Origin of the sequence: Vibrio sp. FF145, assembly GCF_041439075.1 — a bacterium.
In the GTDB taxonomy this organism is placed as follows: Bacteria; Pseudomonadota; Gammaproteobacteria; order Enterobacterales; family Vibrionaceae; genus Vibrio; species Vibrio tasmaniensis_A.
Window position 1 is genome coordinate 1 of record NZ_JBGONH010000001.1, and the last position, 115,343, is coordinate 115,343.

Sequence of the window (115,343 nt, forward strand, 5' to 3'; positions counted from 1 at the left end):
AACCATCTGTAGGATCGTTCAACTGATCAGGAAAATGCTTAAATGATCAGTGTTAACTCATTGAGTGGCTTTTTTACTTTCAAACGTTGATATTTGTTAACTCTAAATTAAGCGTCTTAAGAAACGTTAATTTTAAATCTCAGGACTTTCAAACTTGAATCGGGGTCAACATCGACAAACTCAGGTGGGTTATCTAGACGCTCGATAAACTCAACACTTGGCGCTTCTTCTACCATCGTCTCAATCAAGAAGTTTGGTGACACTGCTGGTGAGTTAACACAAGCAATCACTTCACCACCTTCGGTTAGAAGCTCAGGCAAACGACGTAAGATCTTTTTGTAGTCTTTAGTAAGTGCAAAGCTGCCTTTTTGGAACGAAGGCGGATCGATAATAACCAGCTCATATGGGCCACCCTTCTTGATTTTTCCCCACGACTTAAAGATATCGTAGCCAAGGAAGTTCACCGAGCGCATATCATGCTCATTCAAGCGGTGGTTATCACGGCCTTTGTTCAGTGATCCGCGAGACATGTCTACGTTCATACATTGTCGAGCGCCACCCGCAATCGCCGCCACAGAGAAACCACAAGTGTATGCGAACAGGTTAAGAACGTTCTTATCCTTAGCATTATCTTGTACCCACTGACGGCCATTACGCATGTCTAGGAACAGACCGAAGTTCTGATTGCGGCCAATGTCTAGTTGGTACTTAAGCCCATGTTCAACCACGACTGGTGAGTCGTTCAATTGACCCCACAACACTTCAGAGGGCGCGCCATCAGCATAACGGTGTTGCAGCACAATGCTTGTGCCCTGTTTTACTTGCCAGATATCTTTGTTAGTGAGGTCGACCAATCCAGTCTTTAGAGATGATAAGAACGCTTGGTCCACTTCTTTAAACACGTTAACCAATAACTGTCCATCAACCCAATCACAAGTGAGTTGATCTAGGCCGGGCCAAAACTTGCCACGCCCGTGAAAAATACGACGTAGTTCATTCGGCACTTCATTCAATTGCTGTTCAATATGACTAAAAAACAGAGGTAAAGCTGATGCTTCCATTATTTCACTCACTTAGTGTTTAGCTTTGGCCACGTTAATGACCAAGGTTCAAGCCAACTGTCTAAACCATTAGACACGATCTCTTGATGCCATTTCTCACCCAAAGAGTCGAGGTTTCTTGGATCGCAGACATATTCGTAGGCTTGTGATTGATAGGTAAATCGAATCGCGAAGGCATGCAGATAGCCTCTGTCAGCCTCGTTCGATGGATTGTAAATAGGATCACCAACAATAGCCGAGCCAATGGACTTCATCGCGACACGGATCTGATGAGTTCGCCCCGTATAGGGTTTACATAAAAGTAGACGCTCACCGGGTTCAGCCGTTGCAGATAAAAATTGGGTAATCGCTGGGTTTTCTTTGGTTGTCAGCAGCTTCCAGCTTGAGCGTCGTGAACGCTCCATATCTCCTGAGATCAGCCCCTGCTTTTTCTTCGGCTTCTTGGAGCCTATCGCAAGGTAGTACTTCTCTACTTCACGCTTTGCAAACAACTGTGAAAGCTCACTCGCTGCCGGGGCATTTTTTGCCAACAGTAGAATTCCTGACGTCATTTTATCGAGACGATGGACTAAATATAGCTTCGGCTCATTGATTGCCTTAGCAACTTCTTGCAATAACATCGTATCACCATCGTCTTTATGGACGCTGACGCCTGGATGTTTGTTTATAAGTAAAAAATCAGAGTGATTCAGAAGAATGTCGAACATGTAAAGGCTAGCTCCATTGTAGAACGTGGAGTATACCGTGTCTGAATCCAGATTCCAGCTACGAAAAAGCCCAACGAGTTCAATAAACATTGAATCGTTGGGCTTATGTTTCAATAGGCAACTTTTACTGGGAAGTCTTTAATCAATTCGCTCTAAGCTTATGTTCTAGACTTATGATCCAGCTCTAAGCTCTAAGCTCTAAGCTCTAAGCTCTATGCTCTAAGCAAGTTTGAACTTACCTACTAAGCCTTCAAGCTCGGCAACTTTAGCATTCAAACCTGATGTGTTCTCAGAGCTGCGAGTCGCTAACTGTAATGACTGTTCAGAGATATCACTGATTGCCGTAATATCCGCTGCGATTTCTTTTGTCACCGCTGTCTGTTCTTCTGCCGCAGTCGCAATTGAGTTAACCATGCTTTGTACGTTGCCCGCACCGCTAACAATTGCTTCTAGAGCCGATACCGCCCCTGTACTTTGCTCTACACCAATTTCAACTAAACGACAGTTGTCTTGAGTGTAAGTCACCGCTTCTTGAGTACCAGATTGAATAGATTGGATGATACCAGACACTTCTTGTGTTGCTTTAGTCGTTCTCTCCGCTAGCGCTCGTACTTCATCAGCTACCACGGCAAAACCACGACCGAACTCACCAGCACGCGCAGCTTCAATAGCTGCGTTCAGAGCCAAGAGGTTGGTTTGTTCTGCGATATCTTCGATTACCTTGATAACACTGCCAATCTGCTCGCCATGTGAACCCAGCGTGTTCATTTGTAACGACATATCGCTCATTTGAGTAGACACTTGTTGGATGCTCGCAACCATCTCCACGATCACTTTACGACCGTCTTCTGCAGACGTTTCTGAGCGGCGTGCTTCTTCATAAGTAGAAGTACCTTGTTGCGCTACTTCAGAAATGGTTAAGCTTAGTTCTTCTGCTGCAGTCGCAATCAATGTCGCTTTATCTGCTTGAGCAGAGGCGCCAGATACGATGTCGTGGCTAATTGATGATAGCTCACCAGTAACGGATTGAACTTGGGTAGTCACTGATGAGATAGAACCGAGGAGATCGACCAATGACTTTTGCATCTGGTTGATCGATTGAGCAAGGTCAGCCAATTCATCACCAGAATCATCAACAATATCTCCAGCCGTCAGGTCACCATTTGCTACGCGACGTGCAACTTGTTCAACACGAGTCAAACGGTTGGTAATAGAGCTAGACAATACAACCGCAATTACACAGCCAAACACAATCGCAACCGCAGTCAACACCATAATCGTGCGTTCGATTGTAATAAACGAATCCGTTAGTGTTAGCAGAGCTCGCTCCGTATCAGCAATCTCACTTTCAGATGCTTGATCAAGCAAATTTTCAATCGGGATAAGATTACTCTCATACAAAGAGCGAAGCTGCTGGATATTTGATAACAATGCAGTTTCGTCATTAAGCATAGGTACGAGCTTCGATTCAAACTCTTGAGTAAAGCGCCCCATTAGCTCTTCAATTCGCTGAACACGACGATGGTCCTCTGAGCCTTTACTCTCTAAACGCTTTGCTTCTTCAATTGCTTGAGAAAATTGAGTCTTGTTAGCTCGATAATCATTGAGCGCATTACCGCCCTGAACAACCGCACCCAAAGCATCACGGTAAACATCACCAGCTTCATCGATCAATATAAGGTAGGTAACAGTTCCTGGAACATCATCCAGTCTAATTTCATCAGAGCTCTCGTGAGCCCCAATCACTTCTATCGATACAATCCCTACTAACGTGACAAGCACCGCCAATATAGATCCAAAACCCAAATATAGTTTTTTTCTCACTGACAATTTCACAGAACACCTACCTAAAATAAATACAGGCCGATATAGCCTTACCGAAAAATATATCGGCCACCACACGGATAACTTTAGGGGACGATGTTTTTATTTCTCGAAAAACAATAAGTGCATCGCATAAAAAAACGGGAGCCAATGGCTCCCGCTTATCAATTAACTTTAGTTTGCGATTAGATTTTCTAAGAATTATAGCTTCTTAGAGATAAGCGCAGAACCGGCAATGATACCAATACCTAGTAGCATGATTGCACCTTTACCGCTGTCGAAGCCAGAAGAGATACCCATGAACGCTACGATAGCGATAGCTACTGGGATGATGTACTTAACGAGTGTGTACCATAGACCGAATAGAGGGAAAGATACTTCACCGTCGTTAGTGATTTCTTTCTCTAGGTCAGCACGGTTCAGTCTCCAACCAGCGAAGATACATACCAACATACCGCCAACTGCTAGGAAGATCTTATCCGTTAGTAGGTCGAAGATATCGAATGCACCAGTACCAAACAGCGTTGGACCAAAGCCACCAAGAGATAGAGAAGCGAAGATACATAGAATCGCCATTACGACACTTGCAGACAGTACAGCTGTTACACGCTTCATGCCTTTCTCATCGATTAGGTACGAAACAACAACTTCAAGTAGAGATACTGAAGAAGTCAGTGCCGCAACACTTAGACCAACGAAGAACATAAGAGCAAATAGAAGACCAACTACGCCGCCCATTTCAGCGAATAGCTGAGGAACAACAACGAATACTAGACCAGGACCTGCTGCAGGCTCCATACCGAATGCGAACATTGCAGGGAACATTGCAACACCAGCTAGGATAGCAACGCCTGTATCCATCGCCGTAACCATAGCTGTAGTTTGAACTAGGTTCTCTTTCTTCTTAAGGTAAGAACCGTAAGTCAACATACAACCCATACCAAGAGATAGTGAGAAGAATGCTTGACCTAGTGCAGCTAGGATTACACCGCTGTCTACTTTAGAGAAGTCAGGGCTGAATAGGAATTCAAGACCAGCCATCGCGCCCGGAAGCATTAGGCCTTTGATTGATACCACGATAAGGATGATGAAAAGAAGTGGCATCAGAATCTTACCCGCTTTCTCAATACCGCCAGAAATACCCTTCATAACGATGACAACGTTAAGTAGTAGGTATAGGCCCATCCACATTAGTGGCTGAACTGGGTTTGAGATAAAGCCACCGAAGCTGTCGCCAATTGCTTCAGGTGCGTCTAGTAGACCACCAGCAATTTTACCGATGTATGCGATAGACCAGCCACCTACTACAGGGTAGAAACCCATGATAAGTAAACCACTGACTACGCCAATAACACCAGCGAACGTCCAGCGACGGTCAGTTGATTTAAATGCACCTACTGCTGATTTTTGCGTATGACGGCCAATCGCAAATTCAGTTAGCATCACACTAAAACCGATGAAGATTACAAAAAACAGATAAATTGCAACGAATGCACCGCCGCCACTTTCACCTGCTGTGTATGGGAATTTCCAGATGTTACCTAAGCCAACAGCAGAACCTGCTGCAGCCATTACGAATCCTAATTTCGAACCCCAGGTATCGCGGGGTGTAGTGGTTGTATTACTAGTAGCCACGTTTACTCCAAACTTTTGTGTTATGTGATGTTGTATTTTGCTTTGTGTGGCGTCATTAAAAGATAAGGTGTATATAATAATTTACACCATTAAAAGATTTGATTGACGCTCGTTATCTAGCAAGTAAACCAGTTTAAGAATACAATTGGAAGCCCGAACCGTATATATTTCGTTATCAATGTAAATCTTTATGGTTAAATGCCGGTTTTTCATACAAAACAATTGCATTCGTCTTAAGTTAACTAAAACTTAACAACTTTAACCTGTTTACAGCTTTTGCTCTATTTTGTAAATAGTTGATTCCTTAAATTCCCATATCCGTAAAATAGCATTACTATCTAAGTGTCTCTTTTTTCGAGTATTCAATGTGGAAAAGCTCTACCATTTTTTAACTTTAGCTTCTGTCGCTTTATACTGGGTCCTTGTCGCCGGTGTGACTTTTCGTGTCGTACTAAAACGACGCTCTGTCAGCGTTTCTCTCGCATGGTTGATGGTTATCTACATAATCCCTATTGTTGGCGTCGCTTGTTACTTCCTTTTCGGAGAGCTAAATCTCGGTAGAAAGAGGGCTGAGCGTGCACATCGCATGTTTACGCCTTTTGGTGATTGGTTCCGCCAATTAAATGATTGCCAAGTCCACCTTCCAGGTAAAGTCGGCTCTCCTATCCACAAAATTGATGAGCTTTGTAACAATCGGATGGGCATTCCAGCTCTCAGCGGAAACACACTTTCACTGCAAGCTTCTCCTAATGAAATCCTACACGCAATTATCGAAGATATAGAAAACGCCCAGACTAGTATCAAAATGGTTTTCTATATTTGGCACCCCGGCGGCTTAACTGATTCCGTTGCTTCCGCACTTATTCGAGCTGCAAAACGTGGTGTCGATGTTAAAGTTTTACTCGATTCTGCAGGTAGCCCGCGTTTTTTCAAAAGTCACTGGCGTTCAATGATGAAAGACGCTGGCGTTCACGTTGTCCAAGCATTAGAGGTTAGTCCTTGGCGTATTTTCTTACGCCGTTTAGATCTAAGGCAGCACCGGAAGATCATCGTGATTGATGAGTCCATCGCCTATACCGGGTCAATGAATATGGTAGATCCAGCTCATTTCAAACAGAGCTCAGGGGTCGGCCAATGGATTGATGTCATGGTTCGCGTCACTGGACCAACCGTTAACGTGTTGTCAGCAATTCATGGTTGGGATTGGGAAGTGGAAACAGGTGAACGCATTCTTCCTGATTTACCAGAGTGTCCGGTTGAAGAAATAATGACGCACCATCCAGTTCAAGTAGTGCCATCTGGACCGGGCATGCCGGAGTATTTGATTCTACAAGTTCTTACTATTGCGATTAATCAAGCAAACCATTCTATTCGTATTACAACACCCTACTTTGTACCGAGTGCCGACTTATTAGAAACGCTCAAAATGACGGCACAACGTGGTGTCAGCGTAGAATTAATCATTCCACATAACAACGATTCATTGATGGTTAAATGGGCTTCTCGCGCCTTCTATACCGAACTGCTTGAAGCCGGTGTGAAGATATATGAGTTTTACGGCGGGCTTCTTCACACCAAATCGGTAGTGATTGATGAAGAGTTTTGCTTAATCGGAACGGTCAATATCGACATGCGCAGCCTATGGCTTAACTTCGAAGTAACGCTAGCCGTTGATGATGTGCACTTCACCAAGCAACTGTTTGATTTGCAGCAATCCTATATTGAATCATCTCATCCAGTGGAATTGGAGCAATGGGAGCAGAGAAATTTACGCAACCGCTTCTTCGAAAGGTTGTTTTACTTATTCAACCCGCTGCTTTAATTCCATCAATGCGTCCACCGCGGCTCATCCATCACTCGCCGACTATCGGATTTTAAACCTTTCACGATAAACGACGTGGAAGGTTAAAAAGCGAAAGAAAAGCGCAAAAACTCCCGCTCTGCTCTTGCTTTGAAGGCTATTGGCATGTTTTAAATAGGACATAACCGATTGATAAGGAATTCACAGCATGTCCGAGAACAAAACCACTAAACTGATCACTGCAGGTCGTGATAAGAAGTGGACTAATGGTGTCGTTAACCCACCAGTACAACGCGCTTCAACTGTCGTGTTCAACACAGTAGAAGAGAAACGCAAAGCGACCATTAACCGCGCTAACAAGACACTTTTCTACGGACGCCGTGGCACCACGACTCATTTCGCATTTCAAGATGCAATGGTTGAAGTTGAAGGTGGTGCAGGTTGCGCACTTTACCCTTGTGGTACGGCAGCCATCTCTAATGCCATCCTCTCTTTTGTTGAAACAGGTGACCATATTCTGATGGTCGATACCTGTTATGAACCCACTCGTGATTTCTGTGACACCATAATGAAAAAGATGGGTGTAGAGACCACTTACTACGAGCCAACGATCGGTGAAGGTATCCAAGACCTTATTAAGCCAAATACTAAGGTTCTATTTACTGAATCTCCGGGTTCAGTCACCATGGAAGTTCAAGACATCCCAACACTCGCACGTATTGCCCATGAACATGACATCATTGTAATGCTCGATAACACGTGGGCGGCTGGTGTTAACTTCTCACCGTTCGATTTTGGCGTCGACATCTCAATTCAAGCGGCGACTAAATACATTGTTGGTCACTCTGATGTGATGCTAGGAACGGCAGTAGCCAACGAAAAATGTTGGGATCAACTGAGAGAGCAGAGTTACTTGATGGGACAGTGCGTATCTCCAGATGACGCTTATCTTGCTCTTCGCGGTATTCGCACTCTTGACGTTCGACTTCGCCAACATGCTGAAAGCAGCCTAAAAGTAGCAAAGTGGTTAGAAACACGCCCTGAGGTTGACCATGTTCGTCACCCTGCCCTTGAGTCTTGTCCCGGTCATGAATTCTTCAAACGAGACTTCACTGGCGGTAATGGTTTGTTCTCTTTCGTTCTTAAGAACTCAAACACAAAAGCAACGACTGCTCTGCTTGATGGTATGACGCACTTTAGTATGGGTTACTCATGGGGTGGATTTGAAAGTTTGATTCTAGCGAACGAACCGAGCAGCTTTAATAGCTTGAGAACGGTAGCGAACCCTAACTTCGAAGGAACCTTGATACGCGTTCATATCGGCTTAGAAGACGTCGATGATCTGATTGCGGATCTAGAAGCTGGACTAGATCGTTACAACGCTCTGGTTTAAGTAAAACAATAAACAAGTTTCCACAAAAAGGCAGGGACAACCTGCCTTTTTTAGTTCGGTAAGCTCTTGGTGTAGAAGTTATATGACTACTTCTGAACCTTAAAACATACCCAATTAAAAATTTCGAAACGATTTTTATTAAATAAATAGAGTGAGTCATCGGTGACAACAACTGAGTAATCAATATTCAGCCCCTTATACGAGCTATACTCTCGATTAATAACAGGATCATCAGTTTCAGTTGTCGGCGAATAATCAATGATAGAGATAGACAACTCGCCATCTTCTAACGAATAACGACCTGAGGAGTGGTGCTCCAATTTACTCACCTGACCATCCTTCCTTTCAATCTTTACCGCCTCTGCAATCATAAACGTATTGTCTGATTGGAAGGTAAAAGTCATACGTTCATACAACGATTGATAAGGTTGAAATGCCTGCGTCATAAAGCCCGTTTTGATAGTTTTACAGTGCCAACGAGTGCCCGCTAATACGTTTCTATCAATCATGAAACTTGCAGCTGTGAGTGCTAATACCAATAGCAAACCAATTATTCGCAAAAGTAACTCCTTTGAGCCATGTAATTCACAAACGAATCAAAAGATGACTCAACTTCAAAAATAGATGACAAGTAATTAAGAGCTTCGCCATCCTTTCTCTCAATTAGCATATACAAAGCATCATTTTCAGGTTGGTTGACAGATGGATAAATGCGAACAAAAACATCAACATTACAGTGGCTAGGTATAACTTGTATCAGTCTCTCAGTGATCGCAGGCAACGAGTAGGCTTCATTGCGAACAATATGGAAAAAGTAGTGATTAGTTTCATCTACGAAGCTGTCGTGATACTCACTTTTATCAACAAAGTATGGCAATGGCTGATAGTAAGCCTGAAATATATTAAACAAAGAGATTAACACACAGGTAAAGGCCAAAAAGTAGCCCACGCAGGCTAAATGACGATGAACAAAAAGCTTAAAGCTAGGTGGTACCGCGTTGACTGAACCTCTCGGGCTAACTGTGGACAATGGCATTTCCATGTCGCCTTCAACGCTTTGTGTTACTGATGCAGGCATAACATGAGCCTGCTCATCTTGCGGCTTTTTCTCAGGTGACTCGCCTGAGGTTTGTGTTTGATTTGTCGTTATTGATGATGGGTTAAGTTCGGCTTGCGATAATCCTATCGTTTGAGGAGACTCTGATATTAAATCCGCCTCAGGGACTGTCGCTTTAGGCTCTGTATTTTGAGGTTGAGATGATTCCTCTATCTCCAGAGAATACCCCATTTTACTGACGGTACGAATCGTGGCGCAACCACAAGTCACTCTGTTCAGTGTTTTTCTAAGCTTAGATATCACGTTGGTCAACGCTTGCTCAGAGACAATCACATCCCCCCAACATCTATCAAAGATCAGGCCTCGCTCAATGCATTCGCCTGTATTTTCAAGCAAGAATAGGAACACTTTACCTTCTAGCGGCGCGATAGTTTCTACGTGGCCATCCTCACGCATAAACTGCCTAAGCAAGGGATCATAGTTAGCATCACATATTTGGTAGTTTTGTTGATTCACTATCGTTGTCTACATTTGAATTTGGTCGCATATAATATTGAAAAGTTTATAAATGACCAGTGAATTTTTCAATTTACACACAATTATTTCGCGTCGAGAAATAACACCTTTATTTATGTGGGCAACCTTCTAAATGGTCATTAACCATACCTGTCGCTTGCATCAAAGACTTTGCTAACAAATGGTTATGGATTTATAATCCTACCTTTCCAACCTCGGATTGAGTAAAGAATGCTTGCACATAGTTATAAAAGGTTCTCATTTTCAGCGCAGAAGAAAGGCGACTCAATACGCCGTCAAACAATGGCTGCTGAATCCTATTGCACCACGAATAAGTTAACACTGAGCGATCAGACGTTTGAAGATTTGGGTGTATCAGCTTTTCGCTCTAACAACTCCAAAGATGATGCAGGGCTAGGTAAATTCTTGTTAGCCGTGAACGAAGGCAAAGTAGATACACCATGTTATCTACTGGTTGAGTCATTAGACCGCCTTTCCCGGGATAACATAGATAACGCTATTCAACAACTAATTCACTTAGCGCAGGCAGATGTAATAGTGGTCACTTTGCAAGACAACCATGTCTACAAAAAGGGCATGAGTATGATTGACTACATCACAGCCTTATTAATCATGCAACGAGCCAATGAAGAGTCTGAAATAAAATCAAAGCGATTGCAGGCAGCATGGCAAAACAGAAGAACGAACCCAGATGCTAAGAAAACTAAGAATTGTCCTTTCTGGCTCACTGTCAGCGAAGACCGAAAAAGCTTTGACTTAAACAACAACGTGGATTTAGTGCAACGAGTCTTTGCTCATGCTCTAGACGGTATCGGATCGCCAACCATCGCAAAAATGCTTAACAGTGAGGGGTTAGTGAGCCCTAAGGGCAAAGCATGGTCTGACGCTACAGTAGCAAGCATTCTACGTAACCAAGCCGTTATTGGAGTGTATGAAGGTCGCAAGCGTTACAACGAAGATGGGAAAAGAGTCGATGCCCTAACAGGTGACAGGCTAGAAAATTATTATCCTGCTCTGTTCTCAGCCGATTACTTTTATTCAGTGCAAGCTGCTATGCAAAGCCGCTCTAAAACACAGAAACATGCAACGTCAGGCTCACACCTAAACGTTATCAAATCAATCGCTGCTTGTGGCTGCTGCGGTGGCTCTGTGCGTCTAAAACAACAACAGCACTTGCATTACCTTATCTGTTCTTCCCGTGAGAAAGGGCTTTGTACAAGCAAGCCAATTAGCCTACGATTCTTGCAAGATTGGTTAAAAGAAGTGTGGCTGACTGCTGCCTATTCTCCAGTGTCAGCAAATGCAGTACCTGAGATGCGTCAACTCGCACCACTTGAAACCAAACTACAAATTATTAAAGAACAGATTGCACGACTAGCCCCATTGCTGGAAAACGATTTTAGTGGTGTGATTGCAACACAGCTAAACAATAAAAACCTTGAAGGTGCTGAACTGCAAAGCCAGATCACTGCCCTAAAAGAAACACTAGCTCCCTACAATCTAAGCAAAGCAGCTATTAAAGAGAGGTCTGCTCTTGTGGCAATAGCATTCAAAGAAGGAAACACCACGGAAACTATAACAGCCCGTAGTCGCCTAGCTTTGCTACTTACTCAACTAAAACGCTTCACGCTGCACATGGACACAACAGGCATGGTGACTTTTGAAGTCATAACAGCTAAGAACGAGTCAAAGATTTACCATGCAGCTATTCGCCCCTACCATCACAAATCAAAGCACACTGGCAAGGTTTGGCTACCAGTATAAGAACAGACTACCCCAGTTCAAATACAGCTTGATTAGTGGTCTGTATTTGAACTCTTACTGCTATTAACTACTAACCCCTACTCTTAAAAGAAAAGGGCAACTATAAAAGGCTGCCCGAATTTCCTAATTTTTCATTACTTCAACATACCAACAGCCGTCAAGAGAAAATCTAACCGTTGATTGCAGCTTTCCAGCACATGAACTCAGCTTTAGGCACGACCAAAAAATCTTCGTTAGGTAGTGCGATAGTAAGTAACTCAGCTATACGATTATCTAGCTCTGAAGGTGACATTAAATCAACTGGCTCCGGTGTTTCACTTGGTGCTAACTTGACGACAGCATCTAGCAGTTTGCTATCAGCTTTCGCTATTAACTCCGCTGAATACTCGTCATCCGTGTTACTGGCAATGTTGACCAAAGCCTGCCCCGCTGTATACCCTTTATCCGTCATTGCTTTCATGATATTAGTCAGTTGATTTTTAGCCCCCAATGGACGACCTTTTGCAATTTTATTACCTGCTGAAAAATGACCGTTTTCGCTACGTCCCACTAAACTCATAATTGAACTTCCTTATTGTTAATGTAGTATTCTTGGTTAATACGAATGCGACAACGCACACAAGCACATGGTTTAGCTTTGTATCGAATCCGCGATTGTTTTCCGCGGTAGCCTTGAGCAAAGCAAGTCTTGCACGTACCACCTAATTTCATAATGTCACTATCTAAATCAACTTCCATTTGCCCCCCTAAAGCTTGCCGCAATGATCTTGCCAATTTTGCACCTCTCGGTTTAAGGTAAGCGGTCAATTAAACCAAAATGCCATCAATTCCAACTCTTTGCTCAGGCTTCCAACATGAAAGACCAGTGCAACCATTGATAAAAAACTCAGCACCTTTTTGGCAAATCCACTGTAAGCCAAGCTCAGTTAATTTATTTTCTTGCTGCTTACTAAGCTTCGCTTCAAAGCCCAAAATCACTAGGAAGTTAATGCCATAACGGGCTAACTCTTGTTGCACCAATAGATACTTAATCGCTGAGTTAGACCAACTGCACAGTTTGATTTTTAGGAACTTGTTTTTAATCCTGCTATTCTGCTCTGCTAGGTATGAATCCATTTGTGATTGTTGGAAATTCATAGCTGTAATTTTGAACTCAATAATGGTTCTCGACTCTCTATGCCAGAAATCACCCATAGTCCCGAAAGACTCATAGTTACGGTCTCTGAAAACTATCACTTCCTTTGTCTGTGGTGTCCTAAGTAGCTTGTTATGGATAAAAGCAAGGCTAAACATATCTAAATGAAACAGACGCTCTGAATCGCTCCCATACGTATTTTCAGCCATTAAAAAGGTGCTCCATGCTCTGGGTTACTAACAGGCACATCATGGAATGATTCAAAATGTGTCGTCATGTCAAAAATACGGCTGATTGGTAACACGGAATTATTGAAGGTTTCAAAATATCGCTGCTTGTAATTCGTTATGAGAAAATCACACGTAATGTTTTGAGAGAGCAATTCCTGCTCCGCATAGTAGTCACGCAGCACCAACACCATAGCCGTACTGTCTTTGTTAGTCGGGTCATAATAGGTAAAATCTCTCTTCATACCCTGCATTGGTTGGTTGTCTTCGCAACTGAATAGCACACCGTGAGCTGACGCTATTTCCAGTGGATACAAACCGTCTAAATTTGATTCATTGCTAACAGATTTATCAAAGGTGGCTTTTGCTTCCTTATAACCTGCTTTGAACTCACTAATAACTGCGTAACCAAAGCTAGCCACACGTTTGTTCAGAGGTTCTAGCAACTCTGGATTAGAAGTGCCTAGTACCACTGTAGAAGCATCATGCAGCACTAAATAAGGTAAATTCCATTTACGACCATACGCACTAACCAAATTATTAACGGGTGAAAAGGCTTTATTATTCATGCTTTAACTCCTAAACAAAGTAAACGGTAAATTTTACTGACATGACGGTAAGAAATAGCCATATAAGTAATAGAATACTAATATAAACAATAACTTATAGCTTCAAGGCTGGTAGCCTTTCCGCTAACGCTCACCACAGGAAGAGCCACTCCCTCCACACAATCCACCTTCTCCGCGTTATACTCAGTTAGGCCTATAAGTAGGGCGGAATAGCGGTCAAGAATGAAGTCTCTATCTTTGTCACTGATAACAGCTGCAAGGTCAGAGTCGATAACGATGTAAGATTGCTCATGGTCTACATGTAGTATCTCTACCCCGTACTCTTCCATCAGAAAACGGGCAACAGGTCGCCAATTGATAACCTTAACTTCAGCGTTAATGGCTTTTTCAGATGCTGGTGGCTTAGGGGCTTTCAACGCCACTTTGAGAGACATATTAGGCTTGTAGCTTTTACGTCCTGCTTTAATCCACACCTCATAAGCATCAATCATTGCGTTAATGACAGGGTTGTGAGAGTCAGCAGGACTGAGCGGAAACCAGTAGTTAGTGCCTAGTGTGTTGATATAACGCAACCAACCAATAGACCGTAGATGCTGCGCATACTTCCGTAGGGTTTTATCATTGATGCCTAGAAACTCACATAAGCTTGCTTGACTACGGTAATAGACATCTATTTCCCATAGTGGGTTGGTCTTGCTCAAGAATACGTAGTTTCTGTACTCAAACCACATAGATGACCACAGTTTATAAGCTACTCCATTAATAGACGGGTCATAAGCCAATGCCATTGGGTGGTATCTGGAATATCGGAAATCCAGATTTATAGGCAAAGCAGTATTAGTTGTTGTTTCGTTTGTCATTCTGCTTTCTCTCCACGAGTGATTTTAGCAACAGGTGAACATTTGGTACTTGGAATACCAGATCCACAGCTTCTTTAGCACTGACGCCTAACTGTCTGCTTGAGTGCATCAAATTGTCAGTAGTAGTCTCATATAGAATCATTTTAATTAGCTCTTCTTTTATTAGTAATTACTAATTTACATAGGTATAAAAAAAGCGAGTATCATCAGCAGACAACCGCTGTGATAACTCGCCTTTATGAGTTCAATCAAATTGTATGGGGGTTCCCCTCTATGCCGCTGCGGTAGCTTCCGTGTTAGCTCAAACACCACTAGGACAAGTACTAATAATCAAACTATCAATAAAATTTGGCAATCACTAAATATTGAAAGTGTGATATTTCAACAAACACTTTCGCCGTAGTGCATAAAAAAACGCTACCAATTGTCAGTTCCTTATCACATAGTCTTGATCATTTTAATCCTAACAGCTTCAGCATAGCCGCGATGGATTCTCGCGCTTCTAATTCAAATTTCTGCTCTGAAATGGGCTTACTGTTTTGCAATTACTAACTTTTTCGCCAACTCATAACGGCGTGTTCTCCGCTTGTTCTATTAGGTCATTCAATATCAGTGCTCTTAGCCTATCTCCTGCGCTTGTTTCGTTTCGCTGCCGCATGCGTTCTACCGATACCAGCAAACCAACTGCAAACGGGTTCAGCATAATAAATACCGAAATCCCTGCCCAGTTGCTCGGCTTGGTGTCGGCTACCATTTCGAATCTTTCGCCTTTGCGCTCTACTCGATACCAGAAATCATCACGGCTAACCTGTTGTCCTACTTTCATGTTGTCGTACTTTACCAACCGCCAATTTAATGATGCTTATTATAGTTGAATGTTTAAGAATGTAGTGCATGTATCTTGCTTGGTGTTGTTGTAACACCATGTAGAGAAACCTTATTCGTTAGTACCATCATTCCGATACCTCTTGTGCCTTGGCTTCTTTCTGTAATCGTTTTACGGTGGCTTCACTGCAACCCAATACAACAGCCGTTGCTTTGATAGACAAACCATTGTCGCGCTGCTCCATCACCATTTTAGGCGTGAACTTAATAGGTGCCCCCATGTGCTTACCTGCTTTGATCGCAGCTTCACGACCTGCTTTAGTGCGGGCTAGGATTTTCTTTCGTTCCATCTCGGCGACTTTTGACAAGATAACTACAAGTAGTTCTCCTGCCTCCGTTGTCAAATCAATACCCATTGTTTGAATGATGATGTTGACGCCTCGTTCTTTCAGCTCCTTCACGTTAATTTGCACATCAATCGAATCACGGCCTAAACGGTCAATGTCCCACACGACAAAGGTGTCGCCCTCTCGCAGATAGTTGATACAAGCCGCGAACCCTTCACGTTCCATCGCTGCAACAGTCCCGCTGACACCTTCATCAGTAAAGCTACGCTCAACGTTGTAGACTGATTCGATAGCGTGACGTTGTGATTCGATAGTCTGCTCGTCCGTTGATACACGGTAATAAGCTACAGTTGCCATGATTTTCTCTCCGAAATGGCTCATAAGTTGGGCTTACAATAACAGAGTGGCTCATAAGTGCCAATGGGGTTTATGAGCCATCTTTTAGGTAGGCTTTAAGTATGGCTTATAAGAGTTAACTTATGAGCTATCAACCTAACTGTTATTGGTGTCGATCTGATATTTGTTATAATGGTTTTCCCTTTTTCAGCGTAAAAAAATGCTAGTGAAACAATCTCACTGGCACAGCCAGTTCACAGCTAATATGCTACCGACTTGGTTGTTGTTCTTAGCCGTATGGATTAAATAGCACCACGTATACAGTACACAACAGATCACTATCTATTGTGAGTGAATACATAATCCGTTCACAAGGTGTTATGGCTCCGCCTCAACCAAAGCTATAAGATAAACACAACCTGATAGCGTCTCTTGCGACCTTTATTTACAATAATCCAGCCTGTCGATCCAAAGGGGTTCCCCCCCAAACCCTCTGAGTATGAGAGCCATACGCGCACCTATAAAAAACAAATTATTGGTTTCTTAATCTTATTAACCATCTCTTACTAAATGCTTGCTCTTCTCACTTCGCTACTCCAGAGCTTCACCTAGTTGTTTGTAGCTTCGGTAATGGCACATAACATTAGAGTGTAAATCTCAGCGCTTATTCAGAAAGTGAGCTACGAAATTTACTCTCATAACATACCGAAGACGAAAAGCACCATCAGATAGCAAGGGGGCTCGGTAGCCAATCGAGAAATCGTTTCTCAACAATCTGGGGTAGGGGTTGTAACGGTTATTATCTAGCTCCATTGTTCAAATAAGTGTTTCTCAAAGTCAGGTAGATTGAGTTTCTGCCGCGAACTAAATCGATAATAGATTCATATCAGAAGCATTAAGTTGAATTTCATTCGACAAAGCTAATGTAAGGCGCAAAAAAGGGTTGCCGTTTAAGCAACCCTTACACTAGTTAGTCGATAGTGTTTAACTCGTATCGACCTCGCATAATGTTAAACTTAGCTTGGTTAATCTCGTTCTGATTCGTATCGAATATAATAAAATCAGCGCCTTGTAGGATGGAACCACGAAAGAAATGGTTTTCATTGGGTAGAAACTTCACATCGGCGAATTGTGGGAATAAACCACCGTTAAATTTGTAGCTATAACCACCAGGATCAACTTCGAAATAACCATATTCCCCCGTATTTAATGCGATTTCTTTTACGGTACGATTACCCTGCTTTAGCTCAAAATCCACATCAGCGTATGAACCAAAGATTCCCGTCTTATATTGATAGACATAGACGCCGGCTTTGCCTTCACTCGGCTTCGAGAAGCTACTTGTGGTATCTAACCCTAACCCTTCATAAGTTTGGCTTACGGTAGTACATCCAGAAAGAGCAGCAACAGCAAGTAAAATCACACCTTGTTTCATAATGAATTAAACATATCTGTAGACAGAATAAAGTTAGATACAAACTCAGGGCTTAGCTCTTCTAACTGAGAAATTTTATTAAGAATGTCTTGGTAACTATCATCATAACCATGCTTTAAGGCTGCCGCTTCGCGATACCAATATCGCTTAAGTTTTCCTACTTCTTCGATGCTTAACGCCTTCTCTTTAGCTTCAAAAGGATTAACAAAATCACTGGCACAAACAATCATACTTTCAAACCTTTATATTATTTTGGGCTATCTATAGTGTTATAAAAAATTGAAAATCTGGTCGCCCTCTTACGAGAGCTAACCTTTACCAACCTATTTAACTTGTTTTTTGAGAGGATAAATATCGGCACATCCTAAACTATATACGGCAACTGGTTGATAAAACGTTGTTATCGTGACGATTCTCAAATCAACTGATTCTCGTTCTTCCCCCCCTTATACTCGAGAGGTTCTCCCATTGTGTGCAACCCCTCACCACGGTAAATAAAATTTTGAAAAGCTGAGGCTTGTTTATTGATGCAACAAACACTGATACCTTGCAATACTAAGGAGATTAAAGGTAACTTTAGAAAGATTGAGTTGTATCTATTTCCAATCAAACAAGGAAGGAATTAATGTGTACTAGGTGCAAATGGGTTGATACATCAAAGCCTGATTATGTCGAATATCATGATAAAGAGTGGGGAGTTCCAGTATATGACGATACGGTTTTTTTCGAGTTTCTAATATTGGAGTCCGCTCAAGCAGGATTGAGCTGGTACACTATTCTAAAGAGGCGGGAAGGCTATCGAAATGCTTTCTCTAACTTCGACCCTCAAATAGTATCAAAATTCGACTATGTAAAAGTCGATGAACTAATGAACAACACTGGGATAATTCGTAATCGTGCCAAAATTGAGGCCGCTATTAACAATGCGCAGCGCTTCCTTGATATACAAAATCAACACGGTAGTTTTAGTAATTTTATATGGGGTTATGTTGACGGCCAGTCATTAGACACTAGAAATGGACATGAAATGTCACCAGCTACAACACCACTATCTGATACAGTAGCGAAAGATTTAAAACAGATAGGTTTCAAGTTCCTTGGATCAACAACTATATATGCTTTTTTACAAGCTACAGGTGTCGTCAATGACCACGATTTAGATTGTTGTTGTCGACTTGCAGGCGGCTAGCTAACTCCTTTCTCCCTTTTTATTAATAACTTCAAGGGGTATATCTCCTATACCCCTTATTATCGCAGTGCAAAAAGCAATTAAACCATACCTTGGCAAGCGCATTCATTAACGCGTAACAGATTGTTTCCCCAACAAACTTAAAGCCTCTCTTCTTCAAAAACTTACTCATCGCTTTGGATTGCTCGGTAGAACCTGGAACTTGAGTCATCTCAATCCAGTGGTTTTCGATCACCTTGTTATCGACAAATTGCCATAAGGCGTTTGAAAGAGAACCAAACTCTTTCTGCAGTTCAAGCGTTGCTCGAGCGTTGTTATACACAGAGGCAATCTTGCCTTTATGCTTAACCACATCAAAGTTCTCTATGACGTGTGGCACATTGTCTTCATTCAATTCGGCTAACTTGTTTAGATCGTAATTATCAAAGGCAGCACGATAGCCTTCGCGCTTTTTAAGGATCGTAATCCAGCTAAGGCCTGCTTGTGCCCCTTCTAAGGTAATGAACTCAAACAAAACTTGGTCATCATAAACCGGTACGCCCCACTCTGCGTCGTGGTACTCCCTTTCCAGTTCGTGCATCAGTGCCCATGCACACGTTCTACCTTCAGTGTTTGTTTCCATGTTATTGCTACCTATTTTAAATCACTCAGAAATGATAATGCCCCTAAACAGGGGCATTAATTCAAAGACTCACTCGTCTTACGAGACTTCAATTTTATGGAATAGACGATACAGCACAGGTACCACGATTAGCGTCAGTACGGTGGCGAAGCCCAAACCAAACATGATGGTTACCGCCATTGGCTTGAAGAAGATATCCGGTAACAATGGAATCATACCGAGAATCGTTGTGATAGCCGCCATACATACAGGACGTACACGACTCAATGCCGCATCAACAACCGCTATATATGGGTCTTTACCTGACTTCATCTCAATCTCAATTTGATCAAGCAGTACGATACCGTTCTTCAGAAGCATTCCAGACAAACTCAAGAAGCCCAGAAGCGCCATAAAACCGAACGGTGTATTCAAGGCTAGCAAGCCTGTCGTTACCCCTATCAAGGCGAGTGGTACCGTTAACCAAACAATCAGAGGCTCTTTCACCGAATTAAACAAGAACACCGTGATTAAGAACATGAACAAGTAGCCTAACGGCATAGTTGTGAACAGTGACGCTTGAGCGTCAGCTGACGACTCGTATTCACCACCCCATTCCAATGAATAACCCGGTGGCATCTCAATCGCTTCTATTTGTGGCTGTAAGCGTTTTTGTAAAGTTGATGCTGTCTCTTCACCCAGTAGGTCAGGATCCGCCATTACCGTCAGCATACGCTTACGGTTCTTACGGATGATCAGTGGATCTTCCCATTCCAATTCGTAGCCTAGTGTTACTTGTTGTAGTGGGATGTATTCACTTAATGCCGGGCTCCAAATCTTCATACCTTCGATGTTGCGAATATCAATTCGCTCATCTTCAGGTAAACGAGCCACAATAGGCATCAGCGTAGTACCATCACGATACACACCAATCGACTTACCAGAGAAAGACATCGCTAGGAAATCATCAACGTCAGATTTGGTAATACCATAACGACGCGCTTGGCTTTCGTTGAACTGAGGCTCGAGTACCTTAGTTCTTTCACGCCAATCGTGACGAACGTTAAACGACCCATTGTCAGCACGCATGATGTCCATAACTTGAGCTGCGATTGAACGTAAAACCGTTGGATCAGAACCCACAATTCGCGCTTCAATTTTAGCACCGCCACCAGGACCTAATTCGATCTGCTTAAGTTTGTAATTAATTTCAGGGAACTGGCCGTTTACATGCTCACGAAAGCGTAACATCAAACCTTCAAGTACTTCATAACTCTTCACACGAACCGTTATCTCACCGTATGCGCTATAACTTTTCTCTGGCGCATAAGTCAGCATGAAACGTTGTAAGCCTTTACCCGCCGTTGTCGTGATGTGCTCAACTTCGTCCTGCTCTGCTAACCAACCTTCAAGCACTTTAAGCTTAGTGTTGGTCGCACGAATATCGGTACCTTCCGGCATCCAAACATCCACTTGGAACATTGGCGTAGTCGAAGATGGGAAGAAGGCTTGTTTTACGAAGCCAAAACCATAAACGCTCGCGCCTAAACCAATGACCAACACAAACATGGTTAACCACGCACGCTTCATACAAAACTCAAGGAAGTTTTTATAGATAACAAAAACCATCCCGTTGTATGGGTCTTTACCTTCACTATCTGGATCGACTTTCTGGCCTTTGAAGAACATATCGGCAAAGAATGGCGTGAGTGAGATGGCCGTAAACCAACTCAGCATCAAGGAGATAAGTAGAACCGTGAACAAGGTGCCACAATATTCGCCCGTTGAGTCTTCAGACAAACCGATTGGGGCAAAAGCGGTGACCGCAATAACCGTTGCACCAAGCAGTGGCCATTTGGTTTGGGTCACAATATCTGTAGCGGCCTGCATTCGGGTTCGCCCCTTCTGCGTGCCGATCAATATCCCTTCCACCACCACAATGGCATTATCCACCAGCATCCCCAGCGCGATAACCAACGCGCCCAATGAAATACGTTGAAGATCGATTTTGAAGTACTGCATGAAAATGAAGGTACCGAAAACGGTCAATAGCAGTATCAAACCAATCAACAAACCCGATCGTAATCCCATGAAGAACAGCAACACTACGATTACGATCGCAACCGCTTGTCCTAAACTCACTACAAATCCACTAACTGACTTATCGACTTCTTTGGGTTGGTTATAAACCTCAGATATGTCAATACCTACGGGCTGTTGGTATTTCAGCTCGGCGAGCCTTCGGTCAAAGGCTTCACCCACTGCGACCACGTTCACGCCTTGTGCAAAAGAAACACCAAGGTTAAGTGCGAGCTTCCCGTTATAGCCAATGATGTTAGTAGGCACTTCAACATAACCACGAGTTACATTCGCCACATCTTTTAGATAGATAAGCCCTTGAGCGCCACCTTCCGTAAGAATCAAATCACCGAGCTGTTCAACATTCTGGAACTCTCCTGTTGGATGGATTCGAATGTACTCGTCACCAATCCTTACAGCACCTGCACTTGAAACAATATTTTGAGTGGATAAAAGGTTAAATACAGTATTTGGAGACAAACCCAGAGAGCTGATCCGTTTCATCGATATCTCAATGAACACTTGCTCTTGCTGTTGGCCGGATACCGAGACTTTACTGACCCCATCAACAAGTTCTAGCTCTCGCCTTAGGTAATCAATGTAATCAAGTAACTCTTTGTAACTGTAACCGTCCCCCGTTACGGCAAGCAAAATACCGTAAACATCACCAAAATCGTCTATGACTTGAGGGTCATTTACCCCGGGTGGAAGTTGACCTTTCAAATCATTCACTTTACGTCGAAGTTCATCCCAAATTTGTGGAAGATCATCAGGGCCGTAATTATTCTTCATCGTTACCGTAACCTGAGACAGGCCACGACTAGAGATAGAGTTAACTTCATCAACATAGGTAAGCTGTTGAATCGCTTTCTCTAATGGGTAAGTCACTTCCTCTTCCACTTGCTGAGGCGTCGCTCCCGGATAAGAGGTCACTACCATGGCATCTTTGATGGTAAAGGCAGGATCTTCTAAACGGCCCAAACCAAAGAATGCAGACACACCACCAATAAGAAAGATCAGTGATAGCATCCAGCTAATGACCTTATTTCGTATAAAATAAGCCGCCACTCCAGTGATTTGGTCATCACCCTGTTGATCATCACTTTGGGGCTTGTTATTGACTTCACTCATTGTTCGTCTCCTGAGACAATACTTCCACTGTCATCCCATCTCGCAATCGCGATACGCCTGCAACAACGACATGCTGCCCCATTTCTAATCCTTTGATTATCTGCAATGTTTTCTGATTCGCTTTGCCTAATACGACTTGCTGTTTAGATACTGTATTGTCGTCATTAAGAATCCACACGTAAGAGTTTTGACGAGTTAACTCATCCCCATCGGCATTGAACACAGCCTCAATAGGAATAAGTACGCCGGCTTTTAATTTCAACCCGATATCACGCCCATTTGACGTGACCTCAACGGCCATACCGTCAAGAATCAAATCATCTTCTGGCATAGGTAAAGCAAGCGTGACGGTAAATGTACCTGTGTTTGGATCGGGTTCAGTCGTAAACTCTTTTATCCCCGCACTGTATTCATTCCCACTTGGAACTCTAACTACTGCCTCAATATTCGAGATAGTCGCTTCATTTGGTTGATTTACATAGATTTGGTCAGGCAATTGGATAACAACTTCAACATCCTCAACACTGTGAATATTCACAATCTGTTGGCCAACCTGAATATTTTCGTATTGGTCAACACTGACACGAGAGATAATTCCATCAACCGGTGCGCGAAGCTTAGTAAATGACAAACGCAGTTTTGCCAATTCTAACTCGGCATAAGCGATTTGACGCTGAGCGGCAATCTCATCGAATTGAGACTTAGCCAATAACCCCTTTTTGACCAACGGACTTGAACGTCTGTATTGGCTGTTAATCACTGTGTATCGAGCTTGAGCGTTATCAACGTCCAACTGATAATCTGTTGGATCTAACTCGGCAAGAACATCACCCTTTTTAACTTGTTCACCTTCTTTGACATCAAGTTTAAAAATCTCACCAGCGACACGGAAACTTAGGTGCGCTTTCTCAGCAGCATTAGCCACTGCTGGAAAATAGAGCTTATCGTTAAAGTCTAAGACGGAGATTTCAATGGCTTTAACAAGAGGAAGCTTTTCGACTTCAGTGACACCTTTGTCTTTGCAGGCTGTCAACATCGCCAAACATGATAGGCCGATGGCTTTTGATACTGTCTTCATGTTAGAGCCCCCTTTCCTTGATCCACTCACGAACCTTGACGCCGGTTTCTAATCCATTAACGCCTGAGGTCACAACGCGATCTCCGTCGTTAAGACCCGAAATAATATGACGTTTTTCATCAATGACTATCGCGACTTCTTCGACGATACCATCGTTGTTAACGCGCCATACTGAGACATCATCTCCATTGGTCATCATTGCTGAGGTTGGAATTTTTGTCGCCGCTGCTTGTGAAGAAACAAGGTTAACCGTGCCAGACATACCCGGCAGGATGCCTATATCAGTCGGTCTCTCCATTACCATGGTGACCTTGTATGAACCGGTTTTAGGATCGGCTTCGGTATCGACTTCTTGAAAGGTGAGGACATAAGAATGTTCAGGGAAAGCATCGAATACCATAGTTGCGTCTGTCTCAAACCCTGCAGAAAAGCGTGCAATTAATTGATCAGGCAATAAGAAGACAACTTTGAGGATCTGATTCGTTTGGATATTCATTACACCTTGCTTAGCCGCGATGTATTCGTGGTTTTCAGCAGGAATAATAGAAATAGTACCATCATATGGCGCAACGAGTGTGGTGTAGCGAAGATTAGCTTTTGCTTGATTTAAAACCGCTCTTGCAGAGTTATGATTTGCTTTCGCTTGGTCAAAATCTTGCTCAGAAACCACTCTATCCTTACGTAGCTTGATGGAACGTTGGTATTGCACATCGGCAAGTTTGAAGTTAGCTCTTGCCTGCTTTTCTAGCAACTGATACTCATCAGGATTAAGCGTTGCCAATGCATCACCTTTGGAGACCTGTTGCCCCGCAGTGACATCGATCGTTTTTAGTAAACCGGGTACTCGAAATGCCAATACGGCTTTATCGCCCGCTTCAGTAGTCGCAGGAAAATTTCGTTCGAAGGCATTGTTACCGACCGAGACGGTGAAGAGTTTGGCTGGTCGTGATTCGGGTTCTGGAACCGGAGGGAGCTCCTTACCACACCCAGATAACCCGGATAAGGTCACCAATAGGACTAGGGAGGCTTTGTACATTGCGATCATCCATATCTATAAATATTTTATTAACATAGATTAATCACATGTAACTTACCAGTTATCGTAAGATTTATTTAGACAAAATTATTAAAAAAAATAACGGCTTGGGATAAATTTTCCTAAACCGTTATCTAATCTTTTTAAGGCTTAACCACTACATGTTCTTAAATGCACGGTCGACTTTAAAAGTGTCCGAAGTCACATAAGCTTCCATATTGCGTACACTGGTCTCTAACGTCTGGAAATCACCCTCTAAAGTGCCCAACAAAGACTCTGCTGTTTGCCCTTTTTCCCAGGGTTTTTGCTTGAGTGTGTGCTCTTGTTTGGCTTTCATCTGATCGACATATTGAGGTGGTTGTTTTTCAAGCATAAATGTCAAAGCTAAATACGCTAATAACACCAAAAAGCTACCACCTAGCAGTGCGGCTGAGATCACTAAGATACGAACCAACCAAACTTCAAGGCCAAAATAGTTCGCTAATCCGGCACACACGCCAGACAATTTACCGTTAATCGGATCGCGATACAGTTCTCTACTCATAGTTTCGTCTCCAGTTAGGTGACTCCGCATCCAGTATTTTTTCTAACGTTTTCACTCGGTCTTGCATCGACTCAGCTTGCTCAGAAAGCTTATGCAGACGCTGAAGATCCGTTTCTGAAAGACCATTGCTGGATTTCTTCTTGCTGCGGTAGTGTAAGAATAACCATAGCGGTGCCACGAAGATCAAAAAGACAATCAGTGGACCTGCAATTAGAAATGTTGACATAGACAACTCCTAAAATTATTTATCGCGGTTTTCAACTTGTTGCTTCAGTTTCGCCAGCTCTTTTTCAATCTCGTCTTGAGCTTGTAGCTCTGCAAACTCTTGGTCTAAAGATTTTGCGTTACCGGTTTTTGCGTAAACGTCAGCTTCAGCTTCTAATTCATCCACTTTACGTGAGAATTGCTCAAACTTCGCCATTGCTTCGTTGGTTTTGCTTGAATGCAGATGTTTTTGAACATCGCGACGATTGCTTGCTGCATTATTACGAATCATTAGTGCTTGCTGTTTTGCACGAGTCTCGGCGATTTTGGTTTCAAGCTTACCGATCTCACTGGTTAGTTTTTCGATGGTTTCATGAACCAAGGTTTGCTCGGTATGAAGACTCTTGATGATATCTTCAAGTTTTTGCTTTTCGATTAGTGCCGCTCTAGCCAGATCTTCACGTTGTTTAGTCAGGGCTAATGTCGCTTTATTCTGCCAATCTAGAATCTGAGTTTCGATAGCTTCAACTTTACGTGCTAGCTCTTTCTTGTCTGCAATGGCTTTTGCTGAGTTAGTACGAACCTCAACCAGCGTGTCTTCCATTTCTTGAATAATGAGGCGAATCATCTTTTCAGGATCTTCAGCCTTATCTAATAGTGCACTGATGTTTGAATTTACAATGTCTGCAAAGCGAGAAAAAATACCCATAAGAAACTCCTTAATTGCAATAATGGCAAATAGGTTTTAAATCGTTTTCGATTTCTCAATCCACTTGCTCAAAAATCTACGTATGTTGTTAAACCTACCATAAGTAATCCAAGTAGCGTGCCAACTTTTAAGCCATTGTTTATCAAACACTTACAATAAAATGGTGATTAACCCGAACCATGCTATGATGAATTTAGCCAAGTATTGGTATTTTTCACCACTACAGCTTTGTTTTACATCAAGTGATGTAAATAAAGCTCTCTATATCATGCCCATTGGAAATCAGACCATACAAGGACCCATTATGCAGCAGAATCTCATTGGTGAATCCCCTAGTTTTCTATCTGTTTTGGATAAAGTGTCTCAACTCGCACCAATCGAAAGACCGATTCTGATCATCGGGGAGCGTGGTACAGGTAAAGAGTTAATCGCTCAAAGGCTGCATTACCTTTCAAGGCGCTGGGACCAGCCATTGATCTCACTGAACTGCTCAACCCTTAGCGAAGGGTTGATTGATTCAGAGTTATTTGGTCATGAATCAGGTTCTTTTACCGGTTCAAAAGGTCGTCATCAAGGTCGTTTTGAAAGGGCTGAAGGTGGAACTCTGTTCTTAGATGAACTAGCGACCACCCCCCTTGCCGTTCAAGAGAAGCTATTGCGTGTTATTGAATACGGGCAATATGAGCGTGTCGGCGGACAAAAGGCGCTGAGTGCCAATGTAAGACTGGTGTGTGCGACCAATGCTGACTTACCAGACATGGCGTTAAAAGGCGAATTCAGACCCGATTTATTAGATAGACTGGCGTTTGATGTCATTACTATCCCACCTCTTCGCGAACGAAAAGAAGACATCACGCTGCTAGCAGAATACTACGCCATTAAGATGTGTCGAGAGTTAGAATTGGAGCTGTTTGTCGGTTTTGCTCCATCTGCTGTTGAGGCACTATTGGATTATTCTTGGCCGGGAAATGTGAGAGAACTCAAAAACGTCGTTGAACGAGCTATCTACCAGCACGGTAAAGATCCATATCCTATTGAATCTTTGGTGTTTAACCCATTTAAACCAACATGGCAAATAGATCAAGATTCCACGCACGAAACTGGCAATGATCTGTCCAACAGCCATACTCCATTAGAGCACTCATTTTCTTTGCCGCTTGATTACAAAGCATGGCAAGAACAGCAAGACATTAAATTACTCAATCAAGCACTAAAACAGAGCAAGTATAACCAGAAGCAAGCAGCAGAATTACTTGGGTTAACCTATAACCAATTACGTGGAATGGTGAGGAAGTACGCGATTGTAGGGCAAGCTAACGATAAATAGCTGTCCACACTTGATTATTATTTGGAGCCGAATAAATAAAATGTTAAATTGTCGGGATCTTGAGGCTCCTCTAACGCCTCGTTTCGAAAAGTATTTCTTTTTATGAAAGCACTAATAAGACTATCACTGAGCATCTGCACGCTTGGCTTTTTAGCTGGATGTGGTGAAAGTGTCACTCACGAGCAAATCCGTGAAAAAGGCTTCATTTATTGCGGCCAAGGTAATCCTAGTACCTTCAATCCACAATTGGTTGATAGTGGCATTACCTCAGAATCGCTGAGCCCTCAAATTTTCGATACCCTGCTCACTCTTGATCCTATGACTTACCGACCAAAACAGAACTTGGCAACAAGCTGGTCTGTCGATAAATCAGGTACAGAGTACACTTTCAAGCTGCGCCCAAATGTTGCGTTTCAAACCACAGATTGGTTTACCCCAACCCGCAGCATGAATGCACAGGATGTGGTCTTTAGTTTTGAACGTATCATTGATAGTTCAAACCCATTTCATTATGTGGGTGGCGGTTTATATCCATGGTTCGCTGGCATCGACTTTCAAAACCTGATTGTTGAAATCACAGCGGTGGATGACCTAACGGTGAAGTTCCAGTTAAGTCGCCCAGATAATTCATTTCTTAACAATATCGCCACCAGCTATGCGGTCATTCACTCCAAAGAGTATGCCAACAAGCTGATTACCACAGATGAAAAAAATGAAATAGACTCCAAGCCCGTAGGCACAGGCCCTTTCTACTTGGATGAATATCAAATTAATGATCTTGTACGCTTGAAAAAGAACAAGCATTACTGGAAGGGTGAAGTACAAATGGACCAAGTTGTATTTGATACTTCACAACGCGGGACAGGCACACTTGCCAAGCTTCTCCGCAGTGAGTGTGACGTGTTGAACTCACCAATTTCCAGCCAGATCCCTATTATTCAAGCTCATGAAGAGTTGAAGATTTCTGCCACACCTGCCGTAAATGTCTCTTTCATCGCGCTAAACACAGAACACCCTGCATTGCGTGACTCACGAGTACGTAAAGCATTGAACTTGGCTATTAACCGTCAGAACATTCTTGATTCTGTGTACTACGGTACAGGTACAAAAGCCTACACGTTACTTCCCCCTACTTCTTGGGCTTATCAAAAAGACAGCGTTCAAGTTCGCTATGATCGAAACTATGCGATCGCACTTCTTAGAGAGGCCGGTGTAGAACCAGGGTTAGAGCTTTCAATGTGGGTGCCACTAGAGCCACGCGCATACAATCCAAGTCCAAGAAAAACGGCAGAACTGATCCAAGCAAACTTGGCTGATATTGGTATTGAATTGAAACTCTATACCGACGACCGATTTGACCGAACACAGCTGTCTTCAATTTCCTCAACAGATTTGTTACTCACAGGTTGGATTGGCAGTACGGGCGACCCAGACAACTTCTTACGTCCACTTCTATCATGTAGTTCGGAACGCGCGGGATTAAACGTCTCTATGTGGTGCAACTCAGACTTTGATTTCCTTCTCGACTTGGCATTAGAGATTAATCAACAAAGGCATCGCGTGAACTTGTATCGACAAGCCCAAAACATTCTTAATGAAGAAGTTCCTGTGATACCTCTCGCTCACGGCGTGCAATTCCGTGTGCACGATCGTTCGCTAACAGGTTTTAAACGCAGTCCTTTTAATGCTCAACCTTTTGATCAAGTCAGAAGGGAGGTGAACTGATGTTTTGGTATACATTAAGACGTGTAAACTTATTCATTATTACACTTGGAATTCTGACTTTAGTGGGCTTTGCTCTACTTCGATTAGACCAAACCTCACCTTGGGCAATTCAAGATTTTTGGCCCGGCTGGCTTAGCTACGTCACCGAATTATCGACGCTGAATTTCGGCCTGAGCAAACACGGTGTTCCTATCATCGAAGAGCTTGTCGTGGTATTCCCTGCGACGTTAGAATTGTGCTTCTTTGCTTTTTTACTCGCACTGTTTATCGGCATCCCTTTCGGCACAATTGCCGGTATGAGACAAGGAAAATTTGTTGATACCACCATATCGTTTACTTCAATGGCAGGCTACTCAGCACCTATTTTTTGGGTCGCATTGCTAATGATCATGGTGTTTTCACTGCACTTCGAGATGTTCCCTGTTGGGGGGCGATACGATCTACTTTACGAAATTGAACACGTGACTGGCTTTGCAATGATTGATGCCTTCTTTGCCGAAGGTAACTATCGAGCACACGCCCTACAGAGCGTAATAGACCATATGGCGTTACCTTGTCTTGTTTTGGCGCTCGCTCCAACAACCCAGGTTATCCGACTAATGAGAGCGTCAGTGGCTGAAGTGATGGCTCAAAACTACATCCGTGCCGCACGAATCAAAGGTCTTTCAACAAGAGAGATCGTCACTCAACACGTATTAAGAAATGCAATACCACCGATTATTCCTAAGGTCGGCGTTCAACTCTCCAGTATGTTAACGCTCGCTATCATCACCGAGTCTATCTTTAACTGGCCAGGCATTGGCCGCTGGTTACTGGATGCATTATCCAATCAAGATTACGTGTCAATTCAAGCTGGTGTAATTGTGGTAGCAACCTTGGTTTTGACCGCGAATATACTGTCCGATCTACTGGGCGCGATGGTCAATCCTCTGGTAAGGAAGGAATGGTATGCTAACAAATAACGTCTACCAAGAAGAACAGATTCCAACCCAATTCGAGCGTTTCTGGCGCAGCTTCCGTGGCAATAATCTCGCAATGTTTGGACTATGGTGTTTGGTCTTGATCATTCTGATCACCATCACTTCACCATGGCTAGCACCGCATGATGCTCAAGAGCAGACGGGGCACCTACTAACACCTCCTTCTTGGGATCCTGCTGGAACAGTTGAGTATTTTCTAGGTACTGATGATTTAGGGCGAGATATTCTATCCCGTCTGATTATTGGCTCTCAGCTGACATTTGGTGCCGCAGTGGTGATTACCTTTATCGCAGCAGTCATCGGTTGTCTGATTGGCGTACTCGCAGGTATGACTCGTGGATTGCTATCAAGCACGCTAAACCACCTGCTTGACACGGTAATGTCTATTCCGTCGTTGCTACTTGCGATTATCTTCGTGGCATTTCTTGGCTTTGGCGAGTTTAATATCTTGCTAGCCTTATGTTTGGCATTGATTCCACGCTTTATTCGTTCGGTATACATTGCTGTGCATGCAGAAGTAGAAAAAGACTATATTTTGGCTTCTCGCCTTGATGGTGCGAATGACTTCTACCTGTTATGGAATTCAATCCTTCCTAATATTCTTACTGTGGTGGCACTTGAAATTACACTGGCATTGTCAGTCGCCATTCTTGATATCACGGCCTTGGGTTTCTTAGGGCTTGGCGCTCAAGCACCCAGTACCGAATGGGGCTCAATTTTGGGTGACTCTGTAGAGCTGATTTACCTTGCGCCATGGACAGTAACTCTACCCGGCTTAGCCATTATGTTTACAGTGATCGTGATTAACCTTGTCGGTGAAGGTGTTCGCCAAGCGCTAAATGCAGGAATCGAATAATGCCGTTACTTGATATTCGACATCTAACCATCGAGATTGAGACCCCTCAAGGGATGGTTAAAGCAGTAGATCGAATGAGTATTACCCTCAATGAGGGAGAAATTCGTGGCTTAGTAGGTGAATCAGGTTCTGGTAAGAGCTTGGTTGCAAAAGCGATCGTTGGTGTTTGCAAAGAAAACTGGAAAGTGTCTGCCGACCGAATGCGCCTTGGCAATATCGACCTGCTACAACTGACGCCCAAAGAACGACGCCGTGTGATCGCTCGCGATATCGCGATGATCTTCCAAGAACCATCGACGTGTCTTGACCCTTCCGAAAAAGTAGGACGCCAGCTAATAGAGGCGATTCCTTCGCGTTCATTTGAAGGTCGATGGTGGCAACGGTTTAAGTGGCGAAAAAAGCAAGCAATAGCATTACTGCATAAAGTGGGGATCAAAAATCACTCTCACCTAATGGACAGTTATTCTTATGAGTTGACCGATGGTGAGTGTCAAAAAGTCATGATCGCCATGGCGATCGCTGCCAAGCCAAAAGTGCTAATTGCCGATGAGCCAACCAACGATTTAGACCCGATTACGCAGTCTCAAATATTGCGCTTATTGAGCCGAATGAATCAACTTCATAACACGACAATTCTCCTCATTGGGCACGATTTAACGACCATCACTCAATGGGCGACACGAATAACCGTGATGTACTGCGGTCAGTCCGTTGAGTCTGCAGATACGACAAAACTGTTGGATGTACCAAAGCATCCTTACACCGTTGCACTGCTAAAAGCGATGCCCGATTTTAACGACTGGATTCCCCATAAAGAAAAACTGCAATCTTTACCAGGGTCAATTCCGCCGCTGCAGCACCTTCCGATTGGTTGTCGACTTGGACCACGTTGTCCATACGCGCAAAGACAGTGTGTCGAGATCCCGCATACTAAACGTATAAAGACCCACAAATTTAACTGTCATTTCCCTCTGAATATGGAGAAGAAAAAGAAATCATGAGTGCATTATTAGAGGTCAGTGGTTTATCTAAAGACTTTACGACTCGCTCTGGTCTTTTCCGTAAAAAGATTCATCAGGCAGTGAAGCCAGTCAGCTTTTCCCTTGAAGCGGGACAGACTATTGGTTTTATCGGTCAGAATGGATCGGGGAAATCGACATTAGCAAGAATGCTAGCGGGTATGGTGGAACCAACAGCAGGTGAGATCCGAGTGAACGGTGAAAAGCTAGAGCACAAAGACTACTCAACTCGCTGCAAACTGATTCGAATGATCTTCCAAGATCCGAACACCTCGCTAAACCCACGCATCCAGATTGGTCGAATCCTTGAAGGACCATTGAAGCGAAATACCAACATGCCACCAGAAGCCCGCATGCGCCGCGTAAAGGACACATTATTACGTGTTGGGCTTCTACCAGAACATGCTTACTTCTATCCTCAAATGCTTGCTGCAGGCCAGAAGCAGAGGGTTTGTTTGGCTCGCGCTTTGATACTTCAGCCTTCCATCATTGTTGCTGATGAAGCGTTGAATGGTTTGGATATGGCGATGCGTTCGCAAATCATCAATCTGTTCCTAGAACTTCAAGAAGAGATGGGCGTATCGTTCGTTTATGTTTCTCAACACATCGGCATTGTTAAACACATCACAGATAAGATCATCGTCATGCACGAAGGCAATGTGGTTGAAAGTGGCGAAACACATGAAGTACTGACTAACCCAACTCACCAAATCACACAAAGGTTAGTTGAGAGCCACTTCTATAAAGCACCAAGCCATTAATCGGTGATCGCGCTATATTCCGCAAAGGGGAAAGATATGTTACCAAGAGCTTCAATGCTTTCCCTCTTGTTGGCGCTGCTGTCCTTTAATGCAGCAAGCACACCACTCACATGGCTAGATAGAACCTTCGTCGAAACTGCCTTTTATCACGTCGCACTTCAACACGAATATTCACAAGGCGACAAGCTACTCGCTAAATGGAAACAGCCTATCAAGGTATGGGTTGATCATCGAGTGGGTGATAAAGACCTGCATCAGGAGCTCACGGAACTTCATCTCCAACACTTGTCCGAAGTGACCCAGCACCCCATAACAATCGTTAAAAATAAGTCTGAAGCGAATGTAAAATGGATATACACGAGGCAGAGTCAGTGGATAGCTGAAGCCAAAACTGTACTCAAACTGAAATCGACACAGCATCTAAACAGCGCTATCTGTACTGCAGGTTATCGAACTAATTCCAAAGGGGAGATTGTATATGCAGGAATTGTGATCCCAGTAGATCAAGCGAGAGCAAGAGGAAAGCTGGTCGCATGTATTGTTGAAGAGATCACACAGGTTCTAGGCCTGCCGAATGATTCAGATAAAGCCTACCCTTCTATTTTCAATGATCACACGCCAGAAGACTTGTTATCCCCCTTAGATGTAGTGCTGCTAAAGCTACTGTATGAACCTCAATTGAAAGTGGGAATGACAAAAGAACAGGCAAAACCAGTTGTGCGAAAAATACTGAAAAGATACAGCAAAACAGGTGTACTTCAGCAAGCTTCAGAAGCCGCTCAACAAGCACCCTTGTATCAATTAATTGGGTACTGACGAAAATGCGTTGAAAATAGCTTAGACAGGAGCAGTAGGAATATAGCGCTGCCTCAAAGGCAACGCTGGATAGAATGTTACTGTGTTACTTATACCAATCGTAGTAAATAACTGGTCATCCTAGCTGGTTAAAACGCTCAATAACTGCGTTAGAAATTTTGATTGTAGAATAACTACTTATCGAAAATTTCTGCCTTGTTCTTAAGCTTTTTTCCTGCGCAATTAATGATCACTTACTTACTGTGATTGGTATTAAACAAAAAGTATTAGCGCTTAGCGGCCTGCTTTTTCAATTCGAAGTCGAACTCATCCGGGAACAAGATAACACCTTCTTCCTGTTCGTTCGGGAACACAACAACTGCAAGCTCGTCGTCTTCTAGACCGTTAGTCCAACGGCTATGCCATTTGTTTAGTGAAATAGACTCAGCTTTACACTCAGACCAATCACCCGTCGCCCAAGACTCCGCAAACTCTTGATTTGGCCATACAGGAACACAGTCTTCATCTTCTGTGTTCAACATTACACAACCGTGTTCATCGGTTAAGATCCATACTTCACGGTTCGCTACGATTTCTTTCACACAGTACTTCAGGCGTTGCTCACCCGTATACTTATTGATTTCAGCGATTTTTTTATCGTCTAGCTGTGTAGTCATCTCAATTTCCTACTTTAGTCAGTAACTATGTTCTTAAAGCTATTTTATGCCGAGTGTTTTTAACTTCAAACACTATCGATGAAGAAGAAAGCCTACTTCAAAGAAAAACGCCTGCTAAATTAGCAGGCGTTTATAATTAAGCTACTTGGTTAAACAAGCTCGCCTTGAAGCCAAGGCCAACCTTGCTTCTTACGGCTCAATGTATTTTCCATCATCAATACACCGTCTTTCTCGAATTTAACCAGCTTATCAGCCCACTCACCTTTGTATAGAAGACGAGTTTGAGCTGTAGTGATATCTGTCAGCATTACTGCAGCGAATGCTAGACCATCTTTCTCACAACGCGCTTCAAGATCAGCTTCTAGCGCTTCGATCATGCCGTCTACTTGCTCAAGAGTCGCAAGCTCAACTTGACCAACGACAACATCACGACCGTTGAATGGGTAGCCTTTAAGGTCTTTTTCTACTAACTGTGCAGCAGATAGGCCTTCGATGTTTGTCTTAGCAATTAGAAGCGCTTTGATAAATGCATCAACGTCTGTTACGCCAGCGATTTCAGCAAGCTCAGCAACCGCGTCTTTGTCTTTTTGAGTACATGTTGGAGAAGCAAAACCAACTGTGTCTGAAAGAATTGCAGACATCATCAGTTTAGCGATTTGTTGAGAGATAGCGTGACCTTCAATCTTAAACATGTTGAAAAGTACTGTATTTGTACAGCCAACAGGCCAGATCCAAGCTTCCATAGGGTTAACTGTCATCACGTCACCTAGACGGTGGTGATCGACAATACCTACGATCTCAGCATCAGCTACATCGTCTGGTGCTTGTGCAAGATCTGAGTAGTCTACTAGCCAGATTTTCTCACCAGCAACAGAAGTACGAAGTTCTGGCTTTTCAGCACCAGCGACTTCTAGAATGTGTTGAGTTTCGCGGTTGATCTCGCCTTGGCGAATTGGTGTCGCTTCCTCGCCACGAGCTTTAAGAAGCTCAGTTGCAACTAACGCACTACAAATACTGTCACTATCAGGGTTTTTGTGACCAACAACTAAAATCATGTTTCTTCCTATTACACTAACAATTATGACTCTACCTTTAGAGTCTCTCTTTATTAGGCATACTTTACCTCATTTTTTTAGATTGGTCATGTTTCGTGGGTTTGGCCAATGGTAACAAAAGATAAAAAAACAACGAATGCAATTGATAATTATTATCATTCGTATATGATTATCTTAATACACAAATTTTGAGTGACACTTATGGATCGACTAATCTCTTTTTTGCCAAGCAGCAGCGCTGCGAAAACAACTCAGTTTTCACTGTCTTTTAAGCGCCTGCTTTTACCTATTTCACTTGCGGCGTTAGTTGCAGCTCCTGCTACGCGAGAATTAACGGTCACTACCTTGTCTGACGCCTTCTGGGCAGTGTCATGTTACGTTGCGCTAACCCTAGCGATTTACCACTGGTTAAGTCTATACATCAACAAAGATAACGTCTTCAATAAGCTCGTCCATCAATCTCGTTCAAACCAAGTTGTATTCGCCGCGCTAATGGGGGCATTGCCAGGCTGTGGGGGAGCGATTGTGGTCACCACACAATTTATTTCAGGCAAACTCGGATTTGGTGCGGTTGTGGCTGTACTCGTCTCAACCATGGGTGACGCGGCCTTCCTGTTAATTGCTAGCGAACCCAAAACAGGTTTAGCCATGATGGCGATGGGCGTCATTGTGGGTACTGCGTCAGGCCGAATTATTAACTTATTTCATGCAGACGACTTCTTGCGCCCGAAACAAGCAGAGAAAAATGAAGCCACCAACAGCTGCGCTTCTCAATCTCAAGACAAAGAATCGGTCTCTAAAAAAGCGATAAACCTGCAAGGTTACCTGTGGTCTGTACTGATTATTCCGGGTGCTGCCGTTGCCCTACTTGGCTCTTTTCAAGTCGATGTGAACGAGCTGCTCGCTTTGCCTGAAATGTCGATGGAATGGGCGGGGACAATTTTGCTGATCAGCTCGATGTTTCTGTGGGGGCTGACCCGTGAAATTGAGGATTACAAATCAGCCGTAAGTGAAGATGAAAAATGTATAGGTTCTCACCCACTACAAAAAACAGCTCAAGATACAAACTTTGTCACTGCATGGGTGGTGGTTGCTTTTCTTTTCTTCGAGTTTGGCTCTGTGCTTGCAAATGTCGATTTTGCGACGCTATTCTCAAGCTGGGGTATGATGCTCCCCCTGGCGGGTGTGTTGATGGGTTTACTGCCGGGGTGTGGTCCGCAATTGTTGGTCACTAGCCTTTACCTTTCAGGTGCACTGCCACTTTCAGCTCAGGTCGGTAACGCAATATCAAATGATGGTGACGCTTTATTTCCTGCTATCGCAATGGCACCGAAAGCGGCTTTTGTAGCCACATTATATTCAGGCATACCCGCATTAATCTGTGCATACGGTTATTGGTTTATGTTCGAAATTTAACTCAAGCTGATTCAATTCCATAGGTCTCTATTGGGTCGATACTTTGTATCGGCCTTTTTGTTTCCGTCTGCCTAAGCCCTTACAACAGATTCTTTTTACACTCCCTTCCTGCTTCATTGTTCATTGTTCATAGTTCTACAGCCTATCTCAAACGGCACGTCGTTATAGCCCGTCTCAAAAACGCCCCCTGTTGGCGCTATGACAATGCTTAATTACAAATCCCACATACAGGTTAGAAAAACAAAAAGCCCCTGTAAGAGTGCTTACAGGGGCTTTAATTCAAGCTTTAATCTTGGTTCTTAAGTACAAGACTTAAGAAACTTCGATTGGACCACCGAATGAAGTTACTGGAGGCAGTTTGCCTTGGAACTTCTCGAAGTTAACCAAACATGTGTTTGCTGACGTTGCTTGAGCAAGTTCAGACGTACCGATGTCTTGAGTTAGTGTGTTTGGATCGCCGTATGTATCTAGCGCCCCCACTTTCTCGTTGATCGGGCCGTACCAAGCGCCTTCTTCGATACGAACAACACCAGGTGCGTAGCTATCCATTAGAACAGCACCTGCTAGTAGTTGACCACGGTCATTGAACACACGTACTACGTCGCCATCTTTGATGCCTTTCTTCTTAGCATCGATTGGGTTGATGTAGATTGGCTCACGGCCTTGTACCGCGTAAGTCGCACGCCACTCTTCAGATTCACACATCTGAGAGTGAAGACGCTTGTCTGGGTGACAAGATTGTAGCCAGTACGGATGTTTGTCAGAGCCTGGACCACCGTGTGAACGTTCAGATTTCTCAAACCACATTGGGTGTTCTTGACAGTGCTCGTAACCCATGTTGCCAACAGTACGGCTTGTGATTTCGATGAAACCAGAAGGCGTACCTAGTGCGTTGATCTCTGGATCTTCACGGAATGAAGCGTGACGAGTCCATGGCTTACCTTTACCGAAGTCTAGGAAACCTTTCTCCCAGAACTCAGCAAACTCAGGCATTTCGAAGCTGCCTTCGTTTGATGCACGACATTCGTCATACAGAGATTTAACCCACTGCATTTCGTCCATACCACGCGTATAATCGTCGTAACGACCCCAACGCTTAGTTAGGCTAGACATAATCTCGAAGTCAGTTTTAGACTGGAACAGAGGATCGACTAGTTTGTGCATCGCGATCAAACCACGACCAGAGTACGCGCCGTAACCATCAATATCGTTACGTTCCCACTGAGTACATGCAGGAAGCACGATATCAGAGTGACGACAAGTTGCAGTCCAAGCGAAATCAACAGCCACTACAGTTTGTAGGCTCTTGAATGCTTTACGCATCTTGTTGCGATCTTGGTGGTGGTGCCACGGGTTATTACCACTGAATACCATCATCTTGATATCCGGTAGTGTAACCGTTGAACCGTTCGCTTTGATCTTCTTACCTGGCTCTAGCAAGCTATCTACCCAACGAGCAACAGGGATTACACGGCTGTAACCGTTGTAATCAGTGTTAGTGTGCTTAGGCGATTGACCTTGGTCGATGTTCAACGGGAATGAACCCGGAGCTGCGAAGCCAGTTGAAGAAACACCGATACCAGAGTAATGGTGACCGTAAGAGATACCACCGCCAGGTAGACCGATTTGGCCAACCATTGCTGCGATAACGGCACACATCCAGTAAGGCTGCTCACCGTGTTGTTGACGTTGGATACTCCAACCGACAAGAATCTGCGTACGACCGTTAACCAGCATCTTAGCGAATTCACGGATAGAGTCCGCGCTTGCACCACAGATAGCCGAAGCCCACTCAGGTGTCTTCTCAACTTTATCTTTCGTTTCACCTTGAACGTACTTGATAAAGTCTTCAAAACCTAGACAGTAAGTTTCGATGAACTTCTTGTCGTATAGATCTTCGTTGTAAAGAACGTGAGCAACACCAAGCATGAACGCCACATCAGTTTGTGGGTTGATGTACATTTGCTCGTTTTCTAGGTAACGGCCTGTTTTGTTTTTAACAGGGTCAACAGAAACAACGTTGATCTCTTTCTTAGCAACTTTTTCTTTCAGCTGTTCTAAGTATGCGAATGACTCGTGAGTCTCACATGTCCAACCTACTTGCAGGTTTTTAACTGGATCGTTACCCCAAAGAACAATGTTGTCACTGTTTTCTAGGATAAGTTCCCAAGATGTACCTTGTGCGTAAACTTCAGTAGAACCTAGCACGTAAGGCATGATCGTTTGACCAGCACCTGTTGAGTAGTCACCGATTTTCTTCACAGAGTAACCGTGAAGTGCCATTGCACGTTGCATGTGGTTAGTACAGCTGTGGAACTGACCTGTTTGTCTCCAACCAGTTTGACCTGTGTGAAGCGCCCATGGACCGTAATCTTTCTGTACGCGCTCTAGTTCGCGGTAAACAAGGTCTAGTGCCTCATCCCAAGTCACACGAATAAAGCGGTTGTTACCACGCGTGTCAGCGCTGTATTTATGCTTCTTCAACCAATCCAGGCGAACCATAGGGTAACGCACACGTGATGGGCTGTAGATAATACCTTTAATACCTTTCAACATCTCAGTTGGGTGTTGATCGATTTCTAGAGGTTTAATTTCTTGCACTTTACCCGCGTAAACGCGAGCTCGGAATGCACCCCAGTGAGAACCAGAGACTTTCCACGCGCCGTCTGTTTCTGCTGCAGACGCTGATGCCGACGCCAATAAGCTTGGACCGATAACCGATGCCGCACTTGTAGTCGCGACACCTTTCAGAAAACTTCTTCTTGTAATTGCCATTGTGTTACTCCAATTGACGTCTTATTAGTGATGGCCTTCAGAAAAATCTGATGAGTGCTTCTGTAGATACTTAAGAACAAGTGCTTCTGTATCTGTATCGAAGTTAACGAATGCAATCATACCATCTAACATGCCTACCCAACCGTTAGCGCTGAAGTGAGCTTCATCTGGCTGTGAGTGACACGTTGAACAGTTAGATTGGTACGCTTGACCCGCTGCGTTCCAGATTGGATCGAAGTTATCAACCATAGACTCTTTCTTCATCCAAAGTGCTAGGTTAACTTCTTCCCATGGAAGGCCAGTAAGCTCATCTTCTTTCTTCTCACCAACAGTGATAACGTCACTTTGAGATACTTCTTTGGTCAAGATTGCAGTTGAGATGTTCATACCGAAGTCTTCTTGGATTACACGTCCGAAGCCTTTCGCTTTACGCCAACCATCGATTTGAATCTTGATCATGTCGCCTTTTTCATCGATAACCGCAACTTTACTTGCAGGGCTTAATAGACCCGCTTCAACTGTTGCTGTTTCATCTGTGTACATTGGTAGGTGACGAATAGAAATCACGTCAGAACCATTTGCGTAAGATGTGCTGCTTGCTACATTTTCTAGCTCGCCAACAATACCGCTTGCTGATGCCATATCCATTGGAAGGTTGTGAGCAATACCTTTATGACAGTCAACACAGCTTTGATCACGTTCTGCTGCATTCTTCATCTGGATACGCGCTGTTGGGCGCATGTTCTCGAAGTCCATTGAATCGTAGTTGTGACAGTTTTTACACTCTAGAGATTTGTTCGAAGAGAAACGATCCCATTCGTGTTTAGCCAGTTCGATACGACGAGCTTCGAATTTCTCAGGTGTATCTAGGTCACCAAATACTTGAGCGAATACTTCTTTAGATGCTTGCATCTTACGAGCGATTTTTGCTGTCCATTCATGTGGAACGTGACAGTCAGGACAAGTAGCACGTACACCAGAAGTGTTTTTCCAGTGAACCGTTTCTTGTAGTTCTACGTACACGTTGTCACGCATGGTGTGACAACTTACACAGAACTCTTCTGTATTTGTGTGCTCTAGAGCTGTGTTAAAACCGCCCCAGAAAATAACACCGGCGATAAAGCCACCCATAGTTAGTACACCAAGACTGATGTGTACTGCAGGGCGAGTCATTGTGCGCCATAATTTAACTAAAAATGATTTCATGTTTAGCTCTCTTAAATATTGATTTTAAAAAATGTTGTTACTAGAGGGCATTACATGCCGCCGTGAGCACCAGGAGGTCCGAATACAAACACTTGCAGTGCCCAAACTAGGAAGCCGTAACCGCCTACAAAAGCCACACTTAATATTGGAAAGAGAACCACCGCGATGAAGAGGAAAGACTTCCACTCCAACGAGCGTTTTTCGCCAGTTTCAATTTTATTAACATCACTCATACATTTTGCCTATTTTGTATTTAGTAATTTCGAGTAACCCATTCTACGGGGCTAAAGTTCTTGAGTATCTAACAACAAATTTTAGACCATACACAAAGTAGGGTTCAATCAAATCCCCCGTTATAACCCTTGCTAATCAATACTTTTTTGAGGTCATCCAAACTTGTTTTCAGTTAAACAAAGTTATTAAAAAGTATTAACAAATGTGAAGAATTAAGTATATTTCACAAATGTTAAAAACCAACATGCACGCAACCATCTGACAACCAATTTTAACTTTTTACCTACTAAGTAGTAGCTAAAAAAGCCTCAAACAACCACTATTTTGTGTTTTGTTTGTTAAATGATTGATCATTTTTAGAATTGGTGACTTTACAGTTGAAATGCATCATTTGGCACTTTCAGATATGATGGAGACCACTTAAAAGGAATCATTATGCAAGACGTTATTGATATATCTTGGTGGCAGTTATTGTTCTTCAGCTCACTTCTCTTGCTACCCATTACCATCAACCACAAGTTAAAACTCGGCCTTGGTAAAGAGGCTTCTGTCAGCATAATCCGTATGGTTATTCAGCTATTTCTAGTGGGACTTTACCTAGAATACTTGTTCACCTTAAATAGCTTATGGGTCAATTTACTGTGGCTATTTGCAATGATCATCGTTGGGGCAAGCTCAATTGTTGAAAAATCTAGGCTCCCCAAAAACCTACTTTTAGCTCCTATAGCCGTTAGCCTTGCTGTAACTTGTGTACCTATTGTCTTGTTTATCTGCTTTTTCATCATTAAACCGACACCGGTTTTTAACGCACAGTACCTTATCCCTATTGCAGGGATGCTGTTAGGTAATAGCTTAAGCAGTAATATCGTGGCATTGCAGAATTTGTTTGGGGCTTTTGAAACGCAGAAATCAGAGTACGAAGCGGCTATCGCTTTGGGCGCGTCTCCTTCCTATGCAGCCGCGCCTTTTGTTCGTAATGCGATACAGAAAGCGATGTCACCAATTATGGCCTCTATGGCAACTACAGGCTTAGTCACGCTACCGGGAATGATGACAGGACAGATCTTAGGTGGTGCATCACCAATGATCGCGATTAAGTATCAGTTGATGATCATGTTAGCTATCTTCGTGATGATGAGCTGCTCTTTAGCACTTGCACTTCAGCTCTCATTGAAGACATCTCTTACTAAAGAAGGCCGAGTTCTCGCGCAAATACAGCCTTCGAAATAGCCTCCCTACTCCACTTAGATCTGGTTACTCACTGAATTTGAGACAGGTTATCCACAGAAATTGTGGATAACCAAATCAATATAGATCCTTTTTTGTCCATTCCCACCTAGGGAAAGATCATTACCTTTGATCTTTGGGTGTTTTCAAAGACATATACACACACGGTGATCATCGCTATTGAGCGTTCACATGATAATTTAAGAAATGAATAAGTAGGTTTTCCACAAATAAAAACGGCCTGCAATGCAGGCCGTCTTGTAAATGTCATAAGTCAGTTCAGTGTTTTCACTGAGTCCAAGTTACCCAGTAAACTCGTAAACTGGATTAACCGCGTTAATCGGAATTAATCACGAAACCTTTGCTTGGTGGATCACGCCACCCTTATTAGTCACGTAGGTAGATCAACCAGTACCACATACCAACAAAGATACCACCGCCAATGATGTTACCAATGGTAACGGGCAGCAAGTTGTTCATCAAAAAGTCCATCATGTTCAGATCAACATAGTCCGCAGGGTTAGCGCCTGTCATTGTCCAAAATTCTGCGGGAGCAAATGTTTTGATACCGATAGCTAAAGGGACTTGGAACATGTTGGCAATACAGTGCTCAAAACCGGCTGATACGAACATCGCAACAGGTAAAATCATAACTGCGATTTTGTCAGTCAGTGTACGTCCACTAAACGTCATCCATACCGCGATACAAACCAACACATTACACATGATGCCAAGCGCGATAGCTTGGATAAAATCATGGTGCATTTTGTGTTGGGAAATCGCCATGGCATTCAAACCCACTTGTCCATGATCGAACATGTACTGTTTAGTCAGAAGCATACAGGCCACCAGCAGCAATGCACCAATTAAGTTACCTACATAAACCGTGGTCCAGTTCTTAACTAATGTACGCCAGGTAATCTTGCCACTTGCGCGAGCAACAAGCGTCAACACCGAGCTGGTAAACAATTCACCACCAGTAACAACAACAAGGATTAATCCTAAGCTAAAAGCTAGACCACCCAATAAGCGAGTAATACCCCACGGTAAATCACCAGCACCGGTAGTCACGATAGTGTAGAACACAAACGCGATACCAATATGTATGCCAGCAGAGATCGCTAGGAGAAAAGATTTGATTGGATCTTTGGTTGCTTTACCTACGCCAATATCTGCAGCGCGCTCAGCCATTTGTGGCGGTAATAATGAGTCGAATTGGTTTAGATTCATGATGATTTACATTTTGAAACATGTCGTCGGGAGCGCGATAATCCTCTCTTTCATTTCTGAATTCAAGAGCTATTTTAAGCTCGAAATGCCTCTCACAATCCTGTTGAAAGAAATTAGTCCAAGTTATTCCAAATTCATACGACTTTAGTAGTAAAAATAAAACTCTGCTGAATGATTAGTTATCAGCATAGAAAACAACACATCTATAAATATCAACAAGTTACGTTAAAACCAAAGGAATAACGTACACTATAATGACTCAATGGACACTTTTGTTTTCAGATTTTGACATAGATCAACAGAACGTAAAAAAGCGCCCTTAGGCGCTTTTAACTCAATCACAAATAAAGAAATTAGTCTTACTAAACCGAAGGTTCAACCATTTCTTCTAATGATTGTTCGTTAGATGCATCCTCTATGCTAGATTCAATACTAGGAAGAATCACATCAGAGTCACTTTCGCTGGCAACTTTACCACCTAAGCTTTTCAAACTATCCACTAACTCTTCTAGGCTCTTTATATGAGCATCACTCTTGGTAACCTGATCATCTAACAATTGGTTGTGCTTGGTCGCTTCAACCAATTTCTGTGTTTGTTTCTGATTATCACTTTCTAACTTAGCGAGTCGCTCAGTCAAAGTTTTAATCTCTGACTTTAATGACGCCGTCATGTCTGAGCCTTTCAGCGCTTTAACACTCGCTACAATTTTTTGAGACTGAAGACGCAATACAACATCACGGTGATCTTCACCATTAACCACTCGTGAAATGCTCAATAACTGGTTCTCTGCATTCAAAACCGACTGTTCGAACTGGTCGCCTTTTACGCTCGCTAGTACTTTGACTTCATGAGCAACACTGCGCACGTGGTTTAATTCGAACTCTGCAGCGTGAACTGCGTCTTCAATGATCGACTTTTCACGGGGACTGGCTTTCACTTGGCTTTCTGCTAAAGCAATTTGAGATGCCGCTTTAGCAAACGTCAGTGGAACAACGTCATCGAAATCTTCATCTTCCAAGAACTCCAACTCATCCTTCAAAGGTTCGATGTACTTCTTGTGGGCCACTTTAACTTCTAACAAACTCGCGTTATTAAGAAACTCTACCTGTGCTTCCTGAGCATCTTCAAGTTCGTCGACCAGCACATACTCAAACAGCTCGCTGTATTCTGAATACAAGCGCTTGTAGCTCGATGCAAACATAGTGTCGGCACCAAGAAACTTTAAGTAATCCATTTGCACTATCGAGTCGGCTAATACTCTGTCAGCCTTTTCCTTTAGCACTAAGATCGAGTCATAATTTGATCGAATCAACGCGATTTTTTCATCAAAGGCTTCGGCGTAAGTTAATGTCGAAAAAATCGAGTAACTCTTGGTTAACCGTGTTTGATCTTTCAGTAAATCCGCATAAATGCTTTCAGCATCATCCCAAGCGTCTAATAGTTCATTGTAATTCTCTGGAGCATAGAGAGACAATTGAGCGTGTTCTTCAAGCTTAGCCTCCCACTCGGAGTAAACACTTTGGACAGACTGAAATGAACGGACCTCTACTGTTGATTCATTGTCATTTGTGGTTTGGTTCGCGCCTGTCTGCTCTGAGGGTGTACTTTGACAACCTGAGATAGCAAATAGCATACTGATCGTTAATGCTACTTTGTTCACTCTCACTGATGCGTTTCCTTTTTATACAATATTAGCTGTATGCAATATATTTCTAGTAACACAATATATTACAACCACTTCCCAATAAACATCGTTCAGAATTTAAGTGGCTGCAAATCACGCAATCTAACTAAAATAAACCCACCATACGACGATTAATCATTCAATTTGGTATCACTTATCAATTCTATTTATTTGCTATTGCTTGAGCCGTGAATGCGCACTAAGGTGAAGGTAGAGAACGTTATGAATATATAGGTTAATTATGAAGTACAACGCTGAACATATTGCTGATTTAAACCTCCTTCTTCAATTTGATGTAAGTAGCGCCGCTACTGGAATTAAAGTTCATCAAGAGGCTGCTCAAGAAACTCAAGACGCTGTTAAGCGCCTATTCGAAAAGAATCTTTGCACTCAGCCAGACGGTGGTTACCTAACAGATGAAGGTATCCAGATGGCAGAGCGCGCAGACAAGTTACTTCGCGTACTGAACTAAAACTCCACGGTTCTAGTAAAAACTCCACTCGCTTCGGCCGTGGAGTTTTTTCATTTTTGGGCAAAGGTTTGTTAGGCTTATTGTAAATTCGTCATTTGCAGTTGTGAGGAACACATGGCTTCTATATTTATTGTTGGTGCAGGATGGGTCGGTGCACCTTTATCTGAACATTTAGAAAAACATGATAACCAAGTCGTCGTGACGAAGACTACCCAAGAAGGCGCTGACGCTATTGGCAACGAACGCATTCCTTGTGAAGTATTCAGTTTTGATGCAATACAACCTGAACGCTCTATTGGCCAACTCTACTCACTCCTATTGGAAAACAATACTGAGATAGTGATTGGTAGCTTTCCTCCCGGCTTTAGAAAAGGCGCTGGTGTCGAGTACGCCGACTATTGGCAACAACTGACCAGGGCTTGCCAGAAGGCTAACGTGAAAAAGCTCATTATGGTCAGTTCGACGACGGTATACCCAACCAAGCCCGGAGTTCTGTACGAGCAAGACGCCTCACTCACTCTTTCTACCTCAGAAAACGAGCAAGCATCCGCATTTTCGGACAATGCACGCGTGATGCTGAAAGCTGAACAGTCAGTGATTGATTCTGGCATCGACTACACCATTCTTCGCTTTAGTGGATTGATTGGTCCGAACCGTCACCCATCGAGGTTTGCAAGTAAATTGAAGCAGGTTAGTACTCAAGCTCCTGCCAATATGCTTCACCTTAACGACGCGATTGGCGCAGTCGATTTCGCTATCAGTCAACTGCACAACGAAGTGGTCAACGTCACCACACCGAATACTGTGAGCAAAGCAGAGTTCTATGCCGCTGCACTAAAAAGTGCCAATAGCAGCGAACCACTTCCCCCTCTTGTCGATACGCCAGACAAACTGATCTCGTCGAAAAAGATTCTCGACTTAGGTTACTCGTTTAAATTCGAATCCACACTGGACGCACTTCATGACTGAGCAATCTACAGCTAAGAGAAATCCCAATATAAAACTGCATCGCTCAGTCGACACCCTTTGGAACTTTATGTCTATGGGTCACAAGGTTACGCCTTCAGACTGTATTTTTGTATTGTGTAGCAACGATACCCGCGTCGCTGAATATGCAGCCGAGCTTTATCACCAAAAGATAGCGCCATACATCGTTTTTTCTGGTGGTATGGGACGTTTTACAGAAGGAAGCTTTGAACGTTCAGAAGCAGAAACATTCGCTTCTATCGCACGAGACAGTGGTGTGCCTGACTTAGACATTATCATTGAGAAGCACGCGACAAACACTGGGGAAAATGTACGGTTTACCTACGAGCTACTGGCTCAGCGAGGATTATCACCGAAACGGCTGACCCTAGTTCAGAAGCCCTTTATGGAGAAACGCACTTACGCAACGTTCTGTAAGCAATGGCCTGACGAAACTTCCGAGATAACAGTGACATCACAATGGCAGAATTGGGATGATTACTTTAACGAAGATTTGCCGTTAGACATGGTGTTAGGTGCGTTGATTGCTGATTATGAGCGAATCAAATCCTACCCCGCTCAGGGCTTTCAAATTGAGATGCCCATCCCTGACGACGTTGACCATGCCTATCAAGCATTAAAGAGGCTCGGTTTCGAATAAAGCAAAAGATCGACTAAGAATAAAATAGAAGCTCGGCTTGGAATAAAACAAAAGCTCGGCTCAATAAACAAAAACGGTGACGCTAGGTCACCGTTTTCTAATTTGAACGCTATTGATTTTAGCAATGCCGACTTATAGGCTGCTTATTTACCTAACGCTTCTTTATAATGTAAACGGCAAGCCGAAACATATTGGTCATTGCCACCAATAGCGACTTGGTCACCTTCAGCAATTGCCACACCGTGCTCATCTGTACGAATTACCATATTGGCCTTACGGCCACAGTGGCAAATTGTTTTAAGTTCTACTAATTTGTCAGCCCAAGACAACAAGTAGCGGCTACCTTCAAACAGTTCACCCAAGAAGTCAGTGCGCAAACCGTAACAAAGTACAGGGATGTGCAGCTTATCAACCACTTCTGTTAGTTGGTAAACCTGCTCTTTCGATAAGAACTGACACTCATCGATCAATACACAATGACGCTTTTCTTCTTCGTTGAGTTTTTGAATTGCCTCCAACATATTGGTGTCGTTTTTAAACAATTGAGCTTCAGATTGAAGACCAATTCGTGAACTCACTTTACCGATACCATAGCGATCATCTAATGCAGCCGTAAAGATCACTGGTGTCATACCACGTTCTTGGTAGTTGAATGAAGATTGAAGAAGCGTTGTTGATTTACCCGCGTTCATTGCCGAGTAATAAAAATACATCTGAGCCACAGAAATATTCCTGTTAATTAAAAGTTGAAGATAAAAAGGTGAAATTAGAGAATTTTTGCTAGAAAAAAGGGCTGAAAATCAGCCCTTTTTATAAGATTTACTTACGACGCCAAGTCGTACCTTCTGGACCATCTTCCAGAACAATACCTAGCTCGTTCAGCTTATCACGTGCAAGATCGGCATTTGCCCAATCCTTCGAAGCGCGAGAGTCATTACGTAGCTTAATTAGGCCTTCGATTTCAGCGACTTCGTCATCGTTACCGGCTGCATCGCCTTGCAAGAAAGCTTCTGGATCTTGGTGAAGAATACCGATGATGTCTGCCAGTTCACGCATCAACGCACCTAGTGCACTTGCTTTTTCTATGCTTTCAGTCTTGATACGGTTGATTTCACGAGCCATTTCAAACAGCACTGAATAAGCTTCAGGTGTGTTGAAATCATCGTTCATCGCTGTAGAGAAACGAGTCACATACTCTTCACCACCAGCAGGGGCTGCGGTAACGTCTAGACCACGAAGTGATGTATAGAGACGTTCAAGTGATGCACGAGCCTGATTTAGGTTATCTTCGCTGTAGTTTAGTTGGCTACGGTAGTGACCAGACATTAGGAAGTAACGAACTGTCTCTGCATCGTAATGCTGAAGTACGTCACGGATAGTGAAAAAGTTACCCAGTGACTTAGACATTTTTTCTCTGTCTACCATCACCATGCCACTGTGCATCCAAGTATTCACATACTGGGTGCCATGTGCACAGCAAGATTGTGCGATTTCGTTCTCGTGGTGCGGGAACTGTAGATCCGAACCACCACCATGAATATCGAAGTGATTGCCAAGAATAGACGAGTTCATTGCTGAACATTCGATGTGCCAACCTGGACGACCTGGCCCCCATGGCGATTCCCACGTCGGCTCACCAGGCTTAGACATCTTCCAAAGAACAAAGTCTAACGGGCTACGTTTTGCAGAATCGATGTCAACACGGGCGCCAGCTTGAAGCTGCTCAAGATCTTGCTTAGAAAGCTTACCGTATTCGTCAAACTTCTTAACTTCGAACATCACGTCACCGTTGCTTGCAACGTAAGCAAAGCCACGTTGAATTAGCTTTTCTACTAACTCAATGATCTCTGTGATGAATTCAGTCGCACGAGGCTCGACATCTGGGCGTTTCATGTTCAATGCATCGAAGTCCGCGTGCATTTCACCGATCAGACGCTCAGTCAGAGAGTCACAAGACTCGCCGTTTTCATTAGCGCGCTTGATGATTTTGTCATCGATATCAGTGATATTACGAACGAAATTCAAATCGTAACCAAGGTAACGCAGGTAACGAGTTACCACGTCAAATGAAACGAACGTACGGCCATGACCAATATGACAGAGATCGTATATGGTTACCCCACAGACATACATACCGACTTTGCCAGCTGTAATTGGTTTGAATTCCTCTTTCTGTCTTGTGAGCGTGTTATATATCTTCAGCATGATCTCTATCTATTTTATGGATTAATCAAAAATAAGATCGCAGTATAACAAGTCATACCTTAATAGGTAATCCCCCAAAGCAGGAATTACCTCAAACATCCGAGTTAAGTTAATGATTTGGTGATTTGAAAGTCCGCCAACATGCGCTAGAATTCGAACTTCATATTAAAAAGACAGTAAGGTAACAATCATGATCATCCTTCACACAAATTTTGGTGACATCAAAGTTCAACTTAACGAAGAAAAAGCACCAGAAACAAGCGCAAACTTCCTACAGTATTGCCGTGACGGTTTTTACGACAACACGCTATTCCACCGTGTTATCGATGGTTTCATGGTTCAAGGCGGCGGCATGACTTCTGGCCTTAAAGAAAAAACAACTCGCGCGACTATCAAGAACGAAGCAAACAACGGCCTAGCGAACAAAGTGGGTACGCTAGCAATGGCTCGTACTATGGAACCGCATTCAGCGAGCTCTCAGTTCTTCATCAACGTTAACGACAACTCTTTCCTAAACTTCCGTAGCGAAAGCCTAGACGGTTGGGGCTACTGTGTATTCGCAGAAGTTGTTGAAGGCATGGACATCGTAAACAAGATCAAAGGTGTTAGCACTGGTTCTATGGGTATGCACCAAGACGTACCTCTAGAAGAAGTGATCATCACTGGTACTACAATCGAAGCTTAATCACTTGCTTTCGGTTAGTATTAATAATTGATGAGCCGATAAAATCAGGATATAGGGAGCGAATCGCTCCCTTTTTTTAGACCTATGAAAACATATTTTATATCAGATCTACACCTTGCTCCGTCGCGACAAGACATCACAGACTGCTTCTTAACCTTCATGAAGAACGAGGCCGTAGAAGCGGATGCACTCTACGTGTTGGGTGATCTTTTCGAATTCTGGATTGGTGACGACGATACAAGCGAGTTCGCGAATTCAATTCGCCAAACGTTTATAGACTTAGTTAACACTGGCGTACCTTGTTATTTCACACAAGGCAATCGGGACTTTTTAGTTGGCAAAAAATTTGCGAAACAAACAGGCGTACAGCTTCTAGATGAAGTTTCTACTATCGATATCTACGGACAAAAAGCAGTGGTATTGCATGGTGATACTCTGTGTACCGAAGATATAAAGTACCTCGCCTTTCGTGAAAAAGTTCATCAGCCCTGGTTACAATGGGTCTTTAATAGAATTCCATTTTTTATCAAAAAGAAAATTGTCTCCAAGGTTCAGTCTGATATCAAAGATGATAAGCAGACAAAGTCACTCGACATCATGGATGTAACACAGCAAGAAGTCGAAAATGTGATGAAACAACACAACGTCGATTTGATGATCCACGGTCATACTCACCGTCCAGACATACACTCCTTCAGTGCTAACAATTGCACTAAAACCCGTATCGTACTGGGTGATTGGTATACCCAAGGATCAGTTCTGGTGTTCACTCCGCAAAGTTTTGAACTACAGAATCGCGAGTTTAGCAATCGCTTTTAGCATCACGCTTAAACTTTCACTTTTATTATTATAATCGGTCAGATTTTCTTCACTTGTATATGGTAATTTCTCCTGAATTAGCTATTATTTGTCTATCAAAAATAAACCGAACACAGTACCAAGTTGAAATATTCATACGTAGCGCGTCAACCAATACTCGATGCAGACAAGAAGACCATAGGTTACGAGTTGCTATTTAGGGATGGTCCTAAGAACACTTTCCCTGAAGTAGAGCCGGAGCTCGCTACTAGCCGTTTGCTTTCCGACCACTTCTTATCTACCCACTATAATACATTGGGCGATAAGCTTGGATTCGTTAATTTTCCATATGCAAGCTTGGTTAACCTAGTCCCGACTCTATTTCCGAAAGAGAGCTTAGTTGTCGAGGTACTGGAAGACTGTGAGCCAACAGACGAACTGCTAGAAGCCATCATCACAATTTATGATGCGGGTTACACGATCGCGTTAGATGACTTTGTGCCTAGCAAAGCATGGAAACGCTTCTTACCTTACGTATCAATTATCAAATTCGACATACGTTTGATCTCAATCGCTAAAGCTGCGATGTTCATGAACACTCTGAAAGACTTGAATATCGAGTTTCTAGCGGAGAAAGTAGAAACTCACGAAGAATACCAAGAAGCAATCCAAGCCGGGTTTAACTATTTTCAAGGCTACTTTTTCAGTAAGCCGGAGATGATCCAAACTCGCGCATTAAACCCTGCTTTTTTAACCATTGTTCAACTGTTGAAAGAGATTGCCAACGATCCTATCAACTTTGCCGAAGTAGAGCGTTTGATTACCCTTGATATGACTATGTCGTATAAGCTGCTCTCTTACGTGAACTCCGCTGGTGGCTCATCAACACCGATTCGTTCATTCCACCAAGCGCTTGTTTATCTTGGTGAACAAAAACTACGTAAGCTAGTGTCACTGGTTGCTATCGCATCCGCGAAAGAAGATAAACCAGACTCACTTTATGGTTTAGCCGTGATACGCGCGCGCCAATGTGAACTGTTGGTCGAGAAAATGAACGTTAAGGTTGAGCCCGGGCAAGCCTTTTTAACTGGCATGTTCTCGCTGCTCGACTCCCTATTCGATCTGCCGTTAGTAAAAGTACTGGACTCGGTGCCGATCGATGATGAGATTAAACAAGCCTTGATTCAACGTAAAGGCGTATTAGGTGCCATTTTGGCGATGGTCATAGCTTATGAACAAGCTCGCTGGGATGAAGCAACGCGCATTCGTAAACTGCTCAAACTCAACGAAGCAGAGCTAGGTCAAGCTTATGACGAAGCAACTTCTTGGGCTCAAGACCTGCTGTCTCCTACTTTGAAATAGTTCACATCACACAGCTACTTCAATCGAAACTCAGCTTTGGTGAGCAGTCGTTTCTTGATAAACTCCAACACATTCATTTATGGCCTCTTAACAGAGGCCATTTTTACAGGATTTGACCATGTCTTTATGCCCATGCGGTAGCAAAAATACTTACCAACAGTGCTGTAAATCAGCACACCTTAACCACAGTGCCGTTGAAACACCCGAGCAATTGATGCGCTCACGTTATTCTGCACATGTACTTGGTTTGGTGGATTATGTTGTTGCGACTTACCACCCTAGCTGCAACGCAGAAGCGCAAAGAGAAGGTATTGCCGAATCTATCAACAGTGATTGGGCAGGACTAGAAGTCATCGATACTGCGGTAGGCTCGCACCAAGACGAAGGCTTTGTTGAGTTTAAAGCTTACTTCAATGAAGAAGGCGCACAATACTGCATGCAAGAACGCTCTCGCTTTATACGTGAAGACGGTCTTTGGTACTACATTGATGGTACCTTCCCAGAGCAGGAACAAACTACACAACCAGAGATAGATCCTCGCTTAAACCAAACCGTTGAGAGCTTCAAAATTGGCCGTAATGATCCGTGTATTTGTGGCAGTGGTAAGAAATACAAGAAGTGCTGCGGGTAACTCGTTCGACTAAGATGTCAGATTAAGAGAAGAGATTCCTGATGTCGCTTAGGCTCCTCGGAATGACGCAAAGTCAGAGGTTAGAAAAGTGACGTAGAGCTTAAAAAGCTTGAAATCTTGAAATCTTGAAATCTTGAAAAACTAAAAAACTAAAAAACTAAAAAACTAAAAAACTAAAAAGCCACGTAAACATGTTTGTTTGCGGGGCTTTTTTCTGTCTTTTACGCGGTTCTATTAATTTAAAGAGAGCTTACTTATGACGCTCTTTTAGCTTGTTCACCACATCGTTCATCGATAAGCCTTGGTCTTGAAGAAGAACCATTAGGTGGTAAATCAAATCTGCTGATTCACACACTAATTCCGCCTTATCGCCCGACGTCGCCGCAAGCGCGACTTCAACGCCTTCTTCGCCCACTTTTTGCGAAATACGCTTGGTGCCACGGGCATATAGGCTGGCAGTATAAGAAGATTCAGGATCGGCGTCCTTGCGGGCAGCCAGTAGCTGCTCAAGCTGATGAAGCCACACCATCTGAGACTCTTCTTGCTTGTCTCCATCCCAACACGTTGTTGTACCTGTGTGGCACGTTGGACCAATAGGATTAACTTTAACCAGTAAGGTGTCGCTGTCACAGTCCAAGGCGATGTTTTGCAGTTGCAATACGTTGCCTGACGTTTCACCTTTCGTCCAAAGGCGCTCTTTGGTGCGAGAGAAAAACGTCACATTGCCAGTTTCACCTGTTTTCTCAAGTGCTGCTGGGTTCATGTATCCCATCATTAGCACTTGGCTTGACTGGTAATCTTGAACAATCGCTGGCACTAAGCCATCGACTTTTTCCCAGTTAATACGCTCTGACAATGCGCCTACTTCTGTTTTTGATAAGCTTGCGGTTTCAAAACTCATAGTCGCACCTCTACATCTTGTTGTTTTAAATACTGTTTAAGTTCACCAATATTGATGACTTGCTTGTGGAATACCGAAGCTGCTAGCGCTCCGTCCACGTTGGTCTTCTTATAGGCTTCAGCAAAGTGCTCCATTGCACCTGCGCCACCAGAAGCAATCAGGGGTACATTGCACACTTCACGTACCATGTTTAACTGTTCGATATCATAGCCGTTACGAACGCCATCTTGGTTCATCATGTTTAACACGATCTCACCGGCGCCACGCTTCTGTACTTCTTGCACCCAATCTTTGGTTTCCCATTTGGTCGCTTTAGTACGCGCCTCATCGCCAGTGAATTGGTAAACCTGATATTTACCGGTTTCTTTATCGAAGTATGAATCGATACCAACAACGATACACTGCACGCCGAACTTATCAGCAAGGTCAGTGATTAGCTGTGGGTTAGCCAATGCAGGCGAGTTGATGGATACTTTATCTGCACCAAACTCAAGAATGCGTGCTGCATCTTCCGCAGACTTAATACCACCAGCCACACAGAAAGGAATATCAATCACTTCTGCTACACGTTTCACCCAGCTTTTATCGACCACACGGCCATCACTTGATGCGGTGATGTCATAAAATACTAATTCATCAGCGCCCTCTTCTGCGTAGCGTTGTGCTAGCGGAACGATGTCACCAATAATTTCGTGATTACGGAATTGAACGCCCTTAACCACTTGTCCATCACGGACATCCAAACAAGGGATTATTCGCTTTGCCAACATGCAAATGCCTCCTCTGCGGTGAACTTGCCATCAAGCAGTGCACGACCAACAATCACACCCGCAACGCCGCTGCCTTTAAGTGCTTCGATATCAGCTAGGCTGCCAATGCCACCCGATGATTGGAATTGCACTTGTGGGTACTGTTTACAGAGATCAACATAGAGCTCTACGTTTGACCCTTCTAGCGTGCCATCACGTGAAATATCGGTACACAGAACGTGTTTAAGGCCAACCGTGAGGTAGTCTTCAATCAGCGCTTCAATAGTCACGCCAGAATCTTCTTGCCAACCTGAAATCGCCACTTTACGTGTGCCGCTTTCGTCGATGTTAATATCCAGAGCCAGCACGATTTTTTCAGCGCCGTACTTCTCCATCCAACCTTTCACCAACTCAGGTTGCTTAACAGCTGTAGAACCAACTACAACGCGTTGTGCGCCAGCTTCTAGCAGATCAACAACATCTTGCTCGTTACGCACGCCACCACCAATCTGGATGTTTGCAGGCGTGCTAGCCAGTAGCTTAGCAATCAAGTCTAACTGACGAGCGGTTGTGTCTTTTGCTCCAGTTAAGTCAACAAGATGCAGCCAACCAGCGCCAGCTTGGTGATACAGATTAAACTGCTCTGCTGGGTCTACTTTGTATTCTGTTACTTGCCCGTAGTCTCCTTGGAATAAGCGAACTACTTGGCCTTCAATTAAATCTAACGCGGGAATAATCATTTACATTCCTTATATGGCAACGTTAGCCGCTGCCTAATCCTTATTACAATTCCAAGAAGTTCTGAATCAGCTTAGAGCCAGCTTTCGAAGATCGCTCTGGGTGGAACTGAACACCATAATAATTGCCACTTTGAACCGCTGCTGTGAATGGATTACCGTAATCACATTGTGCGATGGTGTAGTCACCCACGGGCATTGCGAAGCTGTGAACAAAGTAGAAGTATTCGCCTTCTTCAATGTCTTTGAATAGAGGGTGATTAGGTGTTGCCGTGACGGTGTTCCAACCCATGTGTGGTAATGGCAAATCACCCGTTTCAAGTAAACGAACTTCACCATCACACAAACCTAGGCATTCAACTAACTCGTCAGCCTTTTGGCCTTTCTCTTGAGACAGTTTGCCTAACAGCTGCATACCTAAACAGATACCTAACAGAGGCTTCTCTACTTGCTTCACAAGGGTAACAAGGTCACGTTCTTGCAGGTTCTTCATTGCCTCACTTGCTGTACCTACACCGGGTAGGAATAGCTTATCGGCAGCAAGAACAACTTCTGGTTCTTTTGAAATTTCAACTGCGTAGCCCAGACGTTCAATCGCAAATTTCACCGATGAAACGTTGGCACACCCAGTATCAATGATGACGACTTTTTGATCTTTCATTGTTTTTTCCTTGCTAACGTTAGCCTTACAGGACGCCTTTGCTGCTTGGTAACTCGTTACCTTCAACTTTGATTGCTTGGCGAAGAGTACGGCCAAACGCTTTAAACAAGCTCTCAATGATGTGGTGGTCATTATTGCCAGAAGAAGAAAGGTGTAGCGTACAAGCCAGTGTGTCGGTTAGAGAGCGGAAGAAGTGAACCACCATCTCAGTTGAAAGATCACCCACTTGCTCGCGGCTGAATTTAGCATCGAACTTCAAGTATGGACGGCCAGAAAGGTCTAGCGCACACTGAGCCAAACACTCATCCATTGGTAGGCTGAAACCAAAGCGGCCAATACCACGTTTGTCGCCTAATGCATCTTTCAATGCTTGGCCTAAAGCAAGTGCGGTATCTTCTACTGTGTGGTGATCATCAATGTGTAGATCGCCTTTCACAGTCAGGTTCATTTGGAAACCGCCGTGTGTCGCGATTTGATCAAGCATGTGATCGAAGAAACCCATGCCAGTATCGATCTTATTGCCACCGGTTTCATCAAGGTTTACTGCCACCTTGATATCCGTTTCTTTAGTGGTACGAACCACTTCAGCAATGCGCGCATTAACCGTCAGATCTTTAACGATTTGTGGCCAGCTAAGCGTGCCTTCAGTTTGCGCATCTGGTCCGTATTGGATACCACGAATTGCCATGTTCTCAGCAAGTTGAAGATCCGTCATTCGATCGCCAATCACGACTGACTTTTGGAAGTCAACTTTACCGCCTTGTAGGTATTCTTTAACCATACCAAGCTTAGGCTTGCGGCAAGAGCAGTTGTCTTCATCAAAGTGAGGGCAGATTAGAACATCATCAAACTTAACGCCCTGAGACTCAAAGAACTCCATCATCATATTATGTGGAGCATCGAACTCTTCTTGCGGGTAGCTATCTGTGCCTAGACCATCTTGGTTAGTAACCATCACTAAGCGATAACCTGCATCTTGCAGTGCAAGTAGGCTAGGGATCACTAACGGTTCGAATTTTAGTTTGTCTAAACGGTCTACTTGAAAGTCAACTGGCGGCTCAACAATTAAGGTGCCGTCACGGTCTATAAAAAGTATTTTCTGTTGTTTACTCACTTGAACTTCCTTTTAATTTTAAATCTGCTGGCCTAGCTAAAATCAACGCTAACCCAAAATATTGGTTTCACTTGCCAGCCTGCAATTAATCCACTCAAACTGGCAAATGTTATTACTGGTAAACCTTTCGTTACTGATAAAAGTTACGAATGAATCCAAGTGTCTTTTCGCACTCTTCGCGATTACCAATACTAATACGAACACAGTCTTCAATTGGTGAATTACGCAAAATGATGCCCGTATCCCAAGCCGCTTTAAATAACTCATCGCCGTTCGGGAATTTAACCAGTAGGTAGTTACCCCAACCATCAAATACCGTCACTTGAGGCATGCCTAATAGACCTGCTTGTAAATACGCTCGGTTAGCACTTAAATCCAGAACTTGGAACTTAGCACGCGCTAGTCCTTGCTCTGAAAGTGCTTGAACGGCAATGTCAGCAACAGGGATTGGCACTGGATAAGGAGCAATCACCTTTAACAATACATCGATAAGCTCTTTGTTCGCTAGCGTAAAGCCACAACGTAAACCCGCTAAAGCAAATGCTTTCGAGAGAGTTCGAAGAATCGCTAGATTCGGATACTGAGCAAGCAAATCCACCGTTGATGCTTCAGGGCAGAAATCGATATACGCTTCATCCATCACCACAATCGCTTTGTCTTGTGTCATTTCAAGCAGTTTAACGATGTCTTTACGGTTAACTAAGTTACCTGTTGGGTTATTTGGACTACAAACAAACACCACTTTTACGTTGTCAAGTTGAGCTTCAATAGCAGGAAGATCCAATTGCCATTCAGAAGTCAGAGGCACCACTTTACGCTCAACACCAATCGTCTCTGCACTGATTGCGTACATACCGTAAGTGGGTGGGCAGTAAAGAATAGCGTCTTCGTTCGGCTCACAGAAAGCACGAATCAGTAGTTCAATGCCTTCGTCAGCACCACGAGTAGTCAACGTTTGCTCTGGTGCAACACCCGCATATTGAGCGTAAGCATCGATTAGCTCTTTAGGCTGACACTCGCTGTAGCGATTAAGTCGAGTCAGATTTAAGGTGTACTCGTTATCAAACGGAGATTCGTTGGCGTTCAACCATACATCTCCGCTGCCACCAATGCGTCTTGCAGACAAGTAAGGTGTTAGAGCCTGAACTTGTTTTCTTGCTAACTTTTCCATGCCCTACCCTTATTTCGCTTTATTTAGCTGTTCAAATCGATTTAATTTTTCAACTCGGATAGTCACCGCACGTTTGTGTGCGTCCAAACCTTCGGCTTCCGCCATTGTGACTACCGTTGGCGCTAGGCCTTGTAAGCCATCAGCTGTTAGCTCTTGTACCGCCATACGCTTAGAGAAATCAGCCAAACCTAGGCTTGAATAGGTTTTGGTGTAACCGTAAGTCGGTAACACATGGTTTGTGCCTGATGCGTAGTCACCTGCAGATTCTGGAGACCAGTCACCCAAGAAGATTGAACCAGCGTTATCTAGCAATGGCAGTAATTCTCGTGGACTCTTGGTCTGAACAATCAAGTGCTCAGGACCATAGAAATTCGAAATCGCAATCGCTTGAGTGATCGATTCAGCAATGATGATTAGACTTGAAGCCAATGCTTGCTGAGCGATGTTCGCACGAGACAGCTCTTTCAGTTGCTTCTGAACCGCATCGGTTACTTGGTCGGCAATAACTGGTGATGGTGTTACTAATACAACCTGAGAATCTGGCCCGTGTTCAGCTTGGCTCAGTAGATCAGCAGCAATGAAGTCAGCATCCGCAGTTTCGTCTGCAATCACTAACACTTCAGACGGGCCTGCAGGCATATCAATCGCAGCGCCACGGAAGTCGTTACTTACTTGGCGTTTAGCTTCCGTTACGTAAGCGTTACCTGGGCCGAAGATCTTATCAACCTTAGCCACACTCTCGGTCCCGTAAGCCATGGCAGCAACGGCTTGACCACCACCAACATTGTAAACCTCATCGATTTTACAAAGATTAGCGACATACAAGATTTCATCAGCAATTGGCGGAGGTGAGCAAAGCACAACCTTACGACAACCCGCAATTTGAGCAGGTACACCTAACATAAGAACCGTTGACGGAAGTGGCGCGCTGCCACCCGGAATATAAAGTCCAACAGTATTAATCGCGCGCGTCACCTGCTCACACACAACACCAGGCTGTGTTTCAACCTTAATTGGCTGTGGCTTTTGAGCTTCGTGAAACTTAGCAATGTTGCTGTAAGCTTGCTCCAACGCTTGCTTCATCTCTGGTGTTAGACGAGCACATGCCTCTTCGATCTCACCTGAACTAACTCGGATAGATTCTGGAGTCACACCATCGAACTTTTCAGTCAGTTCCTTAAGTGCGGCATCGCCTTCATTTCGTACTTTTGCAATAACATCAGAAACAGTCGCTGTGATGTTTGCACCTTCAGTAATAGCTGGACGCTCTAATACCGAGTCTTGCTGTGATTCACTTAAAGATTGCCAAACAACGGTTCTCATCGTCACTACCCCATCATTTTTTCGATTGGTAATACTAGAATCGAGCTTGCACCCAACTCTTTCAGCTGTTCCATAGTTTCCCAGAACAAGTTCTCTGTACTTACGAGGTGAACTGCAACTTTGTCTTTGTCTGTTGATAGAGGAAGAACCGTAGGATCTTCAGCCCCAGGCAGTAGTGCTTTGATTTGCTCGAGCTGAGACGTTGGTGCGTGAAGCATGATGTACTTCGACTCTTTCGCTTGTTGAACACCCTGCATACGAGTCAGTAGTTTTTCAATCAATGCCGTTTTGTCTGCATCAAAATCACCAACACGTTGAATCAGTGTTGCTTTAGATTGGAAGATAGCCTCGGCTTCCTTTAGACCGTTTGCTTCTAGCGTTGCACCTGTAGAAACTAAATCTGCGATAGCGTCTGCTAGACCTGCGCGAGGGGCAACTTCAACTGAGCCAGTTAGCATACAAGCGCTGAATTCAACACCCTGCTCGTCCATGTAGGCTTTTAGTAATTGTGGGTAAGTTGTCGCAATACGTTTACCCGCTAGGTCTTGTGGGCCGTTGTATTCTTCATCTTTGTTGATTGCGATAGAAAGGCGGCAACCACCGAAGTCTAAACGACGTAGTGTACGAAACTCTGAAGGCTCCTTTAGAGCGACACGGTCTAGGCGAACTTCTTCTAGTTCATTCTCACCGATAAAACCAAGGTCAACCACACCATCCATGATAAGGCCTGGGATGTCGTCATCACGAACGAGTAACAAGTCGATTGGCATATTTAGTGAATGAACAACTAAGCGCTCACCCATGATGTTAAATTTCACACCACATTTTTTAAGTAGATCTTGGCACTCTTTACTTAAGCGACCTTTCTTTTGAATTGCGATTCTTAGGCGTTGTGTCTGCATTGCTGTATCCCTGTGCAAATATTTGAATTTATTGATTATTTAAAAGTGCTAAAACTAAAAAACCCTCGGAAGACTTTGTCGTCCCGAGGGTTTAAATCTAAATTCTTTGACTTAACCTCCGGGAGAATTCTTGCTCCCGGGTATACGTAAATCTCCCCGAAAGACTAGATAGGGTGATGATGGTGATGAATGTTCATTACTAATTTACGCATACTTATCAGCTCTTAGGTTGTTTGCTGTCTTGTCTCCACACTAACTAAGCTGACACCCTTTTTCAACCATTTATTCGAACTTTTTTCACGAAATTTAAAATTAAATTAACGAACACAAAAAAAGGGAGGCAAACGCCTCCCTTCTCATTATTCAATCAAATGATGATTAGCTTTTACACGTTGCTATCTTGCAACGAGAGAAATAAGCCAATGCAAAACATACCGCAACAAACGTTAGAGACGCTGCGCCAAATGCAATGCCAGTTGATGATGTCATTCCTAGGGTGATAAAACCAATACACGATACGAACGCCACAGACAGCGCGTAAGGGAGCTGAGTCGATACGTGGTCAATGTGGTTACAACGCGCACCTGTAGAAGACAGAATCGTTGTATCCGAGATTGGAGAACAGTGATCACCAAATACAGAACCCGCAAGAACCGCACTTAGCATAGGAAGAATTAGCGCGATGTCAGAGGCAGCAGCCATGTCACCCGCAATCGGTAACATGATACCGAACGTACCCCAAGATGTACCTGTCGAGAACGCCATTAGGCCAGCAAGAAGGAACAAGATAACCGGTAGCCAGTGGTAATCGATGTTACCTGTTGCTAGAGAGGATAGGTACGAACCTGTTTTCATGTCGCCAATAACAGAACCAATCGTCCATGCAAATACAAGGATAAGGATAGCGCCAAACATTGAGCTTGCACCAATCCACATTGTTCTTGTGATATCAGCCATAGGCAGTTTCTGTTTGAATACCGTTGCTAGCGCAACGAGTAAACCAATAACACCACCGTAAACCAGAGACTTACCTACATCTGTATTTTCAAATGCACCAAGCAAGTTGAATGCTTGACCATCAGCAGTAAGCGCTTGGCCACCGGTGTAAAGCATTGCTGCAACCGTCGCGACGATTAACGCTACGATTGGCATAACGAGATCAGAAACAGAACCGTTTTCGCTCTCTTGAATATCTAGCTCTTCGTTTAGATCGTGCGCTTGCTTTTGATCATTATCACCTTCAAAACCACGGCCTTGAGAGGCTTCGATCTCATGCTCGCGCATTTTGCCAACATCTAAACCAAACCACGCAACAGCAAACACCATTAATAGCGCGAACACAGCGTAGAAGTTCATTGGGATAAGGCGAACGTAAGCACCCAGTGCAGAATACTCTGTCACACCATGTGTCACTAAGATACCACCAATGATAGTGATTATGTAAGCACCCCAGCTAGAAGCAGGCATGATCACACACATAGGAGCAGCAGTTGAATCTAGGATATAAGCTAGCTTAGCGCGAGATACGTAGAAGCGGTCAGTTACAGGGCGAGAGATGGCACCTACCGCTAAGCTGTTGAAGTAATCATCAACAAAGATGAATACACCTAAAAATGCAGCAAGTAGTTTTGAGCCACGTTTGCTCTTAACACGAGACTGTGCCCACTCAGCGAATGCGCGAGTACCGCCAGACAGTGTTAATAATGCCGTTGTCATTCCAAGGATAATTAGGAAAGCAACGATGCTCATGTTCCAAGTGTTAATACCACCATCTTCGATGAAAACACCAGATACTTTAGTAAAGACGTAGCTAGCTGCGTTACCTACTGAGTAGTCAGCAAGTAGAATCGCACCCATGACGATACCGACACCCAAGGAAACTAATACACGACGGGTAACAATAGCAAGAGTCAAGGCAACCAAGGGAGGAAGCAGCGATAAAGGCGATGTTGCAAAATCTATTAAATTCATGATCTTCAAAAACCAGTTTTTTATTTGGCTAGAGATCTACTGCAGATAAACTTGATACGGCTTATCAAGCTCATGTTGAACTAAGCGAAAGGGAAGTGAACACTTCACCCAACCCTACAGTAGCGCTCCATAGTTTAAAATTAAGACTATGGCAGTGTTGTACCTATTGAGCACAACCCCAGCAAATTGCTTAGATATACAATTTACTTCGGCAATTACACCTTTCATTCCCGTTCATTGGCATCACCCCAACGAAAACTACTCTTTATAATTGCACCTCTACGTGCGGTAACATTATTAACCGTGTAAACCAGAGTTTAACAACAGATTAACCAAAGCACCGCATCAGGTAGCCGCAATTGTACCCATCAAGAGCAACAATGCAACATATCATTCCGAGAAAAATAGTTTTTTGTTAATGAAGTAATCAATAGAAGAATAGTCAACTTTTACGGATTACTCCACTTAACACATATCAGATCTCACCTGTTTTTTTTAAGATATTCTTAATAGTTATTATAAGTTCATTAGAGGTCTATCTTTTCATCTTAAAGCACTCGTCTCATTTTTTTATTTAAATAACTAATAGAAGAAATACTATTTGTTTTATTCTTAGCCTCTGTTTATTATTAGGAGGATTACTTAGTTTACCTTGATGGGAAATATCATGTCTGAATTAACAAAAACTCTATTAAATATCCGTAGCCTTCGTGCGTTCTCACGTGAATTAACTCTTGAGCAACTTGAAGAAGCGCTAGACAAGCTGACTATTGTTGTACAAGAACGTCAAGAGTCTGAAGCTGAAGAACGCGCAGCAAAAGCAGAGCAAGAAGCTAAGCTTTCTGCTATCGCAGAACAAATTGCAAAAGACGGAATCGATGTTGCCGATCTTATTGCTGCACTTTCTGGTGAAGCAAAATCTAAAACAACAAAATCTAAACGTGCTCCTCGCCCTGCGAAATACAAATACGTAGACGCGAATGGCGACGAGAAAACTTGGACAGGTCAAGGCCGTACGCCTTCAGCTATCCAAGAACAACTAGATGCTGGTAAATCTCTAGAAGAGTTTGCTCTTTAAGGCATCGAGTTTGCTAAGTGAATAATCAATAACCCACTAAGCAATAGAATTAATATTTAAGTCGACTAAAGTATTATTTACGGCTTCAATATATTCAGAAACAAAAAAGGCTCCTTTCGGAGCCTTTTTTATATTTCTAATAGTGAAATATAAATCAAAAAAATGCCTTATCTTTCCCAGTACGCTTCTTCTAGACTATCTTCTCTTTCAGGAAGGCCTCGAGATAATCGTGGCGAGTGCTGAACTAATACTTCATAACTTGCGCGGTTTGAATATTTACAAACTTGTGAGAAAGAAGAATACGTCAAGAATGAATGCTGATGCTTACTTGAGTTAGGCACATTTTCTTTATGGTACTTATTAGCGGCCATATCATGTAATAGAGCAGACAACGCAGCATCACCGGCACCATTAGTATTCTTAATCTTTTCTGGGCCGCCCATGTAAGGTGCGATATGCGAATAGATTTTCGTTGGATTTTCGCATAAATCTTTATGTGCGGGACGACTAAACTCATAACGGTTAAATTCAGCAATCGAGCCTGGTAACAACGGTAATGATGTTTCACGCTTCACTGCATCTTCTGTGTAACCCGCCATAAACAAGCCCACAGGGCCTGCTGTACATAGAACTAAGTCTACCCAATCTAGTGCTTTGTCTGAAGCAGCTAGAGGATCGCTTTCACCAGTTAATGCTTCAGCTTCATCTTCGTTCATTGCAACAACGGTTACATGTTGTTCAAGGAAATCTTTCCAAAACTCTGGATCATCTTGAATAACGAATTTAGTACCAAGCGTTAAAACAACAGGTACATCGTATTTCTTCGCGTACTCAATAGCTTTCATTGTTGCTTCAGGCATAGGGTCACCTGGTTTACAACGAACTAAATACGCCGTTAATACTAAAGCAGAAGCACTTTTGAAAATTTTCTCAGGAATGCTTTCTGGTTTTAATTGGTTCATTTGTCCTTCGCTAATTGCGAAAGTACGTTCACCATCTTCTGTAATTAATGCAAAGCAGCGACCAATTGCGCCATCTACCCCTTGTAAATGGTTCAGATCCATTCTGCTTGATGTATTACATAAATAGCGGTAACCGTAGCTACCAATTTTAATATCTTGGCTCATTACACCCAATAGTGTTGAACGGTCATCCGCCAATACTGAGTAGTTGTGTAATGTATTACCAATTGTGCCACCTGCGTATTCATTAGTGATCAGGCACTGTTCTTTTAATTCTTGATACAAAGATTCAGCAGCTTCATCACCAATAACCAAAGAGTGTCCCTTACTTAAGCCATATTTTTCGATTAGCTCAGAACTCACCTTTGCTTCAATATCCACCAAAGTTTGGTCAATACCGATAATATGGGTACGTGACATTCTTTTGCTCGTTTGAGCTTGGCTTACTAAAGGGTCACGAGCGTGAACCGGAAAATAGTGCTTTGATTTACGTTGTCCAGGGAATTTCATAGGGCTAGTCTAAGTCAAGGGGAAATAGGTGGCGGATTCTACCGCGCTATATTTAACGCGGCAATCTTTCAAACTATAGCAAACGTTTGCTAGGCTATTTTTTTATTCGCCTTCCATAAAGCTAAGATCAGGCAGCATGCCCAAATGCTCGGCGTAACGTTTTTGATTAAACTCTGCGCCGTTTTTCATTACATCAAATACTTCAATTGCCAGTGCACATGCCATCGCTGCAATTGCCTCTTCACGAGGTGTACCTGTCATCATTAAACGCATTAGCGTCTCTTTAACTTTTACTGGTTGCCCATCTTCAAGTTGGTTCTCGACAATCTCGATCAACTGTTCTTCTTGCATAAACTCATTTTGTTCAGACATTTTTTATCTCAGCTCTTGGATTTTGAGCGACTATGCCACATATAGATCTGACATCCTAGCGAGTCTCCTCGCGTTCATGCGATTCTCTAACGAAGTCAGCGCATTATTTGTGCAAATGAAACTGTGATTCCGGTCTCGGATCTGTCACGGTGTTTCTCTTTCTGTTAGAATCTGCGACCAAGTAATAGTAACGGTGTTTAGACATGTCAGATATCAGCTCTGGAAACAGCGAAAAGAAAGTAATTGTCGGTATGTCCGGCGGTGTAGATTCGTCAGTATCGGCGTATCTTCTTCAGCAACAAGGCTATCAGGTAGAAGGCCTTTTCATGAAAAACTGGGAAGAAGACGATAACGAAGAATACTGCACGGCAGCTGAAGACCTTGCTGATGCTCAAGCGGTATGTGACAAGTTAGGTATCCACCTTCACACTATCAACTTTGCAGCAGAGTACTGGGATAATGTATTCGAGTACTTTCTGGAAGAATACAAAGCGGGTCGTACACCGAACCCAGATATCCTTTGTAACAAAGAAATCAAATTCAAAGCATTCTTAGAGTTTGCGGATGAAGTATTAGACGCAGACTACATCGCGATGGGTCACTATGTTCGTCGTACTTTCCCAACACAAGAAGAGCTAGACGCTGGTGCGAAGCCAGAAATGCTACGCGGCCTAGACGGCAATAAAGACCAAAGTTATTTCCTTTATACGCTAAGCTCAGATCAAGTGGCACGCAGCCTATTCCCTGTGGGTGAATTAGAGAAGCCAGAAGTACGACGTATTGCTGAAGAGCAAGACTTGATCACTGCGAAAAAGAAAGATTCAACAGGCATCTGCTTTATTGGTGAGCGCAAGTTCACTGAGTTCTTAGGCAAATACCTACCCGCTCAACCGGGAAACATCGAGACACCAGAAGGCCAAGTTATTGGGCAACATCAAGGCTTGATGTACCACACGCTAGGCCAACGTAAAGGCCTGCATATCGGTGGCACCAAAGGTGGCGGCGGTAATGAAGAACCATGGTTTGTTGGTGAAAAAGATCTTAAACGTAATGTTCTGATCGCGGTACAAGGTAAAGACCACCCTCTTTTAAAATCAGAAGGTTTGATCGCTTCTCAGCTTCATTGGGTTAATCGCACACCAATTACTGAAGTTATGACGTGCACGGTAAAAACACGTTACCGTCAGACCGATATTCCTTGTACAATCATCCCAATTGATGATGAGAACATTAAGGTTATTTTTGACGAACCACAAATTGCAGTGACCCCAGGTCAATCAGCAGTGTTCTACCTAGACAACGTATGTCTTGGTGGTGGTATCATTGAAAAGCGCATCTAACCAATAAACGAACGACAAACAATAGAAGACAACTAGGAGTTACTACGTGGCTAATACACTTTATGACCGTACTATTGCTTTCGCTGGAATTTGCCAAGCTGTGGCTTTGGTTCAACAAGTAGCGAAAGACGGCCATTGTGATAAAGATGCCTTCGAAGCTTCACTCAGTGCCATTTTAAATACCAATCCAGCGAACACCGTGGGTGTCTTTGGACGTGAAGCGAACCTAAAGCTTGGCCTTGAGTGCTTAGTAAAAGGTATCGATAGTACTCCCGCTGGTAGCGATATTACTCGCTACATCATCAGCTTGATGGCACTTGAGCGTAAGCTATCTTCTCGTAACGACTCTATGTCTCAGCTTGGCGATCGTATTCAAACTGCAGAACGTCAAACTGAACACTTTGATCTGTTTGACGAGCAAATGATCAGCAACCTAGCCAGTATCTACCTTGATGTTGTGAGCCCTATCGGCCCGCGTATTCAGGTTTCTGGTACGCCAGCTGTACTTCAACAGACGTCGAGCCAGCATAAGGTTCGTGCCCTGCTGTTATCAGGAATTCGAAGCGCTGTGTTATGGCGTCAAGTTGGCGGTAAACGTCGCCACCTTATCTTCGGTCGCAAGAAGATGATCGAGCAGGCTCAAATCCTGCTAGCTCGCATGTGATTTATTAGCTCGCGCCTCGTCGCGAGCTTGTTTTTTGTACCAACACAACTCTCACGCAAACGATTGCGCAATATGCGTGACAATTGAGATTGTTACTGGTATAAACCTCTCAAAATTTAGAAAATTCAATTCAGGAGAACACCATGGAACTGTCAGCATTGACTGCTGTTTCACCAGTAGACGGCCGTTACGGAAGCAAGACTGTTGCATTACGCAGCATCTTTAGTGAGTTTGGCCTACTAAAGTACCGCTCTATCGTTGAAGTTCGTTGGTTACAAAAGCTTGCAGCTACAGATGCAATCAAAGAAGTACCAGCGTTCAGTGCAGAAGCTAACCAGTTTCTTGATGAACTAGCTGCTAACTTCAGTGAAGAAGATGCTCTACGTATCAAAGAGATCGAGCGCACGACTAACCACGACGTTAAAGCGGTTGAGTACTTCTTGAAAGAGAAAGTTGCTGGCGTTCCTGAACTTCACGCTGTAAACGAATTTATTCACTTTGCATGTACTTCTGAAGACATCAACAACACATCTCACGCGCTTATGCTTAAAGAAGCTCGTGACACAGTGATTCTTCCAGAAATCCGTAACGTAATTGATGCTATCAAAGCGCTTGCGAACGAGTACCGTGACATTCCATTACTGTCTCGTACACACGGTCAGCCTGCTTCTCCTTCTACTATGGGTAAAGAGATGGCTAACGTTGCGTACCGTATGGAACGTCAATACAAGCAAATCGAAAACGTTGAGATCCTAGCGAAAATCAACGGTGCTGTAGGTAACTACAACGCACACCTTTCTGCATACCCAGAAGTTGAATGGCACCAGTTCAGCGAAGAGTTCATCACTGAATCTCTTGGCGTAACTTGGAACCCGTACACAACTCAAATCGAACCTCACGATTACATCGCTGAGCTTTTTGATGCAGTTGCACGTTTCAACACTATCCTTCTAGACTTCGACCGTGACGTTTGGGGCTACATCGCTCTTGGTCACTTCAAGCAGAAGACTATTGCTGGCGAAATCGGTTCTTCTACAATGCCGCATAAAGTTAACCCAATTGACTTCGAAAACTCTGAAGGCAACCTTGGTCTAGCAAACGCAGTATTCAGCCACCTTGCACAAAAGCTTCCAGTTTCTCGCTGGCAGCGTGACCTTACTGACTCTACGGTTCTTCGTAACCTAGGTGTTGGTGTTGGCTACGCTATCATTGCATACACTTCAACTCTGAAAGGTATTAGCAAGCTAGAAGTTAACCGTGAAGCGCTACTTGCTGAACTAGACAAGAACTGGGAAGTACTAGCAGAACCAGTACAAACAGTAATGCGCCGTTACGGCATCGAGAAGCCATACGAGAAGCTAAAAGAGCTAACTCGTGGTAAACGTGTAGATGGCGAAGGCATGCGTGCATTCATCGACGGCCTTGAAATCCCTGCAGACGAGAAAGTTCGCCTAAAAGAGATGACACCTGCGAACTACATCGGTCAAGCTATCGAGCTAACTGACAAGCTGTAGGATTCGAAGTTCGAATCACAGAATAGACTAAGGCTTCCCATGTGGAAGCCTTTTTGTTGAGCGGAAGAAAGTGCACTGAGCAAGAGCTGTAATCAAAAGAACATAGCCCCCCTCCTAATTACCCTATACATGTCAGTCCGTGCGATATCAACCAATAAATATCGCAACGCTTCATCACTAGTAACCCTCTATCACCAGACACATATCCCTCGGATACTTACTGTCTTGAACACCAAAATCAAAAAAGGCCTCCCGAAGGAAGCCTTTAAAAGGTCTCTTGTCGACTAGCGACTGAGAATTACGTAGCGATTACATGTTACGTAGAGATGCAATACGCTTGTCTAGTGGTGGGTGGCTCATCAGAAGCTCAGTAAGCGATTTCTTGCCGTTGATACCAAATGCCATCATAGAACCTTCTAGTTGTGGCTCATGGCTCACCTTAAGACGTTCTAGTGCTGCTATCATCTTCTCTTTACCTACTAAGTGCGCAGCACCTGCATCGGCATGGAATTCACGATGACGGCTGTACCACATCGTAATGAAGCTTGCTAAGAAACCAAATACTAATTCCAGCACCATAGACACACCAAAGTACACCATCATGTTGCTGCCACCCTCTTCTTCGTTGTCATTCGACGCAACAATGTTGGCGATGAAACGAGATAGGAAGATAACGAACGTGTTCACCACGCCCTGCATTAGCGTCATGGTCACCATATCACCGTTCGCGATGTGACTCACTTCATGCGCTAACACTGCTTCAGCTTCATCACGCGTCATGTTGTGTAGCAGACCCGTAGAGACTGCTACTAATGAATCATTACGCTTAGCGCCCGTCGCAAACGCGTTGATGTCTGGCGAATCGTAAATCGCCACCGTTGGCATACCAATACCAACTTGTTGAGACTGACGGCTTACTGTCTCCATCAACCAATGTTCGGTTTCGTTACGTGGACTTTCAATGACCATACCGCCTACCGATCGTAGCGCCATTTTCTTTGACATCATCAATGAAATGAATGAGCCACCAAAGCCAAATACTGCAGCCATCACCAATAAGCCTGATAGGCTACCAGGTTGCATACCTGTAACTGCGTATACAATATTAAGAACAACACTTAGTACCAATACAACCGCTAGGTTGGTTGCAAGGAACAACATTACTCGCTTCATTACTTATCTCCGCATGAAAGCTGTTTTTATAAAACTTATTATTATAGACAAGGCAGACAGCAATTTATTCCAACCTTGAAGACTTATACTTACTTATACATATAGTCTTAGATTAAGAAAACAAGGTTAAGCATTAAATTGCAACATTTGATTACGAGACCATATTCGAATCACCTCCAGTCTATTAGACCTAAGTCGTATGGTGTCGGTATAACAATCCGTTTACAGTGGCTTCAGATGATTTATTGGCTAGTCCATGTACAAAAAGGGAAGAATCATGGTTGAAGGTACTAACACTCAAATGGCTATCGATTTACTGTGCTGTCACCTAGGGATTACTGAAGAAGAAGCAAAAAAGCAGATTGGGATCCTAACACCGCAAACGGCACAGACAAAAATCACAGAAACACAGCAAGCACTAATGGGACTTACAAAAGAACACTAACCCATAGCGACTTGTTCAAAGGCCAGTTGTTTATAAACTCATGGCCAAAAGGCTTAACATAGCAAAAGGGCTGCAATCGCAGCCCTTTTCTTGTTTAACGTATAACTCGAAGTTTAAAGGTCGAGCAATGGCTGTATATCAATATACTTACCAATGTTCTTAGACTTTGCTCTTGGCACATACGGAATTTCACCTAACTTCGGTGCACCTAGCTTATCTTCAAGCATCGCTATAATTTCAGCGTAATGTTCAGTACCTGGGTTAATGCGGTTTGCAACCCAACCCACTAGGTTCAGTCCATCAGCACGAATTACTTCTGCGGTTAGCAGTGCATGACTCAAACAGCCAAGCTTAATACCGACCGTCAATACCACTGGCAGCTGCTCTTTTTTGACCCAGCTAGACAAATATTCTTCATCAGAAACCGGTACACGCCAACCACCAGCACCTTCAACTAACACGATGTCAGAGTTTCGCTTATGCTCTGCCAACTTAGCTGATAATACGGTTTCATCAATCACGACACCATCATGCTTTGCTGCAATGTGTGGTGATGATGGTAGCAACAACGCATACGGGTTAACGTCTTCGTAGGCGATATCTTGCGTCGCAGCTTCTTGAAGATGCAGTGCATCACTATTACGTAATCCCTCAGGGGATTGTTCACACCCTGCGGCAACTGGCTTGTAGCCTATTGTTGATAACTCTTGTGCGGCTAAAGCTTGAAGAATCGCTTTTGAAACCACAGTTTTTCCCACTTCGGTATCCGTACCTGCAATGAATAATGCATCAATCATAATTGAATAACCCCTAAACAAACTTGATATGTTGCTGGTAAGAAACCTTGATGGTTTTTAAACTCTCTATATTCCCGCTCAACAAGCCGCAACATTCGGCGACTTGTTAAACCTTGTGAGCGACCACTTACGTGATTAGCGCCGATACCTTTAAGGTCGCGCATCAGTTCAAACGCAGTGTCGTACCAAACGGTGATGGTGGGCAAGTCTAGTTGATGAGCAGTACAGCTAGATTGCGCTAACGCAATTTTTACCTGATTGATTGTAATAAAATGGTTAACGTGTTGATGTGCGTCAATTTTGGACCACGACTTTTTCAGTTCAAACAGTGATCCATCAAGCAAAGTTGAGAAAATAACACGTCCACCAACCGCTGTAACACGCTTCATCTCTCTCAAAGGCGACGACAAGTCGTCACACCATTGCAACGCAAGGCTAGAGAAAACGATGTCAAAGTGCCCGTCTTCAAACGGTAATTGCTCGGCATCGGCTTGTTGATATGAAGAGACTGATACACCACAGCGCTGTTTTGCTTCGTCCAACATTCCATTGGAAAGGTCAGCACATACCACTGCAGCACCTCGCTTAACTAACTGTTCAGAGAAATACCCTGTACCACAACCTAGATCGAGCACCTTTAACCCAGAGAGGTCACTCGGTAGCTTATCCAATAGTCGGTGGCCTACATCGCGCTGAAACTCAGCGTGTTTGTCATAGGTTGCAGCTGCTTTGCCGAAGGCTTCAGCAATCGCACTCTTATCTTGGCTTACGTAATTATGCACTACTGCTTCTTGTGACATTTACTGAGCCTCTTTCTTTAATTCAAAGCTTGATTCTATGCTTGGTTTGCTTCCAGAGTCGTTGCTTCGCTCTATTGCTTGAAGCAACGAGTCAGTTAACTGAAGAATCTGTTCCTGACTATGGTTCGCCGTTAAGGTAATACGCAAACGAGCAGTCCCAATAGGCACCGTTGGTGGCCTTATTGCCGTTACCCAAACTTGATTGCGCTTTAACTCTTCAGCAATAGATAGTGCAGCTTGGGCTTCGCCGATTAAAAATGGCTTGATCGGCGTCTGAGTATCAATAAAGCCTTTCACGCCACTCATCTGCTCAGCATAAAGGGCGCCAAGTTCTGTCAACTTCTCACGACGCCACTCTTGCGTCTGAATCATCTGACACGCATGAGATAAAGCCACCGCTTGTGAAGGTGGCATCGCCGTCGAATACACATGATGCCGAGCAAACTGAGTTAAGTAATCACCCACTTCTGACGAACAAAGAATCGCAGCACCAGAAAGGCCAAATGCTTTACCAAAGGTCACCACCAAAATATCGGGGGAGATTTGTGCCGCACTGCAGCTCCCTGCCCCTTTATCACCTAATACGCCGATACCGTGGGCATCATCAACCACCAACCAACTGTCGTATTGATGAGTTAGGTTAGATATCCGGCTGAGAGGCGCTTGATCGCCATCCATGCTGAACACACCTTCAGTCACGACCAAGGATTGTGGAGTGCGACTCAATAGCGACTCTAAATGTTGCGTGTCGTTGTGCTTAAAGCGTTTCATGGTTGCAGGTGAAAGCATCCCCGCTTCCATCAATGAGGCGTGGTTAAGTTTGTCTTGCAACAGAGAGTCGTCTTTATCGAGCAGAGAAAACAACAAAGCTTGATTAGCACTGAAACCAGAACTAAATAGAATGGCACGTTCAAAGCCAAGCCATTCACACAGCTGAGCCTCTAAATTTCGATGAGCAGGACTAAAACCCGTGACCAATGGCGATGCTGCACTTCCAGCACCATATTTGGAAAGTCCGGTTTGCCATGCATCGACCAGTTCAGGATCGTTTGCCAAGCCTAGGTAATCATTACTCGAAAAGTTAATAAAGCGAGAACCTTCACTATTGAGCAAAGGGCTATTGCTGTTTTCGAGCACCTTAAGTTGACGAGTTAACCCTTGCTCACGGCGATGAGCAAGGGCACTTTTGATGCGAGATTTAAACAGTGGCATCGTAGAACATGTCATCTTTCGTTGGACGAGCAGCAACGCGCTCCACCACTTGATCTAACAGTTCATTTTCTTGAATTTCGTCTGGCTTCTGAGCCACCTGTTGGCTGTTGATACCTAACTTCTTAAACAGCTGCATGTCCGTGTCTTCATCTGGGTTTGGCGTAGTCAGTAGCTTACAGCCGTAGAAGATAGAATTCGCACCCGCCATGAAACACATCGCCTGCATCTGTTCGTTCATGTTCTCACGGCCTGCTGATAAACGAACCGCAGACATTGGCATCATGATACGAGCAATCGCTATCAGTTTGACGAAGTCGAAAGACTCAACATCATCGACGTTTTCCATCGGTGTGCCTTTGACTTTTACGAGCATGTTGATTGGTACACTTTCTGGGTGAACAGGAAGGTTCGCAAGCTCTACCAGCAGGCCTGCACGGTCATTAGTACTTTCGCCCATACCAATAATACCACCAGAACAGATCTTCATACCGGCATCACGCACATGAGATAGCGTATCTAAACGGTCTTGGTAAGTACGAGTGGTGATAATGCTTCCGTAGAACTCCGGAGACGTATCAAGGTTATGGTTGTAGTAATCCAAACCTGCGTCCGCTAACTCACCTGCTTGATCAGGCGTTAACATGCCTAGTGTCATACATGTTTCTAGGCCCATGCCTTTCACACCTTTGATCATGTCAGTTAGGTGAGGCATATCGCGTTCTTTCGGGTTTTTCCATGCGGCGCCCATACAGAAGCGAGTCGAGCCCGCGTTCTTAGCTTTTTGCGCCGCATCCAAAACACGCTCGACTTCCATTAAGCGTTCTTTGTCGACATCCGTTCGGTAGTGAGCACTCTGAGGGCAGTACTTACAATCTTCAGGACAAGCACCTGTCTTAATCGATAACAGTGTACTCACCTGCACGTGGTTGTGCTCTTGGTACTGTCTATGAACCACTTGAGCTTCAAACATTAAATCCATAAACGGTTTTTCAATCAGTGCTCTTACTTCAGCAACTGTCCAGTCATGACGAACTTCCACGTGTCGATCCTTTTTTATTATTTGATGTTACATCTCTATCAATAGAGATTGTATTTATGCTTGGATAGTCTACCGACAAGCTTTAGACTGTCAACACATTGATAATATCAAAAGTTTACATCTGGTTACTTTTTAACCACACCAAGAATGGAAGTTACTATGGATCTCGCCTTTGACCGCCAGCATATCTGGCATCCTTATACATCAACGTTGACACCTCTGACCTGCTACCCAGTCACTAACGCAGACGGCGTTTACCTAGAATTAGAGGGCGGAAAACGAATTATTGATGGTATGTCCTCTTGGTGGTCAACCATCCACGGCTACAATCATCCAGAGCTCAATGCTGCAGCTCACAGCCAAATCGATAAGGTTTCGCATGTTATGTTTGGAGGTATCACCCACCAGCCTGCTATCGATTTATGTAAGAAACTTTTGAACCTAGCACCAAATAATCTCGAGCACGTATTCTTGGCTGATTCAGGTTCAGTAGCCGTAGAGGTTAGCCTCAAGATGGCACTGCAATATTGGCACGCTAAAGGACAACCTCGTTCAAAGTTCCTCACACTAAGAGATGGTTACCACGGTGATACCTTTGCGGCAATGTCAGTGACCGATCCTGATAACTCAATGCATAGTCTCTACAAGGGATTTTTGCCTGAACACGTCTTTGCCGATTCACCAAAAACTGGCTTCTGGGATGAGTGGAACTCCAGTGACATCGATAGCTTTCGAGAAAAGCTAACGGTCCACCACAAAGAAGTGGCAGCTGTGATCTTAGAACCAATCGTTCAAGGCGCTGGCGGTATGCGCATCTACCACCCTGAATTCCTGAGACAAGTACGCTTGCTGTGTGATGAATTCAACGTCTTACTGATCTTGGATGAGATTGCGACCGGCTTTGGCCGTACAGGGAAATTGTTTGCTTGCGAACATGCCGATGTTCAACCTGATATCTTATGCGTAGGGAAGGCTTTAACTGGTGGCTACATGACGCTGTCAGCGACGCTTGCGAGTAAAGATGTCGCCGACACGGTATGTGGCGGTGAAGCCGGGTGCTTTATGCACGGGCCAACCTTCATGGGCAACCCTTTAGCTTGTGCAGTAGGTGCGGCAAGTTTGTCCATCATAGAGCAAGGTCATTGGCAAAATCAGACTCATCAGATTGAACAACTCTTTTCTGAGTTACTACCGCCTCTACTCAAGCATGCTCTTGTCAAAGATGTTCGCTGGTTGGGCGCCATTGGCGTCGTTGAAACCCACACACCTGTCGATATGGAAACCATCCAAGCTCACTTTGTTGAACAAGGCGTTTGGATACGTCCGTTCGGGAAGTTGATTTATATGATGCCTCCTTTCATTAGCAAGGCTGAGCACATCGAACAACTTGTTTCATCTATTGACAAAGCCCTCCAACAATCTGCTTGCTTCAAACCAAGTTGATTTAACAAACATCATTTAGAAAACCTATAAGCCGCCCATAAAATACTAACGGCGGCTTATCCTTCACGTGAAAAACCAGCCAACAAACACACCCCAAGCCATTGTTTTATCTTTGATTTGAACTCGAAAAACCCCACAAATAAATTTAATCGTCTCCATAAAAACAATTAGCAAAAGAGTGTTACCTATCGGGTAAAAAGCCGTCATAAAATACGCGCCATTTTGGGACTGAATATAATGAATGACCTTCCTTATTCGAGTTCATCTCAGAATCAAATTAGCCAATATTTTTAACTCCTATTAGATAAAAATATTCGCAAAAAAAGAATCCAATTCTAGCGAAGGCTTATATCAACTTCGTAGAAACCTAACGCTTCTTGTTTTGTCGGTCGTGCAAGACATCAAGACAATCCGCAATAGCTACGTAATTCACGTCAGTAAATAATTTAAAGTAAGCATGAAATTAACCCAACTAAATGCACTTATCATTGATGACTCAACGATAGTGTTATCAACCATTCGTAACATGCTGGTTCATATTGGTTTTTCAGAACGTTTGATTGCCATTGCGAAATCACCTCGTGTTGCAATGACCATCACGAATGACTCAACTTTTGATGTCATCATTTGTGATTACAACTTTGGTAACACGATCAACGGCAAACAGCTATTTGAAGAATTGAAGCAAGCCAACAGATTAAAAGATGACGGAATATTTATTCTTGTTACAGGTGAAAATTCAGCTCTATCGATACGCCCTATCCTTGAACTACGACCTGACAACTATTTGTTAAAACCGTTTAACCGCGAAACTCTAAAACAGCGCATCACCAGTTCCTTAAGGAAGAAGCTGATTTTACAAGACATTTATAAGGCTGAGAGAGAAAATAACTATGAAGCGGGCCTAGAGCATTGCGAAGGGCTTGCCGCGTTTCATCCCGAATACTTCGCAACAATCCAGCAATTTAGAGGGAGCTTTCTATCAAAACTAGAGCTCTACGAGGAAGCCAAGAATGTCTATCAGAAAGCGATAGATGAAGGCAGTTTTGATTGGGCTCAAGCAGGATTAGCAAACAGCCTTGCGAATTTGGGGCAGCTTAGCGAAGCACAGTCGATGATTGAAAGTTTGATCAATTCTGCGCCAACCTGCACTTTGTATCGAGACCAAGCAGCTCAAGTAAACCTGATCAGCAATAAGGTTCCGGCAGCCATTGCTCACTTCAAGTTAGCGAGTAAACTAACACCAGGTAACTCTGAGAGAGAGCTTGCAATCGCAAATCTATGCTTATCGGTTAATGATACTAAAACAGCGCTATTCCACTACCAAAACCATGTGCAAATCAATAAGGACACCTTTCGAGACAACCTATATATGAAGCTAAGTCATATACGATTCTTGCTCTATTACGCCTCAGATGGCATCGATAAGCAAGCGAATTTGGGTCACGTCAATTACTTAATTTCGAAGATCCCTACCGAGGCAAGATCAGGGCTTCAAACTGACTTAGCACTTATCGCAGCTCACATCGCGATGGAAGCTAACCAATATCAAAAAGCAGTCACTATACTAACCGCATTGCACGATAAGAATGACTTTGATGCCTTCCCTGTGATTTATCACCATGCATGGTTATTGGATAGGATGAGCTGTGAAAACGAGTTTAAAATTGCGGAAAACCGTTGCAGCATGTTGATAGTGAAAACAGCGAGCGAGACAGTGGTTTCAAGTCAGATAACGATGTGCACTGAGATGAAACATCGCAACACCGCAAAAATGAACTGGCTCAAAGAGAAGAATATCGGCATCAAACTAGCAAAGTCAGACTACAAACAGGTGCTTGTGGCTTACTTAGATATTCATAAACGATGTCCGATGATCAAGAACGTATGTATGAATACGATAAAATTGCTCTCTGTTATTTGGCCTGATTCAATGGGTGCAAAACAAGTGCTAACCATCATCAAGCAATGTGACGAAGTGATCACACAGCTTTATACGATTGATGAGCTGACACAAAACAACTATCAAAACTATTACCGAAAGGCGCTTCTGGCATGTAAGCAAGCAGACTTGGCCTGGAAACAAGCAAACAATACTTCCGAGGCTGCCTTCTCATATATGTAGCTTCTATTTAAACAACGTCCGCATACAAAAAAGGCTTTGCCATTACAGCAAAGCCTTTTAAATATTCTAACAAGTCAGATTAATCTAAATTTGATTAACCAAAATTGGCATTAGCCGATGTGCGTTACGCCGCCCATGTATGGTTGAAGTACTGTTGGGATAGCAATACGGCCATCTGCTTCTTGGTTGTTCTCAAGAATAGCAACCATAGTACGACCAACAGCAAGACCAGAACCGTTAAGTGTGTGTACAAGTTCAGGTTTCTTCTCGCCTTTACGACGGAAACGAGCTTGCATACGACGCGCTTGGAAATCCCACATGTTTGAACAAGAAGAAATTTCACGGTATGTCTCTTGTGCTGGAACCCAGACTTCTAAGTCGTAAGTTTTCGCAGAACCGAAGCCCATGTCACCCGTACATAGAATCACTTTACGGTAAGGAAGCTCTAGAAGTTGAAGTACTTTCTCAGCGTGACCTGTTAGCTCTTCAAGCGCTGCCATTGAGTCTTCTGGCTTAGTAATTTGTACTAATTCAACTTTGTCGAATTGGTGCATACGGATAAGACCACGAGTGTCACGACCGTAAGAACCCGCTTCAGAACGGAAACATGGAGTGTGAGCTGTCATCTTAAGTGGCAGTTCAGCTTCATCAGTAATCGTGTCACGAACCATGTTCGTTACCGGTACTTCCGCAGTTGGGATAAGCGATAACGTCTTAAGCGGTACATCACTTACTTGCTCAGTTAGCGGGCTTGTGTGGAACAAGTCTTCGCCGAACTTAGGAAGTTGACCAGTACCGTATAGGCTATCGTGGTTCACTAGGTACGGTACGTACATTTCTGTGTAGCCGTGCTCATCAGTGTGAAGGTCCAGCATGAACTGAGCAATAGCACGGTGTAGACGTGCGAATTTGCCTTTCATCACGATAAAACGAGAACCAGAGATTTTAACTGCGCTAGCAAAATCAAGACCGCCAGACATTTCGCCAAGATCCACGTGATCTTTCACTTCGAAGTCGTAAGTCTTAGGTTGACCCCAACGAGAAACTTCTACGTTGTCGTCTTCATCTTTACCGTCTGGCACTTCTGCGTCAGGTAGGTTAGGAATTGACATTGTGATCGTTTCTAGCTCAGATTGAAGCTCAGCCAATGTTACTTTAGCTTGGTCTAGTTCTGCGCCTAAGTTGCCTACTTCTGCAAGGATACGCTCAGCTTCTTCATGGTCGCCTTTTGCTTTCGCTTGACCAATGGACTTCGATCGAGAGTTACGTAACGCTTGTAGCTCTTCAGTTTTCATCTGAAGGGACTTACGTTTTTCTTCAAGTTCACGAATTGTCTCTACATCAAGGGTGAAGCCTCGACGTGCTAATTTTGCCGCTGTTTCATCCAGCTCAGCTCGAAGTAATTTAGAATCCAGCATTGCTAATCCTATGCTTTAGTTATTTGAATATTCAGTAGATTGCTACTGAATCACTGCTAAACCCCTAAAACTGGTGCTATTTCGACCAATTTGTAACGATTTAATTGAATTTTTATGACTAGGTAACGATATCCAAAAAAGACTACTTTTCATAGCGTTTTTGTGGGCTTTTTGCGTCCAAATCCGCCAGATAATCTAGCTTCTCGCCAATTTTGGTCTCTAAGCCTCGTTTTGTTGGGAAATAGTATTGTGTTTCGCCCATTTCAGGCGGCAAATACTTTTCTCCAGCGGCGTAGGCGCCTGGTTCATCATGAGCATAACGGTATTCTTGCCCGTAGCCCATGTCCTTCATCAAAGTTGTGGGTGCATTACGTAAATGATGAGGGACTTCATATTCAGGAAGGTTGTGAGCATCCGTTAAGGCTTGCTTCCAAGCCGTGTAAACAGCGTTACTCTTTGGCGCACACGCTAAATAGACAACCGCCTGCGCAATCGCACGCTCCCCTTCTGCTGGGCCAATACGCGTGAAGCAATCCCAAGCCGACATTGCGACCTGCATTGCTCTTGGATCAGCATTACCAATATCTTCAGAAGCAATCGCCAGCAAGCGTCTTACTATATACAAAGGGTCACAACCCGCTGCAATCATTCGCGCCGACCAATACAACGCAGCATCGGGATTAGAGCCTCGAATCGACTTATGAACGGCGGAGATTAGGTCGTACCAAATATCACCCTTGTTATCGAAACGAGCAACCTTCTCACCAGCCACCTCAGCTAACAACTGCAATGTTATCGCTTTCTCGCCTTTGTCGTTGTCTTCCGCCATGTCATACAGCAGCTCTAGATAGTTGAGCGACATACGTGCATCACCGTTGACCAGCTCCGCAAGACGATCTAATACGTTATCAGCAAAATCAGCCGACACATCACCCAAGCCACGCTGTTTATCTTCAATGGCTTGGCGAATGACGAGGGAGATATCCTCAGTATTAAGCGAAGTCAGTTTGTAGACACGCGCACGTGATAACAAAGCGTTGTTTAACTCAAAAGAAGGGTTTTCTGTGGTCGCGCCGATAAACGTAACCGTGCCATCTTCGATATGAGGTAGAAAAGCATCTTGCTGGCTTTTGTTAAAGCGATGGACTTCGTCCACAAATAAAATCGTTCTACGCCCTGCTTGCTTGTTCTCACGCGCTTTTTCAATGGCGATACGAATGTCTTTTACACCCGAAGTCACTGCTGACACGCGCTCGACTTCTGCATTGGCGTAATTAGCTGCCACTTCTGCCAGCGTGGTTTTACCGGTGCCCGGAGGCCCCCATAAAATCATGGAGTGGATATGGCCCGCCTCCAACGCTCTGCGAAGGGGTTTACCTGGACCTAATATATGCTGCTGACCAATATACTGTTCAACAGTTTCAGGTCTCATACGAGCAGCAAGGGGACGAAAATCTTCGTCCCCCGCAAAATCTAAGCTGTAATTACTCAATTGCAATCTCTTGATTCGTTGATGGCATCAATACCTATCGACTTACTACCAAACGATCTGCCAGTTTGGATCAGTTTCTTTGGTCGTCGACCTCGACACCTTCCGGCGCCACAAAAGTAAAGCGGTCAGCAGCAGGTTTACCTAAGTCAACATTGTTAAAGGTAAACTCACCTTTTTGGCCGTCTTGTTCAATCACATTAAAGCCCTGAACAATGCCTTTCTCGGTGATGTTAATCTGGAAATCGCCCTGATTAGAGTCCACAGCCGTTGGCGTTAGCGTAAATTGGTTACCCGTTTGCGCAACATTGTAGTTATCCCAATCACTTGCTTGGTTACGAGTCAGCAATACAAATGGCGTTTGCGATGTGGCTTGTTCTTGCCAGTAAATGCTCACTTGTTCAATGAACGGGCTGTAGTACCACAAGCTTTGACCATCAGAGACCAATAGGTTTTCATCAGGGAAAGTCGTTTCCCAACGGAACAAGCTAGGGCGTGCGATCTCTACTGTGCCCTCGCCTTCCATCACAACATCACCGTCAGGGCTGGTGACAACTTGTTTAAAGTCAGCGCTAAAACCTGCATTCAGCGACAAGCGGCTACTCAACTCTTCTTTCGGAGAAGCAAATACTGAGAAGCTCATAAATAAAAGTGCGAATACTTTTTTCATCAATAATCCTGTTAGAACATAAGTCGGTCATGTTTTGGTTTTGACCGACTGAATAGTTATGAGTTCCTATTGGAACTAATCTTTTGGTGGCGCTGGCGCCAAGACTTCTCGGTTACCGTTATGTCCTGGAGCACTGACAATACCTTGAGCTTCTAATTGCTCGACAATTCGTGCGGCACGGTTGTAGCCGATCTTAAATCGACGTTGCACACCAGAAACCGAACCTCGGCGTGAATGAACAACATATTCGACAACTTGATCAAACAGAGGATCGACTTCTTCATCGCCTTCCATCTTCTCACCCGGCAATAGTGTTTCTGGGGTTTGGTCGCCGTTCGTAATCTCTTCAATATAGTTTGGCTTACCACGTGCTTTCCAGTTATTCACGACCGCGTGTACATCATCATCAGATGCAAACGCACCGTGTACACGAGTTGTGTGGCTTGAACCCGGTGGTAAGTACAACATATCACCCATACCCAATAATGATTCTGCACCACCTTGGTCAAGAATCGTTCGAGAGTCCGTTTTGGTTGATACAGTAAAGGCTACACGTGTCGGGATATTGGCTTTAATAAGACCCGTAATAACATCCACTGACGGGCGCTGAGTCGCTAGGATCAAGTGAACACCCGCCGCACGTGCTTTTTGTGCCAAACGAGCAATCAATTCTTCAACTTTCTTACCTACTACCATGATTAAATCGGCGAATTCATCGACGACAACTACGATGTAAGGCAGTTTTTCCAATAATGGTGCTTCAGGGTCCATGCTGTCGCCCGGTTTCCACAGAGGATCATGAATTGGGTGACCCGCTTCCGCAGCCATCTTCAATTTGTCGTTGTAGCCTTTAATGTTACGAACACCAAGTGCCGACATCAGTTTATAACGACGTTCCATTTCGCCAACACACCAACGAAGGGCGTTAGACGCATCTTTCATGTCAGTAACGACTTCAGACAATAGATGTGGAATACCTTCATAGATAGACAATTCCAACATTTTCGGGTCAATCATGATGAAACGAACGTCTTCTGGCGATGCCTTGTAAAGCATACTCAAGATCATCACGTTCACACCCACCGACTTACCAGAACCGGTGGTACCTGCAACCAGTACGTGTGGCATCTTCGATAAATCAGCAATAACCGCTTCACCTGCAATATCTTGTCCTAGAACAACGGTCGTTGGTGACGTCGCTTCTTGGAACTGAGGGCTACCTACCACATCGGAGAAGAATACGGTTTGACGGCTCATGTTCGGCAATTCCAAACCAACATAAGGTTTACCCGGTATTACCTCTACGACCCGCACTGCCAATGCAGAAAGTGAACGCGCTAAGTCCATAGAAAGACCAGAAATACGGCTCACTTTCACGCCAGGAGCCAGATCGAGTTCGAATCGAGTGATGACAGGGCCAGGGAAGATATCAACCACATCAGCTTTGATTTTGTAATCGGCTAATTTAGATTCAACAAGACGAGCAATCGCCTCTAGTGCATCGCGGTCAATAAAGGTTTCACGTTTTTCAGGGTGGAACAACAGCTCAAGTGTTGGCAATGGCTCGGCAGGTTTGGGCAAATTCACATCTTGCTGTACCAAGAACGGGTTTTGTGTCGCCGCCATATTCGCTTGCGCTTCAGATACCAGATTTTGGAATGCTGCTACATCTTGGTCTTGGTCTTGGTCTTGGTCTTGGTCTTGGTGCACAGACTCATCTTCCGTGACTTCTTCCCATGGAAGATCAACAGCAAGCTCTTCAGTTTGTTCGTTAGCTTGTTCAAACTCCGCATTACCTTGCTGGGCAGCGAAAGGCTCTTGTTGCTCAGTATTAACATCTTCAATCGATACCGGTTGGAACACTGAAGTTTGTTCATCTTGCTCTTCCGCCATATCAAACGGAGATGCTTGCACTGAAGAATCGTCTTCGATTGTTTCTTCTGTTTCATCCACTGGCGAAGCATATAAAGATTCAGGCTGAACGTCTTCTGCACCGAGTTCACCCTCGACTTCAGAGGAACTATCCGTTGCTGTTTCAGCACTATCAAAATCACTATGAGTTGGACTAACTTCCGCTTGTTCGTTTTGCATGTATTGTTGGTACGCAACCTGAGATTCATGTGCGTCAACTTGCTCTTGAGCCGCTAGATCATCTTCATACATAGCGGCGTGCTCAAGCTGCTCTATCGTTGCATTCAACTGCTTCGAACGCTCAATACCTTCTTCTAATGGTTCTTCTGGCGCTTGGTAAACAGGCGCAGCAGGGATCGGCTCAGGTTCAACTTCAGGTTGACGTTGAATATCAGACACTTCTTGAGCTGAAGCGTCTTGCTTCGCTGGCGCCTCGACAGGCATATGAATATTGTAATGGCGCTTCGGCGACGCGGCACTGTCTAGCGCATTTGTAGCCTCGCCTGAAGACTCATTGGTCGCTGAGAAGCTCATCGCAGGATCTAGTAGATCATGCTCTTTTGATTCTTTGTTATCTTCTAAAGCAGGAACATCACGGTAACTCGGCTCTTGATGACGTTCTTCGATTAAATCGCGGTCTGCCGATTCTGTTAACTGAGGTTCAAGCAGCTCTTGATCTTGGCCGCGCGCCTTATTAACGGCTGACGTAAAGAATTTGATTGCACACTCGCCTAACCATTCAACAATACTTAACCAAGAAATGCCCGTTAATAGGGTAAAGCCAGCTCCCCATAAGAAAAGAAGAACCAACGTACTGCCCAGAACGTTCAGCGTTGGAAGTGCAAGACTTGTTAATACATCACCGACTACACCACCAGATGAAAAGTACCAAATATCATCGAAGTTGATATCCGCTAAACCACAGCTAGTAAGAACAAGGACAGTCAGTCCAAGTAAACGAGTACCCCACAGCATGAAATCGATCTGCTCATCTTCATTACGTTTACGGAATAATACCCACGCAGCAACCGTCACCAAGATAGGTAAAGGATAAGCTAAAGAACCAAACACAAAGAAAAGCGTATCCGCCAACCATGCACCTACGTAGCCTCCTGCATTTTGAATATCACCACCCCAAGCCGTTTGCGACCATGATGGGTCAGCAGGGCTAAAAGTTAATAACGCAACGGCAAGTAGAATAGAGAAGAGAACACCTAGAATTAGGCTGCACTCTTTTAGACGTTGAGAACCACTTAAACGAGGAGACTGAGGCTCTTCACTCGTTTTAATGATTGTTTCTACTTTATTACTGCTCTGCTTGAACATAAACCAACTTAATAATTAAACGGGATAAAAACATCTCGAGCGGCAATAGCCGCTCGTTTCAATGAAACTACTGTTGATTTAACCATATCAAACAGAAAAACCCAATTCCAGAAAGCAAGAAAGCGGAACAAATGTCCGCTTTCTTTCATTTCACCAATTGTGATTAACGAGTTTTAATCACAAGTTGATTGGTTTGTTTCACTTCTTCCATTACAACGTAAGTTCGAGTGTCGTTTACGCCTGGTAGACGAAGTAACGTATCACCCAGTAGCTTACGGTAAGCACCCATATCAGATACACGTGTTTTTAGAAGATAGTCAAAATCACCCGACACTAAATGACACTCTTGGATGTCATCCAGTTTCTGCACAGCGGTGTTGAATTGTTCGAACACATCTGGCGCACCACGGTTCAACGTAATTTCAACAAACACTAAAAGTGAAGCATCAAGGTACTGTGGGTTCAGCAATGCTGTGTACCCAGTAATGTAACCTTGACGCTCTAAACGACGAACACGCTCAAGACATGGAGTTGGAGAAAGTCCTACTCGTTTTGAGAGTTCAACGTTTGAGATACGACCGTCTTTTTGCAACTCATTAAGAATGTTGCGGTCAATACGATCTAGTTCCTTGGACGGCTTCTTATAATTGTCTGCCATTTTTTATTCCACCTTATTACTTCCTTGCAAAAAAATATACTACAACTTTTTAATATTCAGTATCAAATTTTACTTAAACATATCTATACTAGATATTAATTCGACAGAATTACCCTACACATAGATAAAACAACCAAAATAAAATGAGGAGTCAGGATGATCATTGGCGTACCTAAGGAAATCAAGAACCACGAATACCGCGTTGGTATGACCCCAGCTAGCGTGAGAGAACTAATCTCACACGGCCACCAAGTTTTTGTAGAAACCAATGCCGGTAATGGTATCGGTTTTTCAGACGATGATTACATCGCTGTAGGCGCATCCATTCTTCCTACTGCTGCTGACGTTTTCACGAAAGCAGAAATGATTGTAAAGGTTAAAGAACCTCAAGCTGTCGAGCGAGCTATGCTTCGCGAAGGGCAAATATTATTTACCTATTTACACCTTGCACCAGATTTTCCACAAACGGAAGAGCTAATCAAGAGCAAAGCTGTCTGCGTAGCCTATGAGACTGTAACAGATAATATGGGTCGCTTGCCACTATTAGCACCAATGTCTGAAGTCGCTGGTCGCATGTCTATTCAAGCAGGTGCACAAACACTAGAGAAATCTAACGGTGGTTGTGGTCTTCTTCTTGGCGGCGTTCCAGGTGTTGAGCCAGCAAAAGTTGTTGTTGTTGGCGGCGGTGTTGTTGGTGCTAACGCAGCACGTATGGCTGTTGGCCTTCGTGCAGACGTAACCATTCTTGATCGCAACGTAGATACGCTTCGTCGTCTTGATGAAGAATTCCAAGGTCGCGCAAAAGTGGTTTATTCTACTGAAGACGCTATTGAGAAGCATGTTCTAGAAGCAGACCTAGTGATTGGTGCAGTACTAATCCCAGGCGCAGCCGCTCCTAAACTTGTTACAAAAGATCACATCGCTAAGATGAAGCCAGGTTCAGCAGTTGTTGACGTTGCAATCGACCAAGGTGGTTGTTTCGAAACTTCACACGCGACAACTCATGCCGATCCAACTTACATCGTTGATGACGTAGTTCACTACTGTGTTGCTAACATGCCAGGTGCCGTTGCTCGTACTTCTACTTACGCACTAAACAATGCAACACTTCCTTACATTGTTAAGCTAGCGAACAAAGGTTACCGCGAAGCACTTCTATCTGATGAAGGTTTCCTAGAAGGTCTAAACGTAATCCACGGTAAAGTGACTTGTAAAGAAGTTGCAGAAAGCTTTGACCTAGAATACGTAGCGCCTGCAGAAGCAATCGCGATGTTTAACTAATGATGTAATGGCTAACTGAACGCAATAACCTTCTCGTTGAAGCGTTCAGTTAATTCAGACACATTAAACAAAAAGCCAGTACGACATTATGTCGCGCTGGCTTTTTTGTATTTATCATTTTTTTGTATTTATAACTTTATTTTGCATTCATGATGTTAGATCGTAAAAACACGTACCAGTGCTGTTTACCGCTAGCGCTCGATCTTAACCCCATGAATCAATAGGTTTCTTGGCGTTACACTACGTTCGCAGAACTCTTCAATCGAAGCTTGATAACCTTGTTCTTGCAGATAAATGGCACGATCTAAGGCCAACCATATCTCTAAAGGTCTTCTAAAGACTTGTTGAACTAAACTCAGCTTTTCCATTTCCCAGAAAAGCGCTTCGCCTTGAATTAAATAAGAGTCAAAATCAATATCTGAGCCCAGCGATATATCTTTCACTTCAGATGCCCAGCAACAAAATGATTCAAAGCCTTCGGATAGCTCCGATTTCTTGATGCTTGGTACAGGGATGTACTCGTCGACACCAAGCTCACCCTTAAGTAGTTGGCTAAAGCCTAATCGGTAACTCATTTCTAACTGACGGTGTCTTTTTACTCTTTCACCACCAGTGACGGTTTCTTGAAGCGGGATTCTTAAGTCGCTCTTGCTCAACGTTAATGCTGAGCTTTTCGCAACGGATGACATCGCTTGGTAGCTTTCATCGCGAATAAGGTGGTAGCAACATGGAGAAATGGTGACTGCAGGAAGCCCATGTGAAACAGATTTCTTCACTAATTCAACATGAAGATCACCACAAGCGTGAAGAGCAACAGCATGTTGATTTGAGTTAAACACCCGATCTGCATCTTTTGAAAACGCGTCACCTTGAACAAAGTCCATCTCTAGTTTCTGGTCATCGGCAATCTTTTGTCCGCTTTCACACAACGATTGTTGCCACTCAAAGCTAGTGACCTTTTGATCTGATTGCTGAGATAAGATTCGACCGAGAAAGCCTTTGCCAGAACACCATTCAAGCCACTCTTTACTATGATGCTCTTTTAATGAAGCCTCTCCCATCGCGACGATTTGTTGCAGCTTTCTGCCGGGGATACCATCGGCAGTACCGCGCGGAAGATCAAGCCCAACTAAAGCCGAATTATCAAACTGGATGTGTTGATTGGCATTCTCTAACTCTGGGAGAAAACTCATAAGTTCCGAAATCAGAACTTGAGGCTGTTCTTTTAGCGTTTGAATGCGTTCAATACTCAAGCCATCTAACCAATCGACAAGTGGAAGGTTCACGTCTGTCCATGGCTGATCGTGAGTTTGGCATAGGTGAAAAGGTTCTGAACGCCAGTAAATTTGGTGCTCTAGCAAAAATGAATCGAGTATTTTGAATCGTGAATGCATGCTTCCCCCTATGATGCGAGGATTGTAGGGGTAAGAGGCCAAAATGGAAAGGAAGGTTACAAATTGAGGCTATATAAAGACAACCTACCAGCAAGCAAACCACAAATGAGCTTAAATGAAAACGGCCTTTAAACAGGCCGAATTAGGAATCTAGGTAAAACTATGCCCCTTAGCGAACGGGTAAGTCGATGTCTTTAAACATCTCTTCGATCTCTTCATTCGATTTCAAAGAAATAGCTTGCTCAACTACTGGGCGAGTTAAGTGCGGTGCAAAACGCTCCATGAAATCGAACATGTAAGAACGTAAGAAAGTACCCTTTCTAAAGCCAATGCTTGTGGTGCTAGCACCAAATAGATGGCTCGCGTCAATAGCAACCAAGTCTGTATCTTGCTCGTGGTCAATCGCCATGCTTGCAATTACACCCACCCCGATTCCCATCCGAACATAAGTTTTAATCACATCAGCATCCGTCGCGGTAAACACAACACGCGGTGTTAAGCCTACTTTGTTAAATGCTGTATCCAGCTCGGAACGGCCAGTAAAACCAAATACATAAGTCACGAGAGAATAAGCGGCAAGATCTTCAATCGAGATATTTCGTTTCTGTGCAAGAGGGTGATCTTTCGTTACCACGATCGAACGGTTCCAATGATAACAAGGCAGCATAATTGCATCTTGATAAAGGTGTAGCGCTTCCGTTGCAATCGCAAAGTTCGCTGTACCCTTAGCTACCGCTTCTGACATCTGGCTTGGCGTGCCTTGATGCATGTGAAGCGACACTTTTGGATAACGCGCCGTGAAACCTTTAATCACATCAGGGAGTGCATAACGAGCTTGAGTATGAGTGGTTGAAATATTCAATGTGCCCATCTCAGGATGAGTGTGCTCACCCGCAACCGCTTTAATACTCTCAACACGAGCCAAAATCTCTTGAGAGATACGAATAATATCCTCACCGGCTTGTGTAACCTGAGTTAAATGCTTACCGCTACGCTCAAATATTTGAATGCCTAGCTCATCTTCAAGTAATCTAACCTGTTTACTTATGCCGGGCTGAGATGTGTACAAACTCTCTGCTGTCGCTGAAACATTTAGGTTATGGTTTAGAACCTCAACAATATACTTCAGTTGCTGTAACTTCATATCTAACCTCGTAATCCTTTACTCATTTCTGCGCTAACTTATTTGCAAATAGAGCGTTATAGTCTCGTGTAATATAATTAATAGTTATAACGCTTCGAGAACTAAAATGACAGAAATATCGAGCTTTTAAAGCGTAACAAATAAAAATATCACTGACGCTTTGTAAGCCACTCCTCATTCTCACACATTAGTTAGTAAATTTTGATTGCCGATTGCGCTCAACAAGAGATAATCAAAAATTGTAATTTACAAGTGCCTATACACAATGGAATCGTGTATCCTCTCTAGTTAGCTATAGAAAACAATAAGCAGACACAAATATATGAATATTGGTTTAATAATCGCCTTGGTAGCCGTGCTTTTGGTGTTGGTTTTAGGCTACAACATCATGCTTCAATACAAAGTTAAGGTAGAAACAACGAAGAAACAGGAAGCTTCTCGTTATCTAACCATTATAGATGGAACAGAAGAGTTAATTGGCAATGCTCACCACATGCCGTTTAGCCAAGATCTTCTTATATGCTTAAACAATCGAATTCTTGATGCATTAGTTAATATGTATGAGCTCGATCCTAAAAATAAGCAGCTTGCCCAACGCATCGAAAGCGTAAAGCAACAAATCACTCAGCTTAAAGAGAACCACCAAGTGGGCGAAAGCACCGCTTTTCGCATGCCTAGTAGTGACAAACAAGCAATCATGATGCTTAAGCTAGTTAAACGCTTGCGTGACACGGTTCGTAACGAGCACAATAAAGGACGTTTTAATACTCAAGCTTTTGTGGTTGAAAACGCTCGCTTAGAAACAATCCAAATTCGCATCAACATCGAGAATGTTATCAAACGTGCAAATGACTCGATATCTCGTGGACAGCCTGGCACAGCGATTCAACTGTTGCGCAAAGGCATCGATGCATTAGCCACTAAAAACGACGCATACTCCAATCAAGCGAAAGACAAGCTACAACAGATGCTTGACGATCTTGATCAGAAGCGCCTAAATAAAAACGCAGAAGATTTACAGCAGATGGAATCGAAAGAGCGTGAAGATGACATGGATGCTCTATTCGGTCAGAAGAAAAAATGGTAACGCTCTAACTCAACACTTAAAGGCCGCTCTATTTAAATTAGCGGCCTTTTTTGTACCTGTGGAATTTCCTTTCTCCGTATAGGGGGATCTCTTAAGCTGTGATAAAATCCCGCATTATCAACAAACTTGCCCTTACCATGTATCAAGAATTATTAGCCCCTATACACTCTTTTCTTAAAGCTGAAACGCCAGATTCATGGATAGATGAAGCCAAGAAGCCTGAAAACCTTCATATCATTCTACGCGATCACATGCTTTGTGAACTTAAAGCAGCTCAAAGTGCTTTGTTCCTTATCCGTAAATATGCGGTAGATAAAGAAAGCGCGAAGCAACTGAATGAGTGGATTTTGCCCTACGAGCAATTTGCTTACCGTCGTATTGGAGACTTGGAGTCTCTACGTGGTAAAAGTAATGTATCAAAGCAAATTACAGCGAAAGAAGGCTGTAATTACGGTGCTGACTTGATTGATAAAATGGTATTACTGATCAAAGAAGAGTTGCATCACTTCTACCAAGTGATGGAATTGATGGTAAAAAAAGGCGTGACTTATCAACCGATCGAGGCGGGCCGCTACGCTAAGGGTTTAATCAAGCAAGTTAAAACTTACGAGCCTGATGCTCTGGTTGATAAGCTTATTATTGGTGCATTTATTGAAGCTCGCTCTTGTGAACGCTTTGCTAAACTGGCTCCTTTCTTAGAAGAAGACATGGAAAAGTTTTACGTATCTCTACTTCGTTCAGAAGCTCGTCACTATCAAGACTATCTTGAACTCGCGGAACAAATCGCAGGGAAAGATATCTCTGAGCGTATTGCTCATTTTGCGCAAGTTGAAGCAGAACTTATCACTTCAGAAGACAGCGACTTTAAGTTTCATAGTGGCGCTCCGGTTTAAGCCGTTCAGAACAAGTCTACTCCAGACCAATTCTGTATTTAGTACACCTATAAGAAGGCCAGCAAATTGCTGGCCTTCTTTATTGGAATTACGACTTAATGATAAGCTTAAGCTAGCGTGCCGTTGATTTCAGCAAGTACTGCTGCAGGGTCCGCTGCTTGAGTAATTGGACGACCGATAACTAAGTAGTCTGAGCCGGCTTGAATCGCCTTAGAAGGGGTCATGATACGCTTCTGGTCACCAACATCAGCGCCTACAGGACGAATACCTGGAGTAACTAGCTTGAACTCCTGACCAAGTGCACCTTTGAGCAAAGAAGCCTCTTGTGCGGAACATACAACACCGTCTAGGCCTGAGTTTTTAGTCAAAGACGCTAAGCGCATCACTTGTTGCTGTGGCTCTAGATCCAGACCGATACCCGCTAAGTCAGATTGCTCCATACTGGTTAGTACCGTCACACCGATTAACAATGGACGATCTTTACCATATGGTTCCAAAATTTCACGAGAAGCCGTCATCATACGCTCGCCACCGCTCGCGTGTACGTTCACCATCCATACGCCCATCTCAGCGGCAGCACGTACCGCTTTTGAACATGTGTTCGGGATATCGTGGAACTTAAGGTCCAAAAACACAGAGAAACCACGTTTATGTAATTCACGAACAAATTCAGGGCCAAATAGAGTAAACATCTCTTTGCCAACTTTTAGGCGGCAAGATGCTGGGTCAATACGATCGACAAAGGCTAACGCATCCGCTTGGTTATCATAATCCAATGCTACAATGATTTTTTGGTCGTTCATTTCATCTCCTAACGCAGTTAACTTTCTACAAAATATTTATACCAATCAGGCCATAAATAACAGTCATAAAAATGCAGCCCGAAAGCTGCAATTAATAATTTGGTCTTAAAATGACCACAAATCTATTCACCATCAAGCCCACGAATAGGCTTGATCGTTCCCCACCCCTTACATGAAGGGCAGTGCCAATACATTGAGTGAGTTGAGAAACCACACTGACGGCATCGGTAATGAGGCTTAACCTTGAGTTGTTCACCAACCATAGATTGAAGCGTCGTCAAGCTGTCTTTGGCTCTACCTTCTTCCGCTTCCTCTAGGTGATAATCAATTAATCGATAAAAACCTTTCATGGTTGGATTTTTAACAAGCTGCTTTGTCAGTAGCTCTTGAGCAGAGCCAACATCTTCATGGTCGGCAACGAGTTGAGCCAGCATCAACTCAGCGGAAACACCGGCTTTCTTCTGAATACACGCTTTAAGGAACTCGACCAACTGCGCTTCTTGTCCAAGTTTGTGGTAACACTCAGCAAGCGTTGGCAAGACTTCACTAATGAAGTCGATATCTTGCTCGAGAACTGACTCTAAATAAGTAATTGTCTTGTGATAATCTTCATTGGCTAAATGGAATTTTCCTAAAGCAATACTGGCTCGAACACATTTAGAGTCTTCTGAAAGGGCCTTCTTGAAGTGCTGAAGCGCTTTAGGGCGGTTGCCGTCGGCTTGTTCTTGCATCGCAAGCTCACACCAGAAGTGTGCAACCATCGCACGCGTCTTCATTTTCTTCTTGCTCAGCTTAACTAAGATATTCCCGTAATGAATCGCTTTATTCCACTCACGCGTTTGCTGATAAATAGCAACCAACTGCTGTAAAGCGCCTTCTTTATGATCAGGCTCTTCTACAAGCTGTTCAAAAATTTTCTCTGCGCGATCAAGAAAGCCTGAGACCGTATAGTCTTTAGCTAATTGTTGCAATGCGAGGTTTTTTTGATCGAGGGTAAGCCCAGACCGAGAGATAAGATTTTGGTGAATACGAATAGCGCGGTCGACTTCGCCTCTTGAGCGGAACAAGTTGCCCAAAGCCAAGTGAGTATCGATGGTTTCACTGTCTACTTGAAGTAACTCAATGAAGTGATCAACCGCTTTGTCAGATTGGTCTGACAGTAATAGGTTCAAACCCGTCACGTATTGGCGGGAGATCTGGTGTGATTGCTTTTGTTTTTCTTGCTGAGCATTACGATTACCCATATACCAACCATAAGCGGCTGCGATGGGCAAAAGTAAGAACAGTAACTCTAACATCAAATATGGCCTTTAAGCTTTAGTTTCAGCAGCGACCTGCTTTGATTGCTTATTGAGTTGCTTCTTCAAGCGATGAATTTTTAGTTGAGATCGCATGTGCATATTTCCAAAGACTAACCAAGCAAGAGCAAAACCTGAAACGAATACAACACCTAGCAAGCTTGACAGGTGGAAGTCGCCTTGCGCTAGCAAATAATTGAAATTCACGATTGTTTGGTTTTGAGAGCCTAAAGCCAGTGCCATTAGGAAAAGTGCGATAACAGCGACTATTTTTATAATTTTCATAGTTCATCACTCATTGATTAGTTAGCTGTACGATTATGCAGGAAAATTACTAATCAGACCACCATATTATGGTCATAAAAAAGCGGCATACATTATAGTATGCCGCTTTTCTTAATTCCGATAAGTAGCCTACAACCCTGAGTTTACTCGTTCGCGTAGCTCTTTACCTGGTTTGAAGTGAGGAACGTATTTACCTTCCAACTCAACCTTGTCACCAGTTTTAGGATTACGTCCAACACGAGGTTCACGGTAATGCAGAGAAAAGCTGCCAAAGCCGCGAATTTCGATTCGATCACCACTTTCTAGTGTTGAAGCCATGTGCTCTAAAATGTCTTTTACAGCGTCTTCAATTTCTTTTGCAGAAAGATGCGTTTGCTCAGCGCACAGTCTTTCAATCAATTCAGACTTAGTCATAGTTACCCTCGTTGGTTTTCTTTTTAGAAATTATAGACCTATAGGAAAAATAAGCAAAAAAAAAGGAGCCTTACGGCTCCTTTCTTGGCTAGATAGCTATAATTCTCTTAATGAGAAGCTATTATTCGCCTTTAGCAGCTTTGAATGCGTCTGCCATTGCGTTACCGAACGCGCCTTCATCAGACTTGTTCAGTGAAGCCATTGCTTCTTGCTCATCAGCTTCATCTTTAGCTTTGATAGATAGGTTGATTACGCGGTTCTTACGGTCTACACCAGTGAACTTCGCTTCAACGCTGTCGCCAACGCTTAGGATTAGAGATGCATCTTCGATACGGTCACGAGAAACTTCAGAAGCACGTAGGTAGCCTTCAACGCCTTCGATTAGCTCGATAGTAGCGCCTTTAGCGTCAACTGCAGTTACAGTACCGTTTACAAGAACACCTTTCTTGTTGTCAGCAACGTATGCGTTGAACGGGTCGTTTTCCATTTGCTTAACGCCAAGAGAAATACGCTCACGCTCTGCATCTACTGCTAGAACAACAGCAGAGATTTCGTCGCCTTTCTTGTATTCACGTACAGCTTCTTCGCCGGCAGCGTTCCAAGAAATGTCAGATAGGTGTACAAGACCGTCGATACCGCCTTCTAGACCGATGAAGATACCAAAGTCAGTGATAGACTTGATCTTACCAGTAACTTTGTCGCCCTTAGCTTGCATTTCTGCAAATGACTGCCATGGGTTAGCTTTACACTGTTTCAGACCTAGAGAGATACGACGACGTTCTTCGTCGATATCAAGAACCATAACCTCAACTTCGTCGCCAACATTAACAACTTTAGAAGGGTGGATGTTCTTGTTAGTCCAATCCATTTCAGAAACGTGTACTAGACCTTCAACGCCTTCTTCGATTTCAACGAAGCAGCCGTAGTCAGTTAGGTTTGTAACACGACCAGAAAGCTTGTGACCTTCTGGGTAACGCTTAGCGATTGCTACCCATGGATCTTCGCCTAGTTGCTTAAGACCTAGTGAAACACGAGTGCGCTCACGATCGAACTTAAGAACTTTAACTAGGATTTCGTCACCAACGTTAACGATCTCTGATGGGTGCTTAACGCGCTTCCAAGCCATATCTGTGATATGTAGAAGACCGTCAACACCGCCAAGATCAACGAATGCACCGTAGTCAGTAAGGTTCTTAACGATACCTTTAACTTCAGTACCTTCTTGTAGAGTTTCAAGAAGTTCGTCACGCTCAACACTGTTTTCAGATTCGATAACAGCACGACGAGAAACAACAACGTTGTTACGCTTCTGGTCTAGCTTGATTACTTTGAACTCTAGCTCTTTGTTTTCTAGGTGAGCAGTGTCACGGATAGGACGCACGTCTACTAGAGAACCTGGAAGGAAAGCACGGATACCGTTAAGTTCAACAGTGAAACCGCCTTTAACTTTACCGTTGATGATACCAACAACAGTTTCAGCTTCTTCACAAGCTTTCTCAAGTACGATCCAAGCTTCGTGACGCTTAGCTTTCTCACGAGAAAGTTGAGTTTCACCGAAACCATCTTCAACAGCGTCTAGAGCTACGTCTACTTCAGCACCAACTTCAACTTCAAGTTCGCCAGCAGCGTTCTTGAATTGTTCAGCAGGGATAGCAGATTCAGACTTAAGACCAGCGTCTACAAGAACGTAACCGTTCTCGATAGCTACTACAGTACCTTTAACGATGCTGCCTTGTTGGAATTCAGTTTCAGATAGAAACTCTTCAAAGAGTTGAGCAAAAGATTCAGTCATTATTTAATCTTCAATAATTAAACGTCCATGGGTATCCTACCGCATGGGGTTGATAAATTCGCCGGTCATCATCCTTGCGACCAACGTTCGTACTAGCTCGGCGAAATTACCCAGCCAGTTTCGATTCAATATAGTGTAGTGCTTTTTCGACTACCTGCTCAATATTCATTGAGGTGGAATCAAGCACTAGAGCATCCTCTGCAGGGCGAAGTGGCGCCACTGGGCGATTACGATCTCGATCGTCTCGCTCTTGGATCTCGCTCAAAAGGTCGTCAAATTTAACATCTAACCCCTTCTGTTGCAACTGTTTAAGGCGGCGACTCGCGCGCTCTTCAGCACTCGCATCTAAAAATATTTTCGCTTCAGCTTCAACAAATACAACGGTTCCCATGTCACGACCGTCTGCAACTAAACCAGGAGCTGCGCTAAAAGCACGTTGACGACGTAACAGTGCTTCACGAACGCGAGGTAAAGCAGCGACTTTTGAAGCCGCCATGCCCGTCTCTTCTTTACGAAGTTCACCAGACACATCTTCGCCTTCTAAGATAACCTTCACTAGCTCACCTTCAGCGATAAACTGAACATCTAAGTGAGTTGCAAGCGGTACTAAAGCATCTTCTGATTCAGTATCCACGCCATGGTGAATTGCCGCTAAAGCCAATACGCGATAGATCGCGCCTGAGTCTAGAAGATGAAAGCCTAGCTTATCTGCTAGTAACATACACAGGGTACCTTTACCTGCACCACTTGGTCCATCAACCGTAATCACTGGGCTTTGAGAAGGCATCTTTTACTCCACGTTTTGTCGTAAGTTTTATTCTGTACTAGCGATTCGCCACTACTTTATAGGCGGCATATTATAGAGAAAATTTGCAAGTCGAGCGAGGTAAATCTTAGATAATTCCGGGGTGATGCTACAGAAACCCATGCAACCAACTCAATATCCGTTAACTTAGATAAATAAGGCTGTCATCCGCTTCTCTTTAGGCATAAAAAAGCCTCGCGATAAGCAAGGCTCATGATTTTGCATTTTTGTAGAGCAAAGAAGTAGTCGCTAAAAGACGCTTAGCCAATAATAGCTCGAACCGCTTCTAGGTCTTCTGGCGTATCAACACCAGCTGCAGGTGCTTCTGCCGCAACGTCTACATGGATTTTTTCACCGTACCAAAGTACACGTAGCTGCTCTAGGCACTCAATACGCTCAAGGGTACTTGGTTCCCAATTGATATAGGTATTAATAAAACCCGCACGGTAAGCGTAAATGCCAATGTGACGAAGCAGTGGAGATTCAGCAGCTGTACCATTGTTCGCGTAAGCATCGCGATCCCAAGGAATAGTAGCTCGGCTAAAGTACAGGGCATACCCATCTTTGTCGGTCACAACTTTTACGGCGTTAGGATTAAACACTTCGTCAGCATGAGTAATTTCCACACCGAGTGTTGCCATCGGAGCTGTACTGTTCGCAAGGTTGTTCGCGACCTGATTAATGATCGCAGGTGGGATAAGTGGCTCATCACCTTGAACATTCACGATAATATGATCATCTGGAATCTTCATAACTTCAATCACTTCAGCGAGACGCTCAGTGCCTGATTCATGATTCGGTGATGTCATACAAACGGTCGCGCCAAATGCTTTGGCCGCTTTTTCAACTCGAGCGTCGTCGGTAGCGATAATAACGTTATCGGCACCCGCCTTCATTGACTGTTCGTATACCCATTGAATCATCGGCTTGCCACCAATGTCAGCAAGTGGCTTCCCTGGTAAACGGCTCGATTGGTATCTTGCAGGTATAACAACCGTATAAGACATTACTTACCCTCATCCATTGAAACGGTGCGAGCTTCAGGTTCCAAAAGAACAGGAATACCCTCTTTAATTGGGTAAGCAAGGCGATCAATTTTACAAACAAGCTCTTGCTTATCCTTGTCAAAAGTTAGTTTACCTTTACATACAGGGCAAGCAACGATCTCAAGCAGACGGTGATCCATAGTATTCCATAACCTCTTTTATTCTTTTTAAAATTTGCTGTTGCGAATCTTCATCAAACTGCGCAGAAACTGGAAGATACCACCAGTTATCTTGCGCATATTCTTCGCATTTTACAGCGTCTTTTTCTGTCATAATCATATTCATACCTTTTTTTGCTAAGGCATGAAGTTCATCTTTATCAAAATCTTGATGGTCGGCGAAGCCCTGCGTATAAACCACATCACCATCAAGATTTTCCAATGTTTTAAAAAAGCGTGGTGGGTGACCGATACCAGCAAAAGCCACCAGCTTTTGTAATTCTGCCACAGACCTTTTCTGACCCGTCTTCAGGTTAACCGCTTGGCTTGGAAGTAAAGACATCGAGAACTCTCGCCCGTGCGCTTTACCGCCATTATTAACCAAAAAGTCTACGTCATCTAAACGAGATATAGGCTCTCTTAATGGGCCCAAAGGAATTAGACACTCACTACCAAAGCGTCTCGCACCGTCGATAACAGCAAATTCAATATCGCGTTCAAGTGCATAATGCTGAAGGCCGTCGTCAGTGATGATGACATTAACCCCTTCGCTCAGCAAAGCCTTTACTGCGTTTGCGCGCACAGGGTCAACCGCTACAGGCGCACCAGTTCGCTTACGAATCAAACGAGGCTCATCACCAGAGTGCTCTGCTGGCGTGTTTTCATCCAACACTAACGGATAGTTTGGTGCTTTCGCCCCATAACCTCGAGAAACAACACCTGGCTTAAAACCATGAGCCTGAAGCATCTCTACCAACCAAATCACAACCGGTGTTTTGCCATTGCCGCCAGCGGTAATATTACCAACAACAATCACGGGTAAAGGCGGGCGATAGGTCTCTTTTTTCCCCGATAGATAAGCATCACGACGTTGACCGCTGATCATTTTGAATAGCAGACTCAATGGCCACAATAGCGGCCAGAGAAAGTATTTTAATGGGTGATTGTTAAACCAAATTTTTTCGATCACAACAAGACCTAATCTTATCCGCTGAACTGAATTCGGTGTAGTTGTGCATAAGCGCCATCAAGGGCGATGAGCTCGGCATGTGCACCTCTTTCTACAATATGCCCATCATCAACCACTAGAATCTCATCAGCTTGCTCGATAGTAGATAGTCGGTGTGCGATAACAAGTACTGTTTTGTCTTTCTGCAGCTCTTCTAACGCAGATTGAATCGCTCTTTCTGACTCGGTATCCAATGCAGATGTCGCCTCATCAAGGATCAGAACAGGTGCATCTCTCAATAGAGCACGTGCAATCGCGATACGCTGTCTTTGACCGCCAGACAGGCTCGCGCCATTTTCGCCAACAACCGTATCGATGCCATTTTCCATGCCTTCGATAAACTCGCTTGCATGCGCAAGTTTAGCCGCGTGTTCGATCTGTTCACGTGAATACTGTTCTTCAGCTGCGTAAGCGATGTTGTTCGCAACCGTATCGTTAAATAGGTGCACATTCTGGGAAACAAGAGCGAAGTGCTCACGTAGATTTCTTAATTCATAATCACGAATGTCGTGACCATCAAGCTCAATAGAGCCAGAGTCTACGTCATAAAAACGAGTAAACAGGTTCGCAATGGTGCTCTTACCCGAACCTGAACGGCCGACAAGTGCGACTGTCTTGCCTTTCGGTATATTAAAACTGACCTTATCAAGCGCTGCTTTCTCTGCTCCCTGGTAAGTAAATGTCACATCTTTTACTTCAACTTCACCCGCTACGGTTTCAGGCTTCAACGTACCTTTATTTTGTTCCGTATCTAGATCCATCAAACCAAATAGGGTCGTACTCGCTGCCATACCACGTTGGAATTCAGACGTTACATTAGTCAGAGCTTTTAGTGGGCGTAGTAAACCAAACATCGCCGAGAACACAACAGTGAACGTACCAGGAGTAAGCTCTGCTTTAATTGAATCAACACTAGCAAGAAATAGAACAACTACGATTGCAAGTGATGCAATCATCTGAATAATTGGGTTAGCGGCCGCTTGAGCAGTGATTAGCTTCATGCTTTGTTGGCGCATTTGGTTACTAACTTGGTCAAAGCGGTGTTTTTCTAGATCTTGTCCGCCATACGTTAGAACGACTTTATGTCCTTTCAGCATTTGTTCTGCAGAAGAAGCGACGTGACCCATACTGGTTTGCATGTTCTTAGAGATCTTTCTGAATCGCTTCGATACGATACTGATTGCCCACGCGACAAGAGGGGCGACAGCGAACAACACCAAAGACAACTGCCAACTATTCCAGAACATCAGCGTCAACAGGCCAATAATACTTGCACCTTCACGGACAATACTGACTAATGCTTTACTGGTTGCCGCAGAGACTTGCTCTGAATCGTAAGTAATTCGAGATAGCAGCGCACCAGTCTGTTCTTTATCAAAAAAAGAAACTGGCATATGCATAAAATGGCTGAATATTTTACGTCGAATTTCCATGACCACATTGCCTGAAACCCAGCTCAAACAATAAGTTGAAACAAAGCCACTGATGCCACGAACGAACATCATGACAAAGATAATGAGAGGGAGCGTACGTAAAAAGTCAGATTCTGCATTACCAAAGCCTTCATCAAGTAACGGCTTTAGTAAGGAAATCATGTAGGTATCAGTGACAGCATTTATAATAAGCGCAATAACCGCAACACCAAGGCCGGCCTTATATAGTCGAATATAAGTCCAAAGTCTTTTAAATGTGACCCAGGTAGTTTCATCTGTTTGTGTTGACATAGAATCGCTTAATTTTCTCACAATAATCTTCCTATTCTACTCCCTTACGAAGCATCTGCCTATACCACTGTCTGCCTTGTTGTTCTCTAATCTCATGATATTGCCAACCTTCTTGACCAATACTGATGGTTATTTGGCCGCTTTCTCCAGTATCAAGCCAAGCACTCCCTGCGTCGTGATAACGTTCAATAACGGATTCACTCGGCATCCCCCATTGATTGCCTTTGGCCAAAGAAGCGATCGCTAACTGAGGTGAAACGGCCTCAATAAAACTGGCGATCGAAGACGTATTGCTACCATGATGAGGAACAAGCATTACGTCACTTCGAAGCCGTTCGCCTTCGCGTGCAAGTAACCACTCACTGACCAATTCAATATCACCAGTAAGTAACATCGAGAACTCTAGAGCGGGGTCAAAAAGCCTGACTACGCACGAATGTGGGTTATACGCCCTCTTCACTTGTTTGGGAGGCCACAAGACCTCAAAAGCAACCCCTTGCCAAGTCCATACTTCTCCTAAAATACATGCTTGAATATTTGACGATTCTTGAATCGTAGATTGTCCTTGTTGACTGATATTCTGACTGGCTCTTACCCACTTAGGGTTGTAATTTTCAAGTAACGACGGATAGCCACCAGCGTGGTCAGAATCGAAATGACTCACTATTACACCCTCCAACTCATGAATTCCCCTCTGATTCAAAGTAGGAATAAGTAAGGATTCGACAATGGAACCTCCTGGCCATGCGTTACCAAGATCGTAAAGAACAATCTGATTGTTCTTTTCTAAGAGCAAAGACAACCCGTGACCAACATCCAAGATATCGATAATTAGTTTGTCTTGTTGAGGCTTGCCGAACTCCCACCACAGTACAAACACGGTAATAATCAATATAGATAGTGCTCGCTTGAAATATCGACTGACAAAACCGAAAAACAAGATGAGGAATACAGACAACTCAATCGTGTGATTATCCACTTGAAACCAAAATCGTTCAGAGAAAGGAAGACTAAATACGAGAGGCTCAAGCGATAAGTCGACCAACATCCATAATTGTTCAGACAAACCATTGTTGAATGTAGTTAAGCCAACGCCACCTGATACTGGCGCCAATATTAAGCTAAAGAACATTGCCAGGAACAATAGTGGAATAACCACCATCGACACCCAAGGTAAAAGGAGCAAGTTGTAGAAAACAGAGACTAAGCTGACCCCATTAAAGAACAGCATCGAAAAGGGAGCAATCAGGAATGTCAGCATTAACTGAATCTTGAAGAGCTGCAGTGCTCGCTCGATAAATGTTGAGTTTGAATCGGATGACTGACTATTTAACGCAATGTAAAGAACGGCACCTAACGCACCAAAAGACAACCAGAAGCTACTCGATAATGCTGAAAATGGCCAAATTAGCAGAACCACGCACAGACTTAAGGCGACATACCGAAACAAACTGATATTTTGCCCACGCCACAAGAAATAGCTGGCGATAATACACATCACCAAAGCTCTCAAGGTGGGCAGCGTGAACCCAGCAAACCAACTGTAGAAATAGGCTAAGCCGACTCCGAATATTGTGGGCAACCAAAGAAGTGAAGATGATAGTAACCTGAATACCTTTCCTACTTGATAGCCGATACCAAAGGCAATCCCAATATGCAGCCCCGAAATAGCCATCAAGTGAATCAAACCACTGCTTTTAAGTAAGTCCCAACGCTGAGAGTGAATAAGGTCTCGATAACCAAAACTCAAAGCCATAATGAGGTCTTGATTTGCCAGTTGACTTAACCTTTCAAGACTGTTTTCAAACCAATAGGACCGTAAGTTGCTATTGGTATGAATGCGATACTTTGTATTAGATCTGTAAATTGCATTGGCAACCACACCTGCGCTAAACAGATACTTTTCTAAATCAAAGCCTGCTTCATTGAGTTTGCCCCATACAGGCTTTATATACACAGATAAATTGACATCATCTCCGAGTGTTAACTTAAAAGGTGTAAACAAACGTAATTTTATTAATTGAGGAAAGATTAATTTTTCGCCGCCAATTGATCTAGCTACTATTACGCTTTCAAAACCGTGGCTATTTTCACTAAAAAGGCTAACAACCGAAGCATTTATGGTAGTATTCTGCCCTGATTGAAATAAGCGACTCGTTTGTATTTCAATTACATTCCCTAGGCAGATAACTAGTATCAATGCTGTTGCTAGACCTCTTGCACTCCGGAAAACGCTATACTTTGTTGATGCTAGTAGTAACAACAGCATCAATGGTGCCCAAACCCAATGAGGCATCACAGGCCAGAAGCTGGCAGACACAACTGTCGCAGCAAATGAAATCAAGAACCAAGTGTTAAACAAGAGAGTAGCTTCCTCCTATGCCAAGAAAGTTTATCAAACGATTTATGCCTGACCATGAGCTAATCAAGCGTCAGAAAGCATTGAAAGTTTTTGGCAATGTTTTGTACAACCCCAACTTATGGTGTCTTAATCGTCGCTCTGCGGCTGGCGCATTCGCTGTTGGGTTATTCATGGCGTTTGTCCCTCTACCAAGCCAAATGATTATGTCTGCAGGCCTTGCTGTCGCATGTGGCGTTAACCTACCTTTGGCTGTCGCACTTGTTTGGATCAGTAACCCGGTCACTATGCCCGTTCTCTTCTACTTTGCTTATAAAGTCGGGGCGTTTGTTATGCATGTACCACCCCAAGCCTTCCATTTCGAATTGTCTTGGGACTTCATCTTGGCGCAAATGAATACAATCGGGCCTCCTTTCTTACTGGGTTGCCTGATTTGTGGCGTGGTTTCAGCAATGATTGGCTACTTTGGTATTCGCGGGTTATGGCGTTACTCAGTAGTAAGAAGTTGGAAGAAGCGTCAAGCAAGGTACTGACAACTTTTCCTTGTCGTTCAATCTATCCTTGTATGCGCTTCACTTAAACCGCACACAAGTTAAAGTCAGATGAACCGCAGAACTCTGCAATATTGGGATGTAACCACAGTCGTAAAGAATGCAGATTGAATTCAAAAAAAAGGATCCCATCAGGGATCCTTTTTTGTGTATGCCATTTGTCTATCATGCTACATGACGTATTACTAAGCGCATTACTTCGAGCTAAGCACCGAGGCAGGGTTTAACTTGGCTGCTCGTGATGCTGGGTACCATGTCGCCAATAGGCTCAATACAATCGCTGTACCTGAAACCACAACAACATCCGTCACATCGAGTTGTGATGGCAAGAAGTCGACAAAATAGATGTCACCGGACAAGAACTGGTGATCAACTAGCCTTTCAAGCCCTTTGATAAGTGTCGTGAGATTAAGCGCCACTAACACGCCTATTACACTGCCCACCAAACTACCTAACACACCGGAGAATACGCCCTGCCAAACGAAAATGCGTTTCACAAGGCCGTCCGATGCGCCCATGGTTCTTAAAATCGCGATCTCTGATGCTCTGTCTTTTACTGCCATCATTAATGTCGAGACAATATTGAAACAAGCAACACCAATAACCAGTACCATCACCAGATACATAATGGTGCGAACCAACTGAATATCTCGATACAAGAAGCCAAACTTCTGTTGCCAGCTTCGTAGATACACATACACATCAAGCTGGTTACCCACCTCACGCACAATAGAGTTCGCGTTCAGAACATCGGTCACTTTTAAAGAAACCCCTGTCACTGCCTCGCCTAGGTTTGCGTAAGTTTGCGCATCGCCGATCGGGATCAAAGCTAAGCTGTGGTCAATTTGGCCATTAAGCGTCAGCAAGCCAACCACTTTGACTCGAACACGTTTAGGTGCTTGAACCTTAACCGACCCATTCACCGTCGGGATCATCAGAGTCAGGTAATCACCGACTTTCGCGCCAAGTACATTGGCCACACCAGAGCCCAAAATGATTTGTTGTTGCCCTGCCTTAAAATCGCTCCAAGCTTGCTTATCGATAAAACTCGATAGGCTCGATACTTGTTGCTCAAGTTGTGGGTCAACGCCGCGAACTTCAATTGCTTTCAACTCTTTGCCTTTTTCGGCAAGCGCGGTAATTTTCACATAAGGCGCAGCAGCAACGACTTTATCGTGCTTTACCGACTCCTCAATCACATGCTCCCAGCGAGTTACTGGTTTATTGACGCCCTCAAACTCACCGTGAGGAATGACAGAAAGTACTCGTGATTGAAGCTCTCGCTCAAAACCATTCATTGCAGACAAACCGATAATGATTACCGCGACACCAACAGCAATACCAATTGTCGAAGACAAGGAGATGAACGACACCATTTTGTCTCGTTGTTTCGCCCGGCTAAATCGGCCGCCTATCAATAGAGATAAAGAAGAAAACACTTAGCTCTCCTCTTTTTCTACGTTGACCAGTAAACCATCTTGCATGTGAAGTTGGCGATCCATCTTACCGGCAAGTTCACCATCGTGAGTCACAACCAAAAAGGCAGTATCGTACTCACGGTTCAGTTCGCGCATTAAGTCGTAAATAGAAAGTGCTGTGTTGTGGTCTAGGTTACCAGTCGGCTCATCCGCCAACACTAGCGCAGGCTTGTTCACCAATGCACGAGCAATTGCCACTCGTTGCCTCTCACCACCTGAAAGTTCTGAAGGTCGGTGGTCAACACGATGACTTAGCCCCACTTTATCAAGTAACAACTGTGCTTCTTGTTTAGCTTTCGCTGGCTTCTCTCCACCTATCAACAACGGCATTGCTACGTTCTCTAACGCTGAGAAATCAGAAAGAAGATGATGGAATTGATACACAAAGCCAAGATGCTGGTTGCGAAGCTTGGCCTGCTTATTCGAACTCAAAGACGCTAAGTCTTGTCCGAGAAAGCTTACGCTGCCATCAGACGCATCATCCAATGCCCCTAAAATATGCAATAACGTACTTTTACCGGAACCAGAGGTACCAATGATAGCGACTAGCTCACCCTTTTCGATTTCAAAGCTGACGCCCTTGAGAACCTCAGTATCTAACGAGCCTTCACGGTACGTTTTACGGATATCATTACATTGAAGGAAATTACTCATAACGAAGGGCCTCAGCAGGTTTTACAGACGATGCACGATAAGAAGGGAATACAGTGGCAATCAAGCTAAGTGCAATAGCCAGAACCACAACAACCGCAATTTGGATTGGATTAATCAATATTGGCAACTGTCCACCAAATGAAAACAGAGCAACACCCATCGCCTCTAAAATAGTATTGAGGTTCGAAGCTAAAATCACGCCCAGGATGCCACCAGATAATGCGCCGATCACACCACTACTTGCACCTTGAACCATAAAGACCCCCATGACTTGACCATCACGCATACCTTGGGTTTTTAAGATGGCGACTTCGGACTGTTTCTCCATCACCACCATAATAAGCGCAGAAATAATGTTAAACGCAGCAACACCAATGATCAGCCCAAGCATCAAACCCATCATGTTTTTTTCCATTCGAACGGCTTGGAATAGCTCGCCACGTTGGTCTCGCCAATCGCTCCACACCCAACCTTCCGGTAGCGGTTGGTTTGCTAGTTCTGCCACTTCAAATGGGTCATCAAAAAACAGTCGCCAGCCTGAAATGGTGTCTGATTTATAGCGCATCAAACGCCCAGCATCGTTGATATCTGTCACCATCAATTGAGCATCGATATCCGAACCCGTGTTAAAAATCCCAACTACGGTAAAATTTCGCTGGCTTGGAATACGTCCTAACGGCGTGTATTGGCTGGCACTGGTCACCATTAAGCGAACTTTGTCGCCCATAGACACTTTCAAGTTTCTTGCCAAGGTATGACCAAGGAAAAGCTGATACTGACCAGCTTTGAGTGAAGACAGTCTGCCAGCAATTAAATGATTCTGAAGAGGGTCATCTGAATTTGGCTCAATACCGATTAACAAGCCCGCAGATAACTGAGCAGGACTTTGGATCACCGCTTCACTGCGAACAATAGGTTCTACGTGGCCATTGAGCGACATTTGCTCCGCAAAGCTAGGTGCTTGAGCAGAAAGTGACGTTGTGCCTCCTTGCTCGTAAACGACGGCTTGAGGAAGGACACCAAGAATTCGGTCTTTTAACTGCGCTTCGAATCCATTCATTACCGATAAAACAGTAACCAGAGACAGCACACCAATGGTAATTCCGGCTGTCGACATATAAGAAACAAAACGGCTAAAGCGATCACCTGAACGGCCTTTCAAATAACGCAGGCCAACAAACAATGAAATAGGATGAAACATACTTTGAACCATCTAAAGGAGATGCGGGTTAATGTAACGGGTATTGCCGTTACTGTGTAGGGGTTAATTGAAAATATAGAGTGAATTAACTCAATTAGTTAGGCTTGAAAAACAGAACCTTGTCAAATTACCAAATTTCAAACAACTATTTGAGACTTTCAATTAACTGACCTTGATTACTGCGGCCACATAGCGATAATCAATAGATCACTTCAAGGAACTAACGCATGACAGAACAAGAGTTTTTTACCGTTCACCATAGCCTTACCGCTAATATTGAACCAATGGACAGCGGCTTCACTTTACCCTCTCAAATTCAATTCGAATCTGAGATCCCAGCACCATTTGTGGTGGCAAGTGAATTTAGCCAATTGGATCTATTAGCTGACAGTGCTCGAGCTGAACTGAAAAACAGCGACTTGAAGAATGTCATCAGTTTATTGGATGCACAGAACTCTAAATTAAACCTCTTGTTGAGCTTTATGTTATCGCAACAAGATGATGAACAATTTCGTACCCACACCTATTCATTTGGTGCGAGTCAGTTTTCCTGCTTTTCAAAAGCAGATATCGAAGCGGGTCGCTTAGTAAAAGCCAAACTTTTTCTAGAGCACCCAGCTGCAGCCATTTATTGCTACGCAGAAGTATTTGCTAGCGAGGCGAAAGACTCAGGTTTCGAAATCAAATTTAAATACGCTCATCTTCGCGATACCGACCAAGACCTGCTAATTAAAGCGGCGCTTCATCAACAACAGAAACTCTTGCGTCAACGCTCTCTAGACCGAGATAACAAGTAAATTAACATGACCAAAAAATCCATATTTACACTACCTAAACTTAAAGGTGCCGGTGACAAAAAGCACATCGGTAACCTAGTCGGTTCGTCTCTCGCTCTTGCCATTGCCAAACTCGCAGAGCAACACAACAGCCATACCGTGTTGGCTGTACCCGACCCACAAGTGGCGCTTAAGCTTCAATCTGAAATTGAACAGTTTACGGCACATGAAGTCGCATTATTCCCTGATTGGGAAACACTGCCATACGATAGCTTCTCGCCGCACCAAGAGATCATCTCAGATCGTATCGCTCGCCTTTATGCACTGCCAACACTAAAAGATGGCATCACGATCGTTCCGATCAGCACGTTATTGCAACGCCAGTCACCGCGAGACTTTTTGCTACAACACACGTTAATGGTGAAAACGGGCGATCTCTACTCGCTTGAGAAACTGCGCCTACAGCTTGAAAAGTCAGGCTATCGTTACGTTGATCAAGTGTTTGGCCCAGGTGAATACGCTAGCCGTGGTTCTATTCTCGACCTGTTCCCAATGGGCAGCAAAGACCCGTATCGTATCGACTTCTTCGATGACGAGATCGACACGATCCGTACTTTCGATCCTGAAAACCAGCGCTCTATCGAAGACATCTCTGAGATTCGACTGCTGCCTGCTCACGAATTCCCAACCTCGGAAACAGCGATTGAAGATTTCCGTATTCGTTGGCGCCAACAGTTTGATGCGCGCCGTGAACCAGAATCGGTTTATATGCAGGTTTCTAAAGGCACGTGGCCTGCTGGTATTGAGTATTGGCAACCGCTGTTCTTCGAGCACACCGAAACCTTGTTTGATTATGTTGCCGATGAAGCGCAACTCCTGATTCTAGGTGATGTCGAGACTGCAGTAGATTCGTTCCTAACGGACGTTTCTCACCGATACGAGCAACGTGGCGTTGATCCACTACGACCACTGCTGACACCTGAGCAACTTTGGTTGAAGAAAGACGAGCTGTTCGCACACTTCAAACAGAAGCCACAGGTCAACCTAAGCTTAGACACGATTGAGGAAAAAGCGGGGCGTACAAACCTTCCGGTTATGCCTCTGCCTGATCTCAGCGTTCAACATCAGAATAAAGAACCGTTGTCTAACTTAAGAAAGTTCACTGAAGCCTTCGACGGAAAAGTGGTCTTTTCGGTTGAGTCTGAAGGCCGCCGTGAAGCACTGAGTGAGTTACTTCGAGGCATCAAAGTACGACCAAGTGAAGTTGAAAACCTCGACGCGGCAATTAAAGGTAAAGATAAGTTCACCCTGATCCTAGGTTCTGCTGAGCATGGCTTTATCCACGAAGAGCAAAACATCGCCCTTATCTGTGAAAGTGATCTCTTGGGCGATCGCGTTGTTCAGCGTCGTAAAAAAGATAAGAAAAGCGTAAACAGCGACACCGTAATCCGTCACCTTGCCGAGCTTAAACCAGGTCAACCTGTTGTTCACATTGACCACGGTATTGGTCGCTACATCGGCCTGCAAACCCTAGAAGCGGGTGGTATGAAAACCGAATACGTAACACTTGAGTATCAAAACGATGCCAAGCTCTACGTACCAGTTGCATCTCTGAACTTAATTGGCCGCTACTCTGGTGGCGCTGAAGATTCCGCACCGCTACACAAACTTGGCGGTGAAGCATGGCAGAAAGCTCGTAAGCGCGCCGCAGAGAAAGTCCGTGACGTTGCAGCCGAACTGCTTGATGTTTACGCCAAGCGTGAGCTTAAGCCGGGTTACAAATTTGTGCTCGATCGTGGTCAGTACGCAACCTTCAAATCTGGCTTCCCGTTTGAAGAAACCGATGACCAAGCGATGGCAATTAATGCGGTAATGTCTGATATGTGCCAAGCAAAAGCCATGGACCGCTTGGTGTGTGGTGATGTTGGTTTTGGTAAAACAGAAGTCGCAATGCGTGCCGCGTTCGTGTGTACCGATAACAGTAAACAAGTGGCCGTGTTAGTTCCTACTACCCTGCTTGCTCAGCAACACTTTGAAAACTTCCGCGACCGTTTCGCCAACTTGCCGATTCGTGTTGAGGTTCTGTCTCGATTCAAATCAGCCAAAGAACAGAAATCGATCATGCAAGATGTCGCCGACGGTAAGGTCGATATCTTGGTGGGTACTCACAAGTTACTTTCAAGTGACCTTCAGTTTAAAGACCTTGGCCTGTTGGTTGTCGATGAAGAACACCGCTTTGGAGTGCGTCAGAAAGAAAAAGTGAAAGCAATGCGTGCGGATGTCGATATCCTAACGCTCACCGCGACGCCAATTCCACGTACATTGAACATGGCAATGAGCGGCATGCGTGACTTGTCAATCATCGCAACACCACCAGCACGACGCTTAGCAATAAAGACCTTTGTCCGTGAGAGTGATGACGCGATCGTCAGAGAAGCGGTACTTCGTGAAATCATGCGTGGTGGTCAAGTTTACTTCTTACACAACCAAGTCGACACGATTGAAAAGACGGCTGAGTCACTACAGAAACTGATTCCAGAAGCGCGTGTCACCGTGGCTCATGGCCAGATGCGAGAGCGCGAACTAGAACGCATCATGAATGACTTCTACCACCAGCGTTTTAACTTGCTAGTGTGTACAACCATTATCGAAACCGGTATCGACGTACCAACAGCCAATACCATCTTAATGGACAGAGCCGATAACCTTGGTTTAGCACAGTTGCACCAATTGCGTGGGCGTGTGGGTCGATCTCACCACCAAGCCTATGCCTATCTGCTAACACCTCCCCCGAAAGCAATGACCAAAGATGCGGTTAAGCGATTAGATGCCATAGCTTCACTTGAAGACTTAGGTGCAGGCTTTACACTAGCAACCCATGACTTAGAGATTCGTGGCGCGGGTGAGCTGTTAGGTGATGAACAGAGTGGTCAAATTCAATCGGTTGGTTTCACCTTGTATATGGAGATGCTTGAACAAGCAGTTGAAGCATTGAAAGAGGGGCGAGAGCCATCACTTGATGACCTACTGCGTGAACAAACTGAAATTGAGATGCGCCTGCCTGCGCTATTGCCTGATGACTACATCCCAGACATCAATACACGTTTGTCTACTTATAAGCGTATTGCGAGTGTGAGTGACACCGACGAATTGGCAGAGTTGAAAGTCGAGCTGATTGATCGCTTCGGCCTTCTGCCGGATGCTACCAAGAACTTGTTGTCAGTTTCAGAGCTAAAATTAGCCGCGGCGTCTATCAAAGCGAAGAAAATTGAGGCTCATGATAAAGGTGGATTCTTAGAATTCTACCCGGATGCTGACATAAACCCGACCTACCTTGTTAAACTGTTGCAATCTCAACCGCAAAAGTTTTCAATGGAAGGACCAACAAAGTTCAAGTTTACGATACCATTGGTCGACAGACGGAAACGAATTCAATTTGTTAGTGATTTATTGGGCGAATTCAGACAGAACTTGCTTCCTTCGGCATAAGACCCAATCCACTTGCACATATAAATTATCCAGCCGGTAGTTCGGCTGGAAGACGGAGTAAAAATGAAAAGACTGATCCCACTGCTACTATTGTTCGTCTCACTGCCAAGTTTGGCGCAGAGACAATTTGATATAGAAGTGATCATTTTTAAGCGTGCTGTTGATGCAGAAAAAGTGAATGAATCTTGGCCAAACACACAGCCTCAGATTTCACTTGAGCGCGTAGGTTCATTTCAAGATACCCAATACCGAGCGAAGAAAGGCGTGCAGATGCTGCCTTACTCGGAATACAAGTTAACACCTCAGAAAGACAAGCTACGCAAACACGCAGGCTTTGAAGTTCTGATGCATACCGCTTGGCGTCAAGGCGACCAAGGCAAAAGCTCGGCACCGGTTTTCCACATTCAAGCCGGTAAAGACTTCTCCAAACAGTTTAATGCCGACGGTTCTGAGAAAGGTGTAGTAACAGCAGTAAATACTGATGGTTTTCAAGAAGAGACTATCGATAAGCCGCTTTACGAGTTAGACGGCAAGCTGCAAATCTACGTTCAGCACTATCTATACGCTGAAACGACATTGGATTTGAAAGCGCCGAGCGTTCGTGAAGTGACTCTACAAGAGCAACAAATCGAGCTAGATTCACCTGTAAGTGGTGCAGAAAGTAACGTGCAAGTGGGTAATCTAACGGAGATTTCTCCGACGGTTGAAGTCCAAGAGTTTCTTAAGAGCTACCGCATGGACCAAAAACGTCGTATGCGCAGTACAGAAACTCACTACCTTGACCACCCACTTCTTGGAATGGTTATTCAAGTTCGACGCGTGGCGCAGTAAGTTACTTGCCGATTCGGCTATAATTATATAAGTAATTCAATCCGCCCTCCTAGTGAGGGCGTTTTATTAAGTGCTATCTATCTTTATTCTGCACTGAATCCTTTGTTCAGTACTTACATGTAATTCGGTATTTCTTATGAGCCCTGACTTTCAGATAAATACTCAACACCTCAACCTAAAAATCATTGAAGCCTCAGACGCTCAAGAGTTTTCGCAGCTGGTTAAATCCTCCCCGAGTTTATTGCCATGGCTCGACTGGTGCCACGACGAGTTTTCGACCGTCGAGGCCAAGAGATTCATTCTTGCGACTCGCTTAAACTGGGTTAAAGCCGATGCGTTTGGCTTTGGTATCTTCGAACGAAAAAGCGAAAAGTTAGTCGGCATGGTGGCCATAAATGAGCTTTACCACACCTTTAACATGGCAAGTTTAGGTTATTGGGTAGGTGATGAATTTCAAAGAAAAGGGATAGCCAAGGAAGCGATGATTGCCTTATTTGAATTTTGCTTCGCAATGCTCAAGTTGACGCGTTTGGAGATTGTCTGCGATACAGAGAACCTACCCAGCCAAAAGCTGATCGAGAAATGTGGCGCTGAACGTGAAGCCATTGCAAAGAATCGCTTTATCTTTAACGGTAAACCGAAAGATGGCGTGGTTTATTCTGTGTTACCTCCATTATCTTAATCGCTTAATAGAGTAACAATCCGAAATAACACGTACTCGACACGATCGAAAAAGAGCTCCGAATAGCTCTTTTTTATTATCAGCGTAATGATCTTAGAAGGCTTACCTGATTAGTGAAGCTTTAGGTTTGGACGAAGGACACGGTTAATACGACCCACCAACATCATCAGCGATGTTTTGATTAAGCCGTGAAGTGCCATCTGGTGCATTCGGTACAAAGAGATGTAAACCACACGAGCAATACGTCCCTCAACCATCATCGAACCTTTAGTCAGGTTACCCATCAAGCTACCTACTGTAGAGAAACGGCTTAGTGAAACTAGTGAGCCTTTATCTTTGTAGATGTAGTCTTTCAGGTCACGGCCGTTCAGCTTAGCGATGATGTTGCTAAATGCGCAGCTTGCCATTTGGTGAGCCGCTTGTGCACGGGGTGGAACAAACGAACCATCCGCTTGTGTACATTGCGCCAAATCACCGATAGCAAAGATGTTGTCATCAAGCGTAGTTTGCAGCGTGTTTTTGACAACCAACTGGTTGATACGGTTCGTCTCAAGACCACCGATATCTTTCATGAAATCTGGCGCTTTAATACCCGCAGCCCATACCATGATCTGTGCTGGGATCTTCTCACCATCTTTGGTCGTTAGACCGTCAGCATCAGCTTGTGTAACCATTGTCGTTGTACGCACGTTGACGCCAAGCTTAGTTAGCTCAGAATGTGCTGCGCTGGAAATACGAGGAGGTAGAGCTGGAAGAATACGCTCACCCGCTTCAACAAGGTTAACGTTCAGCTTGCTTGAATCTAGGTCGCCAAAACCGTATGTACGAAGCTCTTTCACAGCGTTGTGAAGCTCAGCAGACAGTTCAACACCAGTAGCACCCGCACCAACAATCGCAATGTCTACCGTACCTTGACCATTCTTAGCGTGCAGCTTTAAGAACTGGTTGTTCATTTCTGTACGGAAACGGTGTGCTTGCTCTGGGCTATCAAGGAAAATACAGTTGTCACGAACACCTGGGGTATTGAAGTCGTTTGACGTTGAACCTAACGCCATCACAAGAATGTCGTATTCAAGTTCACGGCTTGGCATCAGTAACTCACCGTGCTCATCAGTCAACTCGCTCAACGCAATCACTTTACGTTCACGATCGATATCGTTCAGGCTGCCCATTTGGAAATCAAAGCAATGGTTTTTCGCGTGTGCGCGGTAGCTCAGCGCGTCAACACCTTCATCCAATGAGCCAGTGGCTACTTCATGAAGCAATGGTTTCCATAGGTGGCTTGCTTTACGGTCTACCAGAGTAATCTGGGCACGTTTCTTACGACCTAAAGTGCGGCCTAGCTTAGTTGCTAGTTCTAAACCACCAGCACCGCCGCCTACTACGATAATTTTTGTCACAATGACAATCCTCTACAAAATGAATAAATGGGGTTCGGCTCGATTACTCCAACCGATAAATTCTATGTATCTACTCGGCCTCAATTCCAAAGGCTGCGGCTCATTTGATGACTGTGATAATAAGTAACAACAGCTCACTGAGTAGTTAGAGGGATTACAAGCAACAAACATTGGTTTGCCACTTTGCTCACGTGGATGAAAAAGGTGCCTACCTGAGAGGCAGAGCACAAATTATGGGCAAGTTTTATCACTCGCTCTCAATTTTTTTTGACATTTATCAAAATATTTTGCTTTAGAACATTATATATAGCAAAAAGATGACCGCAACAAAAATCCTTACCCACAATGAGGATTCGTGACTGATTAGTTAACGTTTGCGCAAACTCATCGATAAAATCTATATGACTAGGGCGCATTGACCTTTCACGGTCAAATTTCGTTCGATATAAAAGCGTTTTAATCGCGGCAAGGGGGAAGTAGCCTGGTCATTCTAAGCAAATCTCCCTCAACAAAGAGTAAAACGCTTTTTGCGGGGTGCTCAGCTCGAACCCTTCGGGCATCGCTTGCTAATTTGGATAAAAAAACAGCACTCAATTGAGTGCTGTTTTATAAAATGGCGGTAATCCTTAAGCGTTTTTAAACGCCTTCATTGCCTGTAAGTGTTGAGAGATCTTTTTGAACTTATGACTCTCTTTTTCGTCCCAGACAACTTCGTAGTAATCTTCTAGAGCAGAAGCTGTTTTCGTATTGTCGTGAATTTCATCTTCACGAGAAAGCACCACTAAACAGCGTCCTTTGTTCTTCATACGATACTGAGCGACACACTTAGTCGCGATGTCTTCGTACTCTTCTGGGCGATCAATTCGACCTACCATGTTGTTCTCAGGGTGCAGATTAGGGTTGAACACCACCTGCTTAATCCCACATAAGAAACCAATACGCTCAGACCAAAAACCACCCAAACCTACACCACAAATGATTGGATGTGGATCATCGGATTGCTCTATCACTTTATGCACTTCTTTTAGCAAATGCTGCATATCGTGTTTTGGATGCAAAGTACTGTAGTTGATGAAACGAACGTCATCATCAATGAATTGCAACTGCAGTATTTTTTCGTGATTGCCCGGGCTTGTTGAGTCGAAGCCGTGTAGATAGATAATCATTGTACCTCCCCCATTGAATATTGGTACGTTTTGATCAATCTAACACGAAAAACAAGGTTTTAAAGGGAAGACCTCTGAAATTATATTTTTCACTTCCTAAACGTGATCATAGCTACATAAAGTGTGACTAAGAGCCTCTGCTTCACGCAGATAACTGTCATCGCCCCATAGCTGATGAGCAAGTAAATACCACAGCATTGCCATCATTTGGCTTCTTGGTAACCAGGCTTCTACGCCGTCAAGCCACGATTGGGGATCATGGATACCTCTTAGCTGACAGTACTTATTAACAGCTTCTGTAACTGGTAATCGGGCA

The 115,343-nt window shown here is 43.8% G+C and carries 105 protein-coding genes, 1 riboswitch and 1 other annotated feature (1 of these 107 running past the window's edge); of the genes, 35 read left to right on the top strand and 70 right to left on the bottom strand.

The features are described 5' to 3' along the window. Positions 1 to 116: 116 nt before the first annotated feature. From ACED42_RS00005 to ACED42_RS00020, 4 genes are all read right to left on the bottom strand, one after another. Positions 117 to 1,061: a class I SAM-dependent methyltransferase gene (locus ACED42_RS00005; RefSeq protein WP_032499055.1), complete on the bottom strand. Its 945-nt coding sequence runs from the start codon at positions 1,059 to 1,061 to the stop codon at positions 117 to 119. An 8-nt stretch (positions 1,062 to 1,069) separates the two neighbouring features. Beyond that, the gene (locus ACED42_RS00010) at positions 1,070 to 1,768 is read right to left on the bottom strand and encodes a TIGR01621 family pseudouridine synthase (RefSeq protein WP_122046352.1); all 699 of its coding nucleotides are present in this window, start codon (positions 1,766 to 1,768) and stop codon (positions 1,070 to 1,072) included. Between the two features lie 219 nt (positions 1,769 to 1,987). Next, the gene (locus ACED42_RS00015) at positions 1,988 to 3,604 is read right to left on the bottom strand and encodes a methyl-accepting chemotaxis protein (protein ID WP_371700872.1); all 1,617 of its coding nucleotides are present in this window, start codon (positions 3,602 to 3,604) and stop codon (positions 1,988 to 1,990) included. Positions 3,605 to 3,793: 189 nt separating this feature from the next. Continuing rightward, positions 3,794 to 5,227, bottom strand: coding sequence for a sodium-dependent transporter (locus ACED42_RS00020; protein ID WP_012604350.1), 1,434 nt, complete (start codon positions 5,225 to 5,227; stop codon positions 3,794 to 3,796). Positions 5,228 to 5,594: 367 nt separating this feature from the next. On the opposite strand from ACED42_RS00020, the gene cls reads away from it, so the two are divergent. Beyond that, positions 5,595 to 7,049, top strand: a complete 1,455-nt coding sequence (gene cls, locus ACED42_RS00025; RefSeq protein ID WP_371700874.1) for a cardiolipin synthase — start codon at positions 5,595 to 5,597, stop codon at positions 7,047 to 7,049. A 187-nt stretch (positions 7,050 to 7,236) separates the two neighbouring features. Further along, a complete protein-coding gene (locus ACED42_RS00030; RefSeq protein ID WP_102249751.1) occupies positions 7,237 to 8,421 on the top strand; it encodes a cystathionine beta-lyase in 1,185 nt (394 codons plus the stop codon). Positions 8,422 to 8,507: 86 nt separating this feature from the next. Here the strand turns inward: ACED42_RS00030 and ACED42_RS00035 are convergent, their stop codons facing one another. Further along, on the bottom strand, positions 8,508 to 8,981 hold the full coding sequence (locus tag ACED42_RS00035; RefSeq protein WP_371700877.1) for a hypothetical protein: 474 nt from the start codon (positions 8,979 to 8,981) through the stop codon (positions 8,508 to 8,510). Continuing rightward, positions 8,972 to 9,994 (bottom strand): transcriptional regulator, encoded by a 1,023-nt coding sequence (locus tag ACED42_RS00040; protein ID WP_371700879.1) that lies wholly within the window; start codon positions 9,992 to 9,994, stop codon positions 8,972 to 8,974. Before ACED42_RS00040 ends, ACED42_RS00035 begins: the two co-directional genes overlap by 10 nt. Positions 9,995 to 10,225: 231 nt before the next feature. Here ACED42_RS00040 and ACED42_RS00045 point away from each other — a divergent pair, with 231 nt between their 5' ends. Then, entirely contained in the window at positions 10,226 to 11,779 is a 1,554-nt protein-coding gene (locus ACED42_RS00045) for a recombinase family protein (RefSeq protein ID WP_371700881.1), read from the top strand. Positions 11,780 to 11,948: 169 nt separating this feature from the next. Here ACED42_RS00045 and ACED42_RS00050 read toward each other — a convergent pair whose 3' ends face one another. The 8 genes from ACED42_RS00050 to ACED42_RS00085 form a co-directional block, all read right to left on the bottom strand. After that, a complete protein-coding gene (locus tag ACED42_RS00050; RefSeq protein WP_371700883.1) occupies positions 11,949 to 12,338 on the bottom strand; it encodes a hypothetical protein in 390 nt (129 codons plus the stop codon). Between the two features lie 248 nt (positions 12,339 to 12,586). Beyond that, positions 12,587 to 13,123, bottom strand: a complete 537-nt coding sequence (locus ACED42_RS00055; RefSeq protein ID WP_371700885.1) for a hypothetical protein — start codon at positions 13,121 to 13,123, stop codon at positions 12,587 to 12,589. Next, positions 13,123 to 13,710, bottom strand: a complete 588-nt coding sequence (locus ACED42_RS00060) for a hypothetical protein (RefSeq protein WP_371700887.1) — start codon at positions 13,708 to 13,710, stop codon at positions 13,123 to 13,125. The genes ACED42_RS00055 and ACED42_RS00060 overlap by 1 nt, the downstream gene beginning before the upstream one ends. Positions 13,711 to 13,787: 77 nt before the next feature. Then, a complete protein-coding gene (locus tag ACED42_RS00065) occupies positions 13,788 to 14,441 on the bottom strand; it encodes a hypothetical protein (RefSeq protein ID WP_371700889.1) in 654 nt (217 codons plus the stop codon). A gap of 694 nt (positions 14,442 to 15,135) precedes the next feature. Continuing rightward, a complete protein-coding gene (locus tag ACED42_RS00070; protein ID WP_371700891.1) occupies positions 15,136 to 15,396 on the bottom strand; it encodes a hypothetical protein in 261 nt (86 codons plus the stop codon). 127 nt (positions 15,397 to 15,523) lie between these two features. Further along, entirely contained in the window at positions 15,524 to 16,099 is a 576-nt protein-coding gene (locus ACED42_RS00075; protein WP_371700893.1) for a recombinase family protein, read from the bottom strand. 949 nt (positions 16,100 to 17,048) lie between these two features. Continuing rightward, the gene (locus tag ACED42_RS00080; protein WP_371700895.1) at positions 17,049 to 17,513 is read right to left on the bottom strand and encodes a hypothetical protein; all 465 of its coding nucleotides are present in this window, start codon (positions 17,511 to 17,513) and stop codon (positions 17,049 to 17,051) included. After that, positions 17,510 to 17,743 (bottom strand): hypothetical protein, encoded by a 234-nt coding sequence (locus ACED42_RS00085; RefSeq protein WP_371700897.1) that lies wholly within the window; start codon positions 17,741 to 17,743, stop codon positions 17,510 to 17,512. The genes ACED42_RS00080 and ACED42_RS00085 overlap by 4 nt, the downstream gene beginning before the upstream one ends. 395 nt (positions 17,744 to 18,138) lie before the next feature. Here ACED42_RS00085 and ACED42_RS00090 point away from each other — a divergent pair, with 395 nt between their 5' ends. Next, positions 18,139 to 18,702, top strand: a complete 564-nt coding sequence (locus ACED42_RS00090; RefSeq protein WP_371700899.1) for a DNA-3-methyladenine glycosylase I — start codon at positions 18,139 to 18,141, stop codon at positions 18,700 to 18,702. 31 nt (positions 18,703 to 18,733) lie between these two features. Here the strand turns inward: ACED42_RS00090 and ACED42_RS00095 are convergent, their stop codons facing one another. From ACED42_RS00095 to pspA, 7 genes are all read right to left on the bottom strand, one after another. Beyond that, positions 18,734 to 19,324, bottom strand: a complete 591-nt coding sequence (locus tag ACED42_RS00095) for a DNA-3-methyladenine glycosylase I (RefSeq protein WP_371700901.1) — start codon at positions 19,322 to 19,324, stop codon at positions 18,734 to 18,736. A 78-nt stretch (positions 19,325 to 19,402) separates the two neighbouring features. After that, positions 19,403 to 22,513 (bottom strand): efflux RND transporter permease subunit, encoded by a 3,111-nt coding sequence (locus tag ACED42_RS00100; protein ID WP_135384869.1) that lies wholly within the window; start codon positions 22,511 to 22,513, stop codon positions 19,403 to 19,405. Next, on the bottom strand, positions 22,506 to 23,591 hold the full coding sequence (locus tag ACED42_RS00105; protein WP_102257845.1) for an efflux RND transporter periplasmic adaptor subunit: 1,086 nt from the start codon (positions 23,589 to 23,591) through the stop codon (positions 22,506 to 22,508). Before ACED42_RS00105 ends, ACED42_RS00100 begins: the two co-directional genes overlap by 8 nt. Before the next feature lies 1 nt (position 23,592). Next, positions 23,593 to 24,627 (bottom strand): efflux RND transporter periplasmic adaptor subunit, encoded by a 1,035-nt coding sequence (locus ACED42_RS00110; RefSeq protein ID WP_029223131.1) that lies wholly within the window; start codon positions 24,625 to 24,627, stop codon positions 23,593 to 23,595. Between the two features lie 157 nt (positions 24,628 to 24,784). Further along, the gene (gene pspC, locus ACED42_RS00115; protein WP_032499058.1) at positions 24,785 to 25,171 is read right to left on the bottom strand and encodes an envelope stress response membrane protein PspC; all 387 of its coding nucleotides are present in this window, start codon (positions 25,169 to 25,171) and stop codon (positions 24,785 to 24,787) included. Beyond that, the gene (pspB, locus tag ACED42_RS00120) at positions 25,164 to 25,397 is read right to left on the bottom strand and encodes an envelope stress response membrane protein PspB (RefSeq protein ID WP_009848775.1); all 234 of its coding nucleotides are present in this window, start codon (positions 25,395 to 25,397) and stop codon (positions 25,164 to 25,166) included. Before pspB ends, pspC begins: the two co-directional genes overlap by 8 nt. Before the next feature lie 15 nt (positions 25,398 to 25,412). Next, positions 25,413 to 26,084: a phage shock protein PspA gene (pspA, locus tag ACED42_RS00125; protein WP_010440091.1), complete on the bottom strand. Its 672-nt coding sequence runs from the start codon at positions 26,082 to 26,084 to the stop codon at positions 25,413 to 25,415. A 304-nt stretch (positions 26,085 to 26,388) separates the two neighbouring features. Between pspA and pspF the strand changes: the two genes are divergently transcribed. From pspF to ACED42_RS00160, 7 genes are all read left to right on the top strand, one after another. Further along, on the top strand, positions 26,389 to 27,411 hold the full coding sequence (gene pspF, locus ACED42_RS00130; protein ID WP_012604358.1) for a phage shock protein operon transcriptional activator: 1,023 nt from the start codon (positions 26,389 to 26,391) through the stop codon (positions 27,409 to 27,411). 102 nt (positions 27,412 to 27,513) lie between these two features. Continuing rightward, positions 27,514 to 29,136 carry an ABC transporter substrate-binding protein SapA gene (sapA, locus tag ACED42_RS00135; RefSeq protein WP_371700905.1) on the top strand — a complete coding sequence of 541 codons (1,623 nt, stop codon included), beginning with the start codon at positions 27,514 to 27,516 and terminating at the stop codon, positions 29,134 to 29,136. Beyond that, positions 29,136 to 30,098, top strand: a complete 963-nt coding sequence (locus ACED42_RS00140) for an ABC transporter permease subunit (protein WP_009848779.1) — start codon at positions 29,136 to 29,138, stop codon at positions 30,096 to 30,098. Before sapA ends, ACED42_RS00140 begins: the two co-directional genes overlap by 1 nt. Beyond that, complete coding sequence (gene sapC, locus ACED42_RS00145; protein WP_009848780.1) at positions 30,085 to 30,972, top strand: putrescine export ABC transporter permease SapC; 888 nt, start codon at positions 30,085 to 30,087, stop codon at positions 30,970 to 30,972. Before ACED42_RS00140 ends, sapC begins: the two co-directional genes overlap by 14 nt. After that, a complete protein-coding gene (locus ACED42_RS00150) occupies positions 30,972 to 31,973 on the top strand; it encodes an oligopeptide/dipeptide ABC transporter ATP-binding protein (protein WP_009848781.1) in 1,002 nt (333 codons plus the stop codon). Before sapC ends, ACED42_RS00150 begins: the two co-directional genes overlap by 1 nt. Next, a complete protein-coding gene (locus ACED42_RS00155) occupies positions 31,970 to 32,752 on the top strand; it encodes an ATP-binding cassette domain-containing protein (RefSeq protein WP_135384866.1) in 783 nt (260 codons plus the stop codon). Before ACED42_RS00150 ends, ACED42_RS00155 begins: the two co-directional genes overlap by 4 nt. Positions 32,753 to 32,788: 36 nt before the next feature. Continuing rightward, positions 32,789 to 33,568: a DUF2927 domain-containing protein gene (locus ACED42_RS00160; protein WP_371700906.1), complete on the top strand. Its 780-nt coding sequence runs from the start codon at positions 32,789 to 32,791 to the stop codon at positions 33,566 to 33,568. 266 nt (positions 33,569 to 33,834) lie between these two features. Here ACED42_RS00160 and ACED42_RS00165 read toward each other — a convergent pair whose 3' ends face one another. Further along, a complete protein-coding gene (locus ACED42_RS00165; RefSeq protein ID WP_004734596.1) occupies positions 33,835 to 34,224 on the bottom strand; it encodes a DUF2750 domain-containing protein in 390 nt (129 codons plus the stop codon). 149 nt (positions 34,225 to 34,373) lie between these two features. Then, complete coding sequence (locus ACED42_RS00170; RefSeq protein ID WP_009848785.1) at positions 34,374 to 35,279, bottom strand: manganese-dependent inorganic pyrophosphatase; 906 nt, start codon at positions 35,277 to 35,279, stop codon at positions 34,374 to 34,376. Positions 35,280 to 35,480: 201 nt separating this feature from the next. Between ACED42_RS00170 and ACED42_RS00175 the strand changes: the two genes are divergently transcribed. Beyond that, positions 35,481 to 36,695, top strand: coding sequence for a putative manganese transporter (locus ACED42_RS00175; protein ID WP_371700908.1), 1,215 nt, complete (start codon positions 35,481 to 35,483; stop codon positions 36,693 to 36,695). 312 nt (positions 36,696 to 37,007) lie between these two features. On the opposite strand, the gene torA is transcribed toward ACED42_RS00175, so the two are convergent. The 3 genes from torA to torE are packed head-to-tail and all read right to left on the bottom strand — an operon-like array spanning position 37,008 to position 40,909. Beyond that, entirely contained in the window at positions 37,008 to 39,470 is a 2,463-nt protein-coding gene (torA, locus tag ACED42_RS00180) for a trimethylamine-N-oxide reductase TorA (protein WP_009848787.1), read from the bottom strand. 24 nt (positions 39,471 to 39,494) lie between these two features. Next, the gene (gene torC, locus ACED42_RS00185) at positions 39,495 to 40,676 is read right to left on the bottom strand and encodes a pentaheme c-type cytochrome TorC (RefSeq protein ID WP_009848788.1); all 1,182 of its coding nucleotides are present in this window, start codon (positions 40,674 to 40,676) and stop codon (positions 39,495 to 39,497) included. A 50-nt stretch (positions 40,677 to 40,726) separates the two neighbouring features. Further along, a complete protein-coding gene (gene torE / locus ACED42_RS00190) occupies positions 40,727 to 40,909 on the bottom strand; it encodes a trimethylamine N-oxide reductase system protein TorE (protein WP_008222628.1) in 183 nt (60 codons plus the stop codon). Positions 40,910 to 41,345: 436 nt separating this feature from the next. Here torE and ACED42_RS00195 point away from each other — a divergent pair, with 436 nt between their 5' ends. Then, entirely contained in the window at positions 41,346 to 42,140 is a 795-nt protein-coding gene (locus ACED42_RS00195) for an ABC transporter permease (RefSeq protein WP_065678784.1), read from the top strand. A gap of 384 nt (positions 42,141 to 42,524) precedes the next feature. On the opposite strand, the gene focA is transcribed toward ACED42_RS00195, so the two are convergent. Next, positions 42,525 to 43,367: a formate transporter FocA gene (focA, locus tag ACED42_RS00200; protein ID WP_009848790.1), complete on the bottom strand. Its 843-nt coding sequence runs from the start codon at positions 43,365 to 43,367 to the stop codon at positions 42,525 to 42,527. A 362-nt stretch (positions 43,368 to 43,729) separates the two neighbouring features. Next, on the bottom strand, positions 43,730 to 45,034 hold the full coding sequence (locus ACED42_RS00205; RefSeq protein WP_371700910.1) for an ATPase: 1,305 nt from the start codon (positions 45,032 to 45,034) through the stop codon (positions 43,730 to 43,732). A 259-nt stretch (positions 45,035 to 45,293) separates the two neighbouring features. Between ACED42_RS00205 and ACED42_RS00210 the strand changes: the two genes are divergently transcribed. The 3 genes from ACED42_RS00210 to ACED42_RS00220 all read left to right on the top strand — a co-directional run bounded on the left by ACED42_RS00210 (position 45,294) and on the right by ACED42_RS00220 (position 47,151). Next, complete coding sequence (locus tag ACED42_RS00210; protein WP_009848792.1) at positions 45,294 to 45,524, top strand: TIGR02647 family protein; 231 nt, start codon at positions 45,294 to 45,296, stop codon at positions 45,522 to 45,524. A gap of 114 nt (positions 45,525 to 45,638) precedes the next feature. Then, positions 45,639 to 46,493 (top strand): NAD(P)H-binding protein, encoded by an 855-nt coding sequence (locus tag ACED42_RS00215; protein ID WP_371700911.1) that lies wholly within the window; start codon positions 45,639 to 45,641, stop codon positions 46,491 to 46,493. After that, positions 46,486 to 47,151 carry a YdcF family protein gene (locus ACED42_RS00220; RefSeq protein ID WP_371700913.1) on the top strand — a complete coding sequence of 222 codons (666 nt, stop codon included), beginning with the start codon at positions 46,486 to 46,488 and terminating at the stop codon, positions 47,149 to 47,151. Before ACED42_RS00215 ends, ACED42_RS00220 begins: the two co-directional genes overlap by 8 nt. A 143-nt stretch (positions 47,152 to 47,294) precedes the next feature. Here ACED42_RS00220 and ACED42_RS00225 read toward each other — a convergent pair whose 3' ends face one another. Next, positions 47,295 to 47,873, bottom strand: coding sequence for a thymidine kinase (locus ACED42_RS00225; protein ID WP_371700915.1), 579 nt, complete (start codon positions 47,871 to 47,873; stop codon positions 47,295 to 47,297). A gap of 97 nt (positions 47,874 to 47,970) precedes the next feature. Then, a complete protein-coding gene (gene cysS, locus ACED42_RS00230; protein ID WP_009848796.1) occupies positions 47,971 to 49,356 on the bottom strand; it encodes a cysteine--tRNA ligase in 1,386 nt (461 codons plus the stop codon). Positions 49,357 to 49,546: 190 nt separating this feature from the next. On the opposite strand from cysS, the gene ACED42_RS00235 reads away from it, so the two are divergent. The 4 genes from ACED42_RS00235 to ACED42_RS00250 all read left to right on the top strand — a co-directional run bounded on the left by ACED42_RS00235 (position 49,547) and on the right by ACED42_RS00250 (position 52,832). Then, positions 49,547 to 50,041 (top strand): peptidylprolyl isomerase, encoded by a 495-nt coding sequence (locus tag ACED42_RS00235; protein ID WP_004734582.1) that lies wholly within the window; start codon positions 49,547 to 49,549, stop codon positions 50,039 to 50,041. 84 nt (positions 50,042 to 50,125) lie between these two features. Continuing rightward, positions 50,126 to 50,860 carry a UDP-2,3-diacylglucosamine diphosphatase gene (gene lpxH, locus ACED42_RS00240; protein WP_017098163.1) on the top strand — a complete coding sequence of 245 codons (735 nt, stop codon included), beginning with the start codon at positions 50,126 to 50,128 and terminating at the stop codon, positions 50,858 to 50,860. A gap of 123 nt (positions 50,861 to 50,983) precedes the next feature. Further along, positions 50,984 to 52,201: an EAL and HDOD domain-containing protein gene (locus tag ACED42_RS00245; protein ID WP_017098162.1), complete on the top strand. Its 1,218-nt coding sequence runs from the start codon at positions 50,984 to 50,986 to the stop codon at positions 52,199 to 52,201. A 118-nt stretch (positions 52,202 to 52,319) separates the two neighbouring features. Next, a complete protein-coding gene (locus ACED42_RS00250) occupies positions 52,320 to 52,832 on the top strand; it encodes a YchJ family protein (protein WP_017101634.1) in 513 nt (170 codons plus the stop codon). A gap of 250 nt (positions 52,833 to 53,082) precedes the next feature. Here ACED42_RS00250 and hisIE read toward each other — a convergent pair whose 3' ends face one another. The 9 genes from hisIE to ACED42_RS00295 all read right to left on the bottom strand — a co-directional run bounded on the left by hisIE (position 53,083) and on the right by ACED42_RS00295 (position 62,361). Next, the gene (gene hisIE, locus ACED42_RS00255; protein WP_009848800.1) at positions 53,083 to 53,733 is read right to left on the bottom strand and encodes a bifunctional phosphoribosyl-AMP cyclohydrolase/phosphoribosyl-ATP diphosphatase HisIE; all 651 of its coding nucleotides are present in this window, start codon (positions 53,731 to 53,733) and stop codon (positions 53,083 to 53,085) included. Then, complete coding sequence (gene hisF, locus ACED42_RS00260) at positions 53,730 to 54,503, bottom strand: imidazole glycerol phosphate synthase subunit HisF (RefSeq protein ID WP_017630683.1); 774 nt, start codon at positions 54,501 to 54,503, stop codon at positions 53,730 to 53,732. The genes hisIE and hisF overlap by 4 nt, the downstream gene beginning before the upstream one ends. Then, on the bottom strand, positions 54,485 to 55,222 hold the full coding sequence (gene hisA, locus ACED42_RS00265; RefSeq protein WP_012604374.1) for a 1-(5-phosphoribosyl)-5-[(5-phosphoribosylamino)methylideneamino]imidazole-4-carboxamide isomerase: 738 nt from the start codon (positions 55,220 to 55,222) through the stop codon (positions 54,485 to 54,487). Before hisA ends, hisF begins: the two co-directional genes overlap by 19 nt. Before the next feature lie 43 nt (positions 55,223 to 55,265). Then, entirely contained in the window at positions 55,266 to 55,880 is a 615-nt protein-coding gene (gene hisH / locus ACED42_RS00270; protein ID WP_371700918.1) for an imidazole glycerol phosphate synthase subunit HisH, read from the bottom strand. 25 nt (positions 55,881 to 55,905) lie between these two features. Beyond that, positions 55,906 to 56,994, bottom strand: coding sequence for a bifunctional histidinol-phosphatase/imidazoleglycerol-phosphate dehydratase HisB (gene hisB, locus ACED42_RS00275; protein WP_371700920.1), 1,089 nt, complete (start codon positions 56,992 to 56,994; stop codon positions 55,906 to 55,908). Positions 56,995 to 57,124: 130 nt separating this feature from the next. Next, positions 57,125 to 58,165 carry a histidinol-phosphate transaminase gene (hisC, locus tag ACED42_RS00280; RefSeq protein WP_017098158.1) on the bottom strand — a complete coding sequence of 347 codons (1,041 nt, stop codon included), beginning with the start codon at positions 58,163 to 58,165 and terminating at the stop codon, positions 57,125 to 57,127. Between the two features lie 9 nt (positions 58,166 to 58,174). Further along, the gene (gene hisD, locus ACED42_RS00285; protein WP_371700922.1) at positions 58,175 to 59,494 is read right to left on the bottom strand and encodes a histidinol dehydrogenase; all 1,320 of its coding nucleotides are present in this window, start codon (positions 59,492 to 59,494) and stop codon (positions 58,175 to 58,177) included. After that, positions 59,494 to 60,390 (bottom strand): ATP phosphoribosyltransferase, encoded by an 897-nt coding sequence (hisG, locus tag ACED42_RS00290; protein WP_029223133.1) that lies wholly within the window; start codon positions 60,388 to 60,390, stop codon positions 59,494 to 59,496. The genes hisD and hisG overlap by 1 nt, the downstream gene beginning before the upstream one ends. A 53-nt stretch (positions 60,391 to 60,443) precedes the next feature. Next, positions 60,444 to 60,579: a sequence feature (His leader region), on the bottom strand. A gap of 189 nt (positions 60,580 to 60,768) precedes the next feature. Then, a complete protein-coding gene (locus ACED42_RS00295) occupies positions 60,769 to 62,361 on the bottom strand; it encodes a Na+/H+ antiporter NhaC family protein (protein WP_029223134.1) in 1,593 nt (530 codons plus the stop codon). Positions 62,362 to 62,473: 112 nt separating this feature from the next. Beyond that, a riboswitch (Lysine riboswitch) is annotated at positions 62,474 to 62,651 on the bottom strand. A gap of 377 nt (positions 62,652 to 63,028) precedes the next feature. Here ACED42_RS00295 and ACED42_RS00300 point away from each other — a divergent pair. Then, a complete protein-coding gene (locus ACED42_RS00300; RefSeq protein WP_012604381.1) occupies positions 63,029 to 63,439 on the top strand; it encodes an H-NS family nucleoid-associated regulatory protein in 411 nt (136 codons plus the stop codon). 167 nt (positions 63,440 to 63,606) lie between these two features. Here ACED42_RS00300 and ACED42_RS00305 read toward each other — a convergent pair whose 3' ends face one another. Then, positions 63,607 to 64,911, bottom strand: a complete 1,305-nt coding sequence (locus ACED42_RS00305; RefSeq protein ID WP_009848810.1) for an inosine/guanosine kinase — start codon at positions 64,909 to 64,911, stop codon at positions 63,607 to 63,609. 102 nt (positions 64,912 to 65,013) lie between these two features. Next, positions 65,014 to 65,283 (bottom strand): hypothetical protein, encoded by a 270-nt coding sequence (locus ACED42_RS00310; protein WP_102308039.1) that lies wholly within the window; start codon positions 65,281 to 65,283, stop codon positions 65,014 to 65,016. Positions 65,284 to 65,486: 203 nt separating this feature from the next. On the opposite strand from ACED42_RS00310, the gene mnmA reads away from it, so the two are divergent. From mnmA to purB, 3 genes are all read left to right on the top strand, one after another. After that, complete coding sequence (mnmA, locus tag ACED42_RS00315) at positions 65,487 to 66,623, top strand: tRNA 2-thiouridine(34) synthase MnmA (protein ID WP_009848812.1); 1,137 nt, start codon at positions 65,487 to 65,489, stop codon at positions 66,621 to 66,623. A gap of 46 nt (positions 66,624 to 66,669) precedes the next feature. Further along, positions 66,670 to 67,287 carry a high frequency lysogenization protein HflD gene (hflD, locus tag ACED42_RS00320; RefSeq protein WP_009848813.1) on the top strand — a complete coding sequence of 206 codons (618 nt, stop codon included), beginning with the start codon at positions 66,670 to 66,672 and terminating at the stop codon, positions 67,285 to 67,287. Positions 67,288 to 67,430: 143 nt separating this feature from the next. Beyond that, positions 67,431 to 68,801, top strand: coding sequence for an adenylosuccinate lyase (gene purB, locus ACED42_RS00325; RefSeq protein WP_009848814.1), 1,371 nt, complete (start codon positions 67,431 to 67,433; stop codon positions 68,799 to 68,801). A 309-nt stretch (positions 68,802 to 69,110) separates the two neighbouring features. Here the strand turns inward: purB and htpX are convergent, their stop codons facing one another. Next, positions 69,111 to 69,974 (bottom strand): protease HtpX, encoded by an 864-nt coding sequence (htpX, locus tag ACED42_RS00330; protein WP_017098153.1) that lies wholly within the window; start codon positions 69,972 to 69,974, stop codon positions 69,111 to 69,113. Positions 69,975 to 70,251: 277 nt separating this feature from the next. Between htpX and ACED42_RS00335 the strand changes: the two genes are divergently transcribed. After that, positions 70,252 to 70,419 carry a hypothetical protein gene (locus ACED42_RS00335; protein ID WP_017078977.1) on the top strand — a complete coding sequence of 56 codons (168 nt, stop codon included), beginning with the start codon at positions 70,252 to 70,254 and terminating at the stop codon, positions 70,417 to 70,419. A gap of 113 nt (positions 70,420 to 70,532) precedes the next feature. Here the strand turns inward: ACED42_RS00335 and bioD are convergent, their stop codons facing one another. Genes bioD through bioB form a run of 4 tightly spaced genes read right to left on the bottom strand, consistent with a single transcriptional unit; the run spans position 70,533 to position 74,267 of the window. Beyond that, positions 70,533 to 71,216, bottom strand: coding sequence for a dethiobiotin synthase (gene bioD / locus ACED42_RS00340; protein ID WP_029223965.1), 684 nt, complete (start codon positions 71,214 to 71,216; stop codon positions 70,533 to 70,535). Beyond that, positions 71,213 to 72,016 carry a malonyl-ACP O-methyltransferase BioC gene (gene bioC / locus ACED42_RS00345; RefSeq protein ID WP_017098151.1) on the bottom strand — a complete coding sequence of 268 codons (804 nt, stop codon included), beginning with the start codon at positions 72,014 to 72,016 and terminating at the stop codon, positions 71,213 to 71,215. The genes bioD and bioC overlap by 4 nt, the downstream gene beginning before the upstream one ends. Continuing rightward, entirely contained in the window at positions 72,017 to 73,228 is a 1,212-nt protein-coding gene (gene bioF, locus ACED42_RS00350) for an 8-amino-7-oxononanoate synthase (protein ID WP_029223964.1), read from the bottom strand. It abuts the gene before it with no gap. Beyond that, the gene (gene bioB / locus ACED42_RS00355; protein ID WP_371700925.1) at positions 73,215 to 74,267 is read right to left on the bottom strand and encodes a biotin synthase BioB; all 1,053 of its coding nucleotides are present in this window, start codon (positions 74,265 to 74,267) and stop codon (positions 73,215 to 73,217) included. The genes bioF and bioB overlap by 14 nt, the downstream gene beginning before the upstream one ends. A gap of 159 nt (positions 74,268 to 74,426) precedes the next feature. Here bioB and bioA point away from each other — a divergent pair, with 159 nt between their 5' ends. Together bioA and ACED42_RS00365 are read left to right on the top strand one after the other, a co-directional pair. Continuing rightward, positions 74,427 to 75,710, top strand: a complete 1,284-nt coding sequence (gene bioA / locus ACED42_RS00360; RefSeq protein ID WP_102250134.1) for an adenosylmethionine--8-amino-7-oxononanoate transaminase — start codon at positions 74,427 to 74,429, stop codon at positions 75,708 to 75,710. A gap of 457 nt (positions 75,711 to 76,167) precedes the next feature. After that, on the top strand, positions 76,168 to 77,835 hold the full coding sequence (locus ACED42_RS00365) for a response regulator (protein ID WP_371700927.1): 1,668 nt from the start codon (positions 76,168 to 76,170) through the stop codon (positions 77,833 to 77,835). 110 nt (positions 77,836 to 77,945) lie between these two features. On the opposite strand, the gene serS is transcribed toward ACED42_RS00365, so the two are convergent. The 5 genes from serS to lrp all read right to left on the bottom strand — a co-directional run bounded on the left by serS (position 77,946) and on the right by lrp (position 85,307). Next, positions 77,946 to 79,253 carry a serine--tRNA ligase gene (gene serS / locus ACED42_RS00370; RefSeq protein ID WP_004734554.1) on the bottom strand — a complete coding sequence of 436 codons (1,308 nt, stop codon included), beginning with the start codon at positions 79,251 to 79,253 and terminating at the stop codon, positions 77,946 to 77,948. 142 nt (positions 79,254 to 79,395) lie between these two features. Then, positions 79,396 to 80,751 (bottom strand): replication-associated recombination protein A, encoded by a 1,356-nt coding sequence (locus ACED42_RS00375; RefSeq protein ID WP_017098146.1) that lies wholly within the window; start codon positions 80,749 to 80,751, stop codon positions 79,396 to 79,398. Between the two features lie 64 nt (positions 80,752 to 80,815). Beyond that, complete coding sequence (lolA, locus tag ACED42_RS00380) at positions 80,816 to 81,412, bottom strand: outer membrane lipoprotein chaperone LolA (protein WP_009848826.1); 597 nt, start codon at positions 81,410 to 81,412, stop codon at positions 80,816 to 80,818. 75 nt (positions 81,413 to 81,487) lie between these two features. Beyond that, positions 81,488 to 84,649 carry a DNA translocase FtsK 4TM domain-containing protein gene (locus ACED42_RS00385; protein ID WP_371700929.1) on the bottom strand — a complete coding sequence of 1,054 codons (3,162 nt, stop codon included), beginning with the start codon at positions 84,647 to 84,649 and terminating at the stop codon, positions 81,488 to 81,490. A 163-nt stretch (positions 84,650 to 84,812) separates the two neighbouring features. Further along, positions 84,813 to 85,307: a leucine-responsive transcriptional regulator Lrp gene (lrp, locus tag ACED42_RS00390; RefSeq protein ID WP_004734558.1), complete on the bottom strand. Its 495-nt coding sequence runs from the start codon at positions 85,305 to 85,307 to the stop codon at positions 84,813 to 84,815. Between the two features lie 156 nt (positions 85,308 to 85,463). Here lrp and ald point away from each other — a divergent pair, with 156 nt between their 5' ends. Then, a complete protein-coding gene (gene ald, locus ACED42_RS00395; RefSeq protein ID WP_371700931.1) occupies positions 85,464 to 86,588 on the top strand; it encodes an alanine dehydrogenase in 1,125 nt (374 codons plus the stop codon). Between the two features lie 191 nt (positions 86,589 to 86,779). Here the strand turns inward: ald and ACED42_RS00400 are convergent, their stop codons facing one another. Together ACED42_RS00400 and cysB are read right to left on the bottom strand one after the other, a co-directional pair. Next, positions 86,780 to 87,982 (bottom strand): methyltransferase, encoded by a 1,203-nt coding sequence (locus tag ACED42_RS00400; RefSeq protein WP_371700933.1) that lies wholly within the window; start codon positions 87,980 to 87,982, stop codon positions 86,780 to 86,782. A 169-nt stretch (positions 87,983 to 88,151) separates the two neighbouring features. Beyond that, positions 88,152 to 89,126 (bottom strand): HTH-type transcriptional regulator CysB, encoded by a 975-nt coding sequence (cysB, locus tag ACED42_RS00405; RefSeq protein ID WP_009848858.1) that lies wholly within the window; start codon positions 89,124 to 89,126, stop codon positions 88,152 to 88,154. Between the two features lie 322 nt (positions 89,127 to 89,448). On the opposite strand from cysB, the gene ACED42_RS00410 reads away from it, so the two are divergent. Beyond that, positions 89,449 to 90,213, top strand: coding sequence for a DNA repair protein (locus tag ACED42_RS00410; protein WP_371700935.1), 765 nt, complete (start codon positions 89,449 to 89,451; stop codon positions 90,211 to 90,213). A 98-nt stretch (positions 90,214 to 90,311) separates the two neighbouring features. Further along, entirely contained in the window at positions 90,312 to 91,106 is a 795-nt protein-coding gene (locus ACED42_RS00415; RefSeq protein WP_012604394.1) for a tRNA-(ms[2]io[6]A)-hydroxylase, read from the top strand. Positions 91,107 to 91,213: 107 nt separating this feature from the next. Here ACED42_RS00415 and pyrF read toward each other — a convergent pair whose 3' ends face one another. The 11 genes from pyrF to ACED42_RS00470 all read right to left on the bottom strand — a co-directional run bounded on the left by pyrF (position 91,214) and on the right by ACED42_RS00470 (position 102,604). Beyond that, positions 91,214 to 91,909: an orotidine-5'-phosphate decarboxylase gene (pyrF, locus tag ACED42_RS00420; RefSeq protein ID WP_017089172.1), complete on the bottom strand. Its 696-nt coding sequence runs from the start codon at positions 91,907 to 91,909 to the stop codon at positions 91,214 to 91,216. A 122-nt stretch (positions 91,910 to 92,031) separates the two neighbouring features. Then, entirely contained in the window at positions 92,032 to 93,207 is a 1,176-nt protein-coding gene (gene lapB / locus ACED42_RS00425) for a lipopolysaccharide assembly protein LapB (protein WP_371700937.1), read from the bottom strand. Positions 93,208 to 93,219: 12 nt separating this feature from the next. Continuing rightward, positions 93,220 to 93,492, bottom strand: a complete 273-nt coding sequence (locus ACED42_RS00430) for a LapA family protein (RefSeq protein WP_012604397.1) — start codon at positions 93,490 to 93,492, stop codon at positions 93,220 to 93,222. Between the two features lie 129 nt (positions 93,493 to 93,621). After that, positions 93,622 to 93,906, bottom strand: coding sequence for an integration host factor subunit beta (gene ihfB / locus ACED42_RS00435; RefSeq protein WP_010439923.1), 285 nt, complete (start codon positions 93,904 to 93,906; stop codon positions 93,622 to 93,624). Between the two features lie 121 nt (positions 93,907 to 94,027). After that, complete coding sequence (gene rpsA, locus ACED42_RS00440) at positions 94,028 to 95,698, bottom strand: 30S ribosomal protein S1 (protein ID WP_012604398.1); 1,671 nt, start codon at positions 95,696 to 95,698, stop codon at positions 94,028 to 94,030. A 106-nt stretch (positions 95,699 to 95,804) separates the two neighbouring features. Further along, positions 95,805 to 96,485 (bottom strand): (d)CMP kinase, encoded by a 681-nt coding sequence (cmk, locus tag ACED42_RS00445; protein ID WP_009847140.1) that lies wholly within the window; start codon positions 96,483 to 96,485, stop codon positions 95,805 to 95,807. 278 nt (positions 96,486 to 96,763) lie between these two features. Continuing rightward, positions 96,764 to 97,510 (bottom strand): 3-deoxy-manno-octulosonate cytidylyltransferase, encoded by a 747-nt coding sequence (kdsB, locus tag ACED42_RS00450; protein ID WP_009847141.1) that lies wholly within the window; start codon positions 97,508 to 97,510, stop codon positions 96,764 to 96,766. Next, on the bottom strand, positions 97,510 to 97,689 hold the full coding sequence (locus ACED42_RS00455; protein WP_004736429.1) for a Trm112 family protein: 180 nt from the start codon (positions 97,687 to 97,689) through the stop codon (positions 97,510 to 97,512). The genes kdsB and ACED42_RS00455 overlap by 1 nt, the downstream gene beginning before the upstream one ends. Next, complete coding sequence (gene lpxK, locus ACED42_RS00460; protein ID WP_135381599.1) at positions 97,670 to 98,677, bottom strand: tetraacyldisaccharide 4'-kinase; 1,008 nt, start codon at positions 98,675 to 98,677, stop codon at positions 97,670 to 97,672. The genes ACED42_RS00455 and lpxK overlap by 20 nt, the downstream gene beginning before the upstream one ends. A 14-nt stretch (positions 98,678 to 98,691) precedes the next feature. After that, on the bottom strand, positions 98,692 to 100,440 hold the full coding sequence (msbA, locus tag ACED42_RS00465; protein WP_009847143.1) for a lipid A ABC transporter ATP-binding protein/permease MsbA: 1,749 nt from the start codon (positions 100,438 to 100,440) through the stop codon (positions 98,692 to 98,694). Positions 100,441 to 100,471: 31 nt separating this feature from the next. Next, on the bottom strand, positions 100,472 to 102,604 hold the full coding sequence (locus ACED42_RS00470; RefSeq protein ID WP_371701031.1) for a DNA internalization-related competence protein ComEC/Rec2: 2,133 nt from the start codon (positions 102,602 to 102,604) through the stop codon (positions 100,472 to 100,474). A 215-nt stretch (positions 102,605 to 102,819) separates the two neighbouring features. Here ACED42_RS00470 and ACED42_RS00475 point away from each other — a divergent pair, with 215 nt between their 5' ends. Then, on the top strand, positions 102,820 to 103,332 hold the full coding sequence (locus ACED42_RS00475) for a DUF2062 domain-containing protein (protein WP_009847146.1): 513 nt from the start codon (positions 102,820 to 102,822) through the stop codon (positions 103,330 to 103,332). A gap of 212 nt (positions 103,333 to 103,544) precedes the next feature. Here ACED42_RS00475 and lolE read toward each other — a convergent pair whose 3' ends face one another. The 3 genes from lolE to lolC are packed head-to-tail and all read right to left on the bottom strand — an operon-like array spanning position 103,545 to position 106,683. Then, on the bottom strand, positions 103,545 to 104,789 hold the full coding sequence (gene lolE, locus ACED42_RS00480) for a lipoprotein-releasing ABC transporter permease subunit LolE (RefSeq protein WP_371700939.1): 1,245 nt from the start codon (positions 104,787 to 104,789) through the stop codon (positions 103,545 to 103,547). Continuing rightward, on the bottom strand, positions 104,790 to 105,482 hold the full coding sequence (gene lolD / locus ACED42_RS00485) for a lipoprotein-releasing ABC transporter ATP-binding protein LolD (RefSeq protein WP_009847148.1): 693 nt from the start codon (positions 105,480 to 105,482) through the stop codon (positions 104,790 to 104,792). After that, a complete protein-coding gene (gene lolC / locus ACED42_RS00490) occupies positions 105,475 to 106,683 on the bottom strand; it encodes a lipoprotein-releasing ABC transporter permease subunit LolC (RefSeq protein WP_371700940.1) in 1,209 nt (402 codons plus the stop codon). Before lolC ends, lolD begins: the two co-directional genes overlap by 8 nt. Positions 106,684 to 106,910: 227 nt before the next feature. Between lolC and ACED42_RS00495 the strand changes: the two genes are divergently transcribed. From ACED42_RS00495 to ACED42_RS00510, 4 genes are all read left to right on the top strand, one after another. Then, entirely contained in the window at positions 106,911 to 107,480 is a 570-nt protein-coding gene (locus ACED42_RS00495; protein ID WP_371700942.1) for a PilZ domain-containing protein, read from the top strand. Positions 107,481 to 107,486: 6 nt separating this feature from the next. Further along, positions 107,487 to 110,948 (top strand): transcription-repair coupling factor, encoded by a 3,462-nt coding sequence (mfd, locus tag ACED42_RS00500; RefSeq protein WP_371700944.1) that lies wholly within the window; start codon positions 107,487 to 107,489, stop codon positions 110,946 to 110,948. Between the two features lie 63 nt (positions 110,949 to 111,011). After that, entirely contained in the window at positions 111,012 to 111,779 is a 768-nt protein-coding gene (locus tag ACED42_RS00505) for a peptidoglycan binding protein CsiV (RefSeq protein ID WP_012604405.1), read from the top strand. Between the two features lie 136 nt (positions 111,780 to 111,915). Then, a complete protein-coding gene (locus ACED42_RS00510; protein ID WP_371700946.1) occupies positions 111,916 to 112,461 on the top strand; it encodes a GNAT family N-acetyltransferase in 546 nt (181 codons plus the stop codon). A 110-nt stretch (positions 112,462 to 112,571) separates the two neighbouring features. On the opposite strand, the gene ACED42_RS00515 is transcribed toward ACED42_RS00510, so the two are convergent. From ACED42_RS00515 to ACED42_RS00525, 3 genes are all read right to left on the bottom strand, one after another. Continuing rightward, positions 112,572 to 113,861 (bottom strand): NAD(P)/FAD-dependent oxidoreductase, encoded by a 1,290-nt coding sequence (locus ACED42_RS00515; protein WP_017096883.1) that lies wholly within the window; start codon positions 113,859 to 113,861, stop codon positions 112,572 to 112,574. Between the two features lie 626 nt (positions 113,862 to 114,487). Next, positions 114,488 to 115,027 (bottom strand): alpha/beta hydrolase YcfP, encoded by a 540-nt coding sequence (gene ycfP, locus ACED42_RS00520; RefSeq protein ID WP_012604408.1) that lies wholly within the window; start codon positions 115,025 to 115,027, stop codon positions 114,488 to 114,490. A 96-nt stretch (positions 115,028 to 115,123) separates the two neighbouring features. After that, positions 115,124 to 115,343, bottom strand: the 3' portion of a protein-coding gene (locus ACED42_RS00525) for a phosphotransferase (protein ID WP_371700947.1). Its footprint extends 647 nt past the window's final position; the window shows 220 of its 867 coding nt (coding positions 648–867); the start codon falls outside the window, past its right edge; the stop codon is at positions 115,124 to 115,126.

Coding starts and splice junctions, on each gene's coding strand:
- ACED42_RS00005 (WP_032499055.1), bottom strand. CDS start 1,061: ATGGAAGCATCAGCTTTACCTCTGTTTTTTAGTCATATTGAACAGCAA.
- ACED42_RS00010 (WP_122046352.1), bottom strand. CDS start 1,768: ATGTTCGACATTCTTCTGAATCACTCTGATTTTTTACTTATAAACAAA.
- ACED42_RS00030 (WP_102249751.1), top strand. CDS start 7,237: ATGTCCGAGAACAAAACCACTAAACTGATCACTGCAGGTCGTGATAAG.
- ACED42_RS00045 (WP_371700881.1), top strand. CDS start 10,226: ATGCTTGCACATAGTTATAAAAGGTTCTCATTTTCAGCGCAGAAGAAA.
- ACED42_RS00050 (WP_371700883.1), bottom strand. CDS start 12,338: ATGAGTTTAGTGGGACGTAGCGAAAACGGTCATTTTTCAGCAGGTAAT.
- ACED42_RS00055 (WP_371700885.1), bottom strand. CDS start 13,123: ATGGCTGAAAATACGTATGGGAGCGATTCAGAGCGTCTGTTTCATTTA.
- ACED42_RS00060 (WP_371700887.1), bottom strand. CDS start 13,710: ATGAATAATAAAGCCTTTTCACCCGTTAATAATTTGGTTAGTGCGTAT.
- ACED42_RS00065 (WP_371700889.1), bottom strand. CDS start 14,441: ATGTGGTTTGAGTACAGAAACTACGTATTCTTGAGCAAGACCAACCCA.
- ACED42_RS00070 (WP_371700891.1), bottom strand. CDS start 15,396: ATGAAAGTAGGACAACAGGTTAGCCGTGATGATTTCTGGTATCGAGTA.
- ACED42_RS00075 (WP_371700893.1), bottom strand. CDS start 16,099: ATGGCAACTGTAGCTTATTACCGTGTATCAACGGACGAGCAGACTATC.
- ACED42_RS00080 (WP_371700895.1), bottom strand. CDS start 17,513: ATGAAACAAGGTGTGATTTTACTTGCTGTTGCTGCTCTTTCTGGATGT.
- ACED42_RS00085 (WP_371700897.1), bottom strand. CDS start 17,743: ATGATTGTTTGTGCCAGTGATTTTGTTAATCCTTTTGAAGCTAAAGAG.
- ACED42_RS00090 (WP_371700899.1), top strand. CDS start 18,139: ATGTGTACTAGGTGCAAATGGGTTGATACATCAAAGCCTGATTATGTC.
- ACED42_RS00095 (WP_371700901.1), bottom strand. CDS start 19,324: ATGGAAACAAACACTGAAGGTAGAACGTGTGCATGGGCACTGATGCAC.
- ACED42_RS00100 (WP_135384869.1), bottom strand. CDS start 22,513: ATGAGTGAAGTCAATAACAAGCCCCAAAGTGATGATCAACAGGGTGAT.
- ACED42_RS00105 (WP_102257845.1), bottom strand. CDS start 23,591: ATGAAGACAGTATCAAAAGCCATCGGCCTATCATGTTTGGCGATGTTG.
- ACED42_RS00110 (WP_029223131.1), bottom strand. CDS start 24,627: ATGTACAAAGCCTCCCTAGTCCTATTGGTGACCTTATCCGGGTTATCT.
- pspC (WP_032499058.1), bottom strand. CDS start 25,171: ATGAGTAGAGAACTGTATCGCGATCCGATTAACGGTAAATTGTCTGGC.
- pspB (WP_009848775.1), bottom strand. CDS start 25,397: ATGTCAACATTTCTAATTGCAGGTCCACTGATTGTCTTTTTGATCTTC.
- pspA (WP_010440091.1), bottom strand. CDS start 26,084: ATGGGTATTTTTTCTCGCTTTGCAGACATTGTAAATTCAAACATCAGT.
- pspF (WP_012604358.1), top strand. CDS start 26,389: ATGCAGCAGAATCTCATTGGTGAATCCCCTAGTTTTCTATCTGTTTTG.
- sapA (WP_371700905.1), top strand. CDS start 27,514: ATGAAAGCACTAATAAGACTATCACTGAGCATCTGCACGCTTGGCTTT.
- ACED42_RS00140 (WP_009848779.1), top strand. CDS start 29,136: ATGTTTTGGTATACATTAAGACGTGTAAACTTATTCATTATTACACTT.
- sapC (WP_009848780.1), top strand. CDS start 30,085: ATGCTAACAAATAACGTCTACCAAGAAGAACAGATTCCAACCCAATTC.
- ACED42_RS00150 (WP_009848781.1), top strand. CDS start 30,972: ATGCCGTTACTTGATATTCGACATCTAACCATCGAGATTGAGACCCCT.
- ACED42_RS00155 (WP_135384866.1), top strand. CDS start 31,970: ATGAGTGCATTATTAGAGGTCAGTGGTTTATCTAAAGACTTTACGACT.
- ACED42_RS00160 (WP_371700906.1), top strand. CDS start 32,789: ATGTTACCAAGAGCTTCAATGCTTTCCCTCTTGTTGGCGCTGCTGTCC.
- ACED42_RS00165 (WP_004734596.1), bottom strand. CDS start 34,224: ATGACTACACAGCTAGACGATAAAAAAATCGCTGAAATCAATAAGTAT.
- ACED42_RS00170 (WP_009848785.1), bottom strand. CDS start 35,279: ATGATTTTAGTTGTTGGTCACAAAAACCCTGATAGTGACAGTATTTGT.
- ACED42_RS00175 (WP_371700908.1), top strand. CDS start 35,481: ATGGATCGACTAATCTCTTTTTTGCCAAGCAGCAGCGCTGCGAAAACA.
- torA (WP_009848787.1), bottom strand. CDS start 39,470: ATGGCAATTACAAGAAGAAGTTTTCTGAAAGGTGTCGCGACTACAAGT.
- torC (WP_009848788.1), bottom strand. CDS start 40,676: ATGAAATCATTTTTAGTTAAATTATGGCGCACAATGACTCGCCCTGCA.
- torE (WP_008222628.1), bottom strand. CDS start 40,909: ATGAGTGATGTTAATAAAATTGAAACTGGCGAAAAACGCTCGTTGGAG.
- ACED42_RS00195 (WP_065678784.1), top strand. CDS start 41,346: ATGCAAGACGTTATTGATATATCTTGGTGGCAGTTATTGTTCTTCAGC.
- focA (WP_009848790.1), bottom strand. CDS start 43,367: ATGAATCTAAACCAATTCGACTCATTATTACCGCCACAAATGGCTGAG.
- ACED42_RS00210 (WP_009848792.1), top strand. CDS start 45,294: ATGAAGTACAACGCTGAACATATTGCTGATTTAAACCTCCTTCTTCAA.
- ACED42_RS00215 (WP_371700911.1), top strand. CDS start 45,639: ATGGCTTCTATATTTATTGTTGGTGCAGGATGGGTCGGTGCACCTTTA.
- ACED42_RS00220 (WP_371700913.1), top strand. CDS start 46,486: ATGACTGAGCAATCTACAGCTAAGAGAAATCCCAATATAAAACTGCAT.
- cysS (WP_009848796.1), bottom strand. CDS start 49,356: ATGCTGAAGATATATAACACGCTCACAAGACAGAAAGAGGAATTCAAA.
- ACED42_RS00235 (WP_004734582.1), top strand. CDS start 49,547: ATGATCATCCTTCACACAAATTTTGGTGACATCAAAGTTCAACTTAAC.
- lpxH (WP_017098163.1), top strand. CDS start 50,126: ATGAAAACATATTTTATATCAGATCTACACCTTGCTCCGTCGCGACAA.
- ACED42_RS00250 (WP_017101634.1), top strand. CDS start 52,320: ATGTCTTTATGCCCATGCGGTAGCAAAAATACTTACCAACAGTGCTGT.
- hisIE (WP_009848800.1), bottom strand. CDS start 53,733: ATGAGTTTTGAAACCGCAAGCTTATCAAAAACAGAAGTAGGCGCATTG.
- hisF (WP_017630683.1), bottom strand. CDS start 54,503: ATGTTGGCAAAGCGAATAATCCCTTGTTTGGATGTCCGTGATGGACAA.
- hisA (WP_012604374.1), bottom strand. CDS start 55,222: ATGATTATTCCCGCGTTAGATTTAATTGAAGGCCAAGTAGTTCGCTTA.
- hisH (WP_371700918.1), bottom strand. CDS start 55,880: ATGAAAGATCAAAAAGTCGTCATCATTGATACTGGGTGTGCCAACGTT.
- hisC (WP_017098158.1), bottom strand. CDS start 58,165: ATGGAAAAGTTAGCAAGAAAACAAGTTCAGGCTCTAACACCTTACTTG.
- hisG (WP_029223133.1), bottom strand. CDS start 60,390: ATGCAGACACAACGCCTAAGAATCGCAATTCAAAAGAAAGGTCGCTTA.
- ACED42_RS00295 (WP_029223134.1), bottom strand. CDS start 62,361: ATGAATTTAATAGATTTTGCAACATCGCCTTTATCGCTGCTTCCTCCC.
- ACED42_RS00300 (WP_012604381.1), top strand. CDS start 63,029: ATGTCTGAATTAACAAAAACTCTATTAAATATCCGTAGCCTTCGTGCG.
- ACED42_RS00305 (WP_009848810.1), bottom strand. CDS start 64,911: ATGAAATTCCCTGGACAACGTAAATCAAAGCACTATTTTCCGGTTCAC.
- ACED42_RS00310 (WP_102308039.1), bottom strand. CDS start 65,283: ATGTCTGAACAAAATGAGTTTATGCAAGAAGAACAGTTGATCGAGATT.
- mnmA (WP_009848812.1), top strand. CDS start 65,487: ATGTCAGATATCAGCTCTGGAAACAGCGAAAAGAAAGTAATTGTCGGT.
- purB (WP_009848814.1), top strand. CDS start 67,431: ATGGAACTGTCAGCATTGACTGCTGTTTCACCAGTAGACGGCCGTTAC.
- htpX (WP_017098153.1), bottom strand. CDS start 69,974: ATGAAGCGAGTAATGTTGTTCCTTGCAACCAACCTAGCGGTTGTATTG.
- ACED42_RS00335 (WP_017078977.1), top strand. CDS start 70,252: ATGGTTGAAGGTACTAACACTCAAATGGCTATCGATTTACTGTGCTGT.
- bioD (WP_029223965.1), bottom strand. CDS start 71,216: ATGATTGATGCATTATTCATTGCAGGTACGGATACCGAAGTGGGAAAA.
- bioC (WP_017098151.1), bottom strand. CDS start 72,016: ATGTCACAAGAAGCAGTAGTGCATAATTACGTAAGCCAAGATAAGAGT.
- bioF (WP_029223964.1), bottom strand. CDS start 73,228: ATGCCACTGTTTAAATCTCGCATCAAAAGTGCCCTTGCTCATCGCCGT.
- bioA (WP_102250134.1), top strand. CDS start 74,427: ATGGATCTCGCCTTTGACCGCCAGCATATCTGGCATCCTTATACATCA.
- ACED42_RS00365 (WP_371700927.1), top strand. CDS start 76,168: ATGAAATTAACCCAACTAAATGCACTTATCATTGATGACTCAACGATA.
- serS (WP_004734554.1), bottom strand. CDS start 79,253: ATGCTGGATTCTAAATTACTTCGAGCTGAGCTGGATGAAACAGCGGCA.
- lolA (WP_009848826.1), bottom strand. CDS start 81,412: ATGAAAAAAGTATTCGCACTTTTATTTATGAGCTTCTCAGTATTTGCT.
- ACED42_RS00385 (WP_371700929.1), bottom strand. CDS start 84,649: ATGTTCAAGCAGAGCAGTAATAAAGTAGAAACAATCATTAAAACGAGT.
- lrp (WP_004734558.1), bottom strand. CDS start 85,307: ATGGCAGACAATTATAAGAAGCCGTCCAAGGAACTAGATCGTATTGAC.
- ald (WP_371700931.1), top strand. CDS start 85,464: ATGATCATTGGCGTACCTAAGGAAATCAAGAACCACGAATACCGCGTT.
- ACED42_RS00400 (WP_371700933.1), bottom strand. CDS start 87,982: ATGCATTCACGATTCAAAATACTCGATTCATTTTTGCTAGAGCACCAA.
- cysB (WP_009848858.1), bottom strand. CDS start 89,126: ATGAAGTTACAGCAACTGAAGTATATTGTTGAGGTTCTAAACCATAAC.
- ACED42_RS00410 (WP_371700935.1), top strand. CDS start 89,449: ATGAATATTGGTTTAATAATCGCCTTGGTAGCCGTGCTTTTGGTGTTG.
- pyrF (WP_017089172.1), bottom strand. CDS start 91,909: ATGAACGACCAAAAAATCATTGTAGCATTGGATTATGATAACCAAGCG.
- lapB (WP_371700937.1), bottom strand. CDS start 93,207: ATGTTAGAGTTACTGTTCTTACTTTTGCCCATCGCAGCCGCTTATGGT.
- ACED42_RS00430 (WP_012604397.1), bottom strand. CDS start 93,492: ATGAAAATTATAAAAATAGTCGCTGTTATCGCACTTTTCCTAATGGCA.
- ihfB (WP_010439923.1), bottom strand. CDS start 93,906: ATGACTAAGTCTGAATTGATTGAAAGACTGTGCGCTGAGCAAACGCAT.
- rpsA (WP_012604398.1), bottom strand. CDS start 95,698: ATGACTGAATCTTTTGCTCAACTCTTTGAAGAGTTTCTATCTGAAACT.
- cmk (WP_009847140.1), bottom strand. CDS start 96,485: ATGCCTTCTCAAAGCCCAGTGATTACGGTTGATGGACCAAGTGGTGCA.
- kdsB (WP_009847141.1), bottom strand. CDS start 97,510: ATGTCTTATACGGTTGTTATACCTGCAAGATACCAATCGAGCCGTTTA.
- ACED42_RS00455 (WP_004736429.1), bottom strand. CDS start 97,689: ATGGATCACCGTCTGCTTGAGATCGTTGCTTGCCCTGTATGTAAAGGT.
- msbA (WP_009847143.1), bottom strand. CDS start 100,440: ATGTCAACACAAACAGATGAAACTACCTGGGTCACATTTAAAAGACTT.
- ACED42_RS00475 (WP_009847146.1), top strand. CDS start 102,820: ATGCCAAGAAAGTTTATCAAACGATTTATGCCTGACCATGAGCTAATC.
- lolD (WP_009847148.1), bottom strand. CDS start 105,482: ATGAGTAATTTCCTTCAATGTAATGATATCCGTAAAACGTACCGTGAA.
- lolC (WP_371700940.1), bottom strand. CDS start 106,683: ATGTTTCATCCTATTTCATTGTTTGTTGGCCTGCGTTATTTGAAAGGC.
- ACED42_RS00495 (WP_371700942.1), top strand. CDS start 106,911: ATGACAGAACAAGAGTTTTTTACCGTTCACCATAGCCTTACCGCTAAT.
- mfd (WP_371700944.1), top strand. CDS start 107,487: ATGACCAAAAAATCCATATTTACACTACCTAAACTTAAAGGTGCCGGT.
- ACED42_RS00505 (WP_012604405.1), top strand. CDS start 111,012: ATGAAAAGACTGATCCCACTGCTACTATTGTTCGTCTCACTGCCAAGT.
- ACED42_RS00510 (WP_371700946.1), top strand. CDS start 111,916: ATGAGCCCTGACTTTCAGATAAATACTCAACACCTCAACCTAAAAATC.
- ycfP (WP_012604408.1), bottom strand. CDS start 115,027: ATGATTATCTATCTACACGGCTTCGACTCAACAAGCCCGGGCAATCAC.